The organism is Streptomyces sp. NPDC088261 (assembly GCF_044740805.1).
GTDB lineage: Bacteria > Actinomycetota > Actinomycetes > Streptomycetales > Streptomycetaceae > Streptomyces.
Window position 1 is genome coordinate 1 of record NZ_JBIURL010000022.1, and the last position, 103,497, is coordinate 103,497.

The window sequence follows — 103,497 nt, forward strand, 5'->3', positions numbered from 1 at the left end:
TCACCACGACAAACCCAGCCCGTCCGGCGATTGAGGACATCAGTAACCCGCGCCCACCGCCGACAGGCAGACGCCCGTCCGGCGATTGAGGACAATCAGTAAGCGCAACGGACACCGTGGCAGACGCTACCGCGACGTCACCGTGAAGAGCGCTCCATCGGGATCGCGCAGCGTCGCCTCGTGGGGGACCTCCGTCGCCTCCGGGGGCGAGACCAGCGCGCCCCCGTCCCGGACCGCCGCCTCCACCGAGCGGGAAACCTCCGGCACCCGGAAGTACACATGCCACCGCGGCCGCACCGGCACCGCGCCCCCGCGAATCCGCGCCACCACGTGCTCGTCCTGCCGCAGCACCGCGTGGTCGTCCTCGTGGACGAGGGTGAAGCCGTCCTCGGTCTCCGGCGCCCAGCCGAGGACCTGCCCGTAGAATCTCGCCGCGTCGACCGTGTCGCGCGTCCGCAGTTCCAGCCAGGCCGGCGCGCTCCCGCGCCCCACCGTCCAGTCCGAGCGCACCGCGCCCTCCCAGATGCCGAAGGCGGCCCCGTCGGGGTCCATGGCGAGCGCCGCGCGCCCCGTGTGGAAGGCCAGCGGACCCACCGCGACGGTCGCGCCGCGTTCGCGGATGCGGGCCGCCGCCTCGTCCACGTTCGCGACGGCGAAGTACGGGGTCCAGGAGACCTCGACCTGGAGCGACGAGGCGAGCGCGCCGATGCCCGCGACGGCCATCCCGTCGGAGAGCGCGACGCAGAAGTCGTCGCCGAGCCCCGCGGGGCGGTAGGTCCAGCCGAGGACGTTCCCGTAGAAGGCCTGTGACGCGGAGAGTTCACGAGAGAGGAGCGTCACCCAGCAGGGAGCTCCCGCCACAGCTTGCGAGTTGACCTTGTCGCGCTCCACACCGCTCACACCACTCACTCCGCCCACGTCCGACTCCTCGTATGAGCCCTACTCTGCCAGGCCGGTCCCTGAGCGTCGGCAGCCGGTCGCGATCGCACATCAACGCGGGTACGTTTTGAGCACCTTGCCCTTCCGGTCGGCGGCCAGATACGCGCCCCCGTAGTCGTCCGACACGTAGACGAGGAGCACGGGCTGGTTGCCGGCGAACACCCACGCCGGTTCGACGATCAGGTAGTGACTGGTCGGCCTGCGCACGCCGAGGTCGTTGTCCGCCTTGCGGAGCAGCTCGGGGAGCTTGTCCCAGTCGAACGACGTGAGGTCGACGCTGCCCTCCCCGGAGACGAGTTCCCGGCCGGGGCCCAGGCGCACGGCCGCGCCGTCGCGGTACTCGTACCGGTCGAACAGCTTCTCCTCGCCCTCGACCAGCGCCTCGGCGGAGGCGAACTCCTCGTGCACCGTGAAGCTGGTGGCCTCCGTGCCGCCCATGACGGGGTCCAGCGCGGCGATGACCTTCTTGACGGCGGCGGGTGTCAACAGGTTCTCGGAGGCAGCGGGCTTGGGGGTGGGGGAGAGGGACCCCGAAGGCGACCGGTCCGGCGCCGAGGCGGAGCCGGAGGCGGAGGCCGAAGCGTGGTCGGCGCCCGGGGTGCCTTCGCGGTCCGTGGACCCGGAGTCGCCCGACAGCGGCGACACGTACCAGGTGAACGCTCCGGCCACGGCGATCGCGGCGACCGTCGCGGCGATGGAGAGCCCGCGGGCCCGACGGACCCGCTCAGGAGTGTTCGTGGAGACGAGCGGCGGAGGCGCGTACGGAGGCGTCGGAAAAGGCGACGGGGACGGCGGCGTCCCCGCGGGGCGCAGCCGCGTCGTCGGCGTACCGGGCACGGCGTCCGCCGGCTCCGGCCACCGCGCGCCGCGCTCCACCGCCGCCAGCATCCCGTCGAGCGCCGCCGCGTCGGGCCGCGCGGCCGTGTTCCGGTCCAGCAGCGCGACCAGTACGGGCGCCAGCGGCCCGGCCCGGCCGGGTGGCGGGATCTCCTCGCCGAGCACGGCCGCCAGCGTGGCCAGCGCGGACGTCCTGCGCAGCGGATGGCGTCCCTCGACGGCGACGTACATCAGCATGCCCAGGGCGTGTCCGCGAAGTGGGGTCGTCCGCCCGGAGGGCGGGGTTCGCGGTGTCTGGTGCGTGCGCTCGCAAGGCGGAGGACCCGCCCCGTACTGGACGTACGGGGTGGGTCCGACAACGCCGCGAGCGCGCGTGCCAGGCGCCGCGAGCCAGACCCCACTTCGCGGACACGCCCTGGGGACCACAGGTCGGACGCGGGGTTGCCCTCGTCGCCCCGGATGCGCTCGGGGGCGATGTAGTCGGGGGAGCCGACGAGTTCCCCCGTGGCCGTGAGGTTCGAGGACTCGCGCAGCGCGGCGATCCCGAAGTCGGTGAGCACGGGGCGGCCGTCGGCGCGCAGCAGCACGTTGGCGGGTTTCACGTCGCGGTGGTGGATGCCGACCGCGTGCGCGGCGCGCAGCGCCGACAGCACACCACGGCCGATCGTGGCGGCCTCGACGGGGGTCAACGGCCCCTGTTCCAGGCGTTCCTGCAGCGAGCGGCCGGGCACCAGCTCCATGACGATCCAGGGGTGGACGACCTCCGCCGCGTCCACGATGTGATAGATCCTCACCACCCCGGGGTGGTCGATCGCGGCGAGGGCCCGCGCCTCCCGCAGGACCCGCTCGCGCAGCACCCGCGCGGCGGTCGGGTCCGCCGCCAGCAGGGCGGGGTCGGGCGGCCGCACCTCCTTGAGCGCCACCTCACGGTGGAGGGCCAGGTCGCGGGCGCGCCACACGAGGCCCATACCGCCGCCGCCCAGCCGGTCGAGCAGTTCGAACCGGCCGTCGATGACACGTCCTTCGGATCCCCCTGCATTCATGGCGCTCAGGGTACGAGGCACCGGCGGGCACGTGCGCACCGTCCCCGGAGCGGGTCACCGCAGCAGCAGTTGCAGACCGCCGAGCACGGTCGCCCCGATCACGAGCCGTTCGAAGAGCCGCTGGTCGATACGGTTCACACAGACCTTGCCGAGGTACGCGCCCGGCAGGACGAACAGCACCAGGACGGCGTCGAGCAGCAGGGAGTGGAGGTCGATCAGGCCCAGCCCCACGCTGAACGGGACCTTGGTCGTGTTGACGATCAGGAAGAACCACGCCGAGGTGCCGAGGAAGCCCAGCTTCTGGAAGCCCGCCGAGAGGAGATACATCGACATCACCGGGCCGCCCGCGTTGGCGACCATCGTGGTGAAGCCGCCGAGCACCCCGTACGAACCGGCCTTGACGCGCCCGCCGGACGACGCCTGGGCCTCGGTCCCGTCCCCGCCGCGCCGCCGCCAGACCGTGACGCCGGCCATCAGCAGCAGGATGGCGCCGATGGACGTACGGACGGCGTCGTTCCCGGCCAGGAGCAGGAACACCGTGCCCAGCAGGACGCCCGCCGCGACCGCCGGGAACAGCCGCCACAGTGTGGGCCAGTGCGCGTGCCGCCGGTAGGTCAGGACCGCCAGAATGTCCCCGGCGATCAGAATGGGCAGCAGGACGCCCGTCGACTCACGCGCCGGCAGGACGGTCGCGAACACCGCCAGGCTGACGGTGTTGGCCCCGCTCACGGCCGTCTTCGAGAAGCCGACCAGCGTCGCCGCCGCCGCCAGTGCCGCGAATCCCCACCACGATATGTCCATGCCAGGAAGTGATGGTATGCCTTCCTGCCCGCGCGGCCTCCGCCGGGCACCTCATCCCGTGCTGTCAGGACCGTCCCTGGCCGAGTGGGGCCAATCAGCTGATACTGGGACACATGGACAGAGCTCAACTGGCTGATTTCCTGCGGGCCCGCCGAGAAGCGCTCCGGCCCGCGGACGTCGGGATCGGGCCGGGCGTCGGCAGGCGGACGGCCGGGCTGCGGCCCGAGGAGGTCGCCGCGCTGGCCACGATGTCCGCCGATCTCTACGCCGGACTCGAACAGCAGCGCGCGCCCCAGCCCTCCCCGGTCCTGCTGTTGTCGCTGGCCCGGGCGCTGCGGCTGACCCCGGACGAACGGGACCACCTCTTCCGGCTGGCCGGCCAGCGCATTCCCGAACGTCACGCGGCGAGCGAGCACGTCAGCCCCACACTGCTGCGGATGCTGGACCGGCTCTACGACACCCCGGCGCAGGTCATGACCGATCTGGGCGAGACCCTCGCGCAGAACCGCCTCGCGAGGGCGCTGTTCGGCGACTTCGAGCACCGTACGGGCGCGGCACGCAGCGACGTCTACCGGTGGTTCACCGAACCGGCCGCCCGGTCCGCGTACCCGCCGGACGAACAGCGCGCGGAGAGCCGCGTGCTGGCCGCCGACCTGCGTGCGGCGCTCGTACGGCGCGGCCAGGACCCGAGATCCCGGGCCCTGGTGGCGCGGCTGCGGGCCGAGAGCGACGAGTTCGCGGGGATCTGGGCCGATCACGAGGTCGGGGTGCCCGGGGGGCGCCGCAAGCGGATCAGCCACCCCGAGGTGGGGGTGGTCGAACTGGACTGCCAGGCGCTCATCGAGGAGAGCAGGTCGCAGGTGCTCGCCGTGTTCACCGCCGCCCCCGGCACCCAGGCGCAGCGGCGCCTGGAGCTGCTGTCCGTGGTCGGCGCGCGTCTCGCCGAGCGCTGAAGAGCCGCACACCGCGCCACACCGGGGGTGCCCGGGGTGCCGGATATTCGGAGGACACCGGCCCGCCCGCGTCCGTACGCTCCCCGGAATGGACGTTGTGGGCACACCGATCATCGAAGCGCTGGACGGCTACCGCGCGCAGGACCCGGCGGAGGCCGCCGACGTACGGCGCGTCCGCGAACTGGCCGGCACCGCGCCGGATCCGTGGCTCCGCTCGAACCCCGTCCACGCGACGGCCTCCGCGCTGGTCGTGCACCCGCCGAGCGGCCGGGTCCTGATGCGCCGGCACCCCGGACTGCGGTCGTGGCTGCTGGTCGGCGGCCACGGCGACCCGGGCGAGAGGCACCCCCTCGCCGTCGTCCTGCGCGAGGGCGCCGAGGAGACCGGGCTCACCGACCTGACGCCGTGGCCGGACGCGTCGCTCGTCCACGTGGCCGTGGTGCCCGTTCCCGCCCGGGGCGGTGAACCGGCCCACGAACACGCCGACCTGCGCTTCGTCCTGGCCACGGCCCGGCCCGACGACGCGCGCCCCGAGAACCCCGACGCGCCCCTACGGTGGCTGACCCCCGCCGAGGCCGTGGAGAACACCGCGCTGGCCAACGTCCGCGACACGATCCGCCGCGTGGAGCGGCTGCTCGCCGCCGCCGGGCGCTGAGAGGGGCGGGGGACCGCCCCGGATCCGGGCGTGCCAGAGTGCTGCGAGACGACGAAGCAGGACGTACGTACGGGTCAGGCCCGTGCGTACGGACGCAGCGAAGGAGAACACCGTGCCCCGCACGCCCGGCCGGTCCGACGTCCCGGGCGGCCAGCCCCTCACCAACTGGGCGGGCAACATCGCCTTCCGCGCGGCGCGGGTGCACCGCCCCACCACGGTGGACGACCTGCGGGAGATCGTCGCGAGCAGCCACCGCGTGCGGGCGCTGGGCAGCGGGCACTCCTTCAACACCCTCGCGGACACCACCGGCGACCTGGTGTCGGTGGCGGACCTGCCGGCGACCGTGGAGGTCGACCCGGACGCCCGGACGGTGACGGTCGGCGCGGGACTGCGCTTCGCCGCGTTCACCGGGGCCGTGCACGCCGCGGGCCTCGCGCTCCACAACCTCGGCTCGCTCCCGCACATCTCCGTCGCCGGGGCCTGCGCCACCGGCACCCACGGCTCGGGAACCGGCAACGGCTCGCTGGCCACGGCCGTACGCGCCATGGACCTCGTCACCGCCGACGGCGGGCTGCGCCACCTCCGCCGGGGCGACGACGGCTTCGAGGGAGCGGTGGTGGCGCTGGGGGCCACCGGCGTCGTCACCCGGATGACCCTCGATCTCGTACCGTCCTACGACGTCAGGCAGTGGGTGTACGACGGGCTGCCGTACGCGCGGCTGCGCGAGCGTTTCGAGGACGTCCTGTCCGCCGCGTACAGCGTCAGTGTGTTCACCCGCTGGCAGCCGGACGAGCAGGCCCAGGTCTGGCTCAAGCAGCGGGCCGGGGACACCGCCGCCGGTTCCGGTCCGATGTACGGCGAGGAGCGGGCGCCGGGGCGCTGGCTGGGCGCGACCCTGGCCGACGGCCCCCGCCACCCCGTGCCGGGCATGGACCCGGTGACCTGCACCCCCCAGTTGGGCGCCCCGGGACCCTGGCACGAGCGGCTTCCGCACTTCCGGCCCGAGTTCACCCCGAGCAACGGCGACGAGCTCCAGAGCGAGTACTTCGTGGCGCGCGGGGACGGCCCCGCCGCCTTCGGCGCCCTGGCACGGATCAGCGACCGGATCGCACCCGTCCTCCAGGTCGGCGAGATCCGGACGATCGCGGCCGACGACCTGTGGCTGAGCCCGGCGTACGGACGCGACTCGGTGGCCTTCCACTTCACCTGGATCCCCGACACCGGGGCCGTCACCCCCGTGCTCGGCGCCATCGAGGAGGCACTGGCTCCGTTCGGTGTGCGGCCGCACTGGGGCAAGCTGTTCACGACTGGTCCCGAGCGGATGACGGAGCTGTACGAGCGCTACGCCGACTTCGAGCGGCTGACCGCGCGGCTGGATCCCGCCGGTGTGTTCCGCAACGAGCTGATCGCGCGCTACTTCCCCCGCTGACGGGTCCCGGCCCGGAATGTGATTTGTCACCGGATTTTTACCTGGGGCATAGCCGGGACCCCGTTTCGGTTCCTAACCTCGCGACATGCCCCGCATCCCCTCCGCGCGGCGCTCCACGTCCTCCGTGCGGCGCCGGCCCGCCCTCACCACCTCGTCCGCGGTGGTCCTGCTCATGACCGGATGCGCGGTGGTGGGCGGGTTCGACGCGTCGGCGCAGAGCCGCCCGGAGTCGGGACCGCGGGCGGGCGCGCTCGGGACGCTGAGCCTGCCCGGCGCGGCACCGGCCCCGGCCTCCGGGGTCGTACCCCTGCTCCCGACCCTGTTCGCCGGCGCCTCGCCGGTCCCGTCCCCGTCCCCGTCGCCCCAGGCGTCCAGGAGTACGACGCGGGCCGTCGTGCCCACGAACCGGGACGCCCTCCTCTCCGCGAAGCTCCGCGACGCGATGGCGGCCACCTCGGCCTCGCTGTCCGTGGCGGTGGTGGACCTGGACGACACGAGCCGGGCGCGGTACGGCGTCCGGGCGGGCCGGACGTACGACACGGCGAGCATCGTCAAGGTCGACATCCTGGCGGCCCTGCTGCTCAAGGCCCAGGACGAGCACCGCGGGCTCACCGCCGCGGAGAAGGCGTACGCGTCCTCGATGATCCGCGTCAGCGACAACGCGGCGACGGACGCGCTGTGGGGGATGATCGGCGGGGCGGGCGGTCTGGACGCGGCCAACCGCCGCCTGGGGCTCACGGGCACCACCGCCGGCGCGGGCGGGCTGTGGGGCCTGACCCAGACCACCGCCCCCGACCAGCTGATACTGCTCTCCGCGGTGTTCGGCGAGAAGTCCCCGCTGACCGCCTCGTCCCGGTCCTACGCGCGGACGCTGATGGGGCGGATAGCCGACGGCCAGGACTGGGGGGTCTCGGCGGCGGGCAGGGCCGTGGGGCTGAAGAACGGCTGGTTGCCGCGCAGCGCGACCGGGCTGTGGGACGTCAACAGCATCGGCGAGGTGACGGTGGGCGGGCATACCTACCTGCTCGCCGTGGTGTCGAAGGGCAGTGTCTCGATGGCGAGCGGGATCTCGCTGGTGGAGCGCGCGGCGAAGGCGGCCGTTTCGGCTCTGGCCACCACCTCTGCGTAAATGCCCCGACCCCGCGACAATGGAGGCATACCGCTCATGTTGTCGTCCGGGATGAGGTGTATCCGGCATGCGTGCAGTCGTCGCGAACGCGGTGAACACACCGCTGTCACGGGTCGAGCGGGACGTCCCCGACATCGGCACCGGGGAAGTCCTCGTCAAGATGACCGCGTGCGGAGTGTGTTTCTCCGATCTCCGACTGATCCAGGGCGACTACCCCTTCGCCCGGTTCCCGGTGATCCCCGGCCACGAGATCACCGGAACGATCGCCGCCGTGGGCGACGGCGTGGCGGGACACCGCGTCGGTGACGCCGTGGGGGCGCAGTTCCTCTACGACTCGGACGGCTCCTGCGACTACTGCGTCGGCGGCGACCCGATCCTCTGCCCCCACAAGCGGATCACCGGCGTCGTCGCCGACGGCGGCTACGCGGAGTACGGCGTGTTCAAGGGCGCGTTCGTCACACCGCTGCCGCCCGGGCTCGACCCCGTCGCGGCGGCCCCGCTGATGTGCGCGGGCCTCACCGCCTTCAACGCGCTGCGCCGGGCGGGCGTGCACGCGGGCTCCCGCGTCGCGGTGGTCGGCGCGGGCGGCATCGGGGCCCTCGCCGTCCGGTACGCGCTCGCCATGGGAGCCCGCGTCGCCGTGGTCGGCCGCTCGCGGCGGGGCGACGACCGGGCCAAGGAGATGGGCGCGGAGCTGTTCGTGGCCGGCGCCGAGACCGATCCGGCGGTGGCGCTCAAGGAGTGGGACGGGGGCGCGGACGTCATCCTGAACGCGGCCCCCTCCACCGCGGCGGGCAACGCCGCCGTGGGCGGCCTCGCTCCCGGCGGCACCCTCGTCTTCTGCGGGTACGACTCCGGGCCGATCACCGTGCCCAGCCAGGCGGTGGTGCTCAACAGGCTGCGCGTGATGGGCGGCCCGTCCGGCTCCCCCCGCGACCTGCGCGACACGCTCGCCTTCTCGGCCCAGCACGGGATCCTCCCCGAGATCACCCCGATCGACCTGGACGACGCACCCGCCGCCGTGGACGGGCTGGCCACCGGATCCCGTACGCACGGCAGGTCGGTCATCGCGTTCGACTGAGGCCCGCGTACCGCGCGGTCAAGGAGGCCGGCCGGTCAGCGCGGTGCGAACCGCGTCAGCACGGTCATGGTCGGCCGCAGGTTCCGTACGCCCGGTACCCGCCGCGCGAGAGGCGCCACCGTGCCGAAGAACACGCCGTGACCCCGGGGGACCGGCACCTCCCGCACCTCGCTGATGCCCGGATGCGCGGTGAAGACCTTCCGCAGCTCGCCCGCGTTCATGCCCCACGGCATCGGCGGGGTAGTGTAGCCCTGCACGGTGGTCATCCCGCCGTGCGCCGTGCGCGCGCTGAACCAGCGCGGGACCGCGTCGAAGACGAGGGCGCCGCCGGGGAAGCGCTCGGCGCAGCGGGCGATCAGGTCCCGCACCTCGGCCGGGCGCAGGTACATCAGCAGCCCCTGCGCGGTGACGAGGACACCCCGGGAGGTGTCGACCTCGTCCATCCACGCGGGATCGAGGGCGGAACAGGCGAGCGTACGGCGCCGCTCCCCGTCGGGCAGCAGGTCCCGCCGGACGGCCACCGTCTCCGGCAGGTCGACGGACAGCCAGTTCACGCGCCCGTTGTCCACCCGCCAGAACTGGGTCTCCAGCCCTTCGCCCAGCGCGACGACCGTGCCGTCGGGGTGCTCGGCGAGGAAGTCCCGTACCACCGCGTCGAAGGTCAGCACCCGCAGCGCCTGGCCCTGCGCGAGGAACGGGCTCGGCGGCCCGAACGTCTCCTCGAACGGGTAGTCGATGGAGTCCACGAGCGTGACCGCGTGCGGGTCCTCGAACGCGGCGAGCGGCTGCCGGGCCGCGAACGAGCGGTGGTAGAGGTTCCACAGCAGCGTCTCCGGGACGGCGGAGAGCGCGACCGTTCGTGGTGTCCCGTGGTCCATGGCGCTGGTCCTCCCGTGTTCGCCTGCCGTATGCCTCTCCCATTCAACCGTGCCCACCCCCGGTGACCCACGAACGGGCAGGGGCTCAGTGCTCTCGCGAATGCGCCGATCCGCCCCGGCGCGCGACCATCAGCGCGCCCCGCGGCGTCCCGTCGGGCCGCTCGCCCAGGGACGGGAGGGGAAGCAGCTCGGTCGTGAAGCCGGCCCGGGTCAGATCGGCCAGGACGTCCGGCAGGGGGAAGGTGCGGTAGTACATGACGAAGGTGGGACGGCGTACGAGGTTGCGCAGCCGCATCACGCCGTCGAAGCCCCACAGCGTCCAGTACAGCCGCGAGCCGACCGGCGGGGGCGCCGGCACGGGGAAGACGAACAGGCCGCCGGGTCGCAGCGCCGCGTGGGCCTGGGCGAAGAGGCCGGGGCGCTCGGCGGGCAGGAAGTGCCCGAACGCGCCGAAGCTCACGGCCAGGTCGAAGGCCGAGGCGAAGGGGAGGGCGCGGGCGTCGGCCCGTACCCAGTCGACGGCGGGGCCCGGGCGCGGATCGTCGGCGAACCGGGCCGCGGCCTCGGCGAGCATGCCCGCGCTGAAGTCGACCCCGGTCACCCGCTCCTCGCACACCTGCCGCAGCACCCCCACCCCCGCGCCGGTGCCGCAGCAGAGGTCGACGCCCGTACGGAACGGACCGAGCGGCCGTACCGCCCGGGTCACCGCGTCCAGCACCCGCTCCGGTGTACGGAACGGGGTGTGGTCGAACTTGGGCGCGAGCAGGTCGTAGCCGTGCTCGATGGACGAGAGCGCCTGGACGGCGAGTTCGCGAAGGGTCGGGCCCTGAGGGGTGAACATCACCCAGGAGCGTAGTCGCGCACGCGGCGGTTCCGGTGCCGGGGGCGGGTCCGGGCGCGGAGAAAACACACATCGGTGGAATTTCATACGATCGCAATCAAGTGATCTCGACAGCGCGGCCCGTGGAGTGCAATTCTCCCGCCATGCACCTCAGAGCCCGAATCGGCTTTCCCGCCCTCTTTGTCGCCGCCGCCGCCGTCACCGTCGGCGGCTGCGCCCCGCAGGACGACTCGACGTCCGACGACGCGGCGTCCCCCGGAACGTCGGCCGCCGCGCCGGCCTGCGACAAGGGGAAGCTGGCCACGCACACGGCGGGCAAGCTGACGATCGGGACCGACAAGCCCGCGTACGCGCCCTGGTTCCAGGACGACCCGGCCAACGGCAAGGGATTCGAGTCCGCCGTCGCGTACTCCGTCGCCGAGGCCCTCGGGTACGGCAAGGACCAGGTCGTCTGGCAGACGGTGCCCTTCAACAACTCCTTCTCGCCGGGCGCCAAGGACTTCGACTTCGACATCAACCAGGTCTCCATCAGCGACGAACGCAAGCAGGCCGTCGACTTCTCGTCCGGCTACTACGACGTGCGCCAGGCCGTCATCGCGCTGAAGAGCTCCCCGTACGCGAAGGCGAAGACGATCGCGGACCTCAAGGGCGCCAAACTGGGCGCCCAGGTCGGCACCACCAGCCTCGACACGATCAACGACGTCATCAAGCCCGGCCAGAAGCCCGCCGTCTACCAGAAGAACGACTTCGCCAAGTCGGCGCTCCGCAACAAGCAGGTCGACGCGATCGTCGTGGACCTGCCCACGGCCTTCTACATCACCGGCGCCGAGGTGACCGACGCCAAGGTCGTCGGCCAGTTCCCCAACGCGGGCGGCGCCACCGAGCAGTTCGGGCTCGTCCTCGACAAGGGCAGCAAGCTCACCTCCTGCGTCACCCGGGCCGTCGACGGGCTGCGCGGGAACGGCACGCTCGCCGACCTGGAGAAGCAGTGGCTGTCCGACGCGGTGGACGCCCCGGTGCTCAAGTGACCACTGGCACCATCCGCAAGGAGAACGGCGAGGACGCCGGGGGAAGCGCCGGTCCCGACACCTACACCCCCTCGGCGCGGCGGCTGGAGCGCGAGCGCTTCAAACGGGTCAGGGCCCGCCGCGCCACCGCGATCGCCGCCCTCTCCACCCTGGTGACCGGCGGCGTCCTGTTCGTCGTCATCACCGGTTCGCCCGGCTGGCAGCGCACCCGCGAGACGTTCTTCAGCGCCAAGTACGCCCGCATGGCCCTGCCGGACGTCCTCGACGGCCTGCTCCTCAACCTGCGGCTGCTGGCGATCTGCGGCGTCTGCGTCCTCCTGCTCGGCCTGCTCCTCGCCGTCGCCCGTACGCTGCGCGGCCCGGTCTTCTTCCCGATCCGCGCGCTGGCCACCGCCTACACCGACTTCTTCCGCGGACTGCCCCTGATCATCTGCCTGCTGATGGTCGTCTTCGGCGTCCCGGCCCTCCGGCTCCAGGGCGTCACCAACGACCCGGTGGTCCTCGGCGGAACCGCCCTCGTCCTCACCTACTCCGCGTACGTGGCCGAGGTCTTCCGCGCGGGCATCGAGTCCGTCCACCCCTCGCAGCGCGCCGCCGCCCGCTCCCTGGGCCTGTCCGGCGCGCAGACGCTGCGGTACGTGGTGCTCCCGCAGGCGGTACGGCGCGTGGTGCCGCCGCTCCTCAACGACCTGGTCTCGCTCCAGAAGGACACGGGCCTCGTGTCGATCGCCGGCGCGGTCGACGCCGTCTACGCGGCGCAGATCATCGCCGGAAAGTACTTCAACTACACGCCGTACGTCGTCGCGGGCCTCGTCTTCGTCGCGCTGACGATCCCGATGACCCGCTTCACCGACTGGGTCACCGCCCGGATGGACCGGCGGCGCGCGCAGGGAGGGACCGTATGACGGCCGACCGGAACGACCGGAACGGGGCGGCCACCCCCGTGCTGCGGCTGGAGTCCGTACGCAAGACCTTCGGCCGGGACCGCGTCATCCTGCGGGACGTCAGCCTCGACGTCCCGCAGCACACCGTGACGGCGCTGATCGGCGCCTCGGGGTCCGGCAAGTCGACACTCCTGCGGTGCGCCAACCTGCTGGAGGAGATCGACGACGGGGCGATCTTCCTCGACGGCGAGGAGATCACCGACCCCCGGGCCGACCCGGACGCGGTGCGCCGCCGTATCGGCGTCGTCTTCCAGGCGTACAACCTGTTCCCGCACATGACGGTCCTCCAGAACGTCACCCTCGCCCCCCGCCGGGTCCTCGGCGTGGAGCGCGCCGAGGCGGAGGCGGCCGCGCGCGAACTGCTCGCCCGGCTGGGCCTCGCCGACAAGGCGGGGGAGTACCCGGACCGCCTCAGCGGCGGCCAGCAGCAGCGCGCGGCGATCGTCAGGGCGCTGGCGGTACGGCCCCGGCTGCTGCTCCTGGACGAGATCACGGCGGCGCTCGACCCCGAACTGGTCGGCGAGGTGCTGTCGGTCGTACGGGACCTCAAGGGCGAGGGCATGACGATGGTGCTGGCCACCCACGAGATGGGCTTCGCCCGGGAGGTCGCGGACCAGGTGTGCTTCCTGGACGACGGCGTGGTGCTGGAACGCGGCACCCCGGCCGAGGTCTTCGGCGCACCGCGCGAGCAGCGCACCCAGCAGTTCCTGCGCAGGATCGTGGAGGCGGGCCGGCTCTGAGAGAGCGGTCCGCGAGTCCCCCTATTGAGTTGTGTCTCCTTCCTCTGCCATGGACAGCCAGTCGGAGACCGAATTCCACAGCAGGGACAGCATGGGGGGATCGGCCATGTCGTCGTGCGCACACGGCAGCCGTGACTCGCTGATGTGGCCGGACGTATAGGGCTGCCACATGAAACGGCCGGAACCGTCATCGAGTTCGTCCGACGAGATGAAGAGGAGGTCGCCGTGAAATGGGCGAGGGTGGTGCTTCACATAGATGCGGGTATTGTTCGCGATGATTCTTGCCCGCACTTCGGCCTCCTCCTCCGAAATCTCGTTGCGGAAGTAGTCGGGAAGTCCGGCGAGATCGTGGAGAGAAGGCGCCTCGTCTAGTTCCGCCGATTCGTCCGTTGATTTCTCTGCGGAGTCGAGTATGCCGAGCGGGGCGGGCGCATACCCTCCCATGATCACGAGTGCCACCTGCTCGCCGTCTTCCTGTAGTTGTACGGCCATCTCCTGGGCCACGCGGCCGCCCATGGACCATCCGAGCAGGTGATAAGGGCCGGACGGTTGTACGGTGCGCAGTTCTTTGACGTATTCCTCCGCCATTTCCCGGATGGATCCCGGCAACTCACCCGCACCGTCGGCATCCCGCGCCTGGAGACCGTACAACGGGATGTCAGGGGGTACGCATCCGGCCAGAGGCGCGAAGCACCAGCTCAGCCCGGATCGCGGATGGACACAGAAGAGGGGCGGCCGGCTCCCGTGGGTCCTGATGGGGAGCAGCGTACGAAGCGATTCCGTCATCGCGGGAAGGCTGAGGCGATGGGCGAGTCCGGCCACGCTGGGCGCTTGCATCAACATCTGGACAGAGATGTCGACACCCATGACGGAACGAATCCGGCTCACGAGCTTGACCGCCAGAAGCGAATGTCCACCGCATTCGAAGAAGTTGTCCTCGACGCCGATGTGAGGCATGTTCAGTTCTTCGGCGAAGATCCCGCACAGGATTTCCTCCTGGACCGTTGACGGCCCCCGGCTCCCGTCCGCCGGCTGGTGATCCGGCGCGGGCAGGGCCCTGCGGTCGAGCTTGCCGTTCGCCGTCAGCGGGAGGGCTTCGAGGACCACCAGGCCGGACGGCACCATGTAGTCGGGCAGCGTCGCGCCGAGGTGGGCGCGCAGGGCGGCCGTATCGACAGCGCCGGTGTTTGTGGCGGTGGGGACGAGGTAGCCGACGAGGCGTGGGTCGCCGGGCCGGTCCTCCCGTACGGTCACCGCCGACCGGGCCACGTCCGGGTGGGAGAGCAGGGCGGCTTCGACCTCGCCCAGCTCGATGCGGAAGCCCCGTACCTTCACCTGGTCGTCGGTACGGCCCAGATACTCCACCCGCCCGTCGGTGTTCCAGCGGGCGAGGTCGCCGGTGCGGTACATCCGCGCCCCCGGACCACCGAACGGGTTGGCGACGAACCGCTGGGCGGTCAGCCCCGGCCGGGCGTGGTAGCCGCGTGCCAGTTGGGCGCCGGAGACGTACAACTCACCGGCGACCCCCACCGGAACCGGCCGAAGCGCCGCGTCCAGGACGTAGACCTGGGTGTTCCACACCGGACGGCCGATCGGCGCGGCCCCCCGTGGCCATGTCTCCCGGTCCGCCGGCAGGGTGTGGGCGGTGACCACATGGGTCTCGGACGGACCGTAGTGGTTGTGCAGGACGGTCCCGTCGGCCCCGCACAGGTCACGGACCCGGTCGCTGAGCACCAGGGCCTCTCCGGCCTGGGAGACGCGCCGCAGCGACGGCAGGTCCGTGCCCCGCTCCGCCACCGCCTCACCCAGCGCCTCCACCATCATCTGGGGGGCGTACAGCTCGGTGGCCTTCTGCTCCCGCAGCCACGCCACGAACTCTTCGGGGTTACGCCGGACCTCTTCGCCGGGTATCACCAGGGTCTTGCCGTCCAGGAGGGCCGAGAGGATCTCCTGGGCCGAGACGTCGAAGCTGATCGCGGTGAACTGAGCCACCCGCGAACCGTCCTCGGCGGGGACGGCGGAAGCGTGCCAGGCGATCAGGTTGACCAGTGCGCCGCAGGACATCACCACCCCCTTGGGACGCCCGGTGGAGCCGGAGGTGTAGATCAGGTACGCGGGGTGCTGCGGCAGCAGCGGAGCGGTCCGCTCCTCGTCGCGGGGGACGTCGGCCGGCAGTGCAGTGAGTTCGGCGATCACCGCCGGGTCGTCCAGCAGCAGCGTGGGCCCGGTGGCCACGCGCCCGGCGACCTCGGTGGTGGTCAGCGTCAGCGAGGGGACGGCGTCGGCCACCATGAAGGCGATCCGCTCGGCCGGGTACTCCGGGTCGATCGGCAGGTACCCGGCGCCCGACTTCAGCACCGCCAGCAGACCGACGATCAGGTCCACCGAGCGGGGCACGGCCAGCCCGACGACGCATTCGGGACCGATACCGCGACCGATGAGCAACCGGGCGAGCCGGTTGGCACGCGCGTCAAGTTCCGCGTACGTCACCTCCGCGCCGTCGAAGACCACCGCGAGCGCGTCCGGGGTACGGGCGGCCCGGGCCCGGAACAGCTCCGGCAGCGTGGTCGCGGGCACCTCCTGGGCGGTGTCGTTCCACCCCGACACGACCTGGTGCCGCTCCTGGGCGGACAACACGTCCACACCGCTGACCCGGCGGTGCGGGTCCCTGGTGACGGTGTCCAGGACGCGGACGAACCGTTCGGCCAGGGACTCCACCGTTGCGCGGTCGAACAGGTCGAGGGCGTAGTCGATACCGCCGAGCAGACCGGCTGTTTGGATGCCGCTGCCGGTCTCCGGGGAGGTGCGGAAGGTTTCACTGAGGCTGAAGAACAGGTCGAATTTGGCCGGCGGTTCACCGGTGGGCAACGGTTCGGTGTGAAGGCCCGGCAGGTCCAGTGCCACCTGGGTGTTGTTCTGCAAGGTGAGCATGACCTGGAAGAGGGGGTGGCGGGCCATGGAGCGGGCCGGTGCGAGGTCTTCGACCAGTCGCTCGAAGGGCACGTCCTGGTGGGCGAAGGCGGCGAGGCCGTTGTCGCGGACCTGTTCCAGGAGGCCGGTGAACGGCGGGTCGTCGGACAGGTCGGTGCGTAGGACGAGGGTGTTGACGAAGAAGCCGACCAAGTCGTCCAGCGCCTCGTCGCTGCGACCGGCGACCGGGGTGCCCACGGGGATGTCACTGCCCGCGCCCATCCGGGACAGCAGTACGGCCAACGCGCCGTGAAGCACCATGAACACGGTCACGCCCTGGGTTCGGGCCAGCTCCGCCACCCGGGCGTGCACCTCGGCCGGCACATGGATCGGCACCTGGCCGCCCCGGTGCGAGGCGATCGTGGGGCGCGGCCGGTCGAACGGCAGCACCAGCTCGTGCGGCACGCCGTCCAAAGCCTTGCGCCAGTGGCCCAGTTGCGCGTTCAGCAGGCTCTCGGGGTCGGTCTCCTCGCCCAGCAACTCACGCTGCCACAAGGAGTAGTCCGCGTACTGCACCGCCAACGGCTCCCAGTCGGGCGCCCGTCCGGCCGTACGGGCGGCATACGCGACCGACACGTCCCGTGCCAGCGGTCCCATCGACCACGCGTCACCGGCGATGTGATGCACCACCAACACCAGCACACACTCGTCCGGCTCCACCCGCAGCAGCCACGCCCGCAACGGGATCTCGGCGCTCAGGTCGAAGGCATGACCCGCCAACTCGCTTACCGCCTCTGCCAGGCGCTCCGGCTCCACCTCGGCCACGGGCAGATCAAAGGAGGTGGTCGGGGGAAGGATCCGCTGATACGGCCTGCCCTCATCGGCGGCAAAGACTGTCCGCAACACCTCGTGGCGGCCGACCACATCGCCCAGCGCCACACGCAACGCCTCGACGTTCAGCTCACCGGTCAGCCGCAGAGCCACCGGAATGTTGTACGTGGCCGACGGACCTTCCAACTCGCCCAGGAACCACAACCGTTGCTGGGCGAACGAGACCGGAATCTCCTGGGGCCGCGTCGTCGCCACCAGCGCGGGACGGGCCGCACCCGACTCAGTCAACCGTGGGGCCAGTCCGGCCACGGTCGGCGCCTCGAACAGTGCCCGCATGGCGACCTCCACCCCCAGATCCGTGCGGAGTCTGTTGATCAGCTGCACCGCGAGCAGCGAATGGCCGCCCTGTTCGAAGAAGTTGTCGTCCACGCCGACCGTGGGCAGGCCCAGGATCTCGGCGAACACGGCGCACAAGATCTCCTCCTGCACCGTGGTCGGCCCCCTGCTGCCGTCGGCCGGCTGATGGTCCGGAGCGGGCAGGGCCCGCCGGTCCAGCTTGCCGTTCGCCGTCAGCGGGAGAGCTTCGAGGACCACCAGGGCAGACGGCACCATGTACTCCGGCAGCACCGCGCCGAGGTGGGCGCGCAGGGCGCCAGTGTCCGGCTGCGGAGTGTCACTCCCGTAGGGGACGAGGTAGCCGACCAGGCGTTTGCCCCCGGGATGGTCCTCCCGTACGGTCACCGCCGCTTGGGCCACGGACGGGTGGGCGAGCAGCGCGGCCTCGATCTCACCGGGCTCGATACGGAACCCCCGTACCTTCACCTGGTCGTCCGTACGGCCCAGGAAGTCCAGGACACCGTCCGGCCGCCATGTCGCCAGGTCGCCCGTGCGGTACATGCGATCGCCCGGGGTGAAGGGGTTCGCGACGAACCGTTGAGCGGTGAGCCCCGGCCGGTTGAGATAGCCACGGGCCAGCCCCGCGCCCGCGAGGTACAACTCACCCGCGACACCGGCCGGCACCGGTCGCAACGCCGCGTCCAGTACATAGACCCGGGTGTTGGCGATGGGTGTGCCGATGTGTGGCGTGGTGTGTTCACCGGCGGAGAGTGGTTTGGTGGTGGTGGCGCAGACGGTGAATTCGGTGGGTCCGTAAGCGTTGACGAGTCGGCGGCCGTCGGCCCACTGGGCAACCAAGTTCTGGCTGAGGGCTTCTCCGGCGGTGATGAGGGTGGTGACCGACGGCAGGCTGTCCGGTTCCAGGAGAGCCAGTACGGCGGGAGGCAGGGTGGCGTGGGTGACCGCTCGCTCCGCGATCAGACGGACCAGCGGTTGGCCCGGCAGCAGGTCGTGCGAGGGTGCCGAGACGAGGCAGGCTCCGTTGCCCAAGGCCATCACCGTCTCCCAGACGGCCGCGTCGAAACTCGCCGAGGCGAACTGGAGCACCCGGCTGCCTGCCGTGATCGCGAATTCCTCCGCCTGCGCGACGGCCAGGTTCGGCAGTCCTTGGTGGGTGACGGCCACACCCTTGGGCCGTCCGGTGGAGCCGGAGGTGTAGATGACGTAGGCGGGGTGGGCGGGCAGCAACGGGGCGCGGCGTTCGGTGTCGGTGGGATCGGTGTCCGGGAGGTCTTTGAGTGCGGTGGTAATACGGGGATCGTCGACCGCCACGTATGGCAGGCGGCTGTCGGTGAGCCGCGAGGCCAGTTCCACGCCGGTGAGGACCAGAAGGGGCTGGGCATCAGTGAGGACGTACGTGATCCGCTCGGCGGGATAGTCCGGGTCAACGGGTACGTACGCACCCCCGGCCTTGACCACGGCGAGAAGGGCGACGACCAGATCAACGGAGCGGTGCATCAGGACCGCGACCCGCGACTCGGGTCCCACGCCCCGGTCGATCAGCAGCCGGGCCAGGCGGTTGGCGCGTGAGTTGAGGTCCGCGTAACCGACTTCCGTATCCTCGAAGACAACGGCCATCGCCTCGGGGGTACGGGCGGCGTGCGCCTGGAACAGCTCCGGCAGTGTTACGGCGGGCACCTCCCGGGCGGTGTTGTTCCACTCGACCAGGACCCGGTGCCGCTCGGCGGGACCGAGGACATCCACCGTGCTCATCCGCTGGTGCGGTGTGGTCTCCAGGGCGGAGACAACGCCCTCGGCGGCAGTGTGGACCATGGCGCACAGTGCTTCACCCGAGACGGGTTCGGCTACCTGCACGGTGAGGGTGAATCCGTCACCGGCGTCGTCCACGTTCAGTGCGACCGGGTAGTTCGTCCGCTCCTGGTCGTGCAGCACCGCGACGCCGTCAAGGCCGTGGTCCGTCCCCGGCTCGGCGCTCCTGGAGTGCCGGTAGTTGAACAGGGAGGTGAACAGCGGGGTGTCCGCCGTGATCCCGCTGGCCTGCCGCGCCAGTTTCAACGGGGCGTGTTCGTGGACGAGCAGGTCCGCCAGCTGGTTCTGCACCGACTGGACCGTGTCCAGCACGTCCGCGCCCTGGGTCCGGACCCGTACCGGCAGAGAGTTGATGAACAGGCCCAGCGCACGGTCGGCGCCGCTTCCCGCCGCCATACGGCCGAACAGGACGGTCCCGAAGACGACGTCGTCCCGGCCCGCGGTGGCCGCCAGCACCCGCGCCCACACCACGTGCAGGACCGTGGCCGGGCTGACGCCCAGCCTGCGCGACTGGTCCCGCAGCCGCCGCGCCAGATCCGCGTCCATCACGCGACGGAACTCCGTCACACCGGTGCCGTCACCGCGGACGTCGAGCAGCCCGAACGGCGCGGTCGGCTCGGTCACCTCCCCCAGCAGGGTGGAGAAATACCTCCGGTGCTCCTCCTCCGCCACCCGCAGGCGGGCCTGGGCCACGAAGTTCCGGAACGGCAACGGCGCGGGCAGGGTGTCCTCGCGGCCCTCGACAAACGCGCGCACCTCGTCCAGCAGCACGTCCAGGGTGGTGTGGTCCGCGATCAGGTGATGGGCCTGGACGAGCCCGAGCCACTGACCGCTCACCGGGTCGGCCGCCGTGAACACGCGGATCAGCGGCGCCCGGCCGATGTCCATCGATCCAGGGCACGCGGCCAGCATCCGGCCGGTGACGTCGTCGCCGGGTCCCTCGGGCAGATCGACGCCTTCCACCGGGATCGCGGCCCGGCGCACCACCACCTGGACCGGTTCGCGCAGTCCTTCCCACAGGACGGCGGTCCGCAGGATGTCGTGCCGGTCGACGACCTTCTGGAGCGCGTCGACAAACCCGTCGAGCCGCTGCCGGGAGTCGAACCCCAGCAGCACCGGGAGCACGTACACATCGGCTCCGTCAGCGGACCCACCGGAGTCACCCATCAGGTGGTGGAAGAGGATCCCTTCCTGGAGCGGAGCCAGCGGGTACACATCCGCCACGTTGCCCGCTCCGCCGGGGACCCGGGCCACGATCCGGTCGGCCTCCTCGCGGTTCAGCTCCACCAGGGGAAGCAGGTCGGGAGAAAGGGTCACGGCGTTGTCCGGAATCCGGTTCTCCGGCACCGCCACCTCGGCCCGCCCGTCCGACGCGGCCAGTCCGGCAGCCGTCGGTGCCGCGAACAGCGACCGCACGTCCACCGACATCCCCCGGGCCCGCAGCAGCTCCACCACCCGCACCGCGAGCAGTGAGTGGCCGCCCAGTTCGAAGAAGTTGTCGTCCACGCCGACCGTGGGCACGCCCAGCACGTCGGCGAACACGGTGCACAGGATCTCCTCCTGCACTGTCGCCGGCCCCCGGCCGCTGTCGGTTGGCCGGTGGTCCGGAGCGGGCAGGGCCCGCCGGTCCAGCTTCCCGTTCGCCGTCAGCGGGAGGGCTTCCAGGACCACCAGGGCGGACGGCACCATGTGGTCGGGCAGCGTCGCGTCGAGGTGGGCGCGCACGGCCGCCGTATCGACAACGCGGTTGTGAGCGGCGCTGGGGACGAGATAGCCGACCAGGCGTCTGTCGCCGGGGCGGTCCTCCCGTACAGTCACCGCTGCCTGCGCCACCTCCGGGTGGCCGAGCAGCGCGGCTTCGACTTCACCCAGCTCGATGCGGAAGCCCCGTACCTTCACCTGGTCGTCGGTACGGCCCAGATACTCCACCCGCCCGTCGGTGTTCCAGCGGGCCAGGTCGCCGGTGCGGTACATCCGCTCGCCCCGACCACCGAACGGGTTCGCGACGAACCGCTGGGCGGTCAGCCCCGGCCGGGCGTGGTACCCACGGGCCAGGCCCGCGCCGGAGACGTACAACTCACCGGCGACACCCACCGGAACCGGTCGCAGCGCCGCATCCAGCACATACACACGGGTGTTGGCAACGGGCGTGCCGATGGGCGGAGTCCTGTTCCCGTCGGCAGACAGCGGGCCGGTGGTGGTGGCGCAGACGGTGGATTCCGTGGGGCCGTAGGCGTTGACGAGGCGGCGGCCGTCGGCCCACCGCGTCGCCAGGCTCCCGCTGAGAGCTTCGCCGCCGGTGACGAGAGTCGTGATCGACGGCAGGCTGCCCGGTTCCAGGAGAGCCAGAACGGCCGGGGGCAGAAGCGCGTGCGTGACCGACCGCTCCGCGACCAGGCGGACGAGCGCCCGGCCCGGCAGCAGGTCGTGCGAGGGGGCCGCGACGAGGCAGGCCCCGTTGCAGAGGGCCATGACCGTTTCCCAGATCGCCGCGTCGAAGCTTGCCGAGGCGAACTGGAGCATCCGGCTGCCCGCTGTGATCGCGAATTCCTCCGCCTGCGCGGCCGTCAGGCTCGGCAGTCCTCGGTGAGTGACAACCACACCCTTGGGGTGCCCGGTGGAGCCGGAGGTGTAGATGACGTAGGCGGGGTGGCCGGGCAGCAGGGCAGTCCGCCGCTCGGTGTCGGTGGGATCGGTGTCCGGGAGGTCATCGAGTACGGCGATGGTGCCGGGGTCGTCGACGGCCAGGTACGACAGCTCTCCGCCGGCAGCGCGGGAGGCCAGGTCCGTGCTGGTGAGTACGAGGAGGGGCTGGGCGTCGGTGAGGAGATAGGTGATGCGGTCGGCGGGGTAGTCCGGGTCGACGGGTACGTACGCGCCGCCTGCTTTCACCACGCCGAGAAGAGCGACGACGAGATCGATCGAGCGGTGCATCAGGACCGCGACCCGCGACTCGGGTCCCACGCCCTGGTCGATCAGCAGGCGGGCGAGGCGGTTGGCGCGCGCGTTGAGGTCCGCGTAGGCGACTTCCACGCCCTCGAAGACAACGGCGGTCGCCTCGGGCGTACGGGCGGCCTGGGCTTGGAACAGCTTCGGCAGCGTTACGGCGGGCACGTCCCGGGCGGTGTCGTTCCACTCGGCCAGGATCCGCTTCCGCTCCGCCGGGTTCAGAACCTCGATGGCGGTGATGTGCTGGTGAGGGTCGGCGGTGACGGTGTCCAGGACGCGGACGAACCGTTCGGCCAGAGTCTCGACCGTGGCGCGGTCGAACAGGTCGAGCGCGTAGTCGACACCGCCGTGCAGGCCGGCCGGGAGACCGCTGGTGTGAAACGTCTCGGTGAGGGTGAAGGACAGGTCGAACTTGGCCACCGGCTCACCGGCTGGCAACAGCACGGCGTCGACACCCGGCAGGTCGAGGACGGCCTGGGCGTTGTTCTGCAAGGCGAGCATGACCTGGAAGAGCGGGTGGCGGGCCATGGAGCGGGCCGGTGCGAGGTCTTCGACCAGTCGCTCGAAGGGCACGTCCTGGTGGGCGAACGCGGCGAGACCGTTCTCCCGGACCTGCGCCAGGAGGCCGGCGAACGACGGGTCACCCGACACGTCAGTCCGTATCACGAGGGTGTTGACGAAGAACCCCACCAGGTCGTCCACTGCCTCGTCGGCGCGTCCCGCGACCGGAGTACCCACCGGGATGTCACTGCCCGCGCCGACCCGCGACAGCAACACCGCGAGCGCCGCCTGGAGCACCATGAACACGGTCACGCCCTCGGCGCGGGCCAGCTCCGCCACCCGGGCGTGCACCTCGGCCGGCACCCGGAGGTCCACGCGCCCGCCCCGGTGCGAGGCGATCGTGGGGCGTGGCCGGTCGAACGGCAGCACCAGCTCGTGCGGCACTCCGTCCAAAGCCTCACGCCAGTAATCCAGTTGTTCGTTCAGCAGACTCTCCGGGTCGGTCTCCTCACCCAGCAACTCGCGCTGCCACACCGTGTAGTCCGCGTACTGCACCGCCAACGGCTCCCACCGGGGCGCCTGGCTCATGGACCGTGCCGTATAGGCGGTCGACACATCCTGCGCCAGCGGCCCCATCGACCACCCGTCACCGGCGATGTGATGCACCACCAGCACCAGCACATACTCACCCGGCCCCACCCGCAGCAGCCACGCCCGCAACGGGATCTCGGCGCTCAGGTCGAACGCATGACCCGCCAGCCCGGCAACCGCCTCCGTCAGCCCCTCCCGTCCCACCTCGGCCACCGGCAGCTCAAAAGAGGCGGGCGGGGGAAGGATCCGCTGATACGGCCTGCCCTCATCGGAGGGGAACACTGTCCGCAACACCTCGTGGCGGCCCACCACATCGCCCAGCGCCGTGCGCAACGCCTCGATGTCCAGGTCACCGGTCAGCCGCAGAGCCACCGGAATGTTGTACGTGGCCGACGGCCCTTCCAACTCGCCCAGGAACCACAACCGCTGTTGCGCGAACGACAACGGCACCCGCTCGCCCCGCTCCACCGGTACCAGCGGTGGCCGCCTCCTACCGGAGGAGGTCAACCTGCCGGCCAGGGCGGCCGGAGTGGGCGCCTCGAACAGCGTCCGGATCGGCACCTCGGCCCCGAGGACCGACCGGATGCGGCTCACCACCCGCACCGCGAGCAGCGAATGGCCGCCCAGCTCGAAGAAGTTGTCGTCCACGCCGACCGTGGGCAGGCCCAGGATCTCGGCGAACACGGTGCACAGGATCTCCTCCCGCACGGTCGACGGGCCCCGGCCGCCGTCGGTCGGCCGGTGGTCCGGAGCGGGCAGGGCCCCACGGTCCAGCTTGCCGTTCACCGTCAGCGGCAGCGCATCCAGCACCACCAGCGCGGACGGCACCATGTACTCCGGCAACACACCCTGCACCTGCCTCCGCAGCTCGGCGACGTCCACCCCCGCCGGACCGCTCGCCGCGACCAGGTAGCCGACCAGCCGCCTGTCGCCGGGGCGGTCCTCCCGCACCACCACCGCCGACCGGGCCACGTCCGGGTGCGCGGTCAGCGCGGCCTCGATCTCGCCCGGCTCGATGCGGAAGCCCCGTACCTTCACCTGGTCGTCCGTACGGCCCAGATACTCCAGCTGCCCCTCGGCGTTCCACCGGGCCAGGTCACCCGTCCGGTACATCCGCTCGCCCTGACCACCGAACGGGTTCGCGACGAACCGCCGCGCGGTCAGCCCCGGCCGCCCGAGGTACCCACGCGCCAGCTGCGCGCCGGCGAGATACAGCTCGCCCGCCACCCCGGGCGGCACCGGCCGCAGGGCCGCATCCAGCACGAAGGCTCGCGTGTTCGGAGCGGAACGGCCGATCGGGACGCCGCCCGGCACATCCGCGTCCCCGGGACGGACGGTGAAGGTGACACATCCGACGGCCGCCTCGGTCGGACCGTACTCGTTCGTGATCAGGACGTCGGGGTGCGCGGACCGCCACCGGGTGAGCTGCTCGCCCGCTAGGCTCTCGCCGCCGACGACGAGATCTCCCCGGGCGAAGGATCCGGCGGGCTCTTCGGACAGCAGACCCAGATGACTGGGCGTCACCTTTACGAAGGTGGGCGCCAGTTCGGGGGGAAGCCCGTCCCGGAGGTCCGCGATGTGCAGGGCGCCGCCCGAGATCAGCGTGCCGTACAACGGTGTGACGGTCAGGTCGAACGCGACCGACGAGTGCAGCACGGTCCGGCCGCCCAACCCGGGGTACGCGCCGCTCGCCCAGGTGAGGTAGTGGCAGACCGCCGCGTGGCTCACCACCACACCCTTGGGGCGTCCCGTGGACCCGGAGGTGTAGATCACGTAGACGGGGTGCTCCGGCTGGAGTGCCCCTCCTCGCTCGTGGTCCGTGACGTTCTTCCCGGCCATGGCGGACAGGGCCGCCACGGTGTCCGGGGCATCCGTCACGATGCGTGTCACACCGTCGTGGTCGTCCGCCACGCCTGTCATGCCCTCGTGTGTGACCAGCAGTGCGGCTCCGGCGTCGTTCAGCATGGAGGCGATGCGGTCGGCGGGGTGGGCGGGGTCGATCGGGACGTACGCGGCTCCGGTTTTGACCACCGCGAGGAGTGCGACGACGAGGTCGGCCGAGCGGTCCATCATCACCGCCACACATTCCTCCGGCCGGGCGCCCCGGCCCACGAGGACGCGGGCCAGCCGGTTGGCCCGCGCGTTCACCTCCGCGTAGGTCGTCTCCGTACCGTCGAAGACCACCGCGACCGCGTCGGGGGTACGGGTGACCTGGGCCTCGAACAGGTCGGCGAGCGTCGTCGCCGGGACCTCGTGGGTGACGCCGTTCCCCCCGGCCAGGATCCGCTCCCGTTCCGCGGAGTCCAGGATCTCCACGCGGCTGACCGGCAGCGACGGATCGGCGGTCACCGTCTCCAGGACCATGAGGAAGCGCCGTGCGATCGCCTCGGCACTCGCCGGATCGAACAGATCGGCGGCGTAGACGATCAGTCCGGTCAGGCCCGCCGGGGTGCCGTCATCGGTGATCCGCTCGGCGATCTGGAAGTCCAGGTCGAACTTGGCGGGCAGGACGTCCGCGGGCAGTGCCCCGATGTCCGGCCCGGCCAGGTCGAGCGGCGCTTCGGCGGCGTTGTGAAGGGTGAGCATGACCTGGAACAGCGGATGGCGGGCCATCGACCGGGCCGGGGCCAGGTCCTCCACCAGCCGCTCGAACGGCACATCCTGGTGGGTGTAGGCGCCGAGGTCCGCTTCCCGAGTTCTGGCCAGCAGATCCAGGAAGGTCGGATCGCCGGACAGGTCGGAGCGCAGGACGAGGGAGTTGACGAAAAACCCGACCAGATCGTCCAGGGCCTCGTCGGTGCGGCCGGCGATCGGAGTGCCGACCGGAATGTCGTCCCCCGCCCCCAGCCGGTGCAGCAGGACGACCAGCGCCGCCTGCACCACCATGAACACCGTCACGCCCCGCACCCGGGCCAGCTCGGCCAACCGCTGGTGCACCCGCGCGTCAATGGTCAGTTCGACACTGCCACCCCGATGGGAGACGACCGGCGGACGCGACCGGTCGAACGGCAGCGCCAACTCCTCCGGCAGACCGGCCAACGCCTGTCGCCAATACGCCAACTGCTCGCTCAGGAGACTGCCGGGGTCGGCCCTGTCGCCCAGCAACTCGCGCTGCCACACACTGTAGTCGGCGTACTGCACCGGCAACGGCGCCCACTCCGGGGGGCGGCCGGTGGATCGGGCCGTGTACGCGGCCGTCAGATCCCGCGTGAGCGGGGCCAGGGACCACCCGTCACCCGCGATGTGGTGCACCATGATCAGCAGAATGAGCTCGTCAGTACCCGTGTCGAACAGCCAGGCGCGCAGCGGGATTTCCCTGGCGAGATCGAAGCGGTGACCCGCGATCTTCGCGATCGCGGCTCCGAGGCCAGCTGCCGGTTCGACCGTGAGGGGGACCGGGGCGCTCTCGGCCGGCAGGATCCGTTGGTACGGTTCCCCGTCCACCGTCGCGATCACGGTGCGCAGGACCTCGTGCCGGCCGACCACGTCACGCAGGGCGGCCTTCAGCGCGTCGACATCCACCGGCGCGGTCAGGCGCAGAGCCACCGGGATGTTGTACGTCGCCGACGGACCCTCCAGCTCGCCGAGGAACCACAACCGCTGTTGCGCGAACGACAAGGGCACCCGCTCGCCCCGCTCCACCGGTACCAGCGGTGGCCGCCTCGTACCGGAGGAGGTCACGCGCTCGGCCAGGGCAGCGGGTGTGGGCGCCTCGAACAGGGTCCGGATCGGGACCTCGGCCCCCAGGACCGAGCGGACGCGGCTCACCAGCCGGGTGGCCAGCAGTGAGTGACCGCCCAGCTCGAAGAAGTTGTCGTCCACGCCGACCGTGGGCACGCCCAGGATCTCCGCGAACACGCTGCACAGAAGCTCTTCCCGCACCGTGGCCGGCCGCCGGCCGCTGTCGGTCGGCCGGTGGTCCGGGGCGGGCAGGGCCCGCCGGTCCAGTTTGCCGTTGACCGTCAGCGGCAGCGCGTCCAGCACCACCAGCGCGGAGGGCACCATGTACTCCGGCAGCACACCTCGCACCTGCCTCCGCAGCCCGGCGGTGTCCACCCCCGCCGGACCGCCCGCCGGGACCAGGTAGCCGACGAGGCGTTGGTCGCCGGGGCGGTCCTCCCGTACCGTCACCGCTGCCTGGGCCACGGACGGGTGGGCGAGCAGGGCGGCCTCGATCTCGCCCAGCTCGATGCGGAAGCCCCGTACCTTCACCTGGTCGTCGGTACGGCCCAGATACTCCAGCTGCCCGTCGGTGTTCCAGCGGGCGAGGTCGCCGGTGCGGTACATCCGCGCCCCCGGACCACCGAACGGATTGGCGACGAACCGCTGCGCGGTCAGCCCCGGCCGGGCGTGGTACCCGCGGGCCAGCTGCACACCGGCCAGGTACAACTCGCCCGCGGCACCCACCGGAACCGGCCGCAACGCCGCGTCGAGCACATAGACCTGGGTGTTCCAGACGGGGCGTCCCATGGGGACGCTGCTCCTGCCGGTGCTGTCGTCACACGTCCACGCGGTGACCTCGACCGACGCCTCGGTGGGACCGTAGAGATTGTGGAGCGGAACGTCCAGCACGTTCCGGAACCGCGCGGCGACATCGCCGGGGAGTGCTTCGCCACTACAGAACACGGCCCGCAGGTCGGTACAGGCGGCGGCGGACGGTTCGCGGAGGAAGACCTGGAGCAGGGACGGCACGAAGTGCGCGATCGTGACCCGTTCGCGTGATATCAACTCCGCGAGGTACGTGGGGTCGCGGTGGCCCGAGGGCTTGGCGACCACCAACGTCGCGCCCTGGAGCAGCGGCCAGAAGAACTCCCGTACCGACACGTCGAAACCGAAGGGAGTCTTCTGCAACACCCGGTCCGAGCCAGCCAAGGTGTAAGTGCCCTGCAACCAGGACAGCCAGTTGACCACACCCGCATGAGGCACGGCCACGCCCTTGGGCCGCCCGGTGGAGCCGGACGTGTAGATGACGTAGGCGGGGTGGGCGGGCAGCAGGGGGGTGCGGCTTTCGGTGTCGGTGGGATCGGTGTCCGGGAGGTCTTTCAGTGTGGTGGTGGTACGGGGATCGTCGACGGCCACGTACGGCGGGTGGTCGTCGGAGAGACGCGAGGTCAGATCCGTGGTGCTGAGCACCAGGAGGGGCTGGGCGTCGGCGAGGACGTACGTGATGCGGTCGGCGGGGTAGTCCGGATCGACGGGTACGTACGCGCCGCCGGCCTTGACCACGGCGAGGAGGGCGACGACGAGATCGACGGAACGGTGCATCAGGACCGCGACCAGCGACTCGGGTCCCACACCCCGGTCGGTCAGGAGCCGGGCGAGGCGGTTGGTCCGCGCGTCGAGGTCCGCGTAACTCAGTTCCACGCCTTCGAAGACCACCGCGACCGCGTCCGGGGTACGGGCGGCCTGGGCCCGGAACAGCTCCGGCAGCGTCGCCGCGGGCACCTCCCGGGCGGTGTTGTTCCAGTCCTCGACCACCAGACGCCGCTCGGAGCGGCTCATCAACGTAATCGCGTGTACGCGTTCCTCCGTGGTGGAACGCGCCATCCACGTCATCACATCAAGGAATTTCGCAGCATGCTCCCGCACCGCTCGCGGGCTGTAAAGATCCGGGTTCGCATCCACGACCACGGACATGCTTCCGTCGGACGACCTGTCGTACACGGAAATCGACAGGTCATTGAAATTGATGCCACCGAGGCTGTGCGCCTTGCTGGGGGCGTCGCCGAATGTCAGGCCGTAGTCGAAGGAGACGATATTGACGAGGAGGGGGTAAAGCCCGCCGCGCCCCACGAGCTTCAGGTCTCTGAGGATGTCCTCGTAGCGGTAACGCTGGTGCCGTAAAGCGTCCCGTACTCCGCGGGACACCTGCTTCACGAGTTCCCCCACCGTGGCCTCGGGCCGTACGGTGAGGCGCACGGGAACGATATTGGCCGTCATTCCCGGGACGTCCCGCAGCGCGGTCGCTCTGCCCATCACGGGAACGCCGAGAATGATGTCCTCCTGTCCCGTGGTGCGATGCAGATAGGCGGCGCTCGCGGCCAGGGAAAGACCCGAGAGGCTCGTTCCCAGGCGGCGGGCGGAGCTTCTGAGTTCCGCCGCGGCGCCGGGAGGGATGTGGAGCGTGTGGCGTGTCAATTCATGGGGAGTGGTCGAAGGTTCCCGGCCACTCAGGCCGACCGGCCGCGGGCGGTCGGCAAGACGCTCCGTCCAGAACTCCCGGTCCCGTTGGAACGCCTCGGACGCCCGGTAGTCGGCGTCGGCGTCCATCAGGACGGAACTCGAAGGAAGCGGAGGGTCCGTGAGGGATTCGCCGGCCAGCAGGGCCGTGTAGACCGCGGCCACCCGGGCGGCTATCAGGGGTCCCGCGAGTCCGTCCGCGATGATGTGGTGTATTCGCTGGTACCAGAAGGAGAGGTCGTCGTCCACCTTGAACAGGGCGTGGCCGAAAAGCTCGCCGCCCCGGAGATCTATCGGGCGCCGCATGTCCGCCCGCATCCAGCTCTCCGCCGTGGAGCGGGGATCTTCTTCACCGCTCACGTCGATCACGGGAAAAGGCCAGTCACTCCGCGGTTCGGCATACTGCCGGGGGAGTTCGTCCGAGGTTCCCCCGGACGCCGTTGCCTCGAAACGCAGGTGAAAACAATCGACTTCCTGGACGACTCTCCGTACGGCCGCCTCAAAGAATTCCGTGTTCACGTGTCCGTGAATCTCGATGTATTCACCCATGTTGTAGATGGGATTGTCCGGATCCATTTGCTGCGCGTGCCACACGCCAAGCTGTCCGGCCATCAGTTCACGACGGCCACCATGCGATCCAGACATCTCCGCACCCCGGTCAACGCTCACGCTCCCCATCGGGAGCAGCCCATTAAGCAATTTGACAGCAACGTCGATCCGGATCACCCTCTCAAGCCGAACCGAACACTGTCAATCATTCTTGGCGAAGTATGCATTTAGATGGTGTTTGATGTTTGTTTGCGACGGCTGTTTACTGTTTTGCCGTATTTCTCGCCCCGCGATAAACCGGATACGGAATGCCCGCGCGGACCTCCAGGGGGGCGTGAGAGGCTTGGGGGGTGCTGCTCCAGACCCCCCGGCTCCGCCTGCGCCGCTTCCAGGCCGACGACGCGCCCGCCTTCTCGGCCTACCAGTCCGACCCGGACGTCGCCCGCTACCAGAGCTGGACCCCGCCGGTCCCGGTCGCGGAGGCCACGCGGCTCGTGGAGCGGTTCGCCGCCGCCGACCCCGCCCTGCCCGGCTGGTTCCAGTACGCGATCGAGCTGAAGGCCGACGGGTGCCTGATCGGGGACGTCGGGGTGAACCTGCACGAGAACCTGATGCAGGCCGAGATGGGCTTCACTCTCGCCGCCGACCGGCAGGGGCACGGCTACGCCACGGAGGCCGTACGCGCCGTGCTGGACGACCTGTTCGTGCGCGGACTGCGCCGGGTGTCGGCGGAGTGCGACGTCCGCAACACCCGCTCCGCCCGGCTGCTGGAACGGGTCGGCTTCCAGCGGGAGGGCCTGCGCCCCGCGTTCACCTGGCTCAAGGGTGAGTGGACCGACGACCTGCTCTTCGGCCTCCTCGCGGACCGCGGGCCCAACTCAGCCTGAGCGGTGCGACGGTCCGCCGGGCGGGGACACGGCCAGCCGGTCCAGCACCTCGATCAGACCCGGCAGGGCCGCCAGCTCCTCGGGGCTCAGCGTGGTCTCGATGGCGTGCGCCAGCCACGCCTCGCGCCCCTCCATGGCGGCCCGCAGCACGTCCCGCCCCTCGTCCGTGGCCTCCACCAGGAACCGCCGGCCGTCGTCGGGGTCGGGGTGGCGGGTGATGAGCCCGCCCTTCTCCAGCGCGGCCAGCGTCTGCGCCATGGACTGCGGCCGCATGTACTCCGCCGCGGCCAGGTCGCTGGTCGTGGCGGGCGGCCCACTGACCACCCGGTGCAGGGCCGCGAGCTGACTCCGGGTCCACACCGACGACCCGGGCCCGCCCTCCGCCCGCAGCCGCCCGCGCAGTCTGCCCAGGGCGAGCGACAGGCCCACCGCCGCCCGCGCCGCCTCGTTGCTCCGACCGGTCATGGGCCGCATCGTACCGTAAATGCGCAGGTAGCCTGAAGAACAAGCGGCGGAGAAGCGGGCCGGTCAGCGTTCCAAGCAGGGCGGTCAGCGTTCCATGCGGTCGATCTGGCGGATCTTGTTCGTCACGTCGAGCGCCGCGACCTTGTAGGACTCCGCGAGCGTCGGGTAGTTGAACACCGCGTCCACCAGGTAGTCGACCGTCCCGCCGCACCCCATCACGGCCTGCCCGATGTGGATCAGCTCGGTCGCGCCGGAGCCGAAGCAGTGCACCCCCAGCAGCTTCCGGTCCCCCGGCGACACCAGCAGTTTCAGCATGCCGTGCGTGTCCCCGATGATCTGCCCCCTGGCCAGTTCGCGGTAGCGCGAGACACCGACCTCGAACGGCACCTTCTCGTCGGTCAGCTGGTCCTCGGTCTTCCCGATGAAGCTGATCTCGGGAATGGTGTAGATCCCGATCGGCTGCAAGTGGTGCATCGCGTTCACCGGCTCGTCGCACGCGTGGTACGCGGCGGCGCGGCCCTGTTCCATCGAGGTCGCGGCCAGCGCGGGGAAGCCGATGACGTCACCGACGGCGTAGATGTGCGGCACGGTGGTGCGGTAGTGCTCGTCCACGCTGATGCGCCCGCGCTTGTCGGCGCTCAACCCCGCCTTGTCCAGGTCGAGTTCGTCCGTCAACCCCTGGCGTCCCGCCGAGTACATCACCGCGTCGGCGGCTATCTTCTTGCCGCTCTCCAGGACGGTGAGCGTGCCGTGTTCGTGCCGCTCCACCGCCGCGACCGTCTCGCCGAACCGGAACGTGACGGCCAGGTCCCTGAGGCGGTACTTGAGCGCCTCGACCACCTCCACGTCACAGAAGTCCAGCATCCCGTCCCGCTGTTCCACCACGGTGATCTTGCTGCCGAGGGCCGCGAACATCGAGGCGTACTCCATGCCGATGACCCCGGCGCCCACGATCACCATGGACCGCGGCACGTCCGCCATGTTGAGGACGCTGTCCGAGTCCATGACCGTACGGTCGTCGAACTCGACGGTCGCCGGGCGGGCCGGACGGGTGCCGGTCGCGATGACGATGTGGTCGGCGGTCAGCAGCCGGTCCTGCCCCGACGCGTCCCGTACGGCCACGGTGTGGTCGTCCACGAACCTCCCGGTGCCCGAGAGCAGCGTGACCTGGTTCCTGGCCAGCTGATTGCGGACGACGTCGACCTCGCGGCTGACCACGTGCTGCGTACGGGCCGTCAGGTCGGCGACGGTGATCTCTTCCTTGAGCCGGTAGCTCTGGCCGTACAGGTCGCGCTGGCTGAGCCCGGTGAGATAGAGCACCGCCTCGCGCAGTGTCTTGGAGGGCACCGTCCCCGTGTGGATGGAGACGCCCCCGACCATGTCGGGGCGGTCGGCGATCGCCACCCGGCGGCCGAGCTTGGCCGCGGCGATGGCGGCCTTCTGGCCGCCCGGTCCTGATCCGATGACAAGCATGTCGAAGTCGGGCACGGAAGGAGTCTGTCAGCCACCCGCGCTTCCCGGAAGGGCGGGTCCGATGCGCGGGACGGCCCCATCAATCACGGCCCGGTCCCCGGATCATGGGTACGTTTTGTCCTGTCCAGGGAGATCGAGTCACTTTCTGTGCGGATATCTTCCCGCTGGTGACCGAAACGGATCGAGGAAACCCCATGCCCGCTGTCCCCACCCGCACGCTCAACAACGGCGTCACCATCCCGCAGCTCGGATTCGGCGTCTTCCAGATCCCGCCGGAGCAGACCCGCGACGCGACGCTCGTCGCCCTGGAGACCGGCTACCGGCACATCGACACCGCCGAGGCCTACGGGAACGAGAAGGAGGTCGGCCGGGCGATCCGCGACTCCGGCGTCGACCGGAACGAGATCTTCGTGACCAGCAAGCTCAACGACCGGGCCCACGCGCCCGAGGACGCCCTGCGGGCCTTCGACCGCACCCTGGAGGTCCTCGACATCGGCCCCCTCGACCTCTTCCTCATCCACTGGCCGATCCCGTCCGTGGGCGACTTCGTGGAGACCTGGCACGCCATGGAGGAGATGTACCGCGGCGGGCGGGTCCGGGCGGTCGGCGTCTCCAACTTCCAGCCCCACCACCTGCGCCGGCTGCTCCAGAACAGCGTGATCGTGCCGGCCGCCAACCAGATCGAAGTCCACCCCTACCTGACCCAGGACGACGTACGGGCCTTCAACGCCGAACACGACATCGCCACCGAGGCGTGGTCCCCGATCGCCCAGGGCAAGGTGCTGGACGACCCCACCATCACGTCCATCGCCGAGCGCCTCGGCCGCACCCCCGCCCAGGTGACCCTCCGCTGGCACCTCCAGCGCGGCGACATCGTCTTCCCGAAGTCGGTCACCCGCGCCCGGATCGAGGAGAACTTCCGACTCTTCGACTTCACCCTCACCGAGGGGGACATGGCGGAGATCTCGGCGCTCAACCGCGACGAGCGCACCGGCTTCGACCCGGACCGCTACCCCAACAACTGACTCCCGGAAGACCGACCGGCGGGGACGGTCGTACGAACATCCGGGTCGCGGGGCCCGTCGGCCGCCCCGCCAGGACGGTGTACGGCGCATGATGATTCACTGGGCCGGAGATCCGCGCCTTCGTACACGGATGACGCGCCTTCGTACACGGATGATACGGATGATGGGGTAGCCAGTGATTCTGAAGACCTTCCGGTGGGCCTTCGTGGTGACCGCCCTCGGCCTGGGGCTGGGGGTCCTCTACGACGGTACGAAAGCGCTGGGGATCGTCGCGATCCTGGCGGTGCTGGAGATCTCGCTGTCCTTCGACAACGCGGTGATCAACGCCGGAATCCTCAAGAAGATGAGTGCCTTCTGGCAGAAGATCTTCCTCACCATCGGCGTGCTGATCGCCGTCTTCGGCATGCGGCTGGTCTTCCCCGTCCTGATCGTGTCCGTCACGGCCAAGATCGGTCCGATCGAGTCCGTACGGCTCGCCCTGAACGACAAGGACCGCTACCAGCAGCTCGTCACCGACGCGCACCCGTCGATCGCGGCCTTCGGCGGCATGTTCCTGCTGATGATCTTCCTCAACTTCATCTTCGAGGACCGGGAGATCAAGTGGCAGGCCTGGCTGGAGCGGCCGCTGGCCAAGCTCGGCCAGGTCGACATGCTCGCCGTCTGCCTCGCGCTGATCGCGCTGCTCATCGCGTCCATGACGGTCGCCACGAGCGCCCACCAGCACGGCGGGCATCATGCCGACAAGGCGTCCACGGTGCTCACGGCGGGGGTCGCGGGCCTCATCACGTATCTGATCGTCGGCGGGCTCTCCAGCTTCTTCGAGGGCCGGCTGGAGGAGGAAGAGGAACGCGAGACCGAAAAGGCCGAGGAGGTCGGCCGGGCGCGCTCGGCGGCGGCCGTCACGGGCAAGGCCGCGTTCTTCATGTTCCTCTACCTGGAAGTCATCGACGCGTCGTTCTCCTTCGACGGGGTCATCGGCGCGTTCGCCATCACCAACGACATCGTGCTGCTGGCGCTGGGCCTCGGCATCGGCGCGATGTACGTCAGGTCGCTCACGGTCTTCCTCGTGCGCAAGGGCACGCTGGACGACTACGTGTACCTGGAGCACGGCGCGCACTACGCGATCGGGGCGCTCGCCGTGATCCTCATCGTCACCATCCAGTACCAGATCAGCGAACTCGTCACCGGGCTCGTCGGTGTGGTCCTGATCGGCTGGTCGTTCTGGTCCTCGGTCCTCCGCAACAGGCGTCTCGCGAGCAGCGGGTCCGACGCCTGAGGCCCGCCTCCGGGCGGGCCTCCCGGTCTCTGGCCGGCGGTCGGCTAACGGTCGCCCACCACGGTGAACATGCCGCCGTCCGGGTCGCGCAGCGTCGCCTCCCGGCCGGTCGGCGGGGACGACGGGGGAGCGGCGACCTCGCCGCCCGCCGCGAGGGCGGCGTCCGCCGCCGCGTCCACGTCGTCCACCCGGAACGACACCTGCCAGCGCGGGCGGATCCGCGGATCGGGGGCGCTGCCCACGGCCCCGCCGCGCAGCGAGCACACCGTACGCTCGCCGTCCCGCATCATCACCCGGTCCTCCTCGTAGTGCGCCTCCAGGCCCTCCTTCCCCTCCGGGGCCCAGTGCAGGACCTGCCCGTAGAAGATCGCGGCGGCGAAGGCGTCCCGGGTGCGCAGCTCCAGACGGGCCGGGCCCTGCCCCTTCCCGATCGACCAGCCCGGGATGATCCGGCCCTCCCAGAGGCCGAACACCGCCCCGTCGGGATCGGCGGCCAGCGCGCCGCGTCCGGTGTTCATGGCGAGGGGGCCGACGGCGACGGTGGCGCTCCGCTCCCGGACCCGGGACGTGGCCCCGTTCACGTCGTCCACCACGAAGTACGGGGTCCAGGCGACGGCGGTACGCAGCGCGGAGGCGAGAGCGCCGATCCCGGCGACGGCCTCCCCGCCGAGCAGCCCGACGGAGAACTCGTCGCCCAGGGACGTCGGACGGAAGGACCAGCCGAGGACCGCGCGGTAGAACTCCTGGGCGGCGGGGAGATCGCGGGTCATCAGACTCACCCAGCAGGGGGATCCGGTGACGGCTTGAGGTGACGCCGGCATGACGCTGGTGCGCTCCATTCGTCCGGGCGGGGACGGATCGACCCGCCCCCGACGCATGCTCCCCACCTTGCCGCCGCACACGCGCTCACGCATGTGACGCGCCGCAGACTTGGCAACACCCTTGCACTACCGGCCACACCGCCCCGTCACATGGTGCCGTCACACCGCCGCGTCGACATCCCGGTCACCTCTTCGCAGCCCCCGGCATTGGGGTGAGCGCTCGCCCAGGTCCGTTTCCGGGGAAGCGGGGGCGGGCACTCAGGCGTGCATGAGTCGGCAAAGTGTCTGTGTGACCTATGACGTGACGCGGCTGGTCCTCGTGGGGCTGGTCTCGGGACTGCGCAGCCAGCTGGGGGTCGCGGCCGTCGCGTTGACCACCGGGCCGGGGGAGAGCGCCCGGCCCGCGTCGTTGTTCGCGGGGGTGTGGGGCAAGCGCGTCGCCTCCGCCGGGGCCGCCGGGGAGCTGGTCGCGGACAAGCTGCCGTGGACCCCGAGCCGCCTCACCCCCGCCGGGATCGCCTCCCGGATGGCGTTCGGCGGGTTCGCCGCCGTCGCGCTGTCCTCGCGGGAGCGCAACGGCGCCCCGCCCGTGCTCGCCGCCGCGGTCGGCGCCGCCGCGTCCGCGGTGGGCACCGTGGCCGGTGCGTACTGGCGGCGCACGGTCGCCGAGGCGGGCCGCCCCGACTGGCCGGCGGCGCTGCTGGAGGACGCCGCCGCCCTCCTGCTGGCCTACACCGCCGTCGGACACACCGACGCGGCCCGGTACGCCGTCGCGACCGCCGCCGGAACGGCGTCGGGAGCGGTGTCCGGAGCGGTGACGGGCGCGCTCACCCCATCGCACGGTCGAGGTTGATCGCCGAGCTGATCAGGGAGAGATGGGTGAACGCCTGGGGATAGTTGCCCAGGTGCTCACCCGTCAGCCCGATCTGCTCCGCGAACAGCCCCAGGTGGTTCGAGTACGTGAACATCTTCTCCAGCGCCAGCCGCGCCGCCTCCACGTCACCGGTCCTGGCCAGCGCCTCCACCCACCAGAACGAGCAGATCGAGAACGTGCCCTCGGTGCCGTCCAGCCCGTCCGGCGCCTGCTCGGGGTCGTACCGGAACACCAGGCTGTCCACCACCAGGCGCCGGCGGATGGCCTCGACCGTGGACCGGAAGCGCGGATCCACCGGCGACACGAACTTGACCATCGGCATCAGCAGCAGCGACGCGTCCAGGATGTTCGCCGGCTGCTGTCCGTCGTCCGCCGCGAGCCGCTGGACGAACGTCCGCTCCTCGTCGTTCCAGCCGCGCGCCATGATCTCGTGGTAGATCCGGTCCCGGACCGAGATCCACCGGCCCAGGTCGCCGGGCAGGCCCCGGCGGCGCGCCATCCGGATCATGCGCTCCACCGCGACCCAGCACATCAGCCGTGAGTACGTGTGGTGCTGCTGGCCCGACCGGGTCTCCCAGATCGACTCGTCGACGGTGTTCCAGTGCTCCAGCAGCCAGTCCAGGACGACGCAGAGATCGGTCCAGCTCTCGTGCGAGATCCCGGCGCCGTACTTGTCGAACAGGTAGATGGAGTCGATCAGTTCGCCGTACAGGTCGAGCTGCCGCTGGCCGCTCGCGTCGTTGCCCGTACGGACCGGGTACGAGCCCCGGTAGCCCTCCAGGTGCCCCAGCACCTCCTCGGGCAGGTGCGCGTGCCCGTCGATCGAGTACATGACCCGCAGCGGGCCCGCCTCCCCGTCCGTCGCGTCGCGCAGCCGCTCGGTCAGCCAGTCCATGAAGGACTGCGCCTCCTGCGTGAAGCCGAGCCGCAGCAGCGCGTACAGCGAGAACGCGGCGTCGCGGATCCACACGTACCGGTAGTCCCAGTTCCGCACCCCGCCCAGCTGCTCCGGAAGCCCGAGCGTCGGCGCGGCGATCACCGCCCCCGACGGTTCGTGCGTGAGCAGCTTGAGGGTCAGCGCCGAGCGGTGGACCATCTCGCGCCAGCGGCCCGTGTACGTGGACCGGCTCAGCCAGCGCCGCCAGAAGGCGACCGTCGCCGTGAACAGCTCCTCGGCGGTCTCGGGGGCCTCGGCGGTGTCGGCGGCCGTCTCCAGGACGAACAGCGCCGTCTCGCCCTCCCCGAGGACGAACTCGCCGAACGCGTCGGTGTCGTCCAGTTCCAGCCCCACGCTCGCCCGCACCGACACGGTGAGCGTGTCACCGGTGAACCGCACCCCGCGGGGGATTCGCTCCACCCGGTGCTCGTCGCGCCCGTAGTTCATCCGGGGCGCGATCCGCGCCGACATGGCCATCCGGCCGCGGATGTTCACCACCCGCCGCACCAGCCGCTGCCGGTGCGCGGAGTCGTTCTCCCGCAGGATCGGCATGAAGTCCTGGATCTCCACGATGCCGTCCACCGTGAACATGCGGGTGATCAGGATGTTCGTGTCCGGGAAGTAGAACTGGTGCCGGTCCACCACCTCGCACACCGGCGCGATCTCCCAGAACCCGCCGCGCCGGACGTCGAGCAGCGACGCGAAGACACTCGGGGAGTCGAAGCGGGGCGCGCAGAACCAGTCGACCCGCCCGTCCGTGCCCACCAGCGCGGCGGTCCGCAGGTCACCGATCAGACCGTGGTCGGCGATCGGCAGGTAGTCCTCGCCCCGGCCGTCCGGACGCCCCGCGGGACGCTGCCCGGCAGCGCTCCGCGGATCCGCCGCCCCGGTGTCCTGATCGTCGCGGTTCATCCCGTCGAGTCTGGCCCACCGGCCGCACCCCCGCATGTCGGAGGCGGCCGGCGGGCCCGGCCGGGCCGTCCCGGGTCAGGAGCGGTAGACGCGCAGGTACGCGACCTCGTACGACATGCTGTCGACGGACGGCTCGGGGGCGGGATGGTAGGCGCCGGCGCAGACGGAGAGGTTCACGATCAGATAGGCGCGCCAGAACCACCCGACGCCCCGGTTGTCGGCGAAGACCCGTACTCCGTTGACCCACCAGACGACCGAGCGCATCCGGAACTCGACCCGCAGGTCCACCCACGCGCCGGGCGCGATCGCCGGATCCGTGAAGTACCGCTGGCCGCCCCGGACATGGTTGGTCAGCTCCAGTAGGTCCGGGTTGTCCGGGTGGTACTCGAAGACGTCGATCTCGTTCCCGCCGTCCCGCCAGGTCCAGATCGCGGGCCACGCGCCGATCTCGGCGGGGAGCCGTACGCGCGCCTCCAAGACGTCACCCGTACGGACCATGAAGCCGTCCTCGCTGCCCTCCGTGGTGAGCAGCCCCGTGTCCCAGTACCCGTCGCTCCTGCGGGACGCCCGGAAGACCCCGTCGCGGCTGAACTCCGCGTCGGGGCAGAGATGGTCGAGCTTGTTGTCGCCGGGGTTGGTGGGCCCGCCGCGCGGATAGGCCCAGGAGCGGCCCGCGACCCACTGCTCGGGCGAGGAGAAGTCGGCGGTGAAGACCGGGAGCGCGCCGGGGCGCGAGGGCACCGGACCCGTGGGCCCCGGCCGGGCCGGTCCCTGCGACACCGGACCGGACGGTCCGCGCCTCGGCCCCGGAATCCGGCCGAGCTTCTCGGCGAGCCATTCCACGAAGGGGGATCCACGCTGTGCCATCGCATCCCTTTCACCGGTACCGACGGGGTACGGCCTGACAGCGCGGGGAGCGGGAGGGCCGTACGGGTGGTGACAAACCGTCACTCAAGGTAATGGTACGGTCGCGGGCTGCGACGGATCAAGAGGGCGTCGCTGACGCGGACGCCGGGAACGCGAACTCCGGGAACGCGGACAGGGCGCGGGCCGGGAGCCGGGTGAAGCGGATCGTGTCGTGGAACGTCCGGGGCCCGGTCTCGTACAGCAGCCCCACCGCACCCGGCCCGGTCCGCACCAGGTCCGAGTAACCGGCGCGGTCCTCCGACACCGTCCACACGGGCCGCCACGACCGCCCGCCGTCGCCGCTCGCCCGCACCTGCATCCGTACGCGGGCCCGCGGATCCGCCGGGCCCGAGTACAACAGCGGCCCCCTGCCCGGCAGTCCGGACACGAGCAGCACGCTTCCCTGGACGACCGGTCCGGCGATCAGCGGCTGCGGCCGGAACGGGACGGAGAGGGTGAGCCCGCCGTCGGAGCTGTAGGCGTCGGCGCGGGCCTCGTCCGGTCTGCGGCTGTGGTCACGGGAGTTGACGTACACCAGGCCGTTGGGCAGTTCGGCGAGGGTGCTCTCGTTGAGCTGGACGGGCCCGCCGGCCGAGCCGGCCACAAAACCGACGTGCCAGGTCGCGCCGCCGTCGTCGCTGTAGAGGGAGTGCGCGCCGCTGCGCCCCGTACGGCCCGACGTGTGGTTCGCGGGGACCAGCAGCCGGCCCCGGTGCGCGCCCCGGCGCAGGGACACCGCGTGCCCGGGGCCGACCGCGTACCAGCGCCAGTCCGCGGGCTTGACCGTGTCGGTGAGGTCGCGCTGCGGTGTCCACGTCGCGCCGCCGTCGGCGCTGCGCTGGACGTACACCCGGCGGGTCGACGCGGGCGCCGCGCCGGTCGTGACCTGGCGGCGGCTCGCCCCGCCGATCGTCCGGCAGCTGAGCAGCACCACGTCGCCGCTGGCCGGATCGATCACCGGTACGGGGTTGCCCGCCGTGTCGGCGCCCGCGTCGGCCACCACCTGGAGCGGCCCCCAGGTACATCCGCCGTCGAAGGAGCGCCGCAGGACCAGGTCGATGTCACCGTCGTCGGCGGACGAGTGCCGGCGCCCCTCGGCGAAGGCGAGCAGGGCGCCGCCGGGCACCTGGAGCGCGGCGGGGATGCGGAAGGTGAAGTAACCCGACTGCCCGGACCGGTACGGCACGGACGGCGCGCACGCGGCGGGCGCCGACGCGGCGGCGGACGGCGCCTGGACGGCGGCCGGACCCGCGGCGAGAGACAGCAGCAACGCCAGGAACCGGCGGCCGGTCCTGGTCCTGGTACCCACAGCGCGGACTCTCATCTCATCCTCGTTCTGTACGTATATGTGAGGTATGACGAGATGAAAGTAGAGGGTCGAGGGATCAGCCGGCCGGACCGCCACGCACGGCGGGGGCGGCTGCGGGCGCGTTCTCCGGGGAAGAGGGTGCTTCCGCCTCCGCCCGCTTGGGGCGCTTGCGGCGCGTCAGCGGTCGTTCGATCAGGTAGTACGACGCGGTGGCGGCCGCGAAGGAGGCGGCGAGGGTGGCCGGGGTGTGCCAGGTGTCGACCCCCAGCCCGGCCAGCAGCCGCCCCAGCGGGTAGTGCCAGAGATAGAGGGCGTAGCTCAGGTTGCGCCCGACCCAGACGAGCGGCGCGAGGGACAGCACCCGGGCCAGCGGGGCACGCGGCGACAGGTCGAGCGCCGCCAGGACGGTCGCCGTGAGGACGGCGGTGACCAGGAAACCGACGGTGTAGAGCGGTACGGTCCACACTCCGGTGTGCGTGCCGGGGATGTACCACACGAGGAGGCCCAGCACTCCGAGCGCGGGCCACGCCAGCCGGCCCGACCAGCGCCGCAGCGCGGCCAGCCGCCGGTCCTCCGCGTCCAGCCGCGCCACCACGATCGCCAGGAGCGCCCCCGCGAGCAGCTGGTCCGCGCGGGTGTCGGTGCCGTTGTAGATGCGGTGGGCCGCGCTCGGGTCCCACAGGTACCACCGCCAGAAGACGGGGATCGCGCACAGCACGGCCGCCGCGATCAGCACCGTCCGCGGCCTGACCCACCGCAGGAGGAGCACCAGGACCGGCGGCCACAGCAGGTAGAACTGCTCCTCCACCCCGAGTGACCAGGTGTGGGCGAGGAGCGCGGTGTCGTCCGAGTACGGGCCGGGCTGCCCCGCCCGGACGAGGTTGACCAGGAACGTCGCGGACAGCCCGATCGACGCCCAGGCGTTGTCGAAGCCGGGCAGGCCGGTGGTGAGGGCCAGCACGGCGCACACCGCGCACAGCGCCAGCAGGGCGGGCACCAGCCGCAGCCAGCGGCGCCGGTAGAACGGGCCCATGGCCACGGTCCCGCCGCGGGCGAACTCGGCCAGCAGCAGCCGGGTGATGACAAACCCGCTGATGGTGAAGAAGACGTCCACCCCGAACGCGCCGCCCGGCAGCAGGTCGGCGTCCAGGTGGTAGACCATGACCACCGCGACGGCGAGCGCCCGCAGCCCGTCCACCCCGTCGATCCGTCCCCCGGTCAGCGCCGAGGGAAAGCCGTGCCCGGCCCGGCGCCCGACCCGGACGGGCACCACCCCCAGCGTGCCGGTCGCGCCTGATCTGTCCGTTCCTGTCCTGGTCACCGGGGCGGTTCGTATGCTGTCCACCCTCAGCCGCTGCCCGCAAACCGAACGCGCACGCGATCCTCATCGACATCTCAGGTTGCTTCACCGAAGACTCACAAACGGCGCCGGCGGGGGCCGGCGGCGTAATGTGGGGAGTCGATCACGCCGTCGGCCACGACCGCGCGGTGCTTCGCGCGGAGCTGCCGGCAGAGCAGACCAGGGGTGGTGCGGTGTCATGGTGAATCCGACGATCTTGACCGTGGACGACGATCCGGCGGTCTCCCGGGCCGTCGCACGCGACATCCGGCGCCGGTACGGCGACCGCTACCGCGTGGTGCGCGCCGTCTCGGGAGCGGACGCGCTGGAGGCGCTGCGCGAGATAAAGCTGCGCGGCGAACAACTCGCGATCATGCTCGCCGACTACCGCATGCCCCAGATGAACGGCCTGGAGTTCCTCGAAGCGGCGATGGACCTCTTCCCGCGCGCCCGCCGGGTGCTCCTGACCGCGTACGCCGACACCGGCGCGGCCATCGACGCCATCAACGTGGTCGATCTCGACCACTACCTGCTCAAGCCGTGGAACCCGCCGGAGGAGCACCTCTACCCGGTGATCGACACCCTGCTGGACGCCTGGCTCGCCACCCCCGACCCGACCGCCTCCGAGATCCGCGTGGTGGGACACCGCTGGTCGGCGCCGTCGTTCGCGGTACGCGACTTCCTCGCCCGGAACCTGGTCCCGTACCGCTGGCTCCAGGCCGACGAGCCCGAGGGCGAGCGGCTGCTCGCCGCCGCCGGGGCCACCGCCGCCGACGTGCCGCTGGTCGTCACGTCCGACGGCACGTCGCTGCTGGCGCCGGCCGACGGCGAACTGGCCGCGCACGTCGGGCTGAGCACCGTACCGACGTCCGACTTCTACGACCTCGTCGTGGTCGGCGGCGGCCCCGCCGGACTCGGCGCCGCCGTGTACGGCGCCTCCGAGGGCCTGCGCACGGTCCTCGTCGAGCGCGCCGCGACCGGCGGACAGGCTGGCCAGAGCAGCCGTATCGAGAACTACCTCGGCTTCCCGGACGGCGTGTCCGGGTCGCAGCTCACCGACCGGGCCCGCCGCCAGGCCTTGAAATTCGGGGCCGAGATCCTCAGCACCCGCGAGGTCACCGGCATGGAGGCGGCCGGTTCCGGGCGGGTGCTGCACTTCGGCGAGGGCGCCTCGATCACCGCGCACACGGTGGTCCTGGCCACCGGCGTCTCGTACCGCAGGCTCGACGCGCCAGGTCTGGAGGAGTTCGCCGGGGCCGGGGTCTTCTACGGGGCCGCCGTCACCGAGGCACCCACCTGCAAGGGCCAGGAGGTCTACATGGTGGGCGGCGCCAACTCCGCGGGCCAGGCGGCCGTCCACTTCTCCCGCTTCGCGGACCGGGTGCACATGCTGGTCAGGGGCGGCGACCTGAGACGGTCGATGTCCAGCTATCTGATCGACCAGATCGAGGCCATCGACAACATCGTCCTGCACCCGTGGACCGAGGTGGTCGACGGCAAGGGCGACGGCCACCTCCAGCAGCTGACCCTCCGGGACACCCGGTCGGGCGCGACGGACACCGTGAGCACGTCCTGGCTGTTCGTCTTCATCGGCGCCGAGCCTCGTACGGAGTGGCTGGACGGCGTGGTGGTCCGCGACGAGCTGGGCTTCGTGGTCACCGGACCCGACCTGCTGGCCGGCGGACAGCGGCCGGCCGACTGGACGCTGCCCAGGGACCCGTACCACCTGGAGTGCAGCATTCCCGGGGTCTTCGCCGCCGGTGACGTCCGCGCGGCGTCCCTCAAGCGCGTCGCGTCCGCCGTGGGTGACGGCGCGATGGCCATCTCGCTGGTCCATCGCTACATGGAGGCACAGTGACGTCCTCAGAGTCTTCAGAGCATTCTTCGTCTTCGGAGCATTCTTCCGACACGCCGGCCGGGGCGCCCGAGGAACGGCTGAGCCCGGCGGAACTGCGCACGCTCTTCCTCTTCGAGGCGCTGGACGACGAGCAGCTGGCCTGGCTCTCCGAGCGGGGCAGGGTGGAGAGGCGGGACGGCGGCACCGCCGTCTACAAGGAGGGCGACCCTGCCACCTGCTTCTTCGTCCTGCTGAGCGGCGCGATCACCCTCAACCGGCGGCTTCACGGCGACGACATCGAGGTCACCAGGACCGACCAGCGCGGCGTCTACAGCGGCGCCATGCAGGCGTACCTGGGCGACCGCGTGGACCAGGTGTACGGCAACACGATGCGGGCCGTGAGCGACGTGGAGCTGTTCGTCCTGTCGGCGGACGACTTCACGACCGCGATCCGGACGTGGTTCCCGATGGCCCTCCACCTGCTGGAAGGGCTGTTCTTCGGCTCCCGCGCGGCCAACATGATCGTGGGGGAGCGGGAGCGGCTGGTCGCCCTCGGGTCGCTGTCCGCCGGCCTCACCCATGAGCTCAACAACCCGGCCGCGGCGGCCGTGCGGGCCACCGAGGCGCTGCGCGAGCGGGTGGCGGGGATGCGCCACAAGCTGGCCATGATCGCCGACGGGCGGCTGGACGGCAGCCGGCTGCGCGGCCTGGTCGAGCTCCAGGACGCCGCCGTCAAGCAGGCCGCCGCCGCGACCCCGCTGCCCGCGCTGGCCGCGGCCGACGCGGAGGACGTCCTCGGCGACTGGCTGGACGAGCAGGGCGTGAGCAGCGCCTGGGACCTGGCACCCGCGCTGGTCGCCGGGGGCATCGAGGTGCCCTGGCTGGCCACGGTCGCCGACGCGGTCGGCGCCGAACACCTGGAGTCGGCGGTGCGCTGGCTCGCGTACACCATCGACGCCGAGCTGCTGATGGGCGAGATCGACGACGCGGTGACCCGGGTCTCCGACCTGGTCGGGGCGGCGAAGCAGTACTCGCAGCTGGACCGGGCGCCGCAGCAGCCCGTCGACGTCCACACCCTGCTCGACGCCACGCTGACCATGCTGCGCGCGAAGATCCCGGCCGAGGTGCGGGTGGTCAAGGAGTACGACCGCGACCTGCCGCCCATCCCCGCGTTCGGCGCCGAGCTGAACCAGGTGTGGACCAACCTGATCGACAACGCCGTGTACGCGATGGGCGGGCGGGGCACGCTCACGCTGCGTACGTGGGGTGAGGTCGACCGGCTGGTGGTGGAGATCGGCGACACCGGCTCCGGGATCCCGGACGAGGTCAGGCCGCGGATCTTCGAACCCTTCTTCTCCACCAAGGCGGTGGGCGAGGGGACGGGCCTCGGGCTGGACATCTCGTACCGCATCGTCGTCAACAAGCACCACGGGGACATCCGGGTGGACTCGCGGCCGGGGGACACCCGGTTCCAGATCTGCCTGCCGATGACCGCCGACCCGGAATGGGACACCTCGGCATCCCGGTGAACAGGACCACGAGCGGGGGCACGCGCATCCGGCGGGCCACGGCCAGGGACGCCCGGCGGCTGACCCGGATCGTGCGGTCCTCGCGCGCGTACGAGGGTCCGTACGCGCCGATGACCGCCGGATACCGGATCGGTCCCGACTACATCGAGACGCACGAGGTCTTCGTGGCGGTCGAGGAGGCGACGGCCTCCGGGACGCCCGAGCGGGTGCTCGGTTTCTACGCCCTCCTGCTCGCCGAGGCCGAGCTGGACCTGATGTTCGTCGCCGACGACGCCCAGGGGCGCGGCCTCGGCCGGCTGCTGGCCGCGCATCTGGCGGACCGGGCGCGCGAGGCGGGTCTGACGGGGGTACGGGTGGTCGCGCATCCGCCCTCGGAGGGCTTCTACCTCACCGTGGGCGCCCGCAGGACCGGCACGGTCTACGCCCGGCCGCCGGCCGTGATGTTCGACCGGCCCGAGATGATCCTTCCGGTCGCGTGACGGACCCGCGGACAGACTTCTGAACGCGGGACGCCCCAACTTCCCCGGTGGGGCGTCGAGTTCGGACCGACCGCCTTCGGGAGTATTGGTCCATACCAAAGCCTTGACATGGGGTGGGTTCACTTCTTAAATCACGAACGAGCCGTGCCGCCCTGCCGGGGCGGCGCATTCCCCGGCGGTCGTGCCGTGGACTTCTGTCATATACATGATAAGTCGCTGACCGGTACGACCTCACCCCCCATGTCGGCAGAAGAAGGGATCATCCCCGGATGACCACAGACAGGGTCCGCGCGAGAAACGTCGGCCTCCGACTCCTCGCGCTCGTCGCCGTACTGTTCGGCCTCACCGCCGCGCCCGCCGCCCACGGAGCCGAACAGAAGGCCGCCGCGGCCCCGTACAAGGTGCTGGCGTTCTACAACGGCACCTGGGACGACGCGCACATCAGCTTCGTACGGGAGGCCAACACCTGGTTCCCGCAGCAGGCCGCCGCCAACAACTTCACGTACACGGCGACCACCAACTGGGACCAGCTCAACACCCTCACCAAGGAGCAGTACCAGGTCGTCCTCTTCCTCGACGACGCTCCGCAGGGCGCGTCGCAGCGGGCCGGGTTCGAGCGGTACATCCGCAGTGGCGGCGCCTGGATGGGCTTCCACGTCTCCGCCTTCACCACCAACGCGGGCGCCTGGTCCTGGTACTACAACGACTTCCTCGGCTCGGGCAACTTCAGGTCCAACACCTGGGGACCCACCACGGCGACCATCAAGGTCGACGACCGTACGCACCCCACCACCGTCGGCCTGCCCGGCACCTTCACCTCGTCGGTCAGCGAGTGGTACAGCTGGACCAACAACCTGCGCACCCGCCCGGGCATCAAGGTCCTGTCCTCGGTCGACCCGGTCAGCTTCCCGCTCGGTACGGACCCCAACCAGTCCTGGTACAGCGGTGATTACCCGATCACGTGGACCAACACCAACTACAAGATGATCTACGCCAACTTCGGGCACAACGCCATGAACTACAGCACGGGTCAGACCCTGTCCTCCACGTTCGGCAGCGCCACCCAGAACCGCTTCGTGCTCGACAGCCTCAAGTGGCTCGGCACGGGCGAGGGCGGCTCCACCACCCCGCCGGGACCCATCAACGAGAACGCCTGGTACTCCCTCGTCAACAGCGGCAACAACCTCTGCGTGGACGCCCGCGCGGCGGCCACCGCCAACGGCACGGTGATCCAGCAGTACACCTGCAACAGCACCCAGGCGCAGCAGTACCAGATCCGTGCCACCGACGGCGGGTTCTCGCGCATCGGCCCGCGCGCCAACGCCGCCCAGGCCATCGACGTCACCAACGTGTCGACCGCCGACAACGCCCCGCTCCAGCTGTGGAGTTACAGCGGCGGTACGAACCAGCAGTGGCAGGCCGTCGCCGAGACCGGGGGCCGCTACCACTTCACCGCCCGGCACAGCGGGAAGTGCCTGAGCGCGCCCGACACCGCGACCACCGGGACGGCCCTGGTCCAGCGCGCCTGCAACGGATCGGCCGCGCAGTCGTTCCAGCTCGTCCAGCAGCCGTAACACACTCCGGCCGCGCCGCGCCCCCGCCGATCTGGGTGCGCCGGAGCAGATGAAGCGGTCCGCCGGGAACCTCCGGCGGGCCGCTTCGTCCGTCCCCCGTCCCGTCCCCGGTCCGCCCGATGACTCCATCCGGGCCCATCTGCCGGCCCCCGAGGTGTCGGCGCCGTGCTCGTCCGCCCCGGTGGGGCAGGTTTCCCCTGAGCGCCCGCGCCGGCCCGGCACCGGACCGCGCGCGAGGCGGTCCGACCGGAGGGCGGAGATCGGGTGACGGCGCAGGCGCGGTCCGGCCGGGCGGGCGGCCCGCTCACCTCCCGGCACGCGGGCTCCACACCGTCCGCGACCGTGGTGACACTGACCCTGGTCACCGGCGCCGTCGACACCCTGAGCTTCATGGCCCTCGGTGACGTCTTCACCAGCGTGATGACCGCGAATCTCGCCCTGCTCGGACTGTCCGTGGGATCCGACGACTTCGTCCTCACCGGACATGTGGCCGTGGCCCTGGCCGGATTTGTGTGCGGTGTCCTCCTCGGCAGCCGGATCGCCGCCTTCGGCGACCCCGCGAAGGCGCCCCACCGGGCCGCGCTGGCCGTCGAGACGCTGCTCCTCTGCGGGTTCCTGGCCGGCTGGATCGCGGTCGGCGGCCGGCCCTCCGGGGGCGCGGAGATGGGGCTGCTGGCCACCGCCGCCGTCGCCATGGGCTGCCAGAGCGGGATGATCCGGGTCATCGGCACCCCCACCATGTCCACCACCTACCTCACCGGCACACTCACCGGGATCCTGGCCGAACTCGCCACGAAGGGACGGCTCCAGCGGGCGAACGTGGTCCTGATCGCCGTGCTGCCGCTGGGCGCCGCCCTCAGCGCGATCCTGGTGACCTGGGCGCGCACGTACGCGCCGGTGCTGCCCGCGGGCCTGCTCCTGACCGCGACGCTGCTCTCCTTCGTACCGCCGCGGGAGCCCCGGCCCGAAGCCCACTCCGCGCCGGACCCGGCGCCCGGGTCTGGGAAAGTGGACCCATGATCGACACCACACTGACCGAGCTCGTCGACGGACTCCTCGACGGCCCCGTACCGCTGCCCCTCGTCCACGTCGGCGACCCGGTCCTGCGCCGCCCCGCCGTGCCGTACGAAGGGCAGCTCGGCGACGCCCGGCTCCAGCGCCTGGTGGACGCGATGCGCGCGACGATGCACGCCGCCCCCGGCGTCGGCGTGGCGGCGCCGCAGGTCGGGATTCCGCTGCGGATCGCCGTCATCGAGGACCCCGCCGAGGTGGCCGAAGAGGTGGGCCGGACGCGCGGCCGGGTGCCCCAGCCGTTCCGCGTCCTGGTCAATCCGTCGTACGAACCCGTCGGCGACCGGCGGGTCGGCTTCTACGAGGGCTGCCTCAGCGTGCCCGGCCTCCAGGCCGTCGTCGCACGGCCCGAGACGGTCAGGCTGCGCGGACAGGACGAGACGGGGCGGGAGTTCGACGAGGAGTTCACCGGGTGGCCGGCCCGTATCGTCCAGCACGAGACGGACCACCTCGGCGGCACGCTCTACGTCGACCTCGCCGAGACCCGCTCGTTCGCCACCACCCCGCACCTGATCGACCGCTGGTCGCAGCCGACCCCGGAGACGGCGGCCAGGGAGCTCGGCTTCACCCTGCCCGGGTGAGGAACGGGAGCGGTCTCCGGTGGTCAGGCGCCGGGCGGTGCCTCGCCGGGCCAGGCGGCCACGGTGGCGGCGGTCGCCGTCGCCACCGCGGCCAGCCGGTCGTAGTCCAGGGTGTCGGGGGTGTCCGTGGGCCGGTGGTAGTGGGTGTTGCGGAAGTTCGCGGTGCCGGTGAGCATCAGCGCGGGGATCCGGTGGTTCCAGAACGGCGCGTGGTCGCTGCGCGACAGGTTGTTGAGTACGGGCACGGCCAGTCCGGCGGCCGCGCCGAGCCGCCCGTCCGGGCGTGGGTCGCGCAGCAGGACCGAGGGCAGCGAGGGGGACGCCTCGGCGGCGGCCCGCGCCCACGCCTCGGCGGCCGGGCGGGAGGACGTGCGGTGGACCACGAGGGTGAAGTCGCCCCGGTGGTGGCCCTCGGCGACCGCCTCGGCGGCCGCGGGGAACGCCAGGCCCGCGCCCGGCGGGAGCCGCTGGCTGCCGAGGGCCGAGGAGAAGTAGCCGACCGACTCCAGGCAGATCATCCCGGCGACGCGGCGGGTGCCCACCAACTGCCGTACGGCTTCCCGCGAGCCGATCAGGCCCGTTTCCTCCATGTCGAACAGCATCAGGGTGACGTCCGGCGGCTGGGGCAGCCGCGCGAGGACCCGCGCGGTCTCCAGGACCACCGCGACCCCCGACGCGTTGTCGTCGGCCCCCGGACTGTCCAGCACCGTGTCGAGGTGCGCGCCGACCACGACGGTGGAGCGCGGGCCGGGGCCCTCGCCCCGGCCCCGCGGGCCCGGCGGCTCGGCACGGAGGTTGGCGCCGGTCACCCGCCGGTGCAGACGGATCTTCAGCGGCATCGCGCGATGCCCCGGCCCGTCGGCCGAGCCCCACCGCCACCGCACGTCGAACGGGTCGCGGTGCACGTCCCAGCCGGCCTCGGTGAGGTGGTCGGTGACGTACTCCTCGGCCCGCTCCATGGCCTGCGGGGCGTGCCGGCGGCTGCGGGGCTCCCCGGCCAGCGCGGTCACATGACGGCGCAGCAGCACGGGATCGGCCTGAAAGGGGTGCGTGGGCTGTGTCATGGGACCTTCCTGCTCCTCGCCGGCCGGAGACACGGGTGCGCGTTCCCCACACGATCACATGCTCCCCGGCGCGGGGCACGCTCCCGTGCCGGAGGCCGGCCGGGGACGGCACCGATGCCCGTCACGCGACGGGTCCCGGCACCGGCGGTCAGACGGTGAAGCGGCGGACGTACCGCCGCTGCCAGGGCGTCTCGACCGCGTGCCGGGAGTAGTGGGCCCGTACGTACGCCACCGCCCGGTCCGCCGGGACCCCGTCGAGGACGGCGAGACAGGCCAGGGCGGTGCCCGTACGGCCGCGTCCGCCGCCGCACGCCAGCTCGACGCGCTCCTCCGCCGCCCGCTCCCACACCTCGCCGAGGACGGCCCTCGCCAGCGGCCGGCTGGTGGGCAGCCGGAAGTCGGGCCAGCGCAACCACCGTGTCTCCCAGGGGACTTCGGGCGGCTCCTGGCCGAGCAGGTACACGGCGAAGGCCGGCGTGGCACCGGCCGGCAGCGGTCGGCGCAGACCACGTCCCCTGACGAGGCGCCCGGAGGGCAGGGCGAGGACGCCGGTGTCGGTGGGCCGCCAGGTGTCGGTCATGCAAAAACCGTATCGGCCGGCCGCGGGCCACGGAGGTGAATCCGGTACGGCGGCGCGACGGCATCGTGACCTCGGGGCGCCTGCCGCGTTACACGGACCATGAACATGCGCCGATTCCTCACCGCAGCCGCCGCCGGCTCCACCCTCCTCGCCGTCGTCGTCCCCGCCGCCCACGCCGTCGATCTCGGCAACACCCTGAGCGGCGCGGCGCGTGCGGCGGACGTCGTCGCGGGCGAGGAGGGCGAGCACCGCCCCGACCTCGGCGAGAAGGTGAACGCCGCCGAGGGCATGGTGCGGGGCGGGGTCGCCGTGGTGAAGTCCGCCAACGACCTGGTCAACTGAGGCCCGGGAGTCGACCGGGGCCCGGAACGGGTCGGGTGGTGGTCCCGGGGCTGGGACCACCACCCGCTCGGGCCGTACGCCGGCTCGTACGTGTCAGCCCGTGCGCTGGATCGTGTAGATCGCGTAGACACCGCACTGCGAGCCGGACGACTGGGCGACGATCGTCCAGCCGCTCGGGATCCTGGTCGGCCCGCAGACCCGCATGACGGTCTGGGTGGTCGGCTTCACGACGGTGTAGACGGTGTACACCCCGCACTGGGTGCCCTGTTGGATGGACGTGATGACCCAGCCGTCCGGGATGGCGGACTGGCCGCAGTCCGTGATGGTGGTCTGGTCGGTGATCTTCAGCAGGGTGTAGAGCGGGTAGGCGCCGCATCCGGCGTTGTTCTGCATCGCCGTGATGACCCAGCCGTTGGGGATGGCCGAGTGGCCGCAGGCCTGGATCGTCGTACGGTCACCGAGCGCGGTGACGGTGTAAACCGTGTAGGGCCCGCACTGAGCGCCCTGCTGGACGGAGATGATGACCCAGCCGGGCGGGATGAAGGACTGGCCGCAGTCCGTCACGGTGGTCTGGGACGTGATCTTCAACAGCGAGTACACCGGGTAGAGCCCGCACAGGCTGGAATTCTGCATGGCGGTGATGACCCACCAGTCGGGGATGGGCGAGTTCGAACACGCCTGGATGGACGTCGCGGTCCCCAGTTCCGTGATGGTCCGCGAGCCGTAGCCTTCGCACCCCGCGGTCGTCTGGTTGATGATCACCCACCCGGCCGGGACGGGCGTGTAGCCGCAGATGGTGGTCGTGGCGCCCGCCTGCACGGCCTGGCCCGCCTGGACGGCCGTGCTCGGCTGGACCGCCGTCCCGCCCGCCCGGGCCGCCGGCGTCCCGGCCGCGAGGGCGGCGGGGGCTCCCGTCAGCGTCGTACCGCCCAGCAACAGCGCGGCCACCATCAGCCAGCGCGCCATGAGCCGCCCCGTCAGGAGCCGCCCTCTCATGAGCCGTCGTACCGTACCCATCGCCATTCCTCCTGGTCGCACCCGTGTTGATCGCGGCTGAGAGCTTGGCAGAGCCGCACTCCCGGCCGCCACCCTCAACAGGGGCTACGGGCATACCAGTTGGATATCGCCGACGCCGGGGCCGCCGCCGGGCGCGCCCCGGCCCGGCGCGCCGCCCGTCACCGCGACGGCCGGCGCAGGAAGTCCGCCAGACCCTCCAGGAGCCGGTCGACGTCCTGGGTGTTGTTGTACGGCGCCAGGCCCGCCCGCAGCCCGCCCGTGTCGCCGAGGCCCAGCCGGCGGGACGCCTCCAGCGCGTAGAACGATCCCGAGGGCGCCGTGACCCCGAGCCCGGCCAGATGGCGGTACGCGTCCTGGGTGTCCCGGCCTTCGAGAGTCAGCAGCAGCGTCGGCGTACGGTCCGCCGCGCGCGAACGCAGGGTGACCGGCGCGAGGCCGGCCAGGCCCTCCTCCATCCGCCGCCGCAGGCCCTCCTCGTGCTCCTCCAGCGCCGCGAAGGACCGGGCGAGCCGCTGCCGCCTGTCACCGGTGTCGCCGGGGGAGGACGGGCCGCCGTCGGCGAGACCGGCGAGGAAGTCCACGGCCGCGATCACGCCCGCGAGGAACTCGTAGGGCAGCGTGCCCAGTTCGAAACGCTCGGGGACCACGTCCGTGGACGGCGCCAGCTTGTCGGGCGCCAGCCCCTCCAGCAGTCCGGGCGCGGCCGCCAGCACGCCCAGGTGGGGACCGAGGAACTTGTACGGCGAGCAGACGTAGAAGTCGGCCCCCAGCAGCCCGACGTCGACGAAGGAGTGGGCCGCGTGATGCACCCCGTCGACGTAGAACAGGGCCCCGCGCTCGTGGGCCAGACGGGCGATCCCGGGGAGGTCGGGCCGGGTGCCGATGAGGTTCGAGGCGCCCGTCACCGCGACCAGCCGGGTGCGCTCCGACAGCACCGCCCCGATGTCCGCCGGGGACAGCTCGCCCGTCGCGGGGTCGAAGTCGGCCCAGCGCACCGTGACCCCGGCGCCTCGGGCCGCCTGTACCCAGGGGCGGATGTTGGCGTCGTGGTCCAGCCGGGTGACGACGACCTCGTCCCCCGGCGACCAGGTCTTGGCGAGCGTCCTGGCGAAGTCGTACGTGAGCTGGGTGGCGCTGCGGCCGAAGACGACGCCCGCCGGGTCGGCGCCGAGCAGATCCGCCATGGCCCGCCGGGCGCCGGTCACCGTGCGGTCCGCGTTGCGTTCCCCGGCCGTCGCGGCCCCCCGGTTGGACAGCGGGTTCGACAGCACCTCGGCGATGGCGTCGATGACCTGCCGGGGGGTCTGCGTACCGGCGGGCCCCTCGAAGTGGGCACCTCCCGCCTCCAGCGCGGGGAAGTGCGAACGGACGGCGTCGATGTCGTACGTCACGAAGGACTCTTCTCTCTTCTTCCGGTCTACCGGTCTCTTCTTCCGGGCGAGCGGTGGTGGCCTGCCGGTTTCCGCACCATCATCGCCGTCCGCTCGCCCGTTCCGCCCGCCGGGCGGGTCTCCACCCCAACCTCCCCGTACCCGGGAAGAGTTGTTAGGGTGCGGCGGTGTCTCCCTCTTCACGTGACTCGGCAGCAGGCGCAGGCTGGCACGGTCAGGAGCCGGGCGAGGAGCCCGGCCGCTACCGGAACCTCATGCCGGAGCGCACCACCCACATCTCCTGGCTGAACCCGGCCACCCTGTGGAAAGCGCGCAACGGCGTGGTCGCCTCGCTGTTCGGCGACCCGACCGGCGACGACCGGAAGCGCTGGGTACAGGGACAGCTCGACCGGGGCGCCGCACCGGACCTGGTGATCGAGCGGGACGACCCGGACACCTTCTCGTTCATGCTGCTCGCGGACACCGGTGAGGGCGACGCGCCGCAGTACGCCGTGGTGCCCGGCTTCCTGGAGGCGGCCGAGGGCACCCGCTTCGCCGTCCTGTCCAGCGACGTCATCTACCCGGTCGGCAGCGCCGACGAGTACGGCCCCAAGTTCTTCCGGCCGTACAAGGACTACCCCGCGCCCGTCTACGCCGTACCGGGCAACCACGACTGGTACGACGGCCTCAACGGGTTCATGCGCGTCTTCTGCGACGCCCCCGCGCTGCCGCCCGCCGCCCGCCCCAAACCTCTGTCGGCCGGCTGGTGGCGGGCCCTGCTGTGGCGGCGCCCCGGCTCCGTGGACGAGCAACTGCTCGCCGAGGCGCGGAAGTTGCGGTCCGCCCCCGAGCAGCAGGCCGCGCAGCCGGGACCGTACTGGGCCATCGACGCCGGCCCGCTGCGGATCATAGGCATCGACACCGGTCTGCTCGGCGGCATCGACCGGGAACAGGGGGAGTGGCTGCGCCGCGTCTCGGCGGGGCCCCGGCCCAAGATCCTGGTGACCGGCTCGCCGATCTACGTGGACGGCGCCCACGAGCCGTGCGCCATCGAGGGCGGCGGCACGGTCGACGACCTCGTCCGCGACCCCGCCTGCCACTACATAGCGGCGATAGGCGGCGACATCCACAACTACCAGCACTACCCGGTCGACGTCGGCGGCCGGACCGTCGAGTATCTGGTCGCCGGGGGCGGCGGGGCGTTCATGCACGCCACCCACACCATTCCGCGCGTCGCGGTGGCCGACGTCACCGAAGGGGACTTCCGCTGCTACCCGCTGCGCGGGGACTCGCTGGCCTTCTACAGCAAGCTGTACGGCCGGCGGCTGCGCATGCCCCGCTTCTTCGGACTCACCGCGGAACAGGCGGGGGCCGTGATCGCCGAGCGGCTCGGCGTGGCGCCGACCCGGGAGACGAACGCGCCGGTGACCCGCCGTACCAGACTGGTGGCCTCCCTCCTCGGCGTGCCCGCGCGGCCGGACGCCAGGCGCCGGTTCCGGCTGCCCGTCCGCAAGATCTACGCGCAGGCCTTCTCGCCCGGCTCCACGACGTACACCCCACCGTTCTTCAAGAGCTTCCTCCGGCTGGACGTCACCCCGGACCACCTGCGGATCCGGTGCTTCGCGGCGACCGGCTACCGTACGGAGGAACTGGCCCCGCCCGTCGAGGACGACTTCACCATTCCCCTCCGCTGAATTCTCCTCCGCCGAGCGGTCGTTGACACCGGGCCCGCCGGGCGGCTGTGATGAGCGCGGTGTCGCGTGACGCGCCACCGGCGCCCGCCCTGTGGCTCCAACTGCGCCGCCGCTGCCTGGAGTTGTGCTCCTGGCTGGAATTCCACCACACGATCTGTCCCAACGGCTGGGCGCGCATCTCGACCACGAAGACGAATCGCTGCTCCCGGCCCTGGCCGAGATCCCCTTCCCACCGGTCTGAGGGGACCCGCCCAAGACACCCCCAAGACACCCCCTAGGCACCCAGCAGGTCGAGGGACACCTGCCACAGCCGGGCGGCCGCCCCGGGGTCGAGCGCGTGCGGCGCGACACCCCGGAGCGGCCCGCCCGGCACGTAACGCGGTGCCTCGGCGCAGTCCTGGAAGTACCGCCCGCCCACGCCCTCGACGTGGGGTGACGCGGCGAGCAGCACGGAGGTGGCCGCCGCCTGCGCGGGGGTCCTGTGCCCGGCCTCGGTCGCCCCCGCGTCCAGGGTGTTGACCGCGATGCCGTCGTCGGCCCACCGCCGGTACGCCTCGCCCGCGAACAGTACGTCGGCCGTCCTGGACTGCCCGTACGCGGCCACGGGGTCGTACGGGCGCGTACGGAACTGGAGGTCGCCGAAGTCCAGGGGTGCCCGCAGGTGGGCGTCCGAGCCGACCACCACCACGCGCGCGCCGTCCGCCTCCGCCAGCGCGCCGCGCAGGCCCGTGGCGAGGGCGAAGTGGCCCAGGTGGTTGACGGCGAACTGGAGCTCCCAGCCCTCCGGGGTCCGCCGCTCGGGCGTCTGCCGTACCCCGGCGTTGTGCACGAGCATGTGGAGCGGTCCCTGCCACGCGGCGGTGAACGCGGCGACCGACGCCCGGTCGGCGAGGTCCAGCGGGGCGATACGGACCTCCCTGGCGCCCGTGGTGTCGATGATGTCCTCCGCCGCCCGCCGGCCCGCCTCCGTGTCCCGTACCGCCAGCGTCACGTCGGCGCCCGCCGCCGCGAGGGCCCGCGCCGTCTCGATCCCCACCGGCGAGGCCCCGCCCGTCACGACGGCGAAGCGGCCCAGGAGATCCGTGCCGGCCACCACCTCGGCGGCGGTCGACCGGGCGGTGAACGGAGTGGTGATCAGCGTGGACTCGCTCATGGGACGTCCTGCCTCGGGGCTCAGGTACGGCGGTCGCGGAGGGCGGTGCTCACGCTCCCAGGCAAGCACGGGGCGCTGTCCCCGACCACCGGGGAACGGGCTCCCGCCGGGCCGTCCACGCGCGTCCCCGGTCGCGGACGCACCCCGCCGAGCAGCCGTTTCCCACCCGCCGGATGCGCCGAACGAGGCAGGGACCCGTCACCGCCGCCGGTCCGGGAGGCCGTCGCGGGGCAACCCTTTGGGCGCCTCCGCGGTCCTGAAAGGGGAGGCGGGACGACCTGATGTTCCCGTCACGGGGGAAAGGCACCACATTGACCACGTTCACCCTGTCCCGGCGCGGCTTACGGCCCGCCCTGGCGGCGGCCGTCGCGGTGACCGCCGCGCTGATCGCCCCGCTCGCGCCCGCCGCGTCGGCGGCCGGACCGGCCACCAGGCCGTCACCGGGGGCGCCCGGCCTCGGCGACCCGATGTTCCCGCTCGACGGCAACGGCGGCTATCAAGTGCGCCACTACGCACTCGACTTCGACTGGCAGGCGCCCGGGACGCCCTTCGAGGCGAAGACCACGATCAAGGCCACCGCCACCCAGGCGCTGTCGCGCTTCGACCTCGACTTCGCCGGCAACACCCTGCACACGGTCACGGTCGACGGCGCCGGGGCCGCCGCCGTCCGCGACGGCGACGAGCTGGTGATCACGCCCAAGTCGCCGATCCGCGACGGCCGGAGCTTCACCGTCACGGTCACCTACACCGCCGATCCGACGCAGACGCGCCACCGCGACGACGCGATCGAGGACTACGGGTGGATACCCACCCCCGACGGCACGGTCCTCTATCCGCAGCCCAACGGCGCCAAGATGATCTTCCCGTCGGACGACCACCCCAGCCGGCGCGCCCCGATCACCTTCCGGATCACCGTGCCGGGCGGACTGACCGCGGTCGCCAACGGCAGGCTCGTCTCCCGCCAGGACCGGCCCGGCGGCCGGGTGCGCTGGACGTACGACTCCGAACAGCCCGTCGCCCCCCAGCTCGCCCAGCTGGCGATCGGCCGGTTCACCGCCGTCGACAGCACAGGACCGCACGGGCTGCCGATCCGCGATCACGTCCCCGACGCCCTGGTCGACGCGACCGACGCGTACCGGAAACTCACCCCCGGGCACCTCACCTGGCTCGAACAGCGCCTCGGTGCCTACCCGTTCCACCGGTACGGCCTGCTCGTCGGCGACACCGACCTGGCGGTCGCGCTGGAGACGCAGACCCTCTCCCTGCTCCCCAAGGCCGATCTGCTCGGCACCCGCGTGGACGCGGAACGCACCATGGTGCACGAGCTGACCCACCAGTGGTTCGGCGACAGCATCGCCCTGCGCACCTGGTCGGACCTGTGGCTGAGCGAGGGGCACGCCCGCTTCTACGAGCGGCTGTACTCGGAGGAGCACGGCGGCGACAGCTTTGAAGCGGCGATGAGGACCGCGTACCAGAACCACGACCAGTGGCGTCACGACTACGGCGCCCCCGCCGAACCCACCGAGCCCAACCTCTTCAAGAGGATGCGCTACGACGGCTCCACCCTCGTCCTGTACGCGCTGCGCGAGGAGGTCGGTGACGCCGCCTTCCGGCGGATCGAGCGGGCCTGGATCCGTACGTACACGGGCCGGGCGGCCGGTACGGGCGACTTCGTGGCGCTGGCGTCGAAGGTCGCGGGACGGGATCTGGAGCCGTTCCTGACCCCGTGGCTGTACGGTCCGGCGACGCCGCCGATGCCGGGGCACCCGGACTGGGTGGTCACGCCGGTGCCCAGGGGGTAGGGGGTGGGGGAGGGGCGCCCCGGCCGGGGGCGCCCCACCCGGACAAGGGACAGTCCCCCGTGAAGCGAACCCCCCACATCCTGGCCGCGGGCGCGGCAGCGCTGATCATGACCGGAGTCCAGACCGGAGTCCAGGGGACGGCGTCGGCCGCCCCCGCCGCGGGCCCGTGGACCGGTACCTGGGCCGCCGCGCCGCAGAGCGGCGGCGACACGTTCACGCAGCAGACGGTGCGTCAGATCGTCCGTACGAGCATCGCGGGCACGTCGGCGCGCGTCCGCCTGTCGAACGCCTTCGGCAACGCCCCGCTCACCGTCCAGGACATACACCTCGCGCGCCGCACCTCGGGCTCCTCGGTGAACGCCGCGACCGACCGTACGGTCACCTTCGGCGGCCAGCGCGCCGTCACGATACCCGCCGGGGGCTCGGCGGTCAGCGACGAGGTCGCGTTCCCGGTGGACGCCCTGTCGGACGTGGCGGTGAGCTTCCACCTCCCCAAGACCACCGGCCCCGTCACGTACCACCAGTCGGGACTCCAGACCAACTACGTCGCCGCGGGGGACGTGAGCGGCAACGCGACGCTCACCAACGCCCGGACGACCAACAGCTATTACTTCCTCTCCGGGCTCGACGTGGTGAACCCGGCGGCCGAGGGCGCCGTGGTCACGCTCGGCGCGTCGATCACCGACGGCATCGCCTCCAGGAACGACGCGAACCGGCGCTGGCCGAACGAGCTGGCGAGCAGGCTGGCGGGTGCCGGACGGACCGTCGGCGTGCTCAACCAGGGCATCAGCGGGAACCAGCTCCTCACCGACGGCGCGGGGCAGAGCGCCCTCAACCGGTTCGACCGGGACGTGCTCTCGCAGCCCGGTGTCCGGTGGGTGATCTTCGCCGACGACCCCATCAACGACCTGTCGAACACCAATCCCACGGCGGACCGGCTGATCGGCGGGCTCAAGCAGCTGATCACGCGCGCCCACGAACGGGGCGTGAAGTTCCTCTGCTCCACGCTCACCCCGTTCGAGGGGGCCGGCGGGTGGAAGCCGGAGCTGGAGACGAAGCGGGCCGCCGTGAACAGTTTCATCCGGGGCTCGGGCAGTGGGTGTGACGGTGTGGTCGACCAGGACGCGGCGACACACGACCCGGCGCGGCCGACGAAGTTCCGCGCGGAGTACGACAGCGGTGACCACCTGCACCCCAACGAGGCGGGGCTCCGGGCCATCGCGGGAGCCGTCGATCCGGCCCTGTTGCGATGACTCGGATAAGGTTCATATAATGTGATGCAGGTCACAAGAATAGGGGTGAATGAGCGGGCATGGACCGTTCTCCTCACGAGTTACACACATATGTCTCCGGTGGGGAATCGGAGGCAAGCGAGCCGCCCTCGGCGTCTGTTGACGCCGCGCGACGACCCACTTCCTGGCTTTCATATGCGGTGCCGCCCGGATGCGGTACCGAGGAGGTGTTTGACGATGGCTCTCAGCCCTCGTTTCGCGCTCAACAGCATCGGACTCATCGCCGGCGCGTTTGTGGCGGTGGTGGCCATGGCCTTCACGGCCTCCGTGGCCGGCTGGATCGGCTTCGGAGTGTTCACCGGTATCGCGGTCCTGGGGATCGTGGGAGCTGTCTTCGCCCGCAAGGCGGCCGCGAAGGCGGGACACGGCCTGCTGGCCGCGGTCGCGCTGTGGTCGCTGATCGCCTCGCTGATCTTCTCCGGCTCCGCGCTGACCTGGCTGGTCTTCGCCGGCGGGGTCGCCCTGGTGGCGGTCGCACTCGGCGACCTGTTCGCACACGAACTGCGCACCGAGCGGGTGGTGCACTCCCTGGAGGTCCGCCGTCCGGCGGAGAACATGACCGACACGGCGCCGGCCCGGTCGAGCCACATCGCCGCCTGACGCGGACCGCGTGACGCGGACACCGACGTGGTGAGTCAGTGAGGAAGCCCACGGCCCCCGAGGCCGTGGGCTTCCGTGCTGTCGGGAGCCCGACACACCCCCCGCGCGCCGCCGACGGCCGGGCGGCGCCGCACTCTCCCGCCCCGCGTGCCGTCGTCAGACGCGGTCGGACGGTGCGGCAGGCAGCCGCGGCACACTGGCGATCAGCCGCCGGGTGTACGGGTGGCCCGGTGCGCCCAGGACCGCGTGGGTGTCGCCCTGCTCCACGACGCGGCCGTTCTCCAGGACGGCGGTGTGTTCGCACAGCGCGGCCACCACCGACAGGTCGTGCGAGACCATCGCGATGGTCAACCCCCGTGATTCCTTGAGCTCTTCGAGCAGATCGACGATCCGCACGCGCGTGGTGACGTCGAGCGCGCTGACCGGTTCGTCCGCCAGCAGGACCCGGGGATCGCAGACCGTCGCCCGCGCCAGGGCGATCCGCTGGCGCTGCCCGCCGGAGAACTCGTGCGGATACCGGTCGCCGGTGTCGGCGGGCAGCCCCACGCCCGCCAGCGCCGCCGCCACCCGCTCCGCCGTGCCGGAACCGGCCAGGCCCAGGGAGCGCAGCGGCTCCGAGACGATGTTCCGTACCCGCTGGCGCGGATCCAGCGAGGAGTACGGGTCCTGGAAGACGCTCTGCACACTGCGCCGGAACGTCCGCATCCGCGCCCGGTCCCCGATCCGCAGCGGCTCCCCGTCGAAGAGGACCTGCCCGCTGGTCGGCCGGGATAGCCCGAGGAGCAGCCGCAGCATGGTGGTCTTCCCCGCGCCCGACTCACCGACCAGCGCCACACTGCGGCCGGCCGTGATGTCCAGGGTGACGCCGTGCAGGACGGGAGCCGCGCCCCGGTAGGCGAACCCCGCCTCCCGGGTGGCGAGGACGGGGGTGTTCATCGCGTGATCCGTTCCAGTGCGTTCTCGAAGGTCCTGGCGCTCGCCACCAGCCCCTGGGTGTACGGCTGTCGCGGCGCGTGCAGGATGTCGGCGGTGGATCCCGACTCCACCGCCACGCCGTCTTTGAGGACGACCAGCCGGTCGGTGACCCCGGAGACGACGGCCAGGTCGTGGCTGACGAACAGCAGCGCCATGTCCTGTTCCGTGATCAGCTCGTTGAGCAGCCGCAGCATCTCCGCCTGGACGGTCACGTCGAGCGCGGTCGTCGGCTCGTCGGCGATCAGCAGGGCCGGCTCACACGCCAGGGCCATCGCCAGGGCGACCCGCTGGCGCTGCCCGCCCGAGATCTCGTGCGGGAAGGCCCGCGCGATCCGCTCGGGCTCCGGCAGCCTGACCCGGTCGAGCGCCGAGGCGACCGCCCGGCGCAGCTCCGTACCGCGCAGCCCGCGGAGCCGCCGCAGCGGTTCGGCGATCTGGCGCCCGACCCGCATCAGGGGGTCGAGCGCGGTCAGCGGCTCCTGGAACACCACACTCGCGCCCCGCCCGCGCACCGCGCGCAGCGCGGACTCGCCCGCGCCGACCATCTCCGTACGGGCCAGGCCCGGCGCGTCCAGCACCACACGGCCGGACGCCGTCAGGCCGGGCGGCAGCAGCCCCATCACGGCGAGGGCCGTCAGCGACTTGCCGGACCCGGACTCGCCGATCAGCCCGACCCGGCCTCCCGGCCCGACCGTGAACGACAGGTCGGAGACCAGGGCGCGGCCGGACTCCGTACGGATGGTGAGGCCCGTGACGTCGAGCAGGCTCATGCGGTCCTCCTGCGGGTGGGGTCGAGGGTGTCGCGCAGCCCGTCGGCGACCAGGTTGACGCCCACGACCAGGGCGACCAGCAGGACGCCGGGGGCGATCGCTCCGTACGGCGCGATCGACACCGTCGCCTGCGCCTCCTGGAGCATGCGCCCCCACGAGGCGTTGGGCGGCGGCGCGCCCAGACCGAGGAACGACAGGCTCGCCTCGGCGAGCACGGCGAGGCCGAACTGGAGGGCGAGGTTGACCGCCAGCGTCGGCCAGATGTTGGGCAGCACATGGCCGGTGACGACCCGGAACCAGGACGTGCCGGACGTCCGGGAGGCCGTGATGTAGTCCTGGGCCAGCACCCGTTTGACCAGGATGCGGGTCAGCCGGGCGACCACCGCCGTCATGGCGAGCCCGATCGCGACGATCGCGGAGCCGAGCGACGCCGAGCGCGCGGCGACCACCAGCATCGCCAGCAGCAGGGTGGGGAAGGCGATCAGGACGTCGAGGAAGGCCGAGAAGGTGTCGTCCAGCCAGCGCTGGGCGAAACCGGCCGCCAGACCGACGGCGACCCCGAGCACCCCGCCGATCGCCACCGCCCCGAGCCCCGACTCCAGGGCGATCCTGGCGCCGATCATCACCTGGGAGAGCAGGTCACGCCCCAGCTTGTCGGTGCCGAGCAGATGCGAGGCCCCCGGACCGGCCAGCCGGGTGCCGGAGGTGTCGTCCAGGGAGTACGGCAGCCAGAAGAAGGAGACCACGGCGAGCGCGGCGATCACCCCGACGAGCACACCACCGGTGATCAGGGTCGCCGAACGCCGGCGGCGCGGAGCGCGTACCGCCTGGGGGTGTCCGGTCTCCGGGCCGGTGGCCAGGGCGTGTTCGGTCATGGTTTCCCGCCGGTGAGGGTGGAGCGCAGCCGCGGGTCGATGAGCCGCTGGGCGAGGTCGGCGAGGAACCCGATCACCAGGACCGCGAGCGTGGTGACGAACAGCACCCCCTGGATGGTCGGGTAGTCGTGCTGGGCCACCGCCTGCGAGAGCATGCTGCCGAGGCCCGGCAGGGCGAAGACCGTCTCGACGACCACCGCGCCCAGCAGGGTGGAGGCGAGTTCGATGCCCAGGACGGCGACGACGGGTACGGCCCCGTTGCGCAGCCCGTGCCGCCGTATCGCACCCCCGAACGAGGAACCGAGCGCCCGCGCCGTCCTGAGGTAGTCGCTGCCGAGGACGTCCAGCGTCGCCGACCGTACGTACCGGATGAGGGACGCGGACATCACCAGGGCGACCGTGATCACCGGCAGGGCCAGCGACCGCAGCGCGCCCGCCGGGTCGGACCAGCCGTCCTGCGGGAAACCGCCGGCCGGCAGGACGCCTAGGTGCAGCGAGAACACCGTGATGAGGATCATGCCGACCCAGAACACCGGGACGGCGATCCCGAGCTGTGAGACACCGCTCAGGACCAGTCCGTACCAGGTGTTCGCCCGGTGCGCCGCCAGGAAGCCGACGGGCACCGCGATCACCAGGGCCAGGACGAACGCCATCAGGGTCAGCGGCCCCGTGACCTCGATCCGGGTGGCGATCTCGGGGCCGACCGGCAGCGTGCTGATGAAGGAGTTCCCGAGGTCGAACGTGGCCAGGTCGTGCAGCCAGCTCACGAACTGCTCGGGCAGCGGCTGGTCCGACCCGATCTGGTGACGGGCCGCCGCCAGCTGCTCCGGACTGGCCCCCACGGACGTCAGCGCGTTGGCGGGGTCGCCGGGGAGCAGCCGGAGCAGCAGGAACAGCACCACGCTGGCCAGCAGGAGCGAGGCGACCAGGAACGCCAGCCGCCGCAGCACGTACACGGTCATGGGCAGGCCGGTCCCGTCGGTCCGGCCGGCCGGACCGGCTCTTTCCGTACCATCAGCTCTTCTTGATGTCGTAGGCGTAGAACTGCGAGTTCAGGCCGTTGAGAGGGTAGCCGGAGAGCTTCGAGGAGGCCACGACGATCTGCGGGTAGAGGTACAGCCAGTCACTGGCCGCGTCCTCGGCGATCCGCTGGTTGACCTTCTTCAGCAGCGCGGTCTGCTGGTCGGTGGTGTCCGACTGCTCGGCCTGCGTGACCCACTGGGTGACCTGCTTGTTGTCGTAGCCCCAGTAGAAGTCGGGGTTGCCGTACCAGACGATGTCGCGGTCGTTGACGTGCTCCTGGAGCGTCGCGCTGAAATCGTGGTTCTGGTAGACCTTCGTGTACCACTGGTCCGGCGTGATCACGTTGATCTTGACGTTGATCCCGACCTTGGCCAGCTGCGACTTGATGAACGTGGCGGCGGTGGGGTGCGGGTCGTAGTTCGGGGTGTCGAGGGTGAAGTCGAAGCCCTTGGGGTAGCCCGCCTCGGCCAGTTCCTTCTTGGCGAGCGCCGGGTCGTACGGATTGACGTGGGTCAGGTCCTCGTACCATGGGTCGGTCGGCGGGACCATCGAACCGATCAGCTTGCCGTAGCCGCCCCAGATGGACTCCAGCAGCTTCTTGTTGTCGATCGCCGAGGTGACCGCCTTGCGGACCTTGACGTTGTCGAACGGCTTGACCTTGTCGTTGAAGGCCAGCAGCAGCTTGGTCGTCGAGCTGCCGCTGTTGACCTTGTACGCGGTGTTGGACTTGAACTGGGCGAGCGCGTCGGGGCTCTGCTCGCTGGTCACGACGTCCACGGCGTTGGTGAGCAGCGCGTTGTTGAGGGCGGTCGCGTCCTTGTAGTAGTGGAAGACCACTTCCTTGTTGGTCGCGGGCTCGCCCCAGTAGCCGGCGAACCGGTCGAGGCTCAGCGCGGAGCCGCGGGTCCACTTGTCCAGCTTGTACGGGCCGGTCCCGTCCTCCGACGTCTTCAGGTTCTTGGCCTGGGCGTTGATGATCCAGACGTAGCTGAGGTTGTAGATGAAGGAGATGGACTTGCTCGACAGCGTCACCTTCACGGTCTTCGCGTCGGGGGTGTCGATGGACTTGACGACGGTGAGGCTGCTCTTGCGGGCCGACTGGGACTTGGGGCCGGTCACCTTCTCGATGCTGTACTTCACGTCGGCGGAGTCCAGGGCCTTGCCCGAGTGGAACTTCACGCCGTCGCGGAGCTTGAAGGTGTAGGTCAGACCGTCGGGGGAGACGGTGTAGCTCTGGGCGAGCTGCTTCTCGACCTTGCCGCTGTCCGTGAGCTTGAACAGGCCCTCGTAGACGTTGCCGTTGAGCGCCTCGGTCACTCCCTGACCGCCGCCGCCCGTGTTGTCGAGGTTCTGCGGTTCGTAGACGGATCCGATGCCGACGGTCGCGTTCTTGTCGAAGGTCCCGGACGCCGAGCCGCTCTTCTGGTTCGACGTGCCACCGCCGCAGGCGGTGAGGGCGACGGACAGGGCGACCACCAGAGCGCCACCGGCGAGGGGCGTGGACATTCGTTTCACTTCGTTCTCCTGAGAGGCGGCCGCCGGAGGTCTGGCGGGGCGCTGGTGCGTGCGTGCTTCGCTGCGCGCGTGCGGGGTTCGTGGGGGTGGGGGGCCTTGGGGGCTTGTACGGGAGGGGCGGTGGCCGGCTCGGCCTCGGCCTCACGGCTCGGTTTCAGCCTCCCGGCCTCTCGGCCTCAGCCGATCGTGTGGCCGTCGCGGAAGACGGGGAGCTTCTCGCCGGCCCGGACGGGCAGGTGGAGGCGGTTCTGCGGGGGAGGCAGCGGACAGTTGTACTGGGCCGAGAATCCGCACGGTGGCACGAAGGCGCGGTTGAAGTCCAGGGTGACGGTCTCGACGCCGTCCTCGCGCGGGACGAACAGGAAGCGGCCCGAGCCGTAGGTCTCGGTGCCGTTGGTCGGGTCGCCGAAGACCAGGAGCAGGGTTCCGTCGTCGTCGAAGGCGGCGAGGGTGTAGTCGATGCCGTCGAGCGAGAGGCTGATGTCACCGGGGACGATCATGCCCCGGCTGCCCCCGTTGTCGCGCAGGTGCTCGAAGGGGATCCGGCGGTCGGCGGCGACCGGGGTGAACGTGGCGCGCGTCACCCACGCCGGGTCGTAGGCGTACGTGTCGATGTGGGAGAAGTGCTGGATGGCGGGGGAGCGGGCGTCCCAGAAGCGCAGACCGTGCTCCGGTTCGCCGGTGAGGATGTCGGCCCGTTCGAGCGTCGTCACCTGGAGGTACGGGGGAAGCCCCTGCCGCTCGGCCTCGGGGTCCGGCTCCGTACCCGCCGGCAGCCACCGGGTCTCGACCAGGGCGAGGTTGCCGGTGGGCGCCGTCACGGACGCGGCCCGCGCGGTGCGCCACGCGTGCCAGTCGTCCGGCGCGGGGTCGGTGGTCCGCGCCGAGGCGCTCGACGGGAGGGACATGCTGACTCGATTCAACGGCGAGGATGTGTGCTTCGACACACGTCTCGAAGGGTGAGATGGGGAGGCCGGACTCGGGGCGGGTGTGGCGCGAGAAGAAGAGGAACGGCCCTGTTCCGTGGCGTGCTGCGGAGGGGCGGGCGGCTCGGATGGTGTCCACTCCGTGGGACGCGGATCCGGTCCGCGGCGGCGGAGGCCGTGGGCGCGGACCGCGCAGCCCAAGGGAGCCCGGGGGGACCGGTCAGGCGTCGGAGCGGCTACAGAGAGCGCTCGCGACGCGGAGGAGGTCCACGTGGGCTCGGCCGACGAGGTGCAGGGAGCGGAACACGGGGCAAGATTCGCACACGCTTTCCCGGGGGTCAAACAAACCAAACCGGATGCTTCATCAGAAGTCGACCCGCCGGGCTCCGGCGGCTCCGGGACCGTCGTCCGGCGGTGAACCCGACCCGGGTCGCGGAGGGACAACGCACCGGTTCGCCGGTCCTCCGTCGTGGGGGCGGGCTTCCCGGCGGCGTCGGGATACGGTGCTGAGGTGGTGATCAGCGGAGCGGACACAGAAGCGGGGACGGCGGTGCTGCTCGCGGCGGCGCCCGCGGGCAAGGGGCGTCTGATCGACGCCACGTCGGTCCTGCCGGCGCTCGCGACGGTGGCCCCCAGCACCCTGACCGGTACGCCGGCGGCGACCGTGATCGAACTGGCCGACCCGCTGGACCCCCAGACCGTCCTCACCCGGATCCGCGCGGCGGCCACCACGGCCGGGCCGCTGTTCCTCTACATCGCCGGGCAGCTCCAACTGGACCACAAGCAGAGTCTGTTCCACCTGGCGCTGGCCCGTTCGACCCCGGCCACCCTCCGCTACACCGGCCTGCCGTGGCACTGGCTGGCCGGCGAACTCAAGCTCCGCAGACCGGGCACGACCACGGTGCTGGTGGACCTGGTGGCCGACGGGGAGGCCTGGCGGCAGGTCACCGCGGAGGGCATCGGGCTCGGTTACGGGACCCGCCTGTACGGGCGCGTGGTCCCGGCCGCGTCACGCCGTACGGTCCTCGCCCCGGCCTATCTCGCGGCGTGCGCGGCGATCTGGCGCAGCGGGATGCGCCCGGCGCTCACCCACTTGCACGAACAGGCGACGGCCCGCGCGGCCGCCCCGGACGCGCTGTTCCTCGCGGTCGACACCGCACCCGCGTCCCCGGACTTCCGCTCCTCCGGGACGGCCCGGACCCCTTCGGCCCCACCCGCCGCCGCACGCGAAGCCGTCCCACCCGCCCCCGGGGAAACGGCCTCCACACACTCAACCGCCCCCACCCCACCGACCGCCATTGCGCGGACCGCCGAGTCGGCCCCTGGTAGCTCTGTTGTTCCGGGGTCCGTCGCCGAGGTGGCCGCCCCGTCGGCTCCCGCCGTACCCGCGGCCCCGGGCGCCACCCCCGGTCCCGCCGTCGGGCCGACCTCTGCCCGGCCTGCGGTCGCGGCGTCCCCGGGCCGTTCGGGTGTTCCGGGGTCTGCCGACGGTGTGGCTGCCGCGGACTCTTCCGCCGGTCCCGCCGTCGAGGCCACCCCTCCCCGGCCCGCTGTTCCGGTGTCCACGGACGGTTCCGGTGTTCCGGGGGGCGGCGCCGGGGTGGCCGCCCCGGTGACTCCCGCCGGGTCCGGCGTCCCGGGTGCTGCCGCGCGGGCCGCTGTGGCGGAGGGTCCGAAGCGGGCCGCGTCGCCGGGGACGGGTGCCGGGCGACGCGTTCCGGGGCGGGGCAACTGGCCGCCCGCCTGGGGGAGGGACGACCGTACGCCCGTTCCGCCGGTGGCCGGCACGGCCACACCCGAGCCCGAACCGGACTCCCGGCCGGAGGCCGATCCGCATCCGGCGATCCTCGCCGCCGCGCGGGACGGCCGGCACGCCGAGGCGGCGTCCATCGCGACCACCTGGGAGAGCGCCGCGCTCCGCACGTACGGACCCGGCTCGCCGCAGGCGATCCACTGGCTGGAGGTACGGGCCGACCTCGCCCGCCTCGCCGACGACGCCGCCCGCAGCTGCGAGCTGTGGATGGCGGCGGCCCAGGCGCGCCTCGCGCGCGGCGAGGCCGGTGACGACAAGGACGTCGAGGCGAACGTCGACCGCGCCCACCACCAGTGGGAGCAACTGAACGACCCCGTACGCGCCCGCGCCCTCGCCCCCGCGCTCACCGCGCTGCGCCGCGAGGTCCCGGGCCGCAAGGACGGCGCGCTCCAGGCGATCCAGCGGCGCATCTGACCGGCCGGGGCGCCCGGCCTCGACGTACGACACGCCACCCCCGTACGAGACGCCACCCCGTACGGCACACCGCCCGCCCCCGCGCTCAGTCGTCCGCCCGCTCCTCCGGCTTCGTACCCTCCCCGCCGTCCCCGTCCTTCCCCTCCTCGCGCGCCTCCTCCGCCCGCCGCCTCCGGCGCCGGATCACATGCCGGGCGATCAGCGCCGCGATCAGCACGCCGAGCCCGATCAGCACGTACGTCTGGTAGCGCGAGATCTCGTCGTAGATCGGCCCGATGTTCGTGCCCGCCGTGTACCCGAGCCCCGCCCACAGCCCCACCCACAGCACCGCCCCCAGGCTGTTGAACGCGAGGAACCGCAGCCACGGCATGCCCGTCGTCCCGGCGATGATCCCGTTGGCCTGGCGCAGTCCCTCCACGAAGCGGGCGATCGTGACGACCTTCCCGCCGTTGCGGGTGAAGAAGTCCTCGGCGCGGCCGAATCTCTCCGGGGTGAGGAAGATGTACCGCCCCCACCGGTGCACGAACGCCCGGCCCCCGGTGCGGCCGATGACGTACCCGATGTTGTCCCCGACGATCGCCGCCGCGACGGCGATCGCCGCGATGGCGAAGATGTTGAGCTGCCCCGCCCCCGCGTAGACCGCCGCGGCGATCAGGATCGTCTCGCCGGGCGCCGGCACACCGAAGTCCTCGACCAGGACCAGCAGGCCGACCGCCAGGTAGCCGTAGTGGTCGAGCAGGGGGGCCAGATACGCGAGCGGACCGGGCAGGGGAGGTGCGGCCATGAACCCATCTTGCTCTTCCGCCCCACGAACCCGACGTACCCCGGGCGCGCGCCCCCACCCGGCGGCCCGTCTCCGCCCGGTGGACCGTCTCCGCCCAGGGACTCTCCCGCGCGGTACCAATCAGGTACCGTACGGTCATGCCTTCTCTGAACGTGTCCTTCACCGATGAGGAACTCGAACACGTCCGGGTCGCCGCGGCAGCCGAGGGCAAGAGCCTGAAGCAGTACCTGCACGACCTCGGCGTCCGCGAACACCAGCGCAGGACGTTCGTCACGGGCGCCCTGGACTGGGGCGACAAGCTCCGCGGGCAGTTCGACGAGGCCTTCCCCGAGGAGATCCCCGCCGCCCAGCGTCCCGGATACGGAGCCAGTGCCGCCTGATGCTCCTGTACGTCGATGTGCCCTGGCTGCTCGACGTCCAGGAAGGGGCCGTCCCCGAGGACGTGTCGATAGCGGACTACTCGGCGCTGGTCGCGGCCGTCGCCCGGCACCGGACGAAGCTGCCGACGCTCGCCGCCGCCGACCCCGACGCGGCCTGGCGTGCGGCGGCGCTCCTGCACACCATCGTGCGGCTGGAGCCGCTGCCCCAGCGCAACAGCTGGTTCGCGGCCCTCGTCGCCGCCCAGTACATGGGCCAGTCCGGTGAGGGCATCGACCCGCCGTACGGCGCCCTCCCCGAGCTGGTCCGCAAGATCCAGACCGGCGGTGTGACCCTCTACGACGTGGCCGAACAGCTGCGCCTGTGGCGCATCTGACGCCGCCGGTACGGGCCTCCGCCCACCGCGTCCCGAGCGCCGTGCGACCCCTCGCTACCGGTCGTGACAGGATGTCCGTATGCCTAGCAACATTTACTTCGACATCACCATCCAGGATGAGGCCGCGGGAAGGATCGTCTTCAAGCTGTACGACGACGTCGTACCGAAGACGGCCAAGAACTTCCGGGAGCTGGCCACCGGCGAGCACGGCTTCGGCTACAAGGGCTCGCCCTTCCACCGGGTCATCCCGGACTTCATGCTTCAGGGAGGCGACTTCACCCGGGGCGACGGCACGGGTGGCAAGAGCATCTACGGCGAGAAGTTCGCCGACGAGGGCTTCACCCTCACGCACGACCGGCCGTTCCTGCTGTCCATGGCGAACGCCGGCCCGAACAGCAACGGGTCGCAGTTCTTCATCACCACGGTGAAGACGCCCTGGCTGGACGGCAAGCACGTGGTCTTCGGCGAGGTCGTCGAGGGCGAGGACCTGGTCAAGAAGATCGAGGCCCTGGGGTCCCGCTCCGGTGCCACCCGCGCCAAGATCGCCGTCGCGGAGTCGGGCGTCGTCGACGAGGCCGCCAAGTAGTCGGCCCGGCTCAGCCGCTCAGCCCCTGATCCGCCCCCGCACCGCGCCCGACCACCGTCGGCGGTGCGGGGGCGGATCGTTTTTCTCCGGCGCGCGCCCCGCCCCGCACCGCCCCGTTCCGTGCCCGCCCCGCCCCCGGCGTCTTGATCTTGTCGGGGTTGTCGGAGTGCTGTCGGCGTTGTGTCCCGGAGCCGTAACCGGCTGAGGGGGCCGGGTCCCGGCCTCGTACCCCGTGGTGACCGCACCGGACGTTCCGGAGCGTCTGACCTCGGGAGACACGCATGTTGAACCACCGCGCCAAGCTGATCGCCGCCACCGCAGTGGCCGCGGGAGCGATGCTCCTGACCGCCTGCGAGGGCGACGACACCGGCGCCGCGGGTACGGTCGCCCCGTCGGCGGCGGAGTCGGGCGGGCACCCGCACACCGGCGCCCCGGCGGTCGACGTGATCGGTAAGTACGACCCCGTCGACCGGAAGGACGCCGTCTTCTTCGCCTCCGTGCTCAACGGTGCCGACGAGGTGGCCACGAAGGGCGGCCCGGCGGTCGGGGACAAGGACGGACACGCCGTCGCGCTGATGCGTGTCCAGGGCGACGAGGTCTCCTTCGCCTTCACCTGGAAGGGCACCGGCACCCCCACCGCGGGCCACATCCACCAGGGCGGCACGGGCACCAACGGCGACGTGAAGATCCCCTTCTTCACCGAGAAGCTGCCCGGCGGCCGCGACTCCGTCTACGGGACCGTCAAGGTCACGGACACGGCGCTGCTCAAGAGCCTCAAGGCGGACCCCGGGCAGTTCTACTTCAACCTCCACACCGCGGAGTTCCCGGGCGGCGCCGTCCGGGGGCAGGTCCACCCGCTGCCGCTCCCGATGAACCTCCCCGAGGCCTTCCGGGGCAACAGCCTCCACTCCGTGGTCACCGGCGCCCAGATCTACGCCTGCACCAAGCAGCCGGGCGGCGACGGGAAGTTCACCCAGGACAACGTGAAGGCCACGCTCGACGGCGGCATCGCCCACAGCTTCCAGAAGTCCGGACCGACGGGCCCGCCCCAGTGGATCGCACCCGACCACTCCGCCGTCACGGGCAAGGTGCTCCACAAGATCCCGAATGGCGACGCCAACATCCCCGAACTGGTCCTGGCGGCAACCCGGTCCGGCACGTCCGGCGGCGAATTCTCCGCCACGAAGCTGGTGCTGCGCCTGAACACGCAAGGGGGCGTGGCCCCGACGGGCCCGTGCGACCCCACGACCCAGCCCAAGGCATCGGTCCCGTACCGGGCCGACTACCTCTTCCTCAGCGGTAAGTAGCCCTTACCGCCGCCGAAATGCCCGGGGACCGGTCCCGACCACCGGCCCCCGGGCGAGCGGTCAGGTGGTCACGCCACGGGGACGGCGGCCGGCCGGTCCTGGGGCGCTCCTCCGAGGAGACCGGTCAGCAACGCGTCGGTGGCCGGGGGCAGGAGGCGGGCTGCGTCGGGGTGTGATTCCAGGCCCGTCACCAGGGCCAGGCAGACGTCCGCGGCGTCGGGCGGGGGGAGAGTCGTACCCGCGTGGGCGGACGCCTCCGTGAACAACTCCGTCAGGAGGGCGCGCAGTTCCGCTGTGAAGCCGTGGCACAGGTCGCCGAACAGCCGGGCCTTCGCGTCCATCAGTTCCGCCGTGTGCGGCGAATCGCCCGTCAGGCGCAGCACCAGGCGGAGCTTCGCGTCCAGGACGCCCCGGACGCGCTCGGCGTACGGGGCGTCGGCCGCCGCCGCCCGGCCGGCCCGTACGAGCGCCTCGGTGTGCAGGCGTTCGGCGAGCCGGCGGAACGCGTCGTCCTTGCCGTTCACGTACTGGTAGACCGCCGACCGTGACACGCCCATGACGGAGGCGATGTCGTCCATCGTGGTGCGCCGCACGCCGTACCGGGTGAGGCACTCGTACGTGGCGTCCAGGACTTCGGTGAGCCGGTCGGTGGCCACGGTCAGCCCAGCAGCTTGAGCAGTTCGGCCGCGAGCGGCGCCGACGAGGAGGGGTTCTGCCCGGTGACCAGATTGCGGTCGACCACCACGTGCGGGGCCCACGACTCGCCCTCCTGGAAGTCCGTGCCGATCTTTACCAGCCGGTCCTGGAGCAGCCACTTCGCCCGGTCGGCGAGCCCGCCCTGGCGCTCCTCGTCGTTGGTGAAACCGGTCACCCGGTAACCGGCGAACGGCGAGGCGCCGTCCACGGCCTCCGCCGCCAGCAGCGCCGCCGGGCCGTGGCACACGATGCCGAGGGGCTTGCCCGAGGCCAGGGTCGCGGTGAGCAGCCTCCCGGAGTCCGCGTCGACGGCCAGGTCCTCCATCGGACCGTGACCGCCCGGGTAGAAGACCGCGTCGAAGTCGGCGAGGTCCACCTCCGCCAGCTTCACTGGGTGCTGGAGCTCGGTCATCGACGCCAGGGCACGGAGGAGGTTGTCGGCGCCTTCCTGGCCGCCGTTGACGCCCGGCGCGAGGCTCCCCTTGTCGACGGTCGGCACCACGCCGCCCGGGGTGGCGACGACGATCTCGTGGCCGGCTCCCTTGATCGCTTGGTACGGAGCCACGGCCTCCTCGGCCCAGTAGCCGCTCGGGTGCCGCGTGCCGTCCGCCAGCGTCCAGTGGTCGGCGCCGGTCAGCACAAAAAGGATCTTCGCCATGTCACGTCTTTCGCTTCAGTGGTGCACAGTCTGACGTTCTGCACTCTGATCGTCAGTACGCTTACTCCGTCGAACGTAGTCGTCCGGACGGCGGGAAGCGAGCACGTGGTCCGGCGAGGCGCATGATGATCACATGACGGACGCATCTCTGAGCGGTACGGAAACGGCCTGGCGGGCGCTCGGCGGCGACCCCCGCCTGCTCTCCCGGGTCTCGGTCGTGGCACGGGACCACGCCCTGCCGGCGCGGCTTCCGGTACGGGAGCTGGCCCGCGCCTCGGTGGCGGCCTGCGCCCTCGCCGCCGCCGAGCTGGCCTCGGCCCGTACCGGACGGGAGGTGCCCGCCGTGCGGGTGGACGACGGCGCCGTCGCCACGGCCTTCGTCAGCGAGCGGCATCTGCTCGTGGACGGCAGGGCGCCGGTCGCCTTCGCGGAGCTGTCCCGCTTCTGGCGGACCGCGGACGGCTGGGTCCGTACCCACGCCAACTACCCGCACCACCGCGCCCGCCTGCTCTCCGCGCTCGGCCTCACGGAGGGGGACGCCCCGGTCGAACGGGTGGCGGCGGTCCTCGCCGGCCGTACGGCCCGGGACGTGGAGGACGAGGTGGCCGCGGCCGGGGGACTGGCCGTCGCGCTGCGCACCGCGCGGGAATGGGCCGCGCATCCGCAGGGCGCCGCGGTGGCGGCCCGTCCGCTGCTGGATCTGCGGCCGATCGACGGTTCACGCCCGGGGACGAGCGCGTTCCCCGCCCGCCGTCTGCCACCGCTCGGGGGCGATCCGCTGCGGCCCGCGTCCGGCGTACGGGTCCTCGACCTGACGCGCGTGATCGCGGGACCCGTCGCCACCAGGACGCTCGCCCTCCTCGGCGCCGACGTCCTGCGGGTGGATCCACCGGGCCTGCCCGAACTGCCCGACCAGCACACCGACACGGGCTTCGGGAAACGCTCCACGCGGCTCGACCTCGGCGACCCCCGCGACCGGGCGGCCTTCGAGGAGCTGCTGACCCTGGCCGACGTCGTGGTCACCGGCTACCGCCCCGGCGCCCTGGACCGGTTCGGCCTCGCCCCCGAGGCCCTCGCGGAACGCCGGCCGGGACTCGTCGTGGCCCAGCTGTCCGCCTGGGGGGACAGCGGCCCCTGGGCCGGGCGGCGCGGGTTCGACAGCCTCGTCCAGGTCGCCACCGGGATCGCGGTCGCCGAGGGATCCACGGACCAGCCGGGGACGCTCCCCGCGCAGGCGCTCGACCACGGCACGGGCTACCTGCTGGCCGCCGCCGTGCTCAGGGCCCTCACCGAACAGCTCGGCGGCGCGGGGGCTCTGGCCGTACGACCGGTCCTCGCCCGTACGGCCCACTGGCTGCTGCACGGCCTGGCTCCGGAGGCGGGACGGACGGACGCCGGTCAGACAGACGGCGGTCAGACAGACGGCGGACAGAAAGACGGCGGACAGAAAGACGCCGGGCAGCCCCACGCCGAACAGCCCCACGCCGCCTACGACCCCGACCACCTCTCCCCCTGGCTCACCGGGACCGACAGCGCGCTCGGCGAACTCCGGTACGCCCGGCCGCCCGTCGCCTTCGACGGCGCCCCCGACGACTGGGCGAGGCCGCCGGGTCCCTGGGGCACGGACGACCCCGTATGGGGTACGGGACGTCAGGGCCGCGCCGTCGGCGACACGTAGAGACGGGACGCGGCCTCCCCCGGCAGCGCGGGCAGCCGGACGGACCGCCACCCCCGCGCGTACCCGGGCGCCGGCCCGCCGGGCGCCACCAGCACCCCCACCGGCTGCCGCCCGGCCAGCTCCAGCAGGCCCGCACGCGAGATGCTGCCGTCATGCCCGGCGAGCTGCCGCGACGAACAGCCCGCCTGGAAGGCGATCCGTACGGACTCGTTCCCGGTCACCGTGCACGGCGGCCGCACCCCCTGGCGGTGCAGTTCGGCGGAGATACGGGCCAGGGCCTCCCGCGTCGCACGGCTGCGTGACACGAGCCGGTCCGCCGTCACGTACTGCGACCCGACATGGACCAGCAGAAACACGGCGATCACCGCGACGGCCATCGGCCGCAGCACCGGCCGCGCCGCCGTCACGAGCCGCCACAGACAGAACGCGACGGGCAGCGCGAGCAGCGCGTACGTCGGCAGCAGGAACCGTGCCGCCGCGTAGTCGATCGTCAGCAGGTACGGCGCCGCGAGGACCAGCCCGGTCACGGTCGGCAGCAGTACGGCGGCCCGCAGCGGGGTGCGCGCGGCGGCCCACACCCCGCCCGCGGCGAGAACCGGCAGGGCGAACCACCAGAGGGCCGTCGCCGGGTCGCGCCACCGCATGTCGCACGGCCGGCACAGCGACCGCCCCTCCAGCGCCCGCAGTTGGTGACCGAAGGCGGGGTGCCAGCCCAGGCCGCCCTGGATCTCACCGGCACGGCGCAACCGGGCGGCGAGCCCGCCGTACGAGACGTACGCCTCGATGATCCACGCGGAGGCGCCGACGGCCGCACCCGCGACCAGGATCGCCAGTACGGCCGGGCGGCGCCACGACCGTACCCACAACGCGGCCACCGCGAGCGGCGCGACCAGCCAGCACGCGTCGGTGGGCCGCATCAGCGCCGCCACCGCCACCGCGCAGCCCAGGCCGATCCGCGCCGCGCGGTCCCCGGGGTCCAGCACGGCACGGAGGAAGCAGCCCACCGCGGCGAGCGCCGCGAAGGCGACCCACAGGTTGGGCATCACCTGCGGCCCGTAGAAGAGCGTGATCCACAGCGTCGCGAACAGCGTCCCGGCGAGCGTCAGCACGGCGACGGGCAGCAGCCGCCGCCACACCTGGAGGCCCAGGAGGAGAGCGGAGCCGGACAGCAGGGCGAGATAGCAGCGGAGCACGTCCACGGACGTGGTGAACGCGGTCACCGGCGCCGCCAGGAAGCTGATGCCCCGGGCGCGCGGCGCGCTGAAGAACGCTGCCGGAGCCTGCGGGCTCACCTGGCTGACGTACACCGTCTCGTCCCACCCCAGCCCCATGCCGGGCATCATCAGGACCGCCTGGGCGGCGACGAAGGCCGCCGCGAGCACGACGAACGGGAGCGGCGGGCGCGCGGCGCGCCCGCCGCCCCGGTCCGCGTCGGCACGAGGATCCTTCTCCGGCAGGTCCGTGGCGAGAGACGCTTGCTGCATGGCGCCACGCTGGGGCCGGAGCGCCCGCCACGGCGTGCGACACCGGTGGGCGTTCGAATGATCGCCCCCGAAAGGACCCCGGCCGTCGTCCGTCCGGGTGAAGCGAGGGCGCCGGCGGCCGGCGCCCCGCCGTCACATGCGCGGTGGGTCCCGTCAGATCCCGTCAGATCCCGTCAGATCCCGTCGGGACGCAGCGCGCCCGCACCGACCAGGGCGTTGGCCTTCCGCACGTCCGGTGTCATCCACCGGTCCTCGCCCAGCACCTCCACGGCCTGCCGGAAGCGCTGGTGGAGCGCGTCGGTCGCCTTGGCCGGGTGCAGCGGTCCCATCGAGGGGCGCGCCAGATCGATTCCCTGGGCGGCCAGCAGGAATTGCACGGCCAGGACCGTCTCCGCCCGGACGAGGTTGTCGTCCAGGTTGCGCACCGACGCCATCGCCATCGTGTTGTGGTCCTCCTGCCCGAACTTCTCCGGCCGCGACAGCACCCCGGCCGGCATCGCCCGCGTCTGCATCTCCGGGATCAGCGCCGCGCCCACCGTCTGGACCTGCACCATCCCCGAGTTGAGACCGACCGGCGGCGCCGCCAGGTTGTCCGGCAGGCCGTAACTCCACTTCGAGGCGATCAGCCGTCCGGACAGTTCATGGCTGAGCACCGACACATCTGTGACCTGCGCGTTGAGGGTGTCGATCGCGTGCCCGATCTGCGCGCCGTCCCAGTTCCCGCCCATCACGAACTCGTACCCGCCGCCGTCGCTGCGGAACAGGAGGGGGTTCGATGTGGACGCGTTGGCCTCGCGCGTGATGATCGTGTCCGCCTCGTCGAGCGTCTGGCGGAGCGTCGCGGCGATGTGCGGGGCTGCCCGTACGGAGACCGCGTCCTGCACCCGGGCCGACGTCTCCCCGAACTGCTTCCTGCCCCTCTCCGTCATCCACTCGCTGTCCGCCGTCAGGGCCCGCAGCTTGGCGGCCTCCCGCTCCTCGGCGGGGATCCGCCGCTCCGCGTGGGTCCGCGCGTCCAGGGAACCCGCCTCCGCCCGGGTGGCCTCCAGGAACAGGGCGAACGCCCCCAGGAACTGGTCGAGGAAGGACTCCGCCCGGTACGTGGCCGCCACGTACCGGGCCGTCAGCACCCCGCTGCCGCTGATCAGCGGCAGCGCCTCGCCCGCCTCCAGCTCGAACGTACGCGGCAGCCCCGCCTCGGCGAGGACGTCGCCCGCCGGCTTCTCCTGGCCGCCGCGCAGCCGGGCCGTCGCCCCCTCCCCGGTCAGCACCAGCCCGGCCGCCGCCATCGGCTGGAGGTCGCCGGTGCCGAGCGACCCGACGGACGGCATGACCGGGGTCACCCCCGCGTTCACCAGGGCCAGCATGCGCCGCACCATCTCGGGGCGGACGCCCATGTGCGCGCGGGCCATGGCGTTCGCCCGCAGCACCAGCGCGAGGCGGGCCACGCCTGCGGACAGCTCACTGCCCGTGCCCGCCGCGTGGGAGTGGAGGATACGGCGCTGGAAGTCGCGCTGCTCCTCGTCCGACAGCGGATGGTCCTTGAGCGGGCCGAGGGCCTGGTTCCAGCCGTAGACGCGCTGACCGGCCTTGAGGGCGTCGAGCGCGCCCGCCCGGGCGTCGCGCATCCGGCCGGCCGCCGCGTCCGACAGCCGCACCGCTCCGGCCGTCCCGCGCAGCACCGCTCTCATCTGGGGGACCGTCAGGCGGTTGCCGTCCAGGGTGATGGTCGCGGCGGCCCGCGCTGCCGGGGCCGCGGCGGCGCGCACCGGGCCGGCCACCACGGGGCCCGCGGAGCCGGGGACCAGGACGACCAGGGCGGCCGTCGTGGCGGCGGCCCAGATCCGGAGGCGGGGGGCACGGCCGCGCCGGTGCCGTACGCGGACGGACGCGAGGAACTCGCGGAATGGTTCCGAGGAGGAAAGGATCACGTTTCTGTGTTCGGCAGACCGCCGGATTTCCTCAAAGAAGTCCTACAAACGGGGCTTACGTACTGGACAGACCGTCACGAACTTCCCAGACTTCCCCTGGCGGCTCCCCGGCCGCCACCCGCGATCGAGGGAGCGTGCTGGTGCCGGTCATCCTGCGGGACGCGTGGTCGACCCTGGTGCCGGGGCGTGACGTCAAGCACGGCCCGCTGCCTCCGATGCTGGTGGGGCTCACGGTCGTCACCGGCCTGGTCGACGCGTTCAGTTACCTCGTCCTCGGCCACGTCTTCGTGGCGAACATGACGGGCAACGTCGTCTTCATGGCCTTCGCCGTCCTCGGCGCGTCCGGATTCTCCGTCGCCGCCTCCGCCACCGCCCTGGGCGCGTTCCTGCTCGGCGCGCTGGCCGGCGGGCGGCTCGTCCACCAGGTCCGTCGGCACCGCGGGAAGATGCTGTACGGGGCACTCGGCACGGAGGCCGTACTCGTCCTGGCCTCCTATCTCACCGCCGAGTTGGCCGACTCCCCGTCCTCGGGCGGCGCCCGCTACGCGCTGATCGTGCTCCTCGGCGTGGCGATGGGGGTGCAGAACGCGGTCGCGCGGGCGCTGGCGGTCCCCGACCTGACCACCACGGTCCTCACCCTCACGCTCACCGGGATGGCCGCGGACAGCCGGCCGGCGGGCGGTGCCGGCGGCAGGATCGGCAGGCGCTCCCTGTCGGCGGTGTCCCTGTTCCTGGGTGCTCTGATCGGCGCGGCCGCGGTGTTGCACACCGATGACGCGGTGCCGCTGCTGATCGGCGGGCTGTTGCTGGCGCTCGCGTTCCTGGCGGCGTTCTCACTGCCGCGCGCCACGGCGCGGTGGGTCGGGGGTGCGTAACGGTCCCTCGGCCGCTCGGCCGCTCGGCCGGCGGTCCGACCCGGTCAGGGCGCGGGGGTCGCGGTCTCTGTCGTCGGCGTGGCCGCGAGGAGCCGCCGACGCGTCTCCTTCTCCTGCGCCCGACGGGCCGTGACATCGCGGATGACGGCTCCGACATGGCCGGCGGTCCCGTCGGCGTCGGTCAGCAGCACCACGCTGAACTCGATCGACACCGTGCTGCCGTCGGCGGTCAGGGCGGGTACGGCGAGGAGGTCGTCGTCCCCGTACTTGCTGGTCCCGGAGGCCATCGCGGCCACAAAGCCGTCCCAATGGCGTTGCCGGTGCTTCTCGGGGATGATCACGTCCAGGCTGCGGCCGTCGACCTCGGCGGCCGCGTACCCGAAGATCCGCTCGGCGCCCCGGTTCCAGTACCGGATCAGACCCTCACGGTCGATGATCACGATGCCGTCGGGGGCCTGGGCCGCCATTCCCAGTACGACGCCGGGGTCCAGGTCTTCCATGTCGCCTCCGAGAAAGAGCATTCCGTTGGGTCGTGGACGCGGATCCTGATCGCGAGTGTATACAGTCGACGACGCTTCCGGCGAGACCCGGTGCCGGTCCCGGCCCCGGCGCGTGCCTAGGGTGGTGATCATGAGCGGTGAGAAGGATCTGCGGGTCCTGCTGAGCGGTATGCGCCCCGAACTGAACCCCGGACGCTACGTCTTCACGACTGTCGGGGGCCCCGCCGGGGCCGACGGCCCGGCCGGGATCCCCGCCGGCGTGACGCCGGTGGTGACGGTCGCCGAACGGGAGGGGCTGACGCTGGTGGCCCGCCTGGAGGAGGCGGACGCGGCGGGACTTCCGTACGACTACGTAGCGGGGTGGATCACCCTGCGCGTGCACTCGGCCCTGGAGGCGGTCGGCCTGACGGCCGCGGTCGCCCAGGAGCTTGCCTCGGCGGGCGTCAGCTGCAATGTCGTCGCCGGTTTCCATCACGACCACTTGTTCGTCCCGTATGAGAGAGCCGCCGAGGCGGTGGCGCTTCTGGAGGACCTGGCGGGGCGGTCGGGCTGACTTCCGCGTTGTGGCCGCCGCGTCTCCCCCCCCGTGTCCCGTACTCCCTTGTCCGCTCTCAGGAGCCGGGCGGCAGCTCCAGCTCCGCCCAGACGATCTTTCCGTCGGGCGTGAGGCGGCTGCCCCAGCGGTCGGCCAGCGAGGAGACGACCAGCAGCCCCCAGCCGCCCTCGCCGAGCGCCCGCGGGCGGCGCAGGCGGGGCGTGCTGTTGTCGGCGTCGGAGACCTCGCACACCAGCGAGCTGTGCCGGATCAGGCGGAGCCGCACGGGCCCCGCGCCGTGCCGCAGGGCGTTGGTCACCAGCTCGCTCACGATGAGTTCCACCGTACCGACCAGGTGGTCCAGACCCCACGCCGCGAGTCGGCCCGCAGCGTAGGAGCGCGCCTCGGCGACGGTGGTGGGGTCACGGCGCAGGTCGCACGAGGCGACCTGGTCGGGGCCGAGTGCGCGGGTACGGGCCAGCAGGAGGGCCACGTCGTCCTCCGAGGGCGCCGTTGTCAGCGCACGTGCTGAAGCGGGGCCTGAAGCCGGGCCGCCGGAAGCGGCACCGTCTAGAGCCGCGTCGGCGACCCGGGGGGTGTGTGCCGTCATGGTGGCGACCACCTCGGCGCAGAGATCCTCCAGCGACGTCCCGGTCCGGGACAGGGCTGCCCCCAACCGTTCCAGCCCGGTGTCGATGTCTGCCTCCCGGCTCTCCACGAGCCCGTCGGAGTAGAGGGCGATCACACTCCCGGGCTCCAGTGCCAGCTCGACGGACTCGAAGGGCGCCAGACCGAGGCCGATCGGTGTTCCCGGGGGCAGGTCGGGGAACGTGACCCGGCCGTCCGGGCTCACGATCGCGGGCGGCGGGTGCCCGGCCCGCGCCACGGTGCAACACCGGCCGACGGGGTCGTAGACGGCGTACACGCACGTACCGCCCATGACCGGGGCGGTGAAGTTCTGGTTCCCGGCGTCTCCTTCGGTCAGGTGGACGACCAACTCGTCCAGATGGGCGAGCAGTTCGTCGGGCGGCAGGTCCATGTCCGCCAGCGTCCGTACGGCCGTGCGGAGTTGGCCCATCGTCGCGGCGGCGGCGAGGCCGTGCCCGACGACGTCACCGACCACCAGGGCGACCCGGGCGCCCGGCAGGGGGATCACGTCGAACCAGTCCCCGCCCACTCCCTCGCGCATGTCGGTGGGCAGGTAGCGGGACGCGATCTCGACGGCGCTGCCGCCCGAGAGGTAGTGGGGGAGCAGGCTGCGTTGCAGCGCGAGCGCGGCCGTCCGTTCCCGGGTGTAGCGGCGCGCGTTGTCCAGGCTGAGCGAGGCGCGGGCGCCGAGATCCTCGGCCAGGAGGAGATCGTCCCTGGTGAACGGGGCGAGGTTCTCCGTACGGACGAAGACGGCGACGCCCAGCACCGTCCCGCGTGCCTGGAGCGGGACGATGATCAGGGAGTGCATGCCGGTCGCCGCGATGGCCCGCGCGCGGTCCGGGTCGTGGTCGAGCCAGGTGCCGGGGGAGGTGTCCAGTACCGGTTCGAAGTGGGACGTCCTGGACGCCAGCACGTTGGTGAACGGTGAGGACGGAGGGACGAACACCGCTTCCCCCACCGGCCACAGGGACTCGGGCAGCGCGGAATGGATGGAGGCCACACCCGCCCGCCGGAAGACGGGAATGCTCTGCGCGGTGGCCGCGAGCCTGCCGAGGGGTTCGTTGCCGAGGGGTACGGAGTCGGCGAGGTCGACGGTGACGTAGTCGGCGAGGAGCGGCACGGAGACGTCGGCCAGCTCCTGCGCGGTGTTGATCACGTCGAGTGTCGTGCCGATGCGGGTGCCGGCCTCGCTGAGGACGGCGAGCCGCTCTCTCGCCCCACTGCCGCTGATGTCCACGGACATGGCGCACACGCCCAGGGGCCGGCCGTCCTCCCCGTCGAGCCGGAAGTAGGAGCAGGAGTAGGCCCGCTGCTCCGGCCGGCCCGGCGCGATCCACTGGTAGGCGTGGTCGACCACCGGGGCGCCGCTGTCGAGGACACGTACCATCGCCGCTTCGACCGCCTCCGCCTCGCTGCCGGGGTGTGTCTCGGTGACGCGCCGTCCCATCCGCTGCCGGCGCGGGGCGCCGTCCTGCCGCTCCGCCGTACCGTTCAGCCAGACACACCGCAGATCGAGGTCCCAGAACGACAGGCCGATCGGCGCGCGGGCGAGGAGGGCGGCCTGCGTCGCGGCCTCGGCGGCGGGGGAGGAAGGGGTCCCGGACAGCTCGGCGGCCGACAGGAACCAGTCGGTCCCGCCGTTCTCCGCGGACATGGGGGACGCGTGGCAGATCATCCTGACCCCGTGGCCCTCGCCGTGACGGACCTCGATCATCCCGGTCCACGGCTCCCCGTCCCGGGCGCGCGCCGACCAGGTCTCCGCAGCGGGCGCGTCACCGGCGGACATCAGCAGGCGCCCGGCCGGCCGTCCCACGACGTCACCGGCCGGGCGGCCGACCATGTCCTCGGCGGCCCTGGTCCACCCGGCGACGGTCCCGTCCGCCCGGATCACACCGACCACCACGAACGGCCCGACCTCCGGGCCGCCCGCTCCCCGCCCACTCCCGGGGGCCATCCCGCCGAGATCTGCCATTACCTGCATCCCATCGACGCGCGTCTGTCGCTTTTGCGGCATTTCATTCAGCGTTTCATACCCGGCGCGGGGGCCAAAATAGGTGCCGTGGCCACGCATCCCGGCCTCATCAGGCCCCGGCCGGACATAACGGCCGCCATGGTCTTCTCCTGCGCGAAGTGCGGAGCGGAGCTTGCCACGGAGCTGGATGCACTGCCCGCAGTCCTTGGCAGGCTCCTGCGGGAGCGGGATCGCGACAGGAGGACGTGGCCGGCGCCCTCGACGGTGCCGCGTGGCCGGTACGCCATTTCGACCCGAAGCCTTGGGCTGCGCCGTACGAACCCGCCGGGAGCGGCGAGGAGACCGCGTCCGGCGGCCGGGCCCTGCCTCTGCCGCCGGGCATGACGGGGATGGTCTTCGCCGGACCGCGGAACACGGCGATCGTGCACCCGGACGACGGGCCCGGCCTGCGGGAGGCGAGGGAGCGCGATGAGCACGGGGGCGCTGCGGCCCGCTGGGCACGGGGGGACGCACTATGGCGCAGCTGCGGGACGCTCGTCGCGACCCTTGTGGCCGACTGCATGGGCCCGTACGAGCTGCACCTCGATCCCGTGCGCGTGTATGCCTTCGACGCGTAGACGGAGATCCGTCCCCGCCCGTCGCACCCCGCCATCGCGCTTCCGGGGCGCGCTGTCGAGCGGCGCGTGCGGCGTTCTCCCGTGGCGGGTGGCCGTACCGGTCAGGTGGCCGATGGCAGTTCCTCCGCCGCCCGGCCCCTCGCCGTCGTGAGTCGGCGGTCGTCGCACTCTCCGTCCGTACGGCACCGCTCCCGGCCGCCGCCGTTCACTCGACCGACGCGGCGGCTGCGGGTGAGTCGGCGGCAGCGGTGGGCCGTTGCCGCGCAGGGGCGTTGCTCTCGTCGTCCGTTGCCGCCGGTCGCCCGTAGACGGCCGCGAGTTCCGCCGCCAGGGCTGCCAGCCGCTCCCTGGCCTCGGGCGGGGCCAGCACCTCGACGCGTGCCCCGAGCCCGGCGAGTTGCGCCGCGACCACCTCCGCCGACGGCCCGTCGATCTCCACCCCCACCCACCCCTCGGCAAGGGGCGCGCCCACCCGCAGCCGGTCGCCGAACAGCCGTTCCAACAGCGGCCCGGCGTCCGCCTCGGCCCGGGCCCGTACGGTCACGGCGTGCATCCGGTCCTCCATCCGCGCGGCGAGGGAGCGCCACGCCGTGGCGAGATCGAAGCCGGCCGGCCGGACGACGGGATCGCCCGTCGCGGCGACGGACGTGACACGGCTGAGCCGGAAGGTCCGCAGGCCCCGGACGGTGCCCGCGACCAGGTACTCGACCCCGGCCTTGGACGCGAGCCCCAGCGGATCGACCGTCCGCTCTCCGGCGGGCCTGCCGGGTCCGGCGTACCCGAGCCGTACCCGTACCCCGTCCACCACCGCGTTCCTGAGCACGTCGAGGTGCGGACCTCCCGCCGTGACAGTGGTACGCGACCAGTCCGTCCCGTCGGTGACACTCGCGCGCGACGCGGCCTCGGCGTCGCGCCGGAAGGGCGCCGGCAGGGCCTGCACCAACTTGCGCAGGGCGGTGCGCAGTTCAGGGGTGGCCGACGAGGGTCCCGTCAGGAGGAACAGCGCCCGGATCTCGTCGGCGGTCAGCCCGCTGAGATTCGTCCGCGCGCCGCCGACCAGCGCCCAGCCGCCGCCCCGGCCGCGCCGCGAGTAGACGGGAACGCCGGCCGTCGCCAGCGCCTCCAGGTCGCGCCGCGCCGTACGTTCCGACACTTCCAGTTCCGCGGCCACCTCCGCGACGGTCGCCCGTCCCGACGCCTGAAGGAACAGCAGCGTCGCCACCAGCCTGTCCGCTCTCACGCGGGCCATTCTCTTCCGGAAAGTGGCCAGGAGGTGGCCAGTTCAGCTTCCAGGATGAGGGGCATGACCGGGCGGGCCGGACAGAGACCCCCCGCGGAAACGCACGCGCGGAGACGCGCAGAGACCCATGGAGCTGAACATGATCGTGGTAACCGGAGCGACCGGCAACGTCGGACGCCCCCTCGTCCAGGCACTCGCGGCGGCCGGCGAGAAGGTGACGGCCGTGTCCCGGAACCTGCCGGGCGAACCCCTGCCGGAGGGGGTACGGCACCGGAAGGCGGACCTGGCCGACCCGGAGACCCTTCGGCCCGCTGTCGACGGCGCTGACGCCCTGTTCCTGCACGACGGCGGCCCCGGTGCGTACCTGCTGAGCCCGCGGGACCTCGTCGACGTCGCGAAGGCCGGGGGAGTGGGCCGGATCGTACTGCTGTCCTCGCAGGCCGTCGCGACCCGGCCCGCGTCCGAGTCCCACGGGCGTACGGGACGGTCCTTCGAGGAGGCGGTCCGGCGGTCGGGCACGGACTGGACGATCCTGCGGCCGACCGGCTTCCACTCCAACGCGTACGGCTGGGCCGAGGGTATCCGTACCCGCAGGACCGTCGCGGCGCCGTTCGGGGATGTCGGCCTGCCGACCGTCGACCCGGCCGACATCGCGGAGGTCGCCGCGGCGGCTCTGCGCTCCGACGAACACGCGGGGCAGGTGTACGAGTTGACCGGGCCCGCGCTCAACTCGCCCCGCCGGCGGGCCCATGCCATCGGGGAGGCGCTGGGCGAGCCGATCCGGTTCGTCGAGCAGACCCGCGAGGAGGCCCGCGCGCAGATGTTGGCGTTCATGCCCGAGCCCCTGGTCGAGACGACACTCGACATCCTCGGCGCGCCCCACCCCGCCGAGCGACGGATCAGCCCCGACGTCGAACGGGTCCTGGGCCGGGCGCCCCGCGGCTTCGCCGAGTGGGCGGTACGGAACGTCGCGGCGTTCGGGTGAGCGGCCGGGGGAGCCGGCGGAACGGTCCGGCAAGACACCGTCCGGCAAGACACCCCTGGCCACGGTGCGACACTGAGGGAGTGAGCTTGTGGCCCGGCGAGACGCCGGGCGACGTGTCATGGACGTTCGCCACCTGAGTACAGGGGGTGCCATCATGCAGCCGCAGCCCGCCGATCTTCCCGCCCCGGACACGGGCCTCTACCTGACCCATTTCCTCACCGTCGGGGACGTGGCGCGCTCCCGGGCCTTCTACACGGACGTCCTGGGCGGCACCGTGGTGCTGGCGGAGAACCCGTGCATCGTGCGCCTCGCCAACGGCTGGATCATCATGAACCCCGGCGGTGGGCCCACACCTGACAAGCCCGACGTCACCCTGCGCGTGCCCGAGGACCCGAACACGGTCTCCAGCTTCCTCAACCTCCGCGTGGCGGACATCGACCGCTGCTACCGCGAGTGGGGTGCCAAAGGGGCGGAGTTCCTCACCCCGCCCATCGACAGGAAAGCGGAACTGCGCTGCTACCTCCGCGATCCGGACGGTTATCTCATCGAGGTCGGCCAGGCGACGGGACTCCTCACGGGGGACCTGGCCGACCCACCGGCCGGCACGAGCTGACTGCCCCCGCGCTACCCACTGTTCCCTGCTCACTGCCCGCCGCGTGATGCCCGAGGCCGAGCCGGCCGACGCGTCCGAGACAGGGCGACACCTGTTCAGGTAGTGTCGCTGTCGTCGATGATCGTGTCAGGCACCATGAGCGAGAGAGCGAGCAGCCGATGCGCGGAGTCGTAGTACGAGAGTTCGGTGGTCCGGAGCGGCTGGAACTCGCCGAACTCCCCGACCCGGCCCCGGGCCGGGGAGAGATCGTCATCGCGGTCGAAGCCGCCGGCGTCAACCGGGCCGACGCGCTCGCGCGCGCCGGGAAGTACCACCGCGCCGGCCGGCCCCCGCTGCGCCTGGGTCTCGAAGGCGCCGGAATCGTCGTGGCGGTCGCCGACGACGTCACCGAAGTGGCCGTCGGCCGGCGCGTCCTGGCCTTCGGGGCGACCAACGAACCGGGTTTCTACGCCGAGCGGGTCGCCGTTCCGGTCGCGCAGACCGTGCTCGTTCCGGACGAGGTCGACAGCCTCAGCGCCGCCGCCCTGCCCACCGCGTGGCTGTCCGCCTGGTACACCCTGCGAACGCTGGCCCGCCTGGACGCCGGTGAGACCGTCCTCGTCCACGCGGCCGCGAGCGGTGTCGGCAGCGCGGCCGTACAGATCGCCGTGGACGCGGGAGCGACGGTGATCGCCACGGCCGGATCCCCCGAGAAGCGGGAGTGGGTCGAGTCCCTCGGGGCGCACCACGTCCTGGACTCGCGGGGCCCGTCCTCCGCCGAACGGGTCCAGCACGTGCTGGACCTGACCGGGGGCAAGGGCGCCGACGTCGTCCTGGACACGGTCGGCGGCGCCACCTTCGGCGAGAGCCTGCTGGCCGTCGGCAACGCGGGGCGGGTGATCGCCATGGCCAACGTGGCCCTCGAACCGAGCACCATCGACACCCGCGACTTCTACCCGAAGAACGCCCGTATCTTCGGCTTCCAGATCACCGCCCTCAGGGAGGGCGGCTACGACCCCCGCCCTGATCTGCGCGACCTGCTCGCGGGCCTCGCCCAGGGGCGGTTCAGCGTGCCCGTCGACGCTACCTACGACCTCGCCGACGCCGGGAAGGCGCACGCCCACCTGGAGGACCGCTCCATCCGCGGCAAGGTGCTGCTCACCGTACAAGAGTGATCATCGTACGGGGGGCGGTCGTCGCCGCACGCGGACGGAAGGCCGGAGGTCAGGTACGCCGAGCGGAACGCGAGCGGTAGCCCGCCACCTTGGCGAGATTCCCGCAGCGCTCCATGGAACACCAACGGCGGCGCCGAGCCTGGGAATCGTCCAGGAAGAGCAGGGTGCAGACGGGATTCTCACACTGCTTGACCCGTGCCAGGAGCGGGCTGCCCAGCAGGGTGACCGTGTCGCGTGCGACGGTGGACAGGGCGGCCCCCACGACGTCCCCGCCGGTCCACCCCGTGGCCGCCGCGGGTCCGCCGGGCGGTGTCCAGGTCAGCCGCGGTACGAGATCGGGCGCGGCGGCGAAGGCGTTCACGAGCGCCACGTCCGCCGGGGCCGGTGTGCGCTCCTCCGGTACGGCGCGGATGAGCCGGTACGCCGACTCGCGCAGGCCACGGGCCCGTTCCAGGTCCGCGTCCGTCACCCGTACCGTCGTCGGCGGTGGCGTTCCCGCCGCACCGGGCGAGCCGGGCGGGGTGAGCCCGGACTCCGAGAACCACCGCACCAGGGACTCCGGGTCGGGCAGCCGCTCCAGGTCCAGGCTGCCGCGCCGTCCGAGGGTCGCCACGAAGTCCAGGCACGGCCGCCCGCCGACGAACACGAACGCGGGTGGCGCGTCGGTGGCCGCCGCGCCCCCCGCCGTACCGCCCGTGCCGCCTGCCGCGCTCCCCACCCTGTCTCCCACCTGTTCCGCCGCCATGGTGCGAGGCTACCTCCTGATTCCGGATCGACACCGGTTGAAGCGGTGGGGTGCGGGCCGGAGGGCGGCGGCGCGGCCCGCGCGGACGGCCTTCAATTCATTGAAAACGGAAGATCGCCCTTGTTAATCTGGTACGGATCCGAGCGATCCGAGTGATCGGACCAGGGAGAGCAGACATGGCGGGTGACGACGACATCTCCGGGTGAATCCCGGAAGTGAGAGGCCACCGGCAGCCGCGCACCGAGCGCCGCCACCGTGGCCGCTTTGTCGTCCCCCCTTCCCTGTCTCCCTGTCGGGCGGTCCCGACCCGCCCGCGTCACCCATGAGGGCTTCCGCATGTCCGACGCGTTCATCATCTGCTCGAACCTCTCCTTCTCCTGGCCCGACGACACCCCCGTCTTCCGGGACCTCTCCTTCAGCGTGGGAGGCGGCCGCACCGGCCTCGTCGCGCCGAACGGCGCCGGGAAGAGCACCCTGCTCAAACTGATCGCCGGCGAGTACCGGCCCAGCGGCGGTTCCGTCTCCGTCGACGGCGTGCTCGGCCACCTCCCGCAGAGCCTGCCGCTCGCCGGCGGCCTGACCGTGGCCGACGTCCTGGGCGTCGCGCCGGTGATCCGCGCACTCGACGCCATCGAGTCGGGGGACGCGCGCGAGGAGCACTTCACCACCATCGGCAACGACTGGGACATCGAGGAGCGCACCCGTGCCCAGCTCGACCGGCTCGGTCTCGGTGGCATCGCCCTCACCCGGCACCTGCGCACGCTCAGCGGCGGGCAGGTCGTCTCCCTCGGGCTGGCGGCGCAACTGCTCGGGCGGCCCGACGTCCTCCTGCTCGACGAACCGACCAACAACCTCGACCTGGACGCCCGCCGCAGGCTCTACGACGTGCTGGAGGACTGGACCGGCTGCCTGCTGGTGGTCAGCCACGACCGGGCATTGCTCGACCGGGTGGACCGTATCGCCGAACTCGACGGGGGCGAAGTCCGGTTCCACGGCGGGAACTTCACCGCGTACGAGCGAGCCGTACGCACCGCGCGCGAGGTCGCCGAGAAGAACATCCGCAGTGCGGAACAGGACGTCAAGCGGGAGAAGCGCGAGATGCAGCAGGCCCGCGAACGGGCCGAGCGCCGGGCGGGCAACGCCGCCCGCACCCTCAAGAGCGCCGGCCTGCCGAAGATCTTCGCCGGGACGATGAAACGCAACGCCCAGGAATCTGCCGGGAAGTCGAACGAAACACACGCCGCCCGGGTCGGCGACGCCCGGGCCCGCCTCGACGCGGCGGGCCGCGCACTGCGTGACGAACAGGCCATCGCGCTGGACCTGCCCGGTACGAACGTCCCCGCCGGGCGTACGGTCTTCCACGGCGAGCGGCTGCGGGTACGCCACGGAGACCGGGACCTGTTCTCCGCGCCGGGCGTCGACCTGGCGATCCGGGGCCCCGAGCGGATCGCTCTCACCGGCCCCAACGGCGCCGGAAAATCGACCCTGTTGCGCCTGATCAACGGTGAACCGGCGGGCGACGGTCCGGCGGACGACCCGGCGGTGGCGGGCGGCGGCACCCGGCGGGCCGACGGCCGGGTCGCGTACCTGTCCCAGCGCCTGGACCTGCTGGACCCCGACCGCACCGTGGCCGAGAACCTGGCCGCGTTCGCCCCCGCGATGCCCGAGGCGGAGCGGATGAACCTCCTGGCCCGCTTCCTGTTCCGGGGCCCCCGCATCCACCTCCCGGTGGTCGCACTCTCGGGTGGCGAGCGGCTGCGCGCCACGCTGGCATGCGTCCTGTACGCCGAACCGGCCCCGCGACTCCTGCTGTTGGACGAGCCGACCAACAACCTCGACCTCGTCAGCGTCGGGCAGTTGGAGGGGGCGCTCCACGCGTACGAGGGCGCGTTCGTCGTCGTGAGCCACGACGAGCGGTTCCTCGCGGAGATCGGGGTGAATCGCTGGCTGCGGCTCGGCGAGGGCCGGTTGCTGGAGACGGGGCCGCCCGAGGAACGGTGACGGGGACAAGACGGGTGTGCGGGCCCCCGGGGCCCACCGACGACGGCGCCGGCGCCGGCGCCGTCGTCGGTGGGCCGGCGGGCGGGGGCCTCGCGGGTCAGCCGCGCCAGATCTTGATGTAGTCGATGTCGTCGTTGAGCGTCGCACCCACCCAGGGCACGTCACCGGTGAAGCTGGCGTTGCCCCGGTCGCCCCGGGCGAAGGACTTGTTGCAGCCGCCGTCCACGAGATAGGAGGACAGGCGGCTCGACCACCAGGAGTTGGGGGAGAACGAGTACCCCGCGCTGTCACACGCCGCGCCGCCGTAGACATGGGTGTACTCGCCGCCGTAGTTGGCGTCCGTCGCCCAGGTCATCAGCTTGACGGAGGCGGCGGGCGCCGCGGCGACCGCTCGCCGCTCGGCCTGCGGGCCGGTGAAGCAGGTGTGCGAACGGGGCGTGGACGACTCCTCCCCCGGGCGGAGTTGGTCCAGGACCAGCAGGCAGTGCGTCGCGGAGGCCGGCTCCGCGTCGGCGGCGGAGACCGGGACGGTGAGGGCCGCCAGCGAGGCCGCGGCGGCGGCGAGCACGGATACGACACGTAGTGCTTTCACGATTCTCCCTTTCGAGATGCTTTCGGCGGAGATTGGCTACCCGGCGGGCATTTTCCGGAATCGCGCGTGGCGACCACTCGCCACCGAGCGGAGAACCGCCGCATGTCGTGGTTTTTTGTGGTGCTGCCGACCGTCAACCGACCGACGGCATGGCAGATTCGGCGTACGGACCCGGCGCAGGACGGGCCCCGACCCACGCGGGTGAGCGCACCCTAGCCGAGGAGGCTTCATGGACGCCGACACACCGCACGTCGCCAAGCTGCACGCCGACGAGCCGGACATCGACGCGCCTCTCGTACGACGCCTGCTCGCCGCGCAGTTCCCGCGCTGGGCGGACCTGCCGGTCGTACGGGTGGACAACGGGACGTCCAACGCCATGTACCGGCTGGGCGCCGACATGGTGGTGCGCCTTCCCCGTCGCGAGGCGGCCGCCGCCGACGTGGACAGGGAGCACCGGTGCCTGCCGCGGATCGCCCCCTCGGTCCCGTTCGCCGTACCCGTACCCCTCGGGAGAGGGAGGCCGGCGGGGGACTACCCGTGGCCCTGGTCCGTCTACCGGTGGCTGGAGGGGGAGACCCCGACCGCCGGCGGCGTCGACCGGGCCGGCCCGTTCGCGCGGGACCTGGCGGAGTTCGTCCGCGCCCTGCGGCGGATCGACCCCACCGACGGCCCGCCCTCCCACCGCGGCGAGCACCTGGCCGCGCGGGACTCCGCGACCCGCGCCGCGATCGGCGAGCTGCACGGCGTCATCGACGCGCGGGCGGCGACCGCCGTCTGGGAGGCGGCCCTGCGGGCACCCGAGTGGCGTGACCCGGCCGTCTGGATCCACGCGGACCTCCAGCCCGGGAACGTCCTGACGGCCCAGGGACGCCTCAGCGCCGTCATCGACTTCGGCTGCGTGGGCCTGGGCGATCCCGCCGTCGACCTGATCCCGGCCTGGTACCTGCTGGGCGGCGCGGCGCGAGACGTCTTCCGTGCCGCCGTGGAGGCGGACGACGCGGCCTGGTCGCGCGGTCGCGGCTGGGCGCTGTCGATCGCGCTGATGGAGGTCTCGTACTACCGGCACAGGGATCCGGTGATGCATGCCATCGGGCAGCACGTGATCAGTGAAGTGCTCGCCGGCCACGGGGAGGTCCAACCGTCCCGGTGATCGCCTCGCGGCCGTGCCGGACCGTTACGCGGACACCCCCGGGGAAGGTTCCGGGCGGACGGCCGCCGTGCTGTTCCTGACGACCAGTCTGGTCCCCAGTTCGATGCGCGCGTCCGTCTGATCCGTGTCCCGCAGCCGCAGCAGCATGCGCGCCGCCTCCTCGGCCATCTCCACGAGGGGCTGGTGGACGGTCGTCAGCGCGGGGCTCGACCACTGGGCGGGCGGGATGTCGTCGTACCCCACGACGGACAGGTCCTCCGGCACCTGGAGACCGAGGACCCGGGCCGCCTCCAGCACACCGAGGGCCTGGAGATCGCTGCCGGCGAAGATCGCGGTCGGGCGGTCGGGACGGCTCAGCAGATCCATCGCGTGGGTGTGACCGGAGCCCACGTGGAAGTCGCCGAACCGGATGAGCGCGGGATCCGCCTCCAGCCCCGCCATGCCCAGGGCGGAACGGAAACCGTCTAGGCGCGCGAGTGAGCAGATCATGTCCTCGGGGCCGGTGATGACGGCGATCCGGTGATGGCCCAGCTCGATGAGATGGCGGGTCGCGGCCAGCCCGCCCGCCCAGTTCGCCGAGCCCACCGACGGCACGTCCGGCTCGGGGTCACCGGCCGGATCGATGATGACGAACGGGATCGCCCGGGACCACAGCTTCTTCTTCAGCTCGTCGGGGAGCGTGGAGAAGACCAGCACCACCCCGAGCGGCCGGCGGCGCAGCACCCCTTCGACCCAGTCGGCCCCGGGGGAGTGCCGGGTGCCGGTCTCGGTGAGCACCACGCTCATCCCGGTGGCCTTGGCCACGTTCTGCACGCCCCTGATCAGCTCCATGGACCACGCGCTGTCCAGCTCGTGGAAGACGATCTCCAGCAGGGGTGCCTCCGGCGGTGTGGGGGCCGAGCGCCGGTACCCGTGTGCGTCGAGCAGTCCCTCGATCCTGACCCGCGTCGGAGCCGCGACGTCCGCGCGTCCGTTGAGGACCTTCGAAACTGTCGAAAGGGAAACCCCGGCTTGCGAAGCCACCTGGGCGAGGGTGACTCGGCCTGCACTCCTGTCTTCACGCATGGCCGAATGATAGGGCACCGCGGCTTGGTAACGGTTTGGTAGCGCACCGACCGCGCTGTTGACCGCTCCCTGCGGGCGTTCTACGGTCGCCCGCCAAGAGACTTTCGGCAATGCGGCCGATACTTTCGAGAGGTCATTCGATGAAGATACGCATACGACTCGCCCGGTGCGTGGCGAGCGGCGCGGCCCTCGCGATGGGTCTGTCCCTGACGGCCTGCGGTGACGGCGGCAGCGCCGGCGGGGCCCAGGAGTTCCACGTACTCGTCTACGGCGACGCGGCGAACAAGGTGGAGAAGGAGATCGTCGCGACCTTCAACAAGACCTCCGACGTCAAGGCCGTCCTCGACACCGTCCCCGGCGCCGACTACCAGCAGAAGCTCCAGACGGTCATCAACACCCCGCAGGCCCCCGACGTCTTCTTCAACTGGGGCGGGGGAAGCATCCAGCCCTTCGTCAAGGCCGGTCTTCTGCTGCCGCTCGACGACCTGATCAAGAAGGACCCCGGCCTCAAGGCGAACTTCCTGCCCTCGGTCTTCAACACGGCGGTCGTGGACGGCAAGGCGTACGGCGTGCCCATGCGCGGCACCCAGCCCGTCCTGCTCTTCAGCAACCGGGCGGTGCTCGCGGACGCGGGCGTCCAGCCCCCCGCGACCTGGGCCGACCTGCTCACGGCGGTGGACAGGCTCAAGGAGAAGGGCGTCACCCCGATCGCGCTGGGCGGCGGCGACCGGTGGCCCACCCTGATGTGGTTCGAGTACCTGTACGACCGGGTCGCGGGGCCCGGACTCTTCGAGAAGGCCCTGGCCGGCGACAAGGACGCCTGGGACAGCCCCGACAGCAGGAAGGCGCTGAGCATGCTCAAGGAGCTGATCGACGCCAAGGCCTTCGGGACCAACTACGACTCGGTGAAGTTCACCGACGGCGGTTCCGCCGCCCTGCTCGCCAGTGGCAAGGCCGGGTTCGAGCTGATGGGCTCCTGGGAGTACTCGACCCAGCAGGACGCCAGCCCCGACTTCGCGAAGAAGGACCTCGGCTACGGAACCTTCCCCACGGTCGAGGGCGGCAAGGGCGACGCGGCCGGCATCGTCGGCAACACCAACAACTTCTACTCCGTCACCAAGAAGACCAAGCACGCCGACGCCATCGCGAAGTTCCTCAAACTGATGTACTCCGACGCGTTCGTCACCTCGCAGCTCTCCATCGGGAACCTCCCCACCACGACCAACACGGAGAAGCACCTCGCCGGCGCCGCCAACCCCGACTACCTCAAGTACCAGCTCGACCTGGTCAGCAAGGCCCCGTCGTTCCAGCTCTCCTGGGACCAGGCGTACGCCCCCGAGAACATGACCCCCATCTACCAGGCCGTCCAGGGGTTCTTCAACGGCGGCCTCGACGCCGACGGCTTCATCAAGGCCATGCAGGCCCTGACCACCGCGTAGAGGGCTGACCCGATCATGACCGCAACCACCTCCTCCCGGGTGCCCCGCGCCCGGGCCCTGCCCGGCCGGGGAGGGCGCCCGCCCGGCGTCGCCCGCCCCGGCATCGGCTGGGCCCTGCCCGCCACCCTGTTCTTCGTCCTGTTCGCCCTCGTGCCGCTCGTCCTCGTCGCGGTGCTCTCCTTCACCAGCTGGAGCGGTCTGGGCTCGCCCACGTTCGCGGGCCTCGACAACTGGACCAAGCTGTTCCACGACCCGGTCATGATCAAGAGTCTCTGGCTCAGCCTCCTGCTCACCGCGCTGGGCGTGGCGGTCCAGACACCCCTGAGCATCCTGCTCGGCGTCTGGGCGGCCGGGCCCCAGCGCAACCGCGCCGTCCTGTCCGCCGTCTTCTTCGTCCCGCTCCTGCTGTCCGCCACCGCGGTGTCCGTCCTGTGGCGCGCCCTGCTCGACCCCAACTTCGGCGTCCCCGCCCAGGCCCGCTGGCTCTTCGGCGACGGCAACCTCCTCGGATCACGGACCGGGGCGATCGGCGTCCTCGTCCTCGTCAGCACCTGGCAGTTCACCCCGCTCCACGCACTGATCTACCAGGGGGCCACGCGGGCGATACCGGCGGTCCTCTACCAGGCCGCCGCCATCGACGGGGCGGGGACCGTACGCCAGTTCTTCCACATCACCCTGCCGCAACTGCGCAACGCCATCATCACGTCGGTGATCCTCATGGTCGTCGGCGGTCTCACCACCTTCGACACCGTCCTGATCCTCACCCAGGGCGGACCGGGCACCGACACCACCATCACGGCCTTCTACATGTACCAAAAGGCCTTCAAGGGCTTCGACTTCGGGGCGGGCGCCGCGATCGCGCTGCTGCTCGTGATCGTGGCGACCCTCATCTCGCTGGTCGTGGTGCGTGTCTCCGGCTACGACAAGATGGCCGGCACAAAGGACGGACTCTCATGAGGCGCACCCCCAACTACCTCGCGGGCGCCGGTGCGTTGCTGTGGCTCTGCCTGGTCGGACTGCCGCTGTACGTGCTCCTCGGCGCCACCGTCCAGTCCCGCGCGGAGTACACGGCGGGCGGCCCCCTGTCCTTCCCGCGCGGCTTCAGTCTGTCCAACTACACGCAGGACTTCTCCAACGGCTTCGGCCGCTACTTCCTCAACACCGTCATCGTGACCACCAGCGTGGTGGTCATCGTGCTCCTCCTCGTGCCCCCGCTGGCCTTCTCGATCGTCCGCCACCGCGGCCGGTCGGGACCGCGTGTCTTCCGCCTCTTCCTCCTCGGGCTCGCCATCCCCGCGCAGGCGGTGATCGTCCCGATGTTCTACGTCATCAGCAAAGCCGGCCTCTACGACAACCTCATCGGTGTCATCCTGCCGACGGCCGCGTTCTGCCTGCCCGTCTGCGCGCTCATCCTCACCGGCACCATGCGCGACATCACCGACGAACTCTTCGAGGCCATGGCCATCGACGGCGCCGACACCCGCCGGGTGTTCTTCCAGCTCGTCGTCCCCCTGTCCAAGGGCGGACTGTCGACCATCGTGGTCTTCTCCGCCCTCCAGGCCTGGAACGGCTTCCTCTTCCCCCTGGTCCTCACCCAGTCCGAGAACACCAAGGTGCTCACCCTCGGGCTGTACAACTTCCAGACCCAGCACGGCATCGACATCCCCGGCCTGCTGGCCGCCGTGGTCCTCTCCACCGTTCCGGTCCTGCTCGTCTACCTGTTCGCCCGCCGCGCCCTGGTCCAGGGGCTCATGGGCGTCGGAGGAAAGTGATCCCCAACGTGACCACCGACACCCGCTCCGACAGTACAAATCCCGTTCCCCTCCCGCGAGTCGGCGCGTCCGACGCGTCTCCGGGACCGTCACGCGTCGAGGAACTGATCGCCGCCATGACCCTGGAGGAGAAGCTCGCCCAGCTCTACGGCCTGTGGGCCGGCGCCTCCAACGACGGCGCCGAAGTGGCGCCCCACCAGCACGACATGGACGAACCCCCGACGCTCGACACGCTACTGCCGTACGGACTGGGCCAGTTGACCCGGCCCTTCGGCACCGTCCCGGTCGATCCCGCCCTGGGTGCCCTGTCGCTCATGCGTACGCAGGAACGCGTCGTGGCCGCGAACCGCTTCGGCATCCCCGCCATGGCCCACGACGAATGCCTCGCCGGGTTCTCCGCCTGGGGCGCCACCACCTACCCGGTCCCCCTTTCCTGGGGAGCCGCCTTCGACCCCGCCCTGGTCGGGGAGATGGCCCGCGCCATCGGGCACGACATGCGGTCGGTGGGCGTGCACCAGGGGCTCGCCCCCGTACTCGACGTCGTACGGGACGCCCGCTGGGGCCGGGTCGAGGAGACCATCGGCGAGGACCCCTACCTCGTCGGCACCACGGCCGTCGCCTACATCAAGGGGCTGGAGGCCGCGGGGGTCGTGGCCACCCTCAAACACTTCGTCGGGTACTCGGCCTCGCGCGGCGGGCGCAACCTGGCCCCCGTGGGCATGGGGCCCAGGGAACGCGCCGACGTCATGCTCCCGCCCTTCGAGATGGCGGTACGGGAGAGCGGCGTACGGTCCGTCATGCACGCGTACACCGACACCGACGGCGTGCCCTGCGCGGCCGACGCGGACCTGCTGACCGGACTCCTCCGCGACACCTGGGGCTTCACAGGAACGGTCGTGGCCGACTACTTCGGCATCGCCTTCCTCGCGTCCCTGCACGGCGTCGCGGCCGACTGGGGCGAGGCCGCCGCCGCCGCGCTGACCGCCGGGGTCGACGTCGAACTGCCCACCGTGAAGACGTTCGGCGCACCGCTGCGCGACCTGGTGGCGTCGGGGCGGGTGCCGGAAGCCGTGGTCGACCGCGCGGTACGCCGGGTCCTGGCCCAGAAGGAGGCGCTGGGCCTCCTCGACCCGGCCTGGAGCCCGGTGCCCCCGGCCCTCGCCGCCGTCGATCCGGGGCTATTCGGCGACACCGAACACCTGCGCGGGACCGTGAGCCTGGACCGTACCGAACACCGGGACATCTCCCGCCGGTTGGCCGAGCGGGCCGTCATCCTGCTCAGCAACCGGGGCACGCTTCCGCTCGGCCGCCCCGCCAGGATCGCCCTGGTCGGACCGCAGGCCGACACCCCGACGGCCGTCCTGGGCTGCTACTCCTTCCCCGTGCACGTCGGGGCCCAGCACCCCGGCACGCCCACGGGGATCGAACTGCCCACCCTCCGGGAGGCGTTGGCCGCCGAATTCCCCGGCAGCGAGATCACCACCGTGGCCGGGGCGGACGTCGACACCCTGGACACCGGCGGATTCGACCAGGCCGTCGCGGCGGCCCGTGACGCGGACGTGGTCGTCGCCGCGCTCGGGGACCGGGCCGGCCTGTTCGGCCGCGGCACCAGCGGAGAGGGCTGCGACGCGGAGAGCCTCGCCCTGCCCGGCGTACAACAACAGCTCCTCGACGCCCTCCTCGACACCGGGACCCCGGTGGTGCTGACCCTGCTGGCCGGCCGGCCGTACGCCCTGGGCCGGGCGGCCCACGAGGCGGCGGCGGTCGTGCAGGCGTTCTTCCCCGGCCAGGAGGGCACGGCGGCGGTGGCGGGTGTGCTCAGCGGGCGGATCAACCCCTCCGGGCGGCTGCCCGTGAGCGTTCCGCGGCTGGCGGGCGCCCAGCCCTCCACGTATCTGGCCGCCCCGCTGGCCATGGCCAGCGAGGTCTCCAGCATCGACCCCACTCCGGCCTTCGGATTCGGGCACGGTCTGACGTACACCACGTTCGCCTGGTCGGACCTCGACACCGGTGGGGACGGTGACCGTACCCCCGCTGTACCCACCGACGGCGCGGTCACCCTGGCCCTCACCGTCCGCAACATCGGCGGCCGGGCGGGCGACGAAGTGGTCCAGCTGTACCTGCGGGACCCGGTGGCCTCGGTCGTCCAGCCGGTCCAGCGGCTGATCGGATACGTACGGGTCGCACTCGACCCGGGCGAGTCGGCGCGGGTCGTCGTGACGGTGCCCGCGGACCTGGCGTCCTTCACCGGCAGGGACGGACGCCGGGTGGTGGAGCCGGGGCGGCTGGAACTGCGGCTGGCGGCGTCCAGCACCGACATCAGGTTCACGGCCGTGGTGACACTGACGGGCGGTCCGAGACACGTGGATCACACGCGCGAACTGCACGCCCGCTTCACCGTCACGCGCACCTGAGCAAGGTCCGTTGTCAGTGGTCGGGTCTACGGTGGATTCGTGGATCAGTCCAGCGCGAGCGAGGAGAGTCATGACGACGCTTGAGAACCGGCCGAACACCGCACTGCTCGTGGTCGACGTGCAGAAAGGCGTGGTCGAGGGGGCGCACGAGCGGGACGCGGTCGTGGCCACCATCGGCGGTCTGGTCGAGAGGGCACGGCGGGAGCGGGTGCCCGTGGTCTGGGTCCAGCATTCCGACGAGGAGCTCGAACACGGAAGCGACGACTGGCGGATCGTCGCCGAGCTGACGCCGGATGACGCCGAGCCACGGGTCGAGAAGCGGTACGGCGACTCCTTCGAGGACACCACCCTGGAGACCGTGCTGTCGGACCTCGCGGTGGGGCGCCTGGTGGTGGTCGGCGCGGAGACCGACGCGTGTGTCCGCTCGACCCTCCACGGCGCGTTGACCCGGGGGTACGACACGGCGCTGGTCGGCGACGCCCACACCGCGGGGGACAAGTCGCAGTGGGGCGCGCCGCCGCCGGACCAGGTGATCGCGCACACGAACCTGTACTGGGGGTTCCAGACGGCGCCGGGGCGGACGGCCGGGACGGTGGTGGCCAAGGACGTGGACTTCGCCGGCACCCCGTGAATCCGGTGCGCCGGCGAAGGCCGCCCGTGTGTTTCCTCTTTCCTACGACCGGCGCGGGCTGAGCCATCGCACGGCGCGGCGGAGCAGTTCGACGTGTTCCGGGGCCTCGAACGACCTGACGTCGTGGCCCAGGGCGTCGTACAGCACGCGGCTCTCCCCGACCGTGCGGGTCCACACGAGGCGGTGCGTCGCGCCGTTCTCCGTATGCGTGTAGAGAGGGGAGAGCCTGACGTCCGGTTCAAAGTCCAGGTCGGTGTAGCGCTCGTCGAAGATCCAGAACTCGTCCAGGCCCTCGGTGAGGGGGTGGGGGAGGGCGCTCTTCCGGATCAGGGTCCGGCCGATCGGGGGATGGAAACTCGTTCCCGGCTTCCAGGTCCCGCCGAGAGCGGACCGCCAGGCCGGCAGTCCCGGAAAGGCCACTGCGGAGCTGTGCATGGCGAGCAGCCCGCCGCCGCGCCCGAGGAAACCGTCGAGAAGGCGTCCAAACGCGGTGTCGTCAGGGACCGGCTCAGCGCGGTCGGCGCTCGCGTTCACGGCCAGCACGTCGGCGCTCCCGATCCGGGCGCCGAGGTCGTCGAGCGAGGTTACGACGGTGACCTCGTTCTCCTCGCCCAGTACCCCGGCCAGCGCGGCGCTCGTCTCTTGGAGCGGGTGCCATGGATCGGAGTGCTGTCCTTCACCGCTCAGAACGACGACGTGGGTCGAGTTGGTCATCCCGCTCTCCCTCTCTCACGACGGATCGTCCCGCAGGGCCCCGGAGACCGCTGCCGAATCCGTCCGGTCGGCGACAACCCCGCCGTGGGCGCGGGGATTCCCGTCGGGCGGGGGGTTCGTCACCCCGTCCGGTACGTCCACCGGCCGGCCAGGAGCGTGCCGGAGACCGGCATCTCCCGCAGCTCGCGCGCGGGCAGGCGCGCCGGGTCGTCCGCGGTGAGCACCAGGTCGGCGGGGTTTCCGACCCGCAGTCCGCGCCGCCCGCCGGAGGCCGCCGCGAGCGCGTCGTCCAGGCCGATCGCCTGCTCGGGGTGCCACGGATCGCGCCCGTCAGGACCCGAGCGGTGCACGGCGGCCGCGATGCCGTGCCACGGATCCAGCGGGGAGACCGGTGCGTCCGAGCCGAGCTCCAGAGTTGCCCCCGCGCGGAGCAACTCGGCGTACGCATAGGACCGGTCGGTCCGCCCCGCCCAGTGGTGGTCGGCGATGTCCCGGTCGTCCGGGGCGTGGGCCGGCTGGATGCCCAGCACCAGGCCGGGCGCGGCGAAGCGGGGCAGGTCGGACCGGTCGATCAGCTGGGCGTGTTCGATCCGGCCCGGGCAGCCGACCGCCTCGAACGCGTCCAGGGCGAGGGTGTTGGCCCGGTCGCCGATCGCGTGCACCGCGGAGTGGATGCCGTGCGCGGCCGCGCGCGCCATGAGCCGCGCCAACTCCTCCGGAGGGGTCTGGAGGATGCCGTGCCGTTCCCCGGGCAGAACGGGGCCGGGATACGGATCGGCGCACAGCGCGGTCCGCGTGTTGAGCGAGCCGTCCACGAAGAGCTTGAGCGGACCGACCCGCGCCAGCCCGCCGGTGCCCGGCAGCACGTCGCCGGTACGACGGCCCTCCTCGATCGCCCGCTCCAGATGGCTCGGATAGACCGAGCAGCGCACCCGGACGTCCAGGGGCGCGGCGGAGGCGCGGCGGGTCCAGTCCGCGATGTTGTCGGCGTACTCGAAGTCCAGGACGCCGACGACGCCCCGGGCCGCGGCGGCGCGTACCGCGTCCTGAACCCAGCGGTCGACCACCTCGGGTTCCGCCTGGGCGAGGCGGGCGACCCCGTCGAGGCACGCCTGTTCGCGCAGCACGCCGGTCGGGTGGCCGGCCCGGCCGATGCGGACCAGGGCGGCCCGGCCGAACCACGCCGTGTGCAGGTCGTTGCTGACCAGCGCCACGGCGTGCCCGGTGTCCTCGGACCACGCGAGCAGCGCGGGATCCGGTGCGTCGGGCCACAACCCGTCGCGGAAGGCGAACCCGATGAGGGGTTCGTCCGGTGCGTGGCGCCCGTCGCGGGCGGCGGCGGCCATGAGGTCCGCCGCCGCGCGCGCGGAGTCCGCCCCGGACAGGTCGACGCGGCGGCGCGCGCTGGCCCACTGGACGCTGTGCACGTGCGCGTCCCAGAAGCCGGGGAGCACGGTGAGGCCCCTGGCGTCCACGATCTCGGCGCCGGGAGGCGGAGTGGTGTCGGTACCGATGGCGGTGATCCGGCCGCCGGCCACCACGAGGTCGCCGACCGGTCCGCCGGAGCCGAGCCGCCCCTGGCGCAGCACCAGCGGGGCGGCGGCCCCACCGGAGGCGGTGCGGATGTCACTCACCCGGTCACCGGCACCGGGGCGTAGACCTGTTGATCCGCCATCGCTGTCCCCCAAGGCTCGGGCTTGTCGTCCCGGACACGTTAGGCGGCGGCCGGAGCGGGCGGAACAGCGCAGGGTCGTGTACGGCCGGCGGCCAGGACCTCAGGCCTTCGGCTCCGTGAAGCGGATGTGATTGCCGAAGGGGTCGCGGAGACCGCAGTCGATTCCGTACGGGCGCTCGGTCGGCTCCTCGGTGAACTCGACGCCCAGGCCGACCAGCGTCTCGTACGTCTTGCGGCAGTCGCCGGTGCTGAAGATGAGGTGCCCGCCGACGGCGCCCTTGGTCAGCAGTTCGCGGACCTGCACCGCCGTCTCCTCGGACATCGCCGGGGGACCCGGCTTCTCCAGCAGGATCTGGCGGTCGGGGTGCCCGGGAACGTTGACGGTCAGCCAGCGCATGAAGCCCATGTCGATGTCGGCGTTGACCTCCAGGCCGAGCTTGCCGACGTAGAAGTCGAGGGCCTCGTCCTGGTCGAGGACGTAGATCTGTGAGTGTGTGATGGCGTTGAACATGTGCGTCACGCTACCGGCCGGGCCGGACGGAAACTTATCCAAAACTGCTCGTTCGCCGGAGGCCACGGGCCGCCGGATGCCACGGGCAGTGCGGGCCGTCAGGCGCGCGGCCGGGTCCACGCCATCGTGAAACACGTGGGCACCCCCGCGCCCGCGGCCGCGTCCCTCGCTTCCTTGCGGTACGTCCTCGGAGGCCGGCCCACGATGTCGCGGAACGTACGGCTGAAGGTGCCCGGACTACTGAAGCCCACCTGGAAGCAGATGTCGGTCACACTGCGGTCGGTGTCCCGCAGCAGGAACATCGCGCGCTCGACCCGGCGGCGCTGGAGGTAGCGGTGCGGCGTTTCGCCGAAGGTGGCCCGGAAGGTACGGGCGAAGTGTGCCTCCGACACCAGGGCGATCCGTGCCAGGGCCGGCACGTCCAGCGGTCGCGCGTACGCGAGGTCCATCGCGTCCCGCGCCCGGAGCATGCGGCGGTTGGTCTCTTCGGTGGCGCGGCTCACGGAGCCATCACACCACGGCCCCGCGTCGGCGCGACAGCCGCGCGGGTACGCAGGACCGGGGAGGTCCGGCGAGGCCCGGGGAGGTCCGGCCGAAAATCGCTTCGGGTGCCGCGGTGGTTGCCTCTACCGTGACCCGGTGACAACTCAGGTGATCGTGTTGAACGGTGGATCCAGCGCGGGCAAGTCCGGGATCGTACGGTGTCTTCAGGCGGTGCTGCCCGACCCGTGGCTCGCCGCCGCGATCGACTCGCTGGTCGACGCCATGCCCGCGTCCCTCCGGTCCACCGACGCGGGCATCGAGTTCGCCGCGGACGGCGGGGTGCACGTCGGAGCGGAGTTCCTGAGGCTGGAGGCCGCCTGGAAGGAGGGGGTCGCCGCGATGGCACGGGCAGGTGCCGGGGTCATCGTGGACGACGTCTTCCTCGGCGGACCGGAGTCCCAGGAGCGGTGGCGGAAGGCGCTGGGCGGACTGGACGTGCTGTGGGTCGGTGTCAGGTGCGAGACCGCCGTCGCCGAGGGGCGCGGGGTGGCCCGCGGGGACCGGGCCCCGGGCATGGCCGCGTCGCAGGCGGAGGTGGTCCACCGGGGTGTGGTCTACGACGTGGAGGTCGACACCACCCACGCGGAGTCCCTGGACTGTGCGCGGATCATCGCCGCGCACGTCAAGGACACCCCCTAGGGCGTGTCCGCGAAGTGGGGTCGTCCGCCCGGAGGGCGGGGCTCGCGGCGTCTGGTGCGTGCGATCGCAAGGCGGAGGACTCACCCCGTAC

Annotated in this window: 84 protein-coding genes and 1 pseudogene; 44 read left to right on the plus strand and 41 right to left on the minus strand. The window is 71.9% G+C overall.

Annotated features, from left to right (window positions below):
* Positions 1-126 precede the first annotated feature (126 nt).
* The 4 genes and pseudogenes from ACIODU_RS30155 to ACIODU_RS30170 all read right to left on the minus strand — a co-directional run bounded on the left by ACIODU_RS30155 (position 127) and on the right by ACIODU_RS30170 (position 3,620).
* Positions 127-840: a VOC family protein gene (locus ACIODU_RS30155; RefSeq protein WP_401771592.1), complete on the minus strand. Its 714-nt coding sequence runs from the start codon at positions 838-840 to the stop codon at positions 127-129.
* 150 nt (positions 841-990) lie between these two features.
* Entirely contained in the window at positions 991-2,013 is a 1,023-nt protein-coding gene (locus tag ACIODU_RS30160; RefSeq protein WP_401771593.1) for a hypothetical protein, read from the minus strand.
* A 182-nt stretch (positions 2,014-2,195) separates the two neighbouring features.
* Positions 2,196-2,819, minus strand: a pseudogene (locus tag ACIODU_RS30165) (serine/threonine-protein kinase); the annotation flags it as partial.
* 54 nt (positions 2,820-2,873) lie between these two features.
* On the minus strand, positions 2,874-3,620 hold the full coding sequence (locus ACIODU_RS30170) for a sulfite exporter TauE/SafE family protein (RefSeq protein WP_356431586.1): 747 nt from the start codon (positions 3,618-3,620) through the stop codon (positions 2,874-2,876).
* A gap of 113 nt (positions 3,621-3,733) precedes the next feature.
* Between ACIODU_RS30170 and ACIODU_RS30175 the strand changes: the two genes are divergently transcribed.
* The 5 genes from ACIODU_RS30175 to ACIODU_RS30195 all read left to right on the plus strand — a co-directional run bounded on the left by ACIODU_RS30175 (position 3,734) and on the right by ACIODU_RS30195 (position 8,867).
* Positions 3,734-4,573, plus strand: coding sequence for a helix-turn-helix domain-containing protein (locus ACIODU_RS30175; RefSeq protein WP_401771595.1), 840 nt, complete (start codon positions 3,734-3,736; stop codon positions 4,571-4,573).
* An 88-nt stretch (positions 4,574-4,661) separates the two neighbouring features.
* Positions 4,662-5,228 carry an NUDIX hydrolase gene (locus ACIODU_RS30180; protein WP_401771596.1) on the plus strand — a complete coding sequence of 189 codons (567 nt, stop codon included), beginning with the start codon at positions 4,662-4,664 and terminating at the stop codon, positions 5,226-5,228.
* Positions 5,229-5,340: 112 nt separating this feature from the next.
* Positions 5,341-6,657, plus strand: a complete 1,317-nt coding sequence (locus tag ACIODU_RS30185; RefSeq protein ID WP_401771599.1) for an FAD-binding protein — start codon at positions 5,341-5,343, stop codon at positions 6,655-6,657.
* Positions 6,658-6,742: 85 nt separating this feature from the next.
* Positions 6,743-7,786: a serine hydrolase gene (locus ACIODU_RS30190; RefSeq protein WP_401771601.1), complete on the plus strand. Its 1,044-nt coding sequence runs from the start codon at positions 6,743-6,745 to the stop codon at positions 7,784-7,786.
* 67 nt (positions 7,787-7,853) lie between these two features.
* Entirely contained in the window at positions 7,854-8,867 is a 1,014-nt protein-coding gene (locus ACIODU_RS30195; RefSeq protein ID WP_401771603.1) for an alcohol dehydrogenase catalytic domain-containing protein, read from the plus strand.
* Positions 8,868-8,902: 35 nt separating this feature from the next.
* Here the strand turns inward: ACIODU_RS30195 and ACIODU_RS30200 are convergent, their stop codons facing one another.
* Both ACIODU_RS30200 and ACIODU_RS30205 read right to left on the minus strand, forming a co-directional pair.
* A complete protein-coding gene (locus tag ACIODU_RS30200) occupies positions 8,903-9,745 on the minus strand; it encodes a class I SAM-dependent methyltransferase (protein WP_401771606.1) in 843 nt (280 codons plus the stop codon).
* Between the two features lie 85 nt (positions 9,746-9,830).
* Positions 9,831-10,586, minus strand: a complete 756-nt coding sequence (locus ACIODU_RS30205; protein WP_401771609.1) for a class I SAM-dependent methyltransferase — start codon at positions 10,584-10,586, stop codon at positions 9,831-9,833.
* 143 nt (positions 10,587-10,729) lie between these two features.
* Between ACIODU_RS30205 and ACIODU_RS30210 the strand changes: the two genes are divergently transcribed.
* From ACIODU_RS30210 to ACIODU_RS30220, 3 genes are read left to right on the plus strand one after another with little or no spacing between them, the layout of a single operon-like run.
* The gene (locus ACIODU_RS30210; protein WP_401771612.1) at positions 10,730-11,614 is read left to right on the plus strand and encodes an ABC transporter substrate-binding protein; all 885 of its coding nucleotides are present in this window, start codon (positions 10,730-10,732) and stop codon (positions 11,612-11,614) included.
* The gene (locus ACIODU_RS30215) at positions 11,611-12,519 is read left to right on the plus strand and encodes an amino acid ABC transporter permease (protein ID WP_401771615.1); all 909 of its coding nucleotides are present in this window, start codon (positions 11,611-11,613) and stop codon (positions 12,517-12,519) included. Before ACIODU_RS30210 ends, ACIODU_RS30215 begins: the two co-directional genes overlap by 4 nt.
* The gene (locus ACIODU_RS30220) at positions 12,516-13,298 is read left to right on the plus strand and encodes an amino acid ABC transporter ATP-binding protein (RefSeq protein WP_401771618.1); all 783 of its coding nucleotides are present in this window, start codon (positions 12,516-12,518) and stop codon (positions 13,296-13,298) included. Before ACIODU_RS30215 ends, ACIODU_RS30220 begins: the two co-directional genes overlap by 4 nt.
* Before the next feature lie 21 nt (positions 13,299-13,319).
* Here the strand turns inward: ACIODU_RS30220 and ACIODU_RS30225 are convergent, their stop codons facing one another.
* Positions 13,320-30,002 carry an amino acid adenylation domain-containing protein gene (locus ACIODU_RS30225; RefSeq protein ID WP_401771621.1) on the minus strand — a complete coding sequence of 5,561 codons (16,683 nt, stop codon included), beginning with the start codon at positions 30,000-30,002 and terminating at the stop codon, positions 13,320-13,322.
* Here ACIODU_RS30225 and ACIODU_RS30230 point away from each other — a divergent pair.
* Positions 29,883-30,206, plus strand: coding sequence for a hypothetical protein (locus ACIODU_RS30230; protein WP_401771763.1), 324 nt, complete (start codon positions 29,883-29,885; stop codon positions 30,204-30,206). The genes ACIODU_RS30225 and ACIODU_RS30230 overlap by 120 nt on opposite strands.
* A 119-nt stretch (positions 30,207-30,325) precedes the next feature.
* Entirely contained in the window at positions 30,326-30,862 is a 537-nt protein-coding gene (locus tag ACIODU_RS30235; RefSeq protein ID WP_401771622.1) for a GNAT family N-acetyltransferase, read from the plus strand.
* On the opposite strand, the gene ACIODU_RS30240 is transcribed toward ACIODU_RS30235, so the two are convergent.
* Positions 30,854-31,327, minus strand: coding sequence for a MarR family winged helix-turn-helix transcriptional regulator (locus ACIODU_RS30240; RefSeq protein WP_401771625.1), 474 nt, complete (start codon positions 31,325-31,327; stop codon positions 30,854-30,856). The genes ACIODU_RS30235 and ACIODU_RS30240 overlap by 9 nt on opposite strands.
* Positions 31,328-31,411: 84 nt before the next feature.
* Positions 31,412-32,815 (minus strand): Si-specific NAD(P)(+) transhydrogenase, encoded by a 1,404-nt coding sequence (gene sthA, locus ACIODU_RS30245; RefSeq protein ID WP_401771628.1) that lies wholly within the window; start codon positions 32,813-32,815, stop codon positions 31,412-31,414.
* Between the two features lie 179 nt (positions 32,816-32,994).
* On the opposite strand from sthA, the gene ACIODU_RS30250 reads away from it, so the two are divergent.
* Together ACIODU_RS30250 and ACIODU_RS30255 are read left to right on the plus strand one after the other, a co-directional pair.
* Positions 32,995-33,825, plus strand: coding sequence for an aldo/keto reductase (locus ACIODU_RS30250; RefSeq protein WP_401771631.1), 831 nt, complete (start codon positions 32,995-32,997; stop codon positions 33,823-33,825).
* A 175-nt stretch (positions 33,826-34,000) separates the two neighbouring features.
* Positions 34,001-35,101: a DUF475 domain-containing protein gene (locus ACIODU_RS30255; protein WP_356431615.1), complete on the plus strand. Its 1,101-nt coding sequence runs from the start codon at positions 34,001-34,003 to the stop codon at positions 35,099-35,101.
* A 44-nt stretch (positions 35,102-35,145) separates the two neighbouring features.
* Here ACIODU_RS30255 and ACIODU_RS30260 read toward each other — a convergent pair whose 3' ends face one another.
* Positions 35,146-35,871, minus strand: a complete 726-nt coding sequence (locus ACIODU_RS30260) for a VOC family protein (protein ID WP_401771634.1) — start codon at positions 35,869-35,871, stop codon at positions 35,146-35,148.
* Between the two features lie 340 nt (positions 35,872-36,211).
* Here ACIODU_RS30260 and ACIODU_RS30265 point away from each other — a divergent pair, with 340 nt between their 5' ends.
* Entirely contained in the window at positions 36,212-36,775 is a 564-nt protein-coding gene (locus ACIODU_RS30265) for a hypothetical protein (RefSeq protein WP_401771635.1), read from the plus strand.
* On the opposite strand, the gene ACIODU_RS30270 is transcribed toward ACIODU_RS30265, so the two are convergent.
* From ACIODU_RS30270 to ACIODU_RS30285, 4 genes are all read right to left on the minus strand, one after another.
* Positions 36,750-38,645, minus strand: a complete 1,896-nt coding sequence (locus ACIODU_RS30270) for a glycoside hydrolase family 15 protein (protein ID WP_401771638.1) — start codon at positions 38,643-38,645, stop codon at positions 36,750-36,752. The two genes, ACIODU_RS30265 and ACIODU_RS30270, sit on opposite strands and share 26 nt — an antisense overlap.
* Positions 38,646-38,720: 75 nt before the next feature.
* Positions 38,721-39,512, minus strand: coding sequence for a beta-glucanase (locus tag ACIODU_RS30275; RefSeq protein ID WP_401771641.1), 792 nt, complete (start codon positions 39,510-39,512; stop codon positions 38,721-38,723).
* Between the two features lie 118 nt (positions 39,513-39,630).
* On the minus strand, positions 39,631-40,860 hold the full coding sequence (locus ACIODU_RS30280; RefSeq protein WP_401771643.1) for an exo-alpha-sialidase: 1,230 nt from the start codon (positions 40,858-40,860) through the stop codon (positions 39,631-39,633).
* A gap of 76 nt (positions 40,861-40,936) precedes the next feature.
* Positions 40,937-42,181 (minus strand): acyltransferase family protein, encoded by a 1,245-nt coding sequence (locus ACIODU_RS30285; protein WP_401771646.1) that lies wholly within the window; start codon positions 42,179-42,181, stop codon positions 40,937-40,939.
* A gap of 217 nt (positions 42,182-42,398) precedes the next feature.
* On the opposite strand from ACIODU_RS30285, the gene ACIODU_RS30290 reads away from it, so the two are divergent.
* The 6 genes from ACIODU_RS30290 to def all read left to right on the plus strand — a co-directional run bounded on the left by ACIODU_RS30290 (position 42,399) and on the right by def (position 49,270).
* Entirely contained in the window at positions 42,399-44,057 is a 1,659-nt protein-coding gene (locus ACIODU_RS30290) for an FAD-dependent oxidoreductase (protein ID WP_356431628.1), read from the plus strand.
* A gap of 77 nt (positions 44,058-44,134) precedes the next feature.
* Positions 44,135-45,565: an ATP-binding protein gene (locus tag ACIODU_RS30295; RefSeq protein WP_401771758.1), complete on the plus strand. Its 1,431-nt coding sequence runs from the start codon at positions 44,135-44,137 to the stop codon at positions 45,563-45,565.
* Positions 45,541-46,044, plus strand: a complete 504-nt coding sequence (locus tag ACIODU_RS30300) for a GNAT family N-acetyltransferase (RefSeq protein ID WP_401771648.1) — start codon at positions 45,541-45,543, stop codon at positions 46,042-46,044. Before ACIODU_RS30295 ends, ACIODU_RS30300 begins: the two co-directional genes overlap by 25 nt.
* A gap of 269 nt (positions 46,045-46,313) precedes the next feature.
* A complete protein-coding gene (locus ACIODU_RS30305; protein WP_356431632.1) occupies positions 46,314-47,618 on the plus strand; it encodes a ThuA domain-containing protein in 1,305 nt (434 codons plus the stop codon).
* A gap of 264 nt (positions 47,619-47,882) precedes the next feature.
* Positions 47,883-48,638, plus strand: coding sequence for a YoaK family protein (locus tag ACIODU_RS30310; RefSeq protein ID WP_401771651.1), 756 nt, complete (start codon positions 47,883-47,885; stop codon positions 48,636-48,638).
* Positions 48,635-49,270 carry a peptide deformylase gene (def, locus tag ACIODU_RS30315; protein ID WP_356429221.1) on the plus strand — a complete coding sequence of 212 codons (636 nt, stop codon included), beginning with the start codon at positions 48,635-48,637 and terminating at the stop codon, positions 49,268-49,270. Before ACIODU_RS30310 ends, def begins: the two co-directional genes overlap by 4 nt.
* Positions 49,271-49,293: 23 nt before the next feature.
* On the opposite strand, the gene ACIODU_RS30320 is transcribed toward def, so the two are convergent.
* Both ACIODU_RS30320 and ACIODU_RS30325 read right to left on the minus strand, forming a co-directional pair.
* The gene (locus tag ACIODU_RS30320) at positions 49,294-50,334 is read right to left on the minus strand and encodes a M28 family peptidase (RefSeq protein ID WP_401771653.1); all 1,041 of its coding nucleotides are present in this window, start codon (positions 50,332-50,334) and stop codon (positions 49,294-49,296) included.
* Positions 50,335-50,482: 148 nt separating this feature from the next.
* A complete protein-coding gene (locus tag ACIODU_RS30325; protein WP_401771655.1) occupies positions 50,483-50,914 on the minus strand; it encodes a protein phosphatase in 432 nt (143 codons plus the stop codon).
* A 99-nt stretch (positions 50,915-51,013) separates the two neighbouring features.
* Here ACIODU_RS30325 and ACIODU_RS30330 point away from each other — a divergent pair, with 99 nt between their 5' ends.
* Positions 51,014-51,256: a hypothetical protein gene (locus ACIODU_RS30330; RefSeq protein WP_401771658.1), complete on the plus strand. Its 243-nt coding sequence runs from the start codon at positions 51,014-51,016 to the stop codon at positions 51,254-51,256.
* A gap of 93 nt (positions 51,257-51,349) precedes the next feature.
* Here the strand turns inward: ACIODU_RS30330 and ACIODU_RS30335 are convergent, their stop codons facing one another.
* A complete protein-coding gene (locus ACIODU_RS30335; RefSeq protein ID WP_401771660.1) occupies positions 51,350-52,252 on the minus strand; it encodes a hypothetical protein in 903 nt (300 codons plus the stop codon).
* 179 nt (positions 52,253-52,431) lie between these two features.
* Positions 52,432-53,664: a cysteine desulfurase-like protein gene (locus ACIODU_RS30340; RefSeq protein WP_401771662.1), complete on the minus strand. Its 1,233-nt coding sequence runs from the start codon at positions 53,662-53,664 to the stop codon at positions 52,432-52,434.
* Positions 53,665-53,831: 167 nt separating this feature from the next.
* On the opposite strand from ACIODU_RS30340, the gene ACIODU_RS30345 reads away from it, so the two are divergent.
* Entirely contained in the window at positions 53,832-55,337 is a 1,506-nt protein-coding gene (locus ACIODU_RS30345; protein WP_401771664.1) for a metallophosphoesterase family protein, read from the plus strand.
* A gap of 274 nt (positions 55,338-55,611) precedes the next feature.
* Here the strand turns inward: ACIODU_RS30345 and ACIODU_RS30350 are convergent, their stop codons facing one another.
* Positions 55,612-56,490, minus strand: coding sequence for an SDR family NAD(P)-dependent oxidoreductase (locus ACIODU_RS30350; RefSeq protein ID WP_401771666.1), 879 nt, complete (start codon positions 56,488-56,490; stop codon positions 55,612-55,614).
* A gap of 311 nt (positions 56,491-56,801) precedes the next feature.
* Here ACIODU_RS30350 and ACIODU_RS30355 point away from each other — a divergent pair, with 311 nt between their 5' ends.
* The 3 genes from ACIODU_RS30355 (at position 56,802) to ACIODU_RS30365 (ending at position 60,184) form a co-directional block, all read left to right on the plus strand.
* Positions 56,802-58,292 (plus strand): M1 family metallopeptidase, encoded by a 1,491-nt coding sequence (locus ACIODU_RS30355; RefSeq protein WP_401771668.1) that lies wholly within the window; start codon positions 56,802-56,804, stop codon positions 58,290-58,292.
* Between the two features lie 59 nt (positions 58,293-58,351).
* Positions 58,352-59,545: an SGNH/GDSL hydrolase family protein gene (locus tag ACIODU_RS30360; protein ID WP_401771671.1), complete on the plus strand. Its 1,194-nt coding sequence runs from the start codon at positions 58,352-58,354 to the stop codon at positions 59,543-59,545.
* A 216-nt stretch (positions 59,546-59,761) separates the two neighbouring features.
* On the plus strand, positions 59,762-60,184 hold the full coding sequence (locus tag ACIODU_RS30365) for a hypothetical protein (protein WP_356429193.1): 423 nt from the start codon (positions 59,762-59,764) through the stop codon (positions 60,182-60,184).
* Positions 60,185-60,340: 156 nt separating this feature from the next.
* On the opposite strand, the gene ACIODU_RS30370 is transcribed toward ACIODU_RS30365, so the two are convergent.
* The 7 genes from ACIODU_RS30370 to ACIODU_RS30400 form a co-directional block, all read right to left on the minus strand.
* A complete protein-coding gene (locus ACIODU_RS30370; protein WP_401771674.1) occupies positions 60,341-61,120 on the minus strand; it encodes an ABC transporter ATP-binding protein in 780 nt (259 codons plus the stop codon).
* Positions 61,117-61,929: an ATP-binding cassette domain-containing protein gene (locus tag ACIODU_RS30375; RefSeq protein WP_401771676.1), complete on the minus strand. Its 813-nt coding sequence runs from the start codon at positions 61,927-61,929 to the stop codon at positions 61,117-61,119. The genes ACIODU_RS30370 and ACIODU_RS30375 overlap by 4 nt, the downstream gene beginning before the upstream one ends.
* On the minus strand, positions 61,926-62,804 hold the full coding sequence (locus tag ACIODU_RS30380) for an ABC transporter permease (RefSeq protein ID WP_401771678.1): 879 nt from the start codon (positions 62,802-62,804) through the stop codon (positions 61,926-61,928). The genes ACIODU_RS30375 and ACIODU_RS30380 overlap by 4 nt, the downstream gene beginning before the upstream one ends.
* Positions 62,801-63,766 (minus strand): ABC transporter permease, encoded by a 966-nt coding sequence (locus ACIODU_RS30385; protein ID WP_356429182.1) that lies wholly within the window; start codon positions 63,764-63,766, stop codon positions 62,801-62,803. Before ACIODU_RS30385 ends, ACIODU_RS30380 begins: the two co-directional genes overlap by 4 nt.
* A gap of 52 nt (positions 63,767-63,818) precedes the next feature.
* Positions 63,819-65,333 carry an ABC transporter substrate-binding protein gene (locus tag ACIODU_RS30390; protein WP_356429240.1) on the minus strand — a complete coding sequence of 505 codons (1,515 nt, stop codon included), beginning with the start codon at positions 65,331-65,333 and terminating at the stop codon, positions 63,819-63,821.
* A 185-nt stretch (positions 65,334-65,518) separates the two neighbouring features.
* Entirely contained in the window at positions 65,519-66,250 is a 732-nt protein-coding gene (locus ACIODU_RS30395; RefSeq protein ID WP_401771681.1) for a DUF1684 domain-containing protein, read from the minus strand.
* Between the two features lie 238 nt (positions 66,251-66,488).
* A complete protein-coding gene (locus ACIODU_RS30400) occupies positions 66,489-66,593 on the minus strand; it encodes a putative leader peptide (protein WP_401771684.1) in 105 nt (34 codons plus the stop codon).
* A gap of 186 nt (positions 66,594-66,779) precedes the next feature.
* Here ACIODU_RS30400 and ACIODU_RS30405 point away from each other — a divergent pair, with 186 nt between their 5' ends.
* Complete coding sequence (locus tag ACIODU_RS30405; RefSeq protein WP_401771687.1) at positions 66,780-68,495, plus strand: hypothetical protein; 1,716 nt, start codon at positions 66,780-66,782, stop codon at positions 68,493-68,495.
* Between the two features lie 85 nt (positions 68,496-68,580).
* On the opposite strand, the gene ACIODU_RS30410 is transcribed toward ACIODU_RS30405, so the two are convergent.
* On the minus strand, positions 68,581-69,279 hold the full coding sequence (locus tag ACIODU_RS30410) for a DedA family protein (RefSeq protein WP_401771690.1): 699 nt from the start codon (positions 69,277-69,279) through the stop codon (positions 68,581-68,583).
* 137 nt (positions 69,280-69,416) lie between these two features.
* Between ACIODU_RS30410 and ACIODU_RS30415 the strand changes: the two genes are divergently transcribed.
* The 4 genes from ACIODU_RS30415 (at position 69,417) to ACIODU_RS30430 (ending at position 71,926) form a co-directional block, all read left to right on the plus strand.
* Positions 69,417-69,659 (plus strand): hypothetical protein, encoded by a 243-nt coding sequence (locus ACIODU_RS30415; protein WP_161307700.1) that lies wholly within the window; start codon positions 69,417-69,419, stop codon positions 69,657-69,659.
* Positions 69,659-70,033 carry a toxin Doc gene (locus ACIODU_RS30420; RefSeq protein ID WP_161307701.1) on the plus strand — a complete coding sequence of 125 codons (375 nt, stop codon included), beginning with the start codon at positions 69,659-69,661 and terminating at the stop codon, positions 70,031-70,033. The genes ACIODU_RS30415 and ACIODU_RS30420 overlap by 1 nt, the downstream gene beginning before the upstream one ends.
* 79 nt (positions 70,034-70,112) lie before the next feature.
* Entirely contained in the window at positions 70,113-70,619 is a 507-nt protein-coding gene (locus tag ACIODU_RS30425) for a peptidylprolyl isomerase (protein ID WP_356429169.1), read from the plus strand.
* A 281-nt stretch (positions 70,620-70,900) separates the two neighbouring features.
* Positions 70,901-71,926, plus strand: a complete 1,026-nt coding sequence (locus ACIODU_RS30430; RefSeq protein ID WP_401771693.1) for a CHRD domain-containing protein — start codon at positions 70,901-70,903, stop codon at positions 71,924-71,926.
* Positions 71,927-71,994: 68 nt separating this feature from the next.
* Here the strand turns inward: ACIODU_RS30430 and ACIODU_RS30435 are convergent, their stop codons facing one another.
* Both ACIODU_RS30435 and ACIODU_RS30440 read right to left on the minus strand, forming a co-directional pair.
* Positions 71,995-72,582, minus strand: a complete 588-nt coding sequence (locus tag ACIODU_RS30435; protein WP_401771696.1) for a TetR/AcrR family transcriptional regulator — start codon at positions 72,580-72,582, stop codon at positions 71,995-71,997.
* 2 nt (positions 72,583-72,584) lie between these two features.
* Positions 72,585-73,280 (minus strand): type 1 glutamine amidotransferase domain-containing protein, encoded by a 696-nt coding sequence (locus tag ACIODU_RS30440; protein WP_401771699.1) that lies wholly within the window; start codon positions 73,278-73,280, stop codon positions 72,585-72,587.
* A 133-nt stretch (positions 73,281-73,413) separates the two neighbouring features.
* Here ACIODU_RS30440 and ACIODU_RS30445 point away from each other — a divergent pair, with 133 nt between their 5' ends.
* Positions 73,414-74,958, plus strand: coding sequence for a CoA transferase (locus ACIODU_RS30445; RefSeq protein ID WP_401771701.1), 1,545 nt, complete (start codon positions 73,414-73,416; stop codon positions 74,956-74,958).
* Here ACIODU_RS30445 and ACIODU_RS30450 read toward each other — a convergent pair.
* On the minus strand, positions 74,931-76,442 hold the full coding sequence (locus ACIODU_RS30450; protein ID WP_401771703.1) for a hypothetical protein: 1,512 nt from the start codon (positions 76,440-76,442) through the stop codon (positions 74,931-74,933). The two genes, ACIODU_RS30445 and ACIODU_RS30450, sit on opposite strands and share 28 nt — an antisense overlap.
* Before the next feature lie 173 nt (positions 76,443-76,615).
* The gene (gene hutH, locus ACIODU_RS30455) at positions 76,616-78,373 is read right to left on the minus strand and encodes a histidine ammonia-lyase (protein ID WP_401771706.1); all 1,758 of its coding nucleotides are present in this window, start codon (positions 78,371-78,373) and stop codon (positions 76,616-76,618) included.
* Positions 78,374-78,513: 140 nt separating this feature from the next.
* On the opposite strand from hutH, the gene ACIODU_RS30460 reads away from it, so the two are divergent.
* Positions 78,514-79,248, plus strand: coding sequence for a YoaK family protein (locus tag ACIODU_RS30460; protein WP_401771708.1), 735 nt, complete (start codon positions 78,514-78,516; stop codon positions 79,246-79,248).
* A gap of 44 nt (positions 79,249-79,292) precedes the next feature.
* On the opposite strand, the gene ACIODU_RS30465 is transcribed toward ACIODU_RS30460, so the two are convergent.
* Positions 79,293-79,748: a PAS domain-containing protein gene (locus tag ACIODU_RS30465; protein WP_401771711.1), complete on the minus strand. Its 456-nt coding sequence runs from the start codon at positions 79,746-79,748 to the stop codon at positions 79,293-79,295.
* A 130-nt stretch (positions 79,749-79,878) separates the two neighbouring features.
* Here ACIODU_RS30465 and ACIODU_RS30470 point away from each other — a divergent pair, with 130 nt between their 5' ends.
* Entirely contained in the window at positions 79,879-80,301 is a 423-nt protein-coding gene (locus ACIODU_RS30470; RefSeq protein ID WP_401771714.1) for an ACT domain-containing protein, read from the plus strand.
* A gap of 58 nt (positions 80,302-80,359) precedes the next feature.
* Here the strand turns inward: ACIODU_RS30470 and ACIODU_RS30475 are convergent, their stop codons facing one another.
* Entirely contained in the window at positions 80,360-82,906 is a 2,547-nt protein-coding gene (locus ACIODU_RS30475) for a SpoIIE family protein phosphatase (RefSeq protein ID WP_401771716.1), read from the minus strand.
* 245 nt (positions 82,907-83,151) lie between these two features.
* Here ACIODU_RS30475 and ACIODU_RS30480 point away from each other — a divergent pair, with 245 nt between their 5' ends.
* Complete coding sequence (locus ACIODU_RS30480) at positions 83,152-83,523, plus strand: hypothetical protein (protein WP_401771719.1); 372 nt, start codon at positions 83,152-83,154, stop codon at positions 83,521-83,523.
* A 205-nt stretch (positions 83,524-83,728) separates the two neighbouring features.
* On the opposite strand, the gene ACIODU_RS30485 is transcribed toward ACIODU_RS30480, so the two are convergent.
* Positions 83,729-84,772 carry a helix-turn-helix transcriptional regulator gene (locus ACIODU_RS30485; RefSeq protein ID WP_401771721.1) on the minus strand — a complete coding sequence of 348 codons (1,044 nt, stop codon included), beginning with the start codon at positions 84,770-84,772 and terminating at the stop codon, positions 83,729-83,731.
* Positions 84,773-84,902: 130 nt separating this feature from the next.
* Here ACIODU_RS30485 and ACIODU_RS30490 point away from each other — a divergent pair, with 130 nt between their 5' ends.
* From ACIODU_RS30490 to ACIODU_RS30500, 3 genes are all read left to right on the plus strand, one after another.
* Complete coding sequence (locus tag ACIODU_RS30490) at positions 84,903-85,748, plus strand: NAD(P)H-binding protein (protein WP_401771724.1); 846 nt, start codon at positions 84,903-84,905, stop codon at positions 85,746-85,748.
* Positions 85,749-85,902: 154 nt separating this feature from the next.
* Positions 85,903-86,361: a VOC family protein gene (locus ACIODU_RS30495; RefSeq protein ID WP_356429132.1), complete on the plus strand. Its 459-nt coding sequence runs from the start codon at positions 85,903-85,905 to the stop codon at positions 86,359-86,361.
* Positions 86,362-86,519: 158 nt separating this feature from the next.
* The gene (locus ACIODU_RS30500; protein ID WP_401771727.1) at positions 86,520-87,515 is read left to right on the plus strand and encodes a zinc-binding alcohol dehydrogenase family protein; all 996 of its coding nucleotides are present in this window, start codon (positions 86,520-86,522) and stop codon (positions 87,513-87,515) included.
* Positions 87,516-87,564: 49 nt separating this feature from the next.
* Here the strand turns inward: ACIODU_RS30500 and ACIODU_RS30505 are convergent, their stop codons facing one another.
* The gene (locus ACIODU_RS30505; RefSeq protein ID WP_401771729.1) at positions 87,565-88,260 is read right to left on the minus strand and encodes a CGNR zinc finger domain-containing protein; all 696 of its coding nucleotides are present in this window, start codon (positions 88,258-88,260) and stop codon (positions 87,565-87,567) included.
* A gap of 336 nt (positions 88,261-88,596) precedes the next feature.
* Between ACIODU_RS30505 and ACIODU_RS30510 the strand changes: the two genes are divergently transcribed.
* The gene (locus tag ACIODU_RS30510; protein WP_401771732.1) at positions 88,597-90,261 is read left to right on the plus strand and encodes an ABC-F family ATP-binding cassette domain-containing protein; all 1,665 of its coding nucleotides are present in this window, start codon (positions 88,597-88,599) and stop codon (positions 90,259-90,261) included.
* Between the two features lie 97 nt (positions 90,262-90,358).
* Here ACIODU_RS30510 and ACIODU_RS30515 read toward each other — a convergent pair whose 3' ends face one another.
* The gene (locus ACIODU_RS30515) at positions 90,359-90,853 is read right to left on the minus strand and encodes a hypothetical protein (RefSeq protein WP_356429120.1); all 495 of its coding nucleotides are present in this window, start codon (positions 90,851-90,853) and stop codon (positions 90,359-90,361) included.
* 229 nt (positions 90,854-91,082) lie between these two features.
* Between ACIODU_RS30515 and ACIODU_RS30520 the strand changes: the two genes are divergently transcribed.
* Positions 91,083-92,003 (plus strand): aminoglycoside phosphotransferase family protein, encoded by a 921-nt coding sequence (locus ACIODU_RS30520; RefSeq protein ID WP_401771734.1) that lies wholly within the window; start codon positions 91,083-91,085, stop codon positions 92,001-92,003.
* Between the two features lie 24 nt (positions 92,004-92,027).
* On the opposite strand, the gene ACIODU_RS30525 is transcribed toward ACIODU_RS30520, so the two are convergent.
* Positions 92,028-93,068: a LacI family DNA-binding transcriptional regulator gene (locus ACIODU_RS30525; RefSeq protein WP_401771736.1), complete on the minus strand. Its 1,041-nt coding sequence runs from the start codon at positions 93,066-93,068 to the stop codon at positions 92,028-92,030.
* A gap of 140 nt (positions 93,069-93,208) precedes the next feature.
* On the opposite strand from ACIODU_RS30525, the gene ACIODU_RS30530 reads away from it, so the two are divergent.
* From ACIODU_RS30530 to ACIODU_RS30550, 5 genes are all read left to right on the plus strand, one after another.
* Entirely contained in the window at positions 93,209-94,507 is a 1,299-nt protein-coding gene (locus tag ACIODU_RS30530) for an ABC transporter substrate-binding protein (protein ID WP_401771739.1), read from the plus strand.
* A gap of 15 nt (positions 94,508-94,522) precedes the next feature.
* Positions 94,523-95,464 (plus strand): carbohydrate ABC transporter permease, encoded by a 942-nt coding sequence (locus ACIODU_RS30535; protein WP_401771741.1) that lies wholly within the window; start codon positions 94,523-94,525, stop codon positions 95,462-95,464.
* The gene (locus ACIODU_RS30540; protein WP_401771744.1) at positions 95,461-96,279 is read left to right on the plus strand and encodes a carbohydrate ABC transporter permease; all 819 of its coding nucleotides are present in this window, start codon (positions 95,461-95,463) and stop codon (positions 96,277-96,279) included. The genes ACIODU_RS30535 and ACIODU_RS30540 overlap by 4 nt, the downstream gene beginning before the upstream one ends.
* Positions 96,280-96,395: 116 nt before the next feature.
* Positions 96,396-98,693, plus strand: coding sequence for a beta-glucosidase (locus ACIODU_RS30545; protein ID WP_401771761.1), 2,298 nt, complete (start codon positions 96,396-96,398; stop codon positions 98,691-98,693).
* A gap of 70 nt (positions 98,694-98,763) precedes the next feature.
* Positions 98,764-99,324, plus strand: coding sequence for an isochorismatase family protein (locus ACIODU_RS30550; protein ID WP_401771746.1), 561 nt, complete (start codon positions 98,764-98,766; stop codon positions 99,322-99,324).
* 42 nt (positions 99,325-99,366) lie between these two features.
* Here ACIODU_RS30550 and ACIODU_RS30555 read toward each other — a convergent pair whose 3' ends face one another.
* The 4 genes from ACIODU_RS30555 to ACIODU_RS30570 all read right to left on the minus strand — a co-directional run bounded on the left by ACIODU_RS30555 (position 99,367) and on the right by ACIODU_RS30570 (position 102,727).
* Complete coding sequence (locus tag ACIODU_RS30555; RefSeq protein WP_401771749.1) at positions 99,367-100,038, minus strand: ThuA domain-containing protein; 672 nt, start codon at positions 100,036-100,038, stop codon at positions 99,367-99,369.
* 119 nt (positions 100,039-100,157) lie between these two features.
* Positions 100,158-101,672 carry an amidohydrolase gene (locus ACIODU_RS30560; RefSeq protein ID WP_401771751.1) on the minus strand — a complete coding sequence of 505 codons (1,515 nt, stop codon included), beginning with the start codon at positions 101,670-101,672 and terminating at the stop codon, positions 100,158-100,160.
* A 141-nt stretch (positions 101,673-101,813) separates the two neighbouring features.
* On the minus strand, positions 101,814-102,224 hold the full coding sequence (locus ACIODU_RS30565; RefSeq protein ID WP_356429096.1) for a VOC family protein: 411 nt from the start codon (positions 102,222-102,224) through the stop codon (positions 101,814-101,816).
* Positions 102,225-102,322: 98 nt separating this feature from the next.
* A complete protein-coding gene (locus ACIODU_RS30570; RefSeq protein ID WP_401771753.1) occupies positions 102,323-102,727 on the minus strand; it encodes a helix-turn-helix domain-containing protein in 405 nt (134 codons plus the stop codon).
* 136 nt (positions 102,728-102,863) lie between these two features.
* On the opposite strand from ACIODU_RS30570, the gene cpt reads away from it, so the two are divergent.
* A complete protein-coding gene (cpt, locus tag ACIODU_RS30575) occupies positions 102,864-103,406 on the plus strand; it encodes a chloramphenicol phosphotransferase CPT (RefSeq protein WP_401771755.1) in 543 nt (180 codons plus the stop codon).
* Positions 103,407-103,497: the final 91 nt, after the last annotated feature.

Excerpts from the sequence above, each read along its gene's own strand:
- ACIODU_RS30170 (WP_356431586.1), bottom strand. The coding sequence starts at position 3,620 with ATGGACATATCGTGGTGGGGATTCGCGGCACTGGCGGCGGCGGCGACG.
- ACIODU_RS30375 (WP_401771676.1), bottom strand. The coding sequence starts at position 61,929 with ATGAGCCTGCTCGACGTCACGGGCCTCACCATCCGTACGGAGTCCGGC.
- ACIODU_RS30160 (WP_401771593.1), bottom strand. The coding sequence starts at position 2,013 with ATGCTGATGTACGTCGCCGTCGAGGGACGCCATCCGCTGCGCAGGACG.
- ACIODU_RS30175 (WP_401771595.1), top strand. The coding sequence starts at position 3,734 with ATGGACAGAGCTCAACTGGCTGATTTCCTGCGGGCCCGCCGAGAAGCG.
- ACIODU_RS30330 (WP_401771658.1), top strand. The coding sequence starts at position 51,014 with ATGAACATGCGCCGATTCCTCACCGCAGCCGCCGCCGGCTCCACCCTC.
- def (WP_356429221.1), top strand. The coding sequence starts at position 48,635 with ATGATCGACACCACACTGACCGAGCTCGTCGACGGACTCCTCGACGGC.
- ACIODU_RS30565 (WP_356429096.1), bottom strand. The coding sequence starts at position 102,224 with ATGTTCAACGCCATCACACACTCACAGATCTACGTCCTCGACCAGGAC.
- ACIODU_RS30250 (WP_401771631.1), top strand. The coding sequence starts at position 32,995 with ATGCCCGCTGTCCCCACCCGCACGCTCAACAACGGCGTCACCATCCCG.
- ACIODU_RS30190 (WP_401771601.1), top strand. The coding sequence starts at position 6,743 with ATGCCCCGCATCCCCTCCGCGCGGCGCTCCACGTCCTCCGTGCGGCGC.
- ACIODU_RS30240 (WP_401771625.1), bottom strand. The coding sequence starts at position 31,327 with ATGACCGGTCGGAGCAACGAGGCGGCGCGGGCGGCGGTGGGCCTGTCG.
- ACIODU_RS30535 (WP_401771741.1), top strand. The coding sequence starts at position 94,523 with ATGACCGCAACCACCTCCTCCCGGGTGCCCCGCGCCCGGGCCCTGCCC.
- ACIODU_RS30290 (WP_356431628.1), top strand. The coding sequence starts at position 42,399 with ATGGTGAATCCGACGATCTTGACCGTGGACGACGATCCGGCGGTCTCC.
- ACIODU_RS30540 (WP_401771744.1), top strand. The coding sequence starts at position 95,461 with ATGAGGCGCACCCCCAACTACCTCGCGGGCGCCGGTGCGTTGCTGTGG.
- ACIODU_RS30220 (WP_401771618.1), top strand. The coding sequence starts at position 12,516 with ATGACGGCCGACCGGAACGACCGGAACGGGGCGGCCACCCCCGTGCTG.
- ACIODU_RS30530 (WP_401771739.1), top strand. The coding sequence starts at position 93,209 with ATGAAGATACGCATACGACTCGCCCGGTGCGTGGCGAGCGGCGCGGCC.
- ACIODU_RS30305 (WP_356431632.1), top strand. The coding sequence starts at position 46,314 with ATGACCACAGACAGGGTCCGCGCGAGAAACGTCGGCCTCCGACTCCTC.
- ACIODU_RS30325 (WP_401771655.1), bottom strand. The coding sequence starts at position 50,914 with ATGACCGACACCTGGCGGCCCACCGACACCGGCGTCCTCGCCCTGCCC.
- ACIODU_RS30520 (WP_401771734.1), top strand. The coding sequence starts at position 91,083 with ATGGACGCCGACACACCGCACGTCGCCAAGCTGCACGCCGACGAGCCG.
- ACIODU_RS30485 (WP_401771721.1), bottom strand. The coding sequence starts at position 84,772 with ATGGCCCGCGTGAGAGCGGACAGGCTGGTGGCGACGCTGCTGTTCCTT.
- ACIODU_RS30200 (WP_401771606.1), bottom strand. The coding sequence starts at position 9,745 with ATGGACCACGGGACACCACGAACGGTCGCGCTCTCCGCCGTCCCGGAG.
- ACIODU_RS30550 (WP_401771746.1), top strand. The coding sequence starts at position 98,764 with ATGACGACGCTTGAGAACCGGCCGAACACCGCACTGCTCGTGGTCGAC.
- ACIODU_RS30445 (WP_401771701.1), top strand. The coding sequence starts at position 73,414 with ATGACGGACGCATCTCTGAGCGGTACGGAAACGGCCTGGCGGGCGCTC.
- ACIODU_RS30380 (WP_401771678.1), bottom strand. The coding sequence starts at position 62,804 with ATGACCGAACACGCCCTGGCCACCGGCCCGGAGACCGGACACCCCCAG.
- ACIODU_RS30555 (WP_401771749.1), bottom strand. The coding sequence starts at position 100,038 with ATGACCAACTCGACCCACGTCGTCGTTCTGAGCGGTGAAGGACAGCAC.
- ACIODU_RS30180 (WP_401771596.1), top strand. The coding sequence starts at position 4,662 with ATGGACGTTGTGGGCACACCGATCATCGAAGCGCTGGACGGCTACCGC.
- ACIODU_RS30545 (WP_401771761.1), top strand. The coding sequence starts at position 96,396 with ATGACCCTGGAGGAGAAGCTCGCCCAGCTCTACGGCCTGTGGGCCGGC.
- ACIODU_RS30425 (WP_356429169.1), top strand. The coding sequence starts at position 70,113 with ATGCCTAGCAACATTTACTTCGACATCACCATCCAGGATGAGGCCGCG.
- ACIODU_RS30205 (WP_401771609.1), bottom strand. The coding sequence starts at position 10,586 with ATGTTCACCCCTCAGGGCCCGACCCTTCGCGAACTCGCCGTCCAGGCG.
- ACIODU_RS30500 (WP_401771727.1), top strand. The coding sequence starts at position 86,520 with ATGCGCGGAGTCGTAGTACGAGAGTTCGGTGGTCCGGAGCGGCTGGAA.
- ACIODU_RS30210 (WP_401771612.1), top strand. The coding sequence starts at position 10,730 with ATGCACCTCAGAGCCCGAATCGGCTTTCCCGCCCTCTTTGTCGCCGCC.
- ACIODU_RS30490 (WP_401771724.1), top strand. The coding sequence starts at position 84,903 with ATGATCGTGGTAACCGGAGCGACCGGCAACGTCGGACGCCCCCTCGTC.
- ACIODU_RS30495 (WP_356429132.1), top strand. The coding sequence starts at position 85,903 with ATGCAGCCGCAGCCCGCCGATCTTCCCGCCCCGGACACGGGCCTCTAC.
- ACIODU_RS30365 (WP_356429193.1), top strand. The coding sequence starts at position 59,762 with ATGGCTCTCAGCCCTCGTTTCGCGCTCAACAGCATCGGACTCATCGCC.
- ACIODU_RS30275 (WP_401771641.1), bottom strand. The coding sequence starts at position 39,512 with ATGGCACAGCGTGGATCCCCCTTCGTGGAATGGCTCGCCGAGAAGCTC.
- ACIODU_RS30300 (WP_401771648.1), top strand. The coding sequence starts at position 45,541 with ATGGGACACCTCGGCATCCCGGTGAACAGGACCACGAGCGGGGGCACG.
- ACIODU_RS30335 (WP_401771660.1), bottom strand. The coding sequence starts at position 52,252 with ATGAGAGGGCGGCTCCTGACGGGGCGGCTCATGGCGCGCTGGCTGATG.
- ACIODU_RS30320 (WP_401771653.1), bottom strand. The coding sequence starts at position 50,334 with ATGACACAGCCCACGCACCCCTTTCAGGCCGATCCCGTGCTGCTGCGC.
- ACIODU_RS30450 (WP_401771703.1), bottom strand. The coding sequence starts at position 76,442 with ATGCAGCAAGCGTCTCTCGCCACGGACCTGCCGGAGAAGGATCCTCGT.
- ACIODU_RS30475 (WP_401771716.1), bottom strand. The coding sequence starts at position 82,906 with ATGGCAGATCTCGGCGGGATGGCCCCCGGGAGTGGGCGGGGAGCGGGC.
- ACIODU_RS30420 (WP_161307701.1), top strand. The coding sequence starts at position 69,659 with ATGCTCCTGTACGTCGATGTGCCCTGGCTGCTCGACGTCCAGGAAGGG.
- ACIODU_RS30225 (WP_401771621.1), bottom strand. The coding sequence starts at position 30,002 with ATGGATCCGGACAATCCCATCTACAACATGGGTGAATACATCGAGATT.
- ACIODU_RS30260 (WP_401771634.1), bottom strand. The coding sequence starts at position 35,871 with ATGACCCGCGATCTCCCCGCCGCCCAGGAGTTCTACCGCGCGGTCCTC.
- ACIODU_RS30505 (WP_401771729.1), bottom strand. The coding sequence starts at position 88,260 with ATGGCGGCGGAACAGGTGGGAGACAGGGTGGGGAGCGCGGCAGGCGGC.
- ACIODU_RS30470 (WP_401771714.1), top strand. The coding sequence starts at position 79,879 with ATGAGCGGTGAGAAGGATCTGCGGGTCCTGCTGAGCGGTATGCGCCCC.
- ACIODU_RS30440 (WP_401771699.1), bottom strand. The coding sequence starts at position 73,280 with ATGGCGAAGATCCTTTTTGTGCTGACCGGCGCCGACCACTGGACGCTG.
- ACIODU_RS30525 (WP_401771736.1), bottom strand. The coding sequence starts at position 93,068 with ATGCGTGAAGACAGGAGTGCAGGCCGAGTCACCCTCGCCCAGGTGGCT.
- ACIODU_RS30270 (WP_401771638.1), bottom strand. The coding sequence starts at position 38,645 with ATGAACCGCGACGATCAGGACACCGGGGCGGCGGATCCGCGGAGCGCT.
- ACIODU_RS30385 (WP_356429182.1), bottom strand. The coding sequence starts at position 63,766 with ATGACCGTGTACGTGCTGCGGCGGCTGGCGTTCCTGGTCGCCTCGCTC.
- ACIODU_RS30390 (WP_356429240.1), bottom strand. The coding sequence starts at position 65,333 with ATGTCCACGCCCCTCGCCGGTGGCGCTCTGGTGGTCGCCCTGTCCGTC.
- ACIODU_RS30395 (WP_401771681.1), bottom strand. The coding sequence starts at position 66,250 with ATGTCCCTCCCGTCGAGCGCCTCGGCGCGGACCACCGACCCCGCGCCG.
- ACIODU_RS30195 (WP_401771603.1), top strand. The coding sequence starts at position 7,854 with ATGCGTGCAGTCGTCGCGAACGCGGTGAACACACCGCTGTCACGGGTC.
- ACIODU_RS30410 (WP_401771690.1), bottom strand. The coding sequence starts at position 69,279 with ATGGCCGCACCTCCCCTGCCCGGTCCGCTCGCGTATCTGGCCCCCCTG.
- ACIODU_RS30370 (WP_401771674.1), bottom strand. The coding sequence starts at position 61,120 with ATGAACACCCCCGTCCTCGCCACCCGGGAGGCGGGGTTCGCCTACCGG.
- ACIODU_RS30430 (WP_401771693.1), top strand. The coding sequence starts at position 70,901 with ATGTTGAACCACCGCGCCAAGCTGATCGCCGCCACCGCAGTGGCCGCG.
- ACIODU_RS30465 (WP_401771711.1), bottom strand. The coding sequence starts at position 79,748 with ATGGAAGACCTGGACCCCGGCGTCGTACTGGGAATGGCGGCCCAGGCC.
- ACIODU_RS30510 (WP_401771732.1), top strand. The coding sequence starts at position 88,597 with ATGTCCGACGCGTTCATCATCTGCTCGAACCTCTCCTTCTCCTGGCCC.
- ACIODU_RS30350 (WP_401771666.1), bottom strand. The coding sequence starts at position 56,490 with ATGAGCGAGTCCACGCTGATCACCACTCCGTTCACCGCCCGGTCGACC.
- ACIODU_RS30415 (WP_161307700.1), top strand. The coding sequence starts at position 69,417 with ATGCCTTCTCTGAACGTGTCCTTCACCGATGAGGAACTCGAACACGTC.